Here is a 95,956-nt window from a genome sequence, read left to right on the forward strand (position 1 = left end):
ACTACCGTGGCATGCATGAAATCGCCCACTCGAGCACTGCCCATGTCGGATCTGCAGGCCCTGTTCGCCGTGTTGGTGACTGTCCACGGCCACCTCATGGCCGACGAGCTCCCGCCGGACTTGGTGCGCCGTCTGCTCAGCCGCCGCAGCGACCACGGAGCGTTGCCTGACGGCGCCTCGGCCGGCGAGATGAATGCCTTGCTGGCCGATCTATGCCAACGCATGCATTGGGCGATGTCGGAAGAGTACGGCGACTATCCCGAGCCGTCGCCGCGGCGAACCACCTACTACCTTGACCTCCCAAACGAGCCCGAAGCTGTGGCCGCATGCATCGCGAGCTTGGCCGACCTCGGCGGCCAGGCCAGCGAGCAATCGTTCGAGCGACCTGTCCCTCCGAGTCGGCGACACATCGCCGCAGCATTCCCCGACCTGCCGCCCGACCCGGCCCATCATGCCCGGGTGGCGCAGCTGGCAGCCCTCGCACATCGCTACGGGGGCCGCTACGCAGGCTTCGGCGCCTGACCCGCACCACCCGGCAGCGCGCCAACGGCGGCAGAAGAGTGAACATGGCCGTGTTCTCGGCCCCATCGTCCGTGCCTCCGTGATCTATCGTGCCCTTCGTCGCACAAGGACCCGGAGGGTGGCCCACGATGGCTCGTACGCAGCTGTACCTCGTCCGCCACGGCGAACAGGATCCAGCGTCCGATCACGCCCCGGATGGAGGCCTTTCGCAACTCGGTCGCGAGCAGGCGGACCGGCTGGGCCGGCGGCTGCGTACAGTGCCTTTTTCGGCGATCCACCACAGCCCGTTGGCGCGGGCAGCCCAGACCGCCGACATCATCGCCGGCCATCTCCCACAGGTGGCGCGACACGGCTGCGATTTTGTAGCAGACCGAACCCCGGTGCCCTCCGCCGCGCAACGCGGCCGATACCCGGACCGGTGGCATGCGTGGCTGGACGGCGTGCCCGACGACGAACGCGACGAAGACGCTGGGGCCCTGCAAGCTGCCGTCACACACTTCGGTGTCGCCGGCGACACCGACCGGCACGAACTGCTGATCACGCACAACTTCGTCATCGGGTGGTTCGTCCGCCACATGCTTGACGCCCCGGAGTGGCGGTGGATTGGCCTCAACCAGGCCAACTGCGCGATCACCATCGTGCAGTGGGATTCCGACCGGCCACCGACCTTGGTCAGCTTCAACGACACAGGGCACCTGTAACTGTGTGGCATCCGCTCATCGGCAGGTCCGGTTGTTCGCGGCGCGATCGCGGAAGAATCTGCGGTCGCCGGTCAGTTGACGCTCACGACGACCTTTCCAAGGGCGCGTCCCGTACCCACGTGGGCCAACGCTTCGGGCGTCTCGTCGAGCGTGAAGGCCCGGTCGATGTGGATGACGAGGTCACCCGCCACGCAGAGATCGGCCACCGGTTCGAAGTGGGTCGGCCCTTCCCGGACGGCGAGCACCCCCAGCCGGCGGTGGGTGAGCCGGCCGGCCACCGCGCCGATCGTCAGGACGCGCAGCAGCGCCGAGACCGATCCGCCGACGCACCGGTAGCGGCCGCCGGGGACCAGTGCCCGGCGGTAGGCGAACACCGATCGGTGCGCGACGAGATCGAGGATGAGATCGTACGGGCCGCTGCGGGTGAAGTCCCGGCTGCGGTAGTCGATCACCTCGTCCGCGCCGACGGACCGCATGAAGTCGAGCTTGCCCGCGTTGTCGACGCCGGTGACCTGGGCGCCGAGTCGTTTGGCTAGCTGGATCGCGAATGCGCCGGATCCTCCGCCGGCGCCGTTGATCAGGACCCGGCTGCCGGCTGCGGCGCCCGCGGTGCCCTGCTGTGCGATCACGCCCGCCTGTGGGATCGCCGACGCCTCGGCGAAGGTCACGGCGGCGGGCTTGCGGGCCAGGACCGATTCGGGCGCGATCGCGTACTCGGCGAAACCGCCCTTGAGCATGAGGTTGTCGCCGTACACCTCGTCACCGGGTCGGAACCGAGTGACGGCGGAGCCCACCGCGTCGACCCATCCGGCGATGTCCGAGCCGAGGGTCCGGCGTGCCGGGGAGCGCAGCCCACCGATGCGCGAATACAGTGGCGAACCCTGCAGAGTCTCCCAATCGCTCAAATTCACCGAGGTCGCCGCAATCTTGACGAGCACCTGTCGGGCAGCGGGTGAGGGCTTGGGGAGGTTCTCGATTCGCAACCCCTCCGGGGGCCCGTACCGGTCGTACACGACTGCTCTCACCTGGTACCACCAGCCCTTCGGGAAAGTAGGCCAGCCGCAGTACCCGAGGCGTTCCGGGCCAGCAGCCTCAGCCTCTTAGTTAGCACGGCGCGACAAGCGGCTGATCGGCAAGGAGCCTGCCGGCGACGACTCGCTGACCGGTCTTGTCAGGCTGTGACAGGCAGGCGGCGAGTTCATCCGAGCTGACAGCCGAGATCTGGGCGGTGCATGTCATCCACGGCATGCCCGCCGGGTGGGGACCTTGCATCCGGCGAGGCCATCGGTCCGGCATGGCTGGCGCGGCGTACTGACACCGCAACCCTCCGCTACGCGCAAGGGAGGAGCGCCCCCACCGGACCGCACGGTCCTTCGCCCGGTCCCCACCGCGGCGGCCCACACATCCCTGTGGAGCGCCGCAATGCACACGATCTCTGTACTCAACGACCTGGCGTTGGCCGCTGCCGCCCCTGCCGGCGGGGGCCCGAAGTCCATTGCCCAGGTCATCGCCAACATCACTGGCTGGGTCATGGGCATCATCGCGTTGGTCGCGACGATGTTCCTGGTCATCGGCGGTCTGCGCTACATGGCCGCCGGCGGTGACCCGGCGCAGGTCGAGCAGGCGAAGGGCAACGTCAAGTCCGCGCTGGTCGGCTATGCCCTGGCGGTGCTGGCCCCGGTGATCCTGCAGGTGCTGCAGGGCATCCTCGGCGGCTGAGGCGGCGACGATGGTCGACTGGATGATGAACGACCTGGTCAGCTGGCTCGCCGAGAAGGTCGTCGACCTGCTCGGCGGCCTGCTGGCCTTCCTGGCCTCCTCAATGTTCGTGTCGCCGGACGTCACCGTCCTGCCGCAGGTGCAGTCGATCGCCGGCAAGAGCGCGCTGGTCGTCGGCGCCTGCTTCGTCCTCGCGATCATCGCCGTGGGCGTCGTCGCGATGGTCGGCGACTCGGTCGAGGTGCGCTACGGCGTCAAGGAGCTACTCCCCCGGCTTGTCGTCGGGTTCGTCCTGTCCGCGTTCGCGGTCCCGCTGACCGGTGTGCTCATCGACGTCGCCAACGCCCTGACGGTGTCGATCGCCGGCACGTCCGCGCCGACCACTGAGGCGGTCACGTTCGTCCGGGCTCGCATCGCCTCGGCGATGACCGACGAGGGCTCCGCCCTGCTGATGGCGGTCATCGGGCTGCTCATCGTCGTGTTGATGTTCATGCTCGTCGGCACCTGGCTCGCCCGGATCGGGGTGCTGGTCGTCCTGGCCGGGATCGCGCCGGTAGCCCTCGCTTGCTACGCCACCCCGTGGACGCAGGGTGCCGCGCAGCTGTGGTGGCGCAGCCTGCTGGGCTGTCTCGCTACACCTGCACTGCAGGCGGTCGCATTCACAGCGGGCATCAACCTGCTGATCGACCCGGAGGCGAACCTGCCGATCCTGCTCGGCCTACCGGGCTCGGACGCGGTGAACCTCATGCTCGTCATCGTCGTTCTCTGGGTCACGATCAAGATCCCCGGGATGATGCGCCGGTACGCGACCCGCTCCGGGTCGTCGAATACGGGTGGGGTTCTGCTGCGTGCGGTGTTTATTCAGGGCGTCACCCGCCGCCTGCCGCTTCCGCTCGCTCGCGTAGGTGCTGCGGTGCGGGGTGGGCGATGACCGTCGAGGACACTCCCCCGCGCGCTGTCGTTCCGGCAAACGTCAACGAGCCTGATCGGATCGCGTTCGGGCTGACGTTTCGGCAGCTGGGCATCATCGGCGGCACAGGGCTGGCCGGGTTCGGTCTCTACCGCACGTTCGGGCACCTTCTCCCGCCGGCGGCGTGGATCGTCGCCGGGGTCATCGTGATCGCGGTCGCGGTCGTGGTGGCGCTCGGCCGCCGTGACGGCCTGCCCCTGGATGTGTGGCTGCGGCACGGGTTCACCCTCAGCCGAAGCCCGCGCACGCTCACGCCGGGTGAGGCTCGCGCCAGCTCGGTCACGGCCGTGGCGGGCAAGCCGAGCGTTCCGGCGCCGCTGCGCTCTCCGGTCACGTCGATCAGCCCGACGGGAGTCCTCACGAGCGAGGGCAGCGACAAGGTGCTGATTGCCTGCGGCACCACGAACATCCACCTGCGCACCGGCAGCGAGCAGGGCGCGCTGCTGGAGGGGTTCGGTCGGTTCCTTAACAGCCTGACCAGGCCGGCGCAGATCGTGGTGGCCGCGCAGCGACACGACCTGACCGTCTACGCGCAGGCGACCGTCGACCACGCGCCGCGGCTGCCGCATCCGGCGTTGCAGGCCGCCGCCGGCGACTACGCCGAGTTCCTCCTCGACCTCGACGCACAGCGGGATCCGTTGCGCCGGCAGGTCCTCGCCGTCGTCACCGGCGTGCACGCGGCCGACCCGGCCGTGCGCGCGCTGTCCGGGCTCGGTGTCGAAGCCGCCGCGCTAGACGGGCCCGCGGTCGCGGCAGCCCTCGCGGCCGCGGTCGATCCGTTCACTCCCCCGCCGCCTGGCCCCCGCGCGGTGCCCGGCGCCCCGATCACCCTCAGGAGCACGCCATGAACCTGCTGAAGCCCAAGAAGGAGAGTCCTGCGGCTGGGGAGGGGATGCCGTCCCCGGCGGCGCTGTCGGTCACGCCGTGGCATGTGCAGGTCGGCGACGGCTGCGCCGCCACGTACGTGGTGTGCGGTTACCCGGCCGAGGTCGGCCCGGCCTGGTTGGATCCGCTGCTGTCCTACCCCGGCCGGGTCGACGTCGCCGTGCACGTGGAGCCCGTTGCGGCGCAGCTGGCCGCGCCGATGCTCAAGCGCCAGCGCGCCCGCCTGGAATCCTCCCGCCGCCTCGACGCCGACCAGGGACGCCTGGGTGATCCGATGGTGGAGGCGGCAGCGGCCGACGCCGCCGACCTCGCCGACCGGGTCGCCCGCGGGGCGGCGAAGCTGTTCGAGGCCGGCATCTACGTCACCATCCACGCCCGCACCCTCGACGAACTGGCCACCGTCACCGCAGGCGTGAAGTCCGCCGCCGCCAGCGTGCTCCTCGACTTGCAGCCGGCGACGTTCCGGCACCAGCAGGGCTGGGTCTCCACGTTGCCGGTCGGTGTGGATCCGCTGCGGATGCGCCGCATCCTCGACACCACCGCCCTCGCCGCGGCGTTCCCCCTCGCCTCGGCGGATCTCGCCGCCCCCGCCCCGGGCGTCGTCGCCCCGCCGGAGGGCGTGCTGTACGGGGTCAACACCACCTCCAACGGGGTCGTCATCTGGAACCGCTGGGCGCAGGACAACCACAACAGCGTCGTCCTGGCCCGCTCCGGTGCTGGGAAGTCGTACTTCGTCAAGCTGGAGGTGCTGCGCGACCTGTACCAGGGCACGGCGGTCAGCGTGATCGACCCGGAGGACGAGTACACGCCATTGGCCGAGCATGTCGGTGGCAGCGTCGTGCAGCTCGGCCAGCCTGGCGTCCGCATCAATCCCCTCGATCTGCCCGCCGACGACCGGCCCGACACCCTCACCCGGCGCGGCCTGTATCTGCACACGCTGGTCTCGGTCATGCTCGGGGCGGCACCGCCGCCGGCCGAACGAGCCGCCCTCGATCGCGCCGTTACCGCCACCTACCACCGGGCGGGGATCAACGGCGACCCGGCCACCTGGACCAGACCGGCGCCGCTGCTACGAGACCTCGCGGAGGTACTTGCCGCCGACGACGATCCGGCCGCCGGGCACCTATCCGCGCGGCTCGCCCCCTGGACGGTCGGGAACTTCGCCAGCCTGTTCGACGGGCCGACCACCACCACCCCGAAGGGTCACCTGGTGGTGTGGTCATTGCGGCAGCTGCCCGACGAGCTACGCACCGTCGGCACGCTCCTCGCGTTGGACTCGATCTGGTCGAGCATCGACACACCAGCCGCAAGCGGGCGTCGGCGGCGGCAGCTCGTCGTGGTGGACGAGGCGTGGCTGCTGATGCGCGACGGCGAAGGCAGCCGGTTCCTGTTCCGGATGGCGAAGGCCGCCCGCAAGCGCGCGGCGGGCCTGTGTGTGATCACCCAGGACGCGGCCGACGTGCTGTCGACCGACCTCGGCCCCGCTGTCGTGTCCAACGCCGCGACCCAGGTGCTGATGCGCCAGAGCACCCAGTCCATCGACGCGGTGTCGGAGGCGTTCAACCTGACCGCCGGGGAATCGCGGCTGCTGCTGTCGGCGCCCCGCGGCGAGGGCCTTCTCGTCGCCGGCCGCAGCCGGATTCCGTTCCGCGCTGTCGGGTCGGCCGCCGAGCACACGATCGCCGTGACCGGGATCGGGGAGGCCGAGTGATGATCGACCCGACCTGGCCCGAAGAGGCCTGGCAGTGGATCGTTGGCCGGCCATGGCTCGGCGTCCTCGCCGCCACCGCGATCGTCGGCGCCGTGTTCGCCCACGACCAGCTACTCGCCTGGCGGCATCGGCGACTCGTGACCGGTGCGCGGTGGCTGACCATCGCCGCCCCACCCGAGGTCACCAAGGAGGCAGCCGCCGCGTTCTGGACCACACTCGTCGGCGTGCTCACTTCGCCGGGATGGCGGCGCAGGCTCTACGGCTGCCCGCACGTCGGGTGGGAGTACACCTGGACCGGCCGCGCCCTCACCATCCGGCTGTGGGTGCCCGGCACGGTGCCGGCCGGCGCGGTCGAAGCCGCCGTCCGCGCGGCCTGGCCCGCCGCCACCATGACAACCACCGACGCCGCCGCCCCAATCCCGGCCGGGGTGGGTGAGGAGGTGGGTGGGGCGCACTGGCCGCAGCACACCGACGGGCTGCCGCTACGCAGCGAGCACGACGCCGATCCCCTGCGGGCGCTGCTCGCCGCCGGCGCCGAGGTACGCCACCGCGAACACGCCTGCGTGCAGGTCCTCGCCCGCCCGGCATCGACCCGCCGCGTCCGGGCAACCAGACGGGCGGCAGCCACCACCGGCAACCATCCGCACGGGCGGCCCGACGTGGCCGCCCGCGCCGTCTCCGGCGCGGCGCGGCTGGCCATCGAACCCCTCCTGTGGCTCCTCGACGTGTTCACGCCCGGCCCGTCCCGGCCCCGCACCCCCGCATACCCCACGGTGCGGGCGGCCGAGCGGGACCCGGTGGCGAGCGCCGACGCGCGCACGGTCGTCGACAAGGCCGTGCGGGTGCCGCACTTCGAGATCGCGGTTCGGTTCGCGGTGGCCGCCGACGCGGACAAGACCCCACCGGACCCGCAGCGGGCCGGGCAGGTCCGTTCACGGCTGCTCGGGTTCCGGCACACGATCGCCTCGGCCGCCGCGACGTATACCGGCCCGAATCGGCTGCGGCGCATGAAGATGCCGCAACCGGTCGCCACCCTTGCCGGACGGCGGCTGCGGCGCGGGTTCCTAGCGACCGTGCCGGAACTCGCCGCCCTCGCGGCGCTGCCACAGGACCTCGCCGTGCCAGGCCTGGACCGAGCTCGGGCCAAGGCCGCGCCGGCGCCCGTGCAGGTGCCCTCCGGCGGGCGGGGCGTGAAGGTGCTGGGCCGGTCGCAGATCGGCCGCCACAGCGTCGGCCTGACCGTGACCGACGCCCGGCAGCACGTGCACGTGGTCGGCAAGACCGGCGTCGGCAAGAGCACGCTGCTGCTGAACATGATCCTCGGCGACATCAAAGCCGGCCGCGGGACGGTGGTCATCGACCCGCGCGGGGACCTGATCACCGACATCCTCGACCGGCTCCCCGCCTCCCACGCCAACAAGATTGTGATCATCGACCCGGACCAGGAGAACCCTGGCTGCTTCAACCCCCTCGACGACCAGGGCGACCCGCACCTGGCGGTCGACAACCTCGTCGGGATCTTCGCGAAGATCTTCCAAGGCCAGTGGGGGCCCCGCATGGACGACACCATGCGGGTGGCGTGTCTGACGCTGATGCGGCACGCCAAACCCACCCTGAGCCTTGTCCCGTCGCTGCTGCAGAGCCGAGAGTTCCGCGCCAGATTCACCCACGGCCTGGACGACCCGGACGGGCTCGGCGGGTTCTGGCTCTGGTACGACGGCATCAACGAGCAGTTCCGCGGCCAAGTCATCGCCCCGGTCCTCGCCAGGCTGCGCGCGTTCCTGCTGCGCGACTTCGTCAAGAGCGTGATCGGCAACGCCCACAGCTCGTTCGACATGGGCAAGGTACTCGACGGCGGAGTCCTGCTGTGCCGACTACCGAAGGGCATCCTCGGGGAGGAGACCAGCCGGATCCTCGGCTCGCTGATCGTCGCCCGGGTGTGGCAGGCCGCCATCGCCCGCGCCACCATCCCCGAACATCAACGAAAAGACGCCTGCCTGTACGTCGACGAGTGCCAGAACTTCCTGACACTGCCGGGCAGCGTCGGGGACATGCTGGCCGAGGCACGCGGGTTCCGGCTCGGGCTCGTCCTCGCCCACCAGGACCTCGCCCAACTACCCAAGGACGTCGCCGCGGCCGTGTCGGCCAACGCCCGGTCGAAGCTGTTCTTCACCGTCGACCCCGCCGACGCGCGGGAGCTGTCCAGGCACACCAAACCCGAGCTGGACGAGCACGACCTCGCCCACCTCGACGTCTACACCGCCGCCGCCCGACTGCTGGTCGGCAACCGGGAACTACCGAGCTTCACGTTCCTGACCAACCCGCCGGCGCCGGTGGCGGGTGAGGCGATCGCGATCCGGCAGGCGTGCGCCGCCGCCCACAGCCGCACGGACGGTGAGCCGCCGATGCAGCAGCTCGCCCGCACGGCGATGAAGCGGCGCATGACCGAACGCGACCGCTGAAACCGCGGGTCGCTCGTTCGAGGGCTCGGCTGGGTGCGGCAGCGGGGGCTCGTTTGGGGGTGTCCGCGACACGAGGCCCCACACGAGGCCCCTCCACCCGGCCTGTCAGGTACCTGAGCTGGCGAAACCCGCCGGCCGACAGAACCGAACTCAAGATCGACTTATCCAGACTCCCTACGGGACTTTCTCTCCACAAGGGTGAACCGCCTATGCCGCAATCACGCACTGCCGGCCTGCTGGCCATCTATCCCCACATCACCAGCCGCGACCGCCTGCTGCTCCAACTCCTCGACGACCACCAGGTCCTCACCACCGACCAGATCCACCGCATGCTGTTCCAGGCCCGCCGGACCTGCCAGATCCGCCTCGGCGAACTCGCCGCCCTGGGCCTGCTGGACCGGTTCCGGTTCGCCCGCGACGGCGGCGGCAGCCAACCGTGGCACTGGACGCTCGGCCACAACGGGCACCGCTTCCAAGCCGCCGCCCACAACCAGCCCGAACCCACCGCCCGAACAAGCCGCCAAACCGTCCAACGGCTCTCGGCCAACCCGCACCTGACCCACCTGCTCACCGCCAACGAGTTCTTCGTCCGCCTCACCGCCCACGCCCGCCACCACCCCGAGGCGCGGCTGGACCGGTGGTGGTCCGAAACGCTGACCACCAAGCAGTACCGGACCATCACCGCCGACGGACACGGCCTGTGGAGCGTCGCCGACACCACCGTCGGTTTCTTCCTCGAAGCCGACACCGGCACCGAACCCTTCACCCGGGTGGTGACCAAGCTCGACCGGTACACGCAGCTAATCCGCCGCGGCGGCCCCCGATACCCAGTGCTGTTCTGGCTTCACAGCGAGCAACGCGAAGAACACCTCCACAGGCTCCTACGCGGCCGGCCCGGCGACGTCCCGGCCGCGACCGCCACCCACCACAACGACCCCGCCGACGCAGTCTGGCTCCCCGTCGGCGCCACCAGCCGGGTCCGCCTCACGGCGCTGCCCAGCAACCACGGCCAGCCGGTAGCGGACAACCCCAACTACGACGACGGCGTCTTCGTCCTCTGACAGGCGCCGGATGTGACTACCAGCGGTTGTTGGCACTCTCTTTCCGGCGTTGGCGCCCCATGACACCGGCGAAGCCTTCCCATCAGCACGCCAATAGGCATGCCCAACTCCGCTTGACCACCTCTAACACTGACGGACGTCGTTGACACCTGAGGTCCGCGCCCAGCCCGGAGATCACCGATGTCTACCCCTCACGGGGCCCGCGCCGCGCGGGCGGCTGTGCTTGGATGCCGATCATGTCCGCACCGGTGCCCGCCCCCGACCACCAGCCCGAGCCGGCCCTCCCGCAGCCCGGCCGGAAAGCGCCGGGTCCTGTCCTGGCCACCGCCATCCTGCTCTATGTCGGGGGCGCGCTGACCCTCGTGTACAGCCTTGCGGGCGTCAGCACCGGCGGTCTGCTCGGGGCCTTGCTGCCGTCCTGGGCGCTGGCTGTTTACGGCCTGCTCTATTTCGGGCTCGGCTGGGGTGTCCAGCACGGTCTGCGTTGGGCCCGGCGGGCGGTGCTGGTGCTCTGCGCCGTCGGCGTGGCGTTCGCGACCCTCCGGCTGGTCGTCGGCGGGGTACCCCAGGCGCTCGGTGAGCTGCTCTGGCCCGTGGTGTACGCGGTGCTGCTCAACGCGGAGACCGCTCGGGCATGGTTCCGCCGTCCGCCGCAACCGGCCGCCTAATCTCTCCGGCTTGGGCGGCCAAACTTCTACGAACGCCTCATGTGGAATACCACGACCCAGGCGTAAACGATCACCGCCGGTTGCACAGCACGCCAATAGGCAACAGGTACCGCAACGACGATCGGCGCCAGGGCCTGGAGTGCGAGTTGGCGCAGCGCGGCCAGGCGGCCGGGGAGCGTCGGGACCCCCGAGGGTCCCGGATGAGCGGGCGATCGTGTCGAGGGTGAGGGGTCGGCCTGGTTGGCTGGAGCCGGGCTGTGTCTGGTGTCATCCCCTGTCGCGCTGACACAGCACGCGGTCGGGCGTGAGGATGTGGCCATGAGTTCATCGCAGCCCGTCGTCGACCCCGGGCCCGAGCCGGACACGACCGCGGGCGGGCCGGTGAATACTGCTGGCGCGGGATCCAGGCCCCCATCCCCGGACTCCCCCGGGTCTTCCCCGGATCACCGCTACCTGCTCGACAACGCCCGGGTGGAGGCGGGTGAGCGGTTCACCTGGCTGGCCGAGCTGTTCGACGGTGTCACGCGTGGGCACTTCGACCGGCTCGGGGTGAGGGCGGGCTGGCGCTGCTGGGAAGTTGGTGCCGGAGGCCCCAGCATTCCCTCACCCTCGCGCCGTTGATCTCGGCGTGGGGACGCCGCTCAGGCTAGGACCTGTCCTGCCGATCATGGTTGGTCGTCGAGTCGTCGACCGGCGCAGCTGTTGCGTGTGACTGACGGTTCCGAGCGTGAACCGACGCCTGTCCGTGGTGCGCTACGGGAAGCTGCACGCGGCGGGGTTGCGTCTTGGCGACGTCATCGTCTACGACTGGGGATTTCACCTCGACAACCGGCCGTATGAGCGGCGCAGCTTCGTGCTGCTCGATGATGGGTTCCAGATCCATGAGGTGATCTCAACAAGATCGGCTTGATGTAAGCGGCTCTGCCTGTGTGTGGGGATAGCTGGGTATGGCGGAGAGATGCTGAGTCCGTAGCCGGCCTACTCAGCGTTCTGTGCCTCGATCAGGTCGAGGTCGCGGACGCAGAAGCCGTGGTGCTCGAAGGTCTCGTTGAGCACCGTGCCGAGGCACTGCCGCACCGAGCGGCCCCGGGCGTACGGCGGCCAGACATCGTCGTCGGGCACCGGCGCCCGCGCTGCGAGCTGCACAGCGGTGACCTCATCGAGCCAGGCCTCGAGCTCGGCGGCCTGTGCGTCACGCACGCTCACGATCTCGTCGAGGGCTGGATCGAGCGAGAGGTCAAGCCCGTGCGCTCCACGGTAGGGCTCGACGGTCGGACCGATGCCCATCGGCGTGAACAGCTCCGTCGAGCCCAGGCAGCAGCGGCGGAACCACGAGTCGTGGACGAAGACCAGGTGGCGCATCGTCTGCACCGCCGACCACTCGTCGTTCACGCTGCGGCGCTCGATGCCGGGCGTACGGCGGATTCGCTCGATCGTGGCGGCCCAGCCGGCATGGAGCTGACGCGATGCCTCCCGCAGATCGGCAGGGTCCTCGGAGCGGATCAGCACCCGCACCGGATGACGCCGGTCGAGCTCTGCCTCGACGTACTCGGTGACCTCGACACCGTTCACCACAAGGTTGGTGATGAGCCCGTCGATCACGGCATCCTGCATGACGACGCCGATCAGGCGTGCCCCGGTCAGATCGCACTCGCGGAACTCCGCACCGCGCAGATCCTCGTCGACATACCGCCTCATGCTCCGCAGACTAGGTCCGACCACCGACAAGCCAGCCTTCCGGCTTGATTTGGCCTCTCCCAGGTCCTGACCGAGCGCGAAGAACGCAACAGGTCCGGCCTGACGGCGAGCATGCGGATCTCCAGCAGAGCCGCGCTGAGCAGCCCCGCGACAACCTGTTCCCGGTCCCGTCGCCTCCACCATTGCACCACTTGGGCATTGTCGCGCCGACCGTGCGCCTGGCGGACGCGCACTGTAGCTATCAATGGAGGCAACCTGACAGCCACGCAGCTGGTTCTGTCAGTGCAGCTCAGAGGCATAGTCGTGATTTCTGACAAGGGCTGTGCTGTCAGGTCACGAAGCTACGGTGCAGCTTCTTCTATCTGCTCGCACCGCCGCCGTCTGCCCCTTCCGCAGCCTGCCCGCGCCAGCGGGATCACCCACAGCCCACCTGAGGTCGGCTCGTGATCCCCACCCCGCGCCCTTCACGGCAGCTCGGCTCAGACGCCGCGGTCCCGGTGGCACCACCGCGCATTCACCCCTGCCCACCCATTCAGGAAGGGAGCACCCTGCCATGGTCAAGCCCAGGCAGCTCACCATCCGCGTTGTCACCGTCTGCTTCGCCCCCGGCGATGAGATGGACTGGTTCGCCGCCTCCGAGAAGGTCCACGACGTGCTGCACGCCAACGGCACCCCGACCCGCCGCTACCACGTCCGCCACCGCCCCCTGATCGGCTGGCTGACCCGCTTCTTCCGCTACTACCTGCTCCACACCGCCCGCCGGTTCGGCGCGATCACCATGGCAGCCGGCGGCCGCAAAGGTCGCCTCGACCTGACTGGCACCGCGGCCAAGGCTGCCGATCGTGCCGCACGGCGCTGGCACGCCTGGAACACCCACATCGCTGCGACAACCCGCCCCGCGCGAACCTGGGAGGACTACCTCGCCCAGCACCACGCTGACCCCAACAAGGTCCCCCTGGCCGAGGCCCGCCGCCGCTTCGAACAGCAGCCCCGCGTCCTGGCGATGCTCGCCCACTCCTTCGACCCCTACGAGCTGCCCGTCTATCAGGCCGGCGAAGCCACCTATGCCGGGCTCTACTGGCGCATCGCCCTGATCGGCGATGCGCTGATCACCACCGACGGCCGCCTCCTCCTCTCGGCCAGCGACTCCATGGCCGACCGGTTCCGCTTCCTCAACGAGGCATGCGCCTACCTGCGCAGCCTGCACCGCAGCGCACGACTGTGCGCCGTCGCCATCGCCTAAACCCCATCGCCTGAACACACCGAGGACCGGTCGCAGCCCCGCTGCGACCGGCCTTCGGCATGCCCACAACCCGCCCCGTCCGCAAAGGAGATCCCGGTGTTCTTGACAGATCCCGCCCTACGGCGCATCGCCGCCGACACCAACGACGTCCTGCCCGAGCACCTGTGGCGCCACGACACCGCCACCCTCGACACCCTCGGCGACCTCGGCCGCGTCCTGCACAAGACCGCCCTCGAGTTCAACGACAGCACCGCCACCCTCGACAAATCCCTCACGCGCCTGGGCGAGCTCGCCGAGGCAGCCCACCAGCAGTTGGCCGCCCGCGCAGACGTGCACCTGGCCGGCTACCACCAGGCCTTGACCGACGCCCTCGCCGCCCGCGAACGGCACCTCGTCCTCGGGATCATGCTCATCACCGCCTACCGCGGCTGGCGCAACCACCGACCGCTCGGCGACGGCGACGAGCGGCATCTGCTGCTGCAACCCGGCGACCCCTCGCGCGGCGTGGCCGTCCTACGCCAGCAGGAGCCGCACACCTGGCTGGTCTTCCCCGACACCGAAGCCGCCAGGGCCTTCGACATCCCCTACCCGGGCCGACTCGTCGGCGAGGTCACCCAAACTGGCGCCGGCTGGACTCCGATCGCCTACACCAACCTGCGGCATCGCCAGACCCAGCCCGGCCTGACCTACCCGCTGCCCGTCTGCCACGACCTCGCCTCGGCCTGCCGGTCACTGCTGCGCTGGTGGCACCTGCGCCACTCCGACGCCTGGCGCAGCCGCACCCCCGGCCAGCTCACCCCGGCCGAACTCGCCCACCTCTGCACCTAGGTTCCCGCAGTCGGTAGCCGACGGACCCACCGCCGCCGGCACCGGCCCGGCGGCGCCACGCCGCCCCAGGTCACCGGGCCGCTCAGCAGCACCCAGAACGGCAGCGCACTCGCGTCTGCCGTGCTGACCGCTCCCCGCGACCCGGCGCACCACCGCCCGACAGAGCACCGCATAGGGCGTTCCAACCCCATTCCCAAGGAGGGAATCGCACATGGAAAGTCTGTCCCTGACGCCTGCCACGCAGGCGGTCCTCGACGCCCTGACCGAACTCGGCCGGGGCAACGTCCACGAACTGGCCGCCAAGTCCGGCAAGGCCCGGTCGACCACCGACAAGGCGATCAAGACCCTGGCCGACGCCGGTGTGATCGTCGCAGTGGACACCGACGCCGACCCGGCCGACGGCACGCCCACCCAGTGGACCCTGGCGCCCCGGGCGGAGGACCCCGACACCGCCCCGGACGACGTCGACCTCGGTGACGAGCGCGCCGGGATCGTGGACGAGGCCGACTTCGGCGACCCGGACGAGGACGACGCGGCCGACGAGCCAGACACCGGCGACACCGGCGATACCGAGCGAACCGATCAGCCCGGAGACGGCGAGGGTGGGACTATCCCGGACGACGACGGCGCCGACACGGAGGACGAGGCCGGCCAGAGTGAAGACGGCGACGAGGACGACAGCACGGGGGGCGACGAGAGCCCCACCGTCACCGTTATGCAGGCGGCGCGTCCCGGGGACCGCAAGGTCATGGCCATCAAAGGCGTCCTGGCCGACTACGGCGACGCCGGCGCGACCCTCGATGTGATCGTGGCGGAAAGCGGCATCGGTCACCCGACCGCGACCCGCCTGCTCACCGCGATGGAGCAGGCCGACGCCGCCCGCCGCCTCCCCGGCGCACTGCAGCGGTGGATCCCGGGCCCCACCAAGGCCAGCGACGTCGATCCGAACCCCGAGCCGCCCCGCTGCCCCCTGTGCTACCAGGTCATCCGCGGGCTGGCCACCGCGCCGAGCGCCACCGCGGCGGTGCTGCCCCTCATCCGCCCGGACGGCACGCTGCACGTCGTCGGGCCGGACGGTGAGAGCCACGTCGTCACCTTCCCCACGCGAGCCCGCGGGACGGGCGTCGCCAGGAGCGTGGGCCGACGCGGCGACGGGACCGTCAACACCGACGGCAGCCAGCCGTTCGGCCGGGGCGAACTGGAAAGGCTCACCCTCGACGTCCTGGCCGCCAGCCAGGGCCGGGCGATGACCCCGCAGGACATCGCCACCGCGATCGGCGGTCGGCTCGGCCGCACGGTCAGCTCCGGGGCGGTGCGCAACAACTGCACCAAGGCCGCTGCCGCCGGCCGCATCCTCCTGGTCTCCGACGCGCCGCTGACCTTCGCCCACCCGACGCCGGCCGTCGACGGCACCGCCGTCGAGCAGTCCTGACCTCCACCATCCCATCCCCATCAGGGGGCCGAGCCCGTTGGGCTCGGCCCCTCAGCATCGAGAGGAGCAACCGTGCCGCACGAACTCGAAACGTTCGCGGACGGAACGACCGCCTTCGCCAGCGCCCGCCTGTCGGCCTGGCACCAGCTCGGCACCGTCACCCAGACCACGATGAAGGCCGAGGAGATCATGGCCGCCGCCCGACTCGGCGACTGGGGCGTGCGCACCATCCCCACCGTCGGCATCGACGTCGTGGACGGCGTCGAGGTGCAGATTCTCGCCGACGACAAGCGCATGACCGTGCGCCGCAACCCCGTCACCGGCGACACCGAGTACCTGGGCATCGTCGGCACCGACTACACCGTGGTCCAGAACGAGCAGTGCGCCGAGATGCTCGACCGCCTCGTCGATCAGGTGGGCGGCGCCCACTTCGAGACCGCTGGCAGCCTCCGCCGCGGCAAAAGCGTGTTCGTCACGATGAAGCTGCCCGACGCGATGGAGATCGCCGGAGTGGACCACCTGGACATCTACCTGATCGGCACCACCTCCCACGACGGCACCGCCGCCCTGCGCGTGGACGCCAGCCCGATCCGAGTCGTCTGCGCCAACACCCAACGCGCCGCCTTCCGCCATGCGGTCGGCCACTACACGTTCCGGCACACCTCCAACGTCAACTCCCAGATCAGCCAGGCCCGCGAGGCACTCGGCCTGATGTGGAAGTACGTGGAGACCTTCGAGAAGGCTGCCGAACGGATGCTCCAGACCGACCTCACCATGCGCGAGTTCGAGAAGGTCGTCGCGCAGGTGTGGCCAGTCAAGGACAACGCCTCCGAACAAACCAAGAACAACGCCAAACAACGGCTCGGCACGCTCAAGTACCTCATCCGCGAGGCCGACACCCAGAAAGCCATCACCGGTAGCCGCTGGGCCGGCTACCAGGCCATCACCGAATACCTCGACCACTACCAGCCCGCCAAGAACGACACCGTCCGCGCCAACCGGGTCGTCACCGGCAACGTCGGTGACCTGAAGGTGGCCGCCTTCGACCTGCTCAAGGTCTGACCTTCCTCATCCAACCCCGGTCGGGGGCGGCGGTCGCCCGTGCCGCCGCCCCCGGCCTACCGAAGGAACACACCCCGTGGCCCAACCGAGCCACGAAGCGGGGATCGGGCGGCCTGCCGATGAACCGTCACATCCGCGATCCGCGGCAGTCGTCTATCCACCGCCTGGTCCGCATTCTCGCGTCGCTGTTTCCGGCCGCGCGTAAGCGCGGAGACCGGCCTTTTTTGTGTTCAACAGAGAGGCAAACACATGATCAGGATCGTCATCGGAGCCGTCGCCGTCGTCATGGTGGCCTGTTTCGGGGTGCCCGTGCTGCTGTTGTCGGCCATCACAGGCGGCGGTTCCGGCGGATGCGGGGTCTTCGTCCCGTCCGCCGTGCGCCCCTCCGGGCACCCGCCTGGCTCCAGCAGCTGGGACACCGAGCAGGTGGAGAACGCCGCGACCATCATCGACGTCGGCGTCGCCAAAGGCGTACCTCGCTGGGGTTGGGTCATCGCCGTCGCCACCGCCATGCAGGAATCAGGCCTGCGCAACCTGCCCCACCTCGGCGACAACAACGACCACGACTCCATCGGACTGTTCCAGCAGCGCCCGAGCCAAGGCTGGGGCAGCCTCGCGCGACTGTCGAAGCCCGCCTACCAGGCGGGCAGATTCTTCGACAAGCTTCTGACCATTCCCGGCTGGGAGTCGATGCCCCTCACCCAGGCCGCCCAGGCAGTCCAGGCCTCGGCCTACCCCGACGCGTACGCCACGTGGACCGACGACGCGGTGCACCTGGTCGAGCAGCTGACCAACGCCCCGACGGACTGCGCCACCGATGCGCCCACCGCCCTGCCGGACGGGTTCGCGCTTCCCGCCAACACCCCGCCCGCCGTCGCAACCGCCATCTTCTGGGCCCTAGACCAACTCGGCACTCCGTACCACTTCGGCGGATCATGTACCGACCCGCACTCCGGCGACCCCGACAAGCAGTGCGACTGCTCATCGCTCATGCAGGCGGCGTACCGAGCGGCCGGCATCTCCATCCCCCGCGTCACCACCGACCAGGCCAACGCCGGACAGCCCGTAGGCGACTCAGCGCTCCTGCTCCCGGGCGACCTCATCCTCATCCCGGGCAGCCAAGGCACCATGGCCAACCCACGCCACGTCGGCATGTACCTCGGCGAAGGACTTGTCATCCAAGCTCGGAAGACCGGCGATGTCGTACGGATCACTCGGCTGAGCAGTTGGATCAATCAGATGGCAGCGCTTCGTCGCATCGTTGCCCCCGTCGGGTGAGGGCTTGCCGAGCGCAGCGCCAACTGAGCTGCTGACCTTCAGCAAGCACTTTGGCGTGTGGGATCACCCCACTCCGATCGGTGGTCGTCCTCGGCGAAGTAGCCCAGCACCGTCTATGCCCGACGGGGCGATGGGAGACGTCGGTACCGCATCGCGCTGAGGCAATGCCGGGCTCCACTTGATCCGTCGTACATCGACTCCACTTGAAGGGTGCAGGTTGGTCGACTCCCTCCGGGCTTGGCTGTCACGTTGCGTCACTCGAGTGTTATCTATCGCTGCGGCATACGATCCTCGACGCCAATCAAGACGCGCGATCAGCGGCAGATCCGTGCATGTGATCTTGCGTCAAATGAGTTGTGGGAGCGTCGGTTCTGTACGCTGGCCGCGGCTTTGGAGGTGGCTGGCGAATGGTGGTGTCCGGCTTGCCCGACGACAGCTGGTGGGTCGACGACCCGATCGACGAGCCGGGCGAGGACCTGTTCGGGCGCGGCCCGTTCGTGTCACGCGCGGTCGCCCTGCTTGACCAGATCGGCTCCCGGCCGAGCAGCACGGTGGTCGGGTTGGTCGGCCCGTGGGGCAGCGGTAAGACCAGCACGATCCGGATGATCGTGGCGGGTCTCAACCCTGACCGGTGGGGCGTCACCTGGATCAACCCGTGGGCGTTGTCCGGTCCTGACGCGGTCGTCACCGAGCTGCTCGGCGCGATGCGCGCCGCGGTGCCGGAGAAGACCAGCGCCGGCGCCCGGGTCCGGCAACAGCTTTCCCGGTACGGTGCCCTGGCCACGCCAGCGCTGTCGATGGTGCCGGTGGTCGGTAGCGCCGCGACCGCGATGGCCAACGAGGCCATACAGCGGCTTACCGACCAGGGAACGACCCTCGGGGAACAGGCAGAGCAGGTCCGCAACGCGCTGCACGCGCTGGCCCGTCCGACGCTGGTCGTCATCGACGACGTCGACCGGCTGCAGCCCGACCAACTGCTGGCGGTTTTCCGGGCGGTGCGGGTGCTGGGCCGGCTGCCGCACGTGCACTACGTCCTCGCCTACGACCAAGAAACCATCCTCGACGTGCTGTCCACGACCCCGATCGCCGACAAGCACGGCGCCCGGGCCGTCGCGTTCCTGGAGAAGATCGTCACGTTGCGCCTCGAGCAGCCGCCGGTCCGCCTAGAGCACGCTGAGTCGCTGTTCAACACCGGCTGCGCTGGCGCGCTCAGCCGGGCCTCCGCGTCGCTGAGCGAGGACGCCCAACGCCGCATGGTCGAAGAACGTGAGGCTGCTGCTGCGAGTCTTGACCGAGCCGCGCAGCGTGGCCCGGCTACTCACCCAGGTCGACATCTACCTGCCACTGGTCGGCGCTGCCGAGGTCGACGTCGTCGACTTCATCACCCTGACGTTTCTGCGAATCACCTATCCGCGCCTGTACCAGGCCATCGCCATGCACCGCAGCGCCCTCGTCGACACCACCGACCTCGCCGACCTCCGCGCCGAATTCGACGAGGCGGTGCTGGCCCGACTTGACGTCCCTGCGCCGCACACCCGTCGGGTTGCGGACGCCCTGCAACGGCTCTTCCCGCGTCTGACCACCGACCCGGTGAGATCGACAGTGGCCCAGCACCGGCGGCGCGGGCAGCGGCGGGTCAGCGACCCCGACTACACCGAGCGGTACTTCGCCCTGACGTCCATCACCGGCGAGATCAGCGACGATAGCCTCGCCCGGGCCATCCGAGAGTTGGCCGAGGGACGCCATGGCACGGCGGCCGAGGACCTCACCCTGGCGTTGCGACCCGACCTCACCGACGCCCAGGCGTGCGCCCGGGCGGCCCGGACGCTCCGCCGGGCCGCGTCGCTGTCCGCGGAGCTGTCCGGCAGCGAGGCCGCAGCGGTGATCCCATACGTGTTCGATCAGTTCGACCACCTTCGCGGTCCCGCGGCGGGAGGGTTCGGTCCCGACGAGGAAGCCACCGTTTGGCTCGCGGCGCTGCTGCAACGGGCCGACGGCGGGCCGGTGCTCGCCACCGCGCCAAGCGATCCTGGTCTGCTGCCGTACTTGTTGAATGCGATCCGGATGGCGGTCCCCGAGCCGGCCGACGCCACCATCGCGCGTCTTGCCGCCCAACCTCCCGGCTCGTCGTGGCTTGCGGACGTCGTTCAGGCCACGTACAGAGCGGCGTGGGCGCGGGTCCAGGAGCACACGCGTCTTGGGGATACCGCACCCATCGAGCCGGTGAGCCTGTACGTCTCCCGGCTGGAGTCGGCCTTCGGCGACGCGGACGTCGACCGGCGGATCACCGCCGCCGTCACCGGTGGTCTGCCAATGGCGGATCTCGCGGCCCGACTGGTCGACACTGAGGTCGTATTCGCGTCCGCCGGCCCTCACGCCCGTATCGGTGATTTCGACGCGGCGGCGTTCCTGCGGCGTATCGGGCGCCACCGTGTCTCCGCCGTGCGGACGCACTTGGACAGCGCTGCGGCAGGGTCTCGGCCCGGCGCTCTAGACCGCACCGACGTGTCGTGGGCGAACCGGCGCCGATTCGCCGCAGGCACCCTCATCGAGGCACTCGACGCCGCCACCGCAGAACCGGGAAGGCTGCTGCCAACCCCGCCCGAGGAGCAACGCCACCCCTTCACCAACCATCGTCCGTCATTGATGAACGATGGAGGCGAACCGCTCGACCTGACACTGCAGGTCGCCGTGCTGCTGCCCGCGGGCGACGAAACACCTACGGGCACTCACAACGGATGGGGTCCCCCAGTCAGCACACGTGAAGAAATCCTCCTCGCCGCGATGCGAAGCGCACCGATCAGCGGCTGGCTCCGGGCGCGCCACGCCGACTGGGGCATAGCCGCCGAACCCTGGGCCATCAGCGACGCTGGCGGTCGCCACTACACCACCGCTCAGTCCGGTGCCCGGGCCGCTACGCCCGGCGCGCTTGGGATGCGTCAGGCATACCCGGTCAGGGCCGGGGCCCAACTCATCACGGGCCACGCCGCGCAGAGCCCAAACCAGCAGTCGCTGCTGCTGACCGTCGGCATCGGATTCCACCTGGCCGAACTCGACAAACAGCACCGACCCGCGGAGGCGCGGGCCCGCAGCGTGCCCCTCCCTGCAGCGTTCACCCTGCATGGCCTGTTCGAGCTCACTGACGTGCTCGTCCGATGTGCGCAGACCGCCAACATGCTATGGACGAAGCTCGATGATCAGTCGCCCCCACCCGAAACCGCGCTCCTGCACCTGTCGCTGACAACCGCCGAAGGACTCGCCGCGGTCGTCGACCTCAACACCTACTCCCGGCGAGGCACTGCCGTCCGTAGTCAGTACTCCAAGGCCTACCAGTACCGGTCCAGGTCCCGCGATATCGCGGCTGCGGCGTTGCGGGACTGGCTGAGCGAGGCTGGGTACCGGCACCACGAGCAGGCGATCCTGGACCTGTGGGACCCTGCGCCCTAATAGTGCGTTGGCCCTTCATATGAGCGGGTCGGTCGAGGTCGTCCGCTGCCGTGGCATCGCCGTGTGGATCGCCTGCAAAGGCCTCGAGTCGTGTCTGTCCTGATCCACCGACTACGCCGCCTGGCCCGCCGGTACGAACGCAAGCCGATCATTCCAAGCCTTTATCGACCTCGCAGCAACCGTCATTTGCCACCGCCGACTCACAAAGATCACCAACTGAGACACCGTCTAACGGACGCGCTACTTTCGGCACGTCCGGATGCGTGCACCCGTGAGCTAGTTACCTTACGTGACGAGCGCTATGCGGCAGATGGGTGCAACCGCTCGCCGGCGCGGCTCGTTGAAGGGCGTGGAAGGATGCCGCCGTGACTGCTCCGATCGCGCCCTGGCCTCGTCCTGCGTTTCGCCCGACTGGTCGCCGCGCCGCCATCACGCTAATCGCCTTCGCCGACGAGGACGTGTTGAAAGCCCGGCCCGATCTCGGGCTTCACGACGCGGTCCCGAAGACCGCTCCCACCGCCGCGCTCGATCTGCGCATCCACCACTACGCGGACAGCCCCAGCTGGATCGACGGCTGGCGCACCGGGGCTCTGCGTAACATCGCCGCCCAGCAACTGGACAACCTTGATCTTCTCGACGCGGCATCCTGTTGCTACTCGGTCACCGTCGAGGTCGACGATCCGACCGACCTCACGCATCTGCAACTTGCCTGGGCGGTAGCCACCATGCTCGCCGACGCCGGCAGCTGCGCGACGTTGGATGCCTATGCCTGTAGTTGGTTGTCCGGGCCGACCCTGGCATCACTGTCACCCCACCGGCCGTTCACCATCCAGCAGGAGGTAAGTCTGATTGCGGAAACCGAACCCACACCTGGGTTCGGGCACCCGGTACACACCCGCGGCATGATGAAGTTTGGCCAGCCGGACCTGATCACCGGTGTACCCGCCGACCGTATCCAAGACACCGCACAGATCCTCAACCACCTCGCCCGAATGCTCGCCGAAGGCCACATCCTCGTCCCCGGCCAGCAGGTTCGCTTCGACGGCCGGAGGACCCTCGCGGTGACGCCCTACGCTCCAGACACCACCACGCCCGACGTGAACCTCAACAACGACGGGCTTCTGCTCGTCGAGCTGTGAGACACCTGTTCGGCGAGGCGGGAGGATGACTGTCCGTACTCGGAGACCAGGGATTCACGGAGGGCGACGACGCGCGGTCGGCGGCAGATCCGGGCACGTGATCTTGAGGTTGATCCCAGCAGTTGAACCGGCCGTCGACGGCATATTCGAACTCCCTCGATCCCAGGTCGGCACGGCCGGTAGCCCGCAGCTCCGTACCGGCGGGGCTAACGGCACCCTGCGAGTGGGTGAACTGTCGTTGCTTTAGTCGCGATGGGTCAGAATCACCCGCGAAGCCGTCGCCTTGTCGGACTCCGGCAACAAGGCGACGAAGGCCAGCATCATCGACATGGCAAAGGCATGTCCCTGCTTGGCGACCAGATTGCGGTAAACGCCGGCGGCCACGGCCTCGAACGGGTCAGTGACCGGCGGCCGTTCGCTGATTCCTGCCCGTACACCGCGCAGCACTGCCGGGAGCCGATCGGCGTTCATCCACGGCTGCGTCATGCACCGATTCAGGAGGGCTTGCAGGTTGGCGCTGGCGCCGCTGTCGTCTTCGGTGATGCGAACCAGCCCGATGGCGGTCGCGGACACCCAGCCTTCGATCTGCTCCGGTCCGGCGGTCGCGGCGTGCGCCAGCATGGCGAGCACGAACTCGATCACCGCGTTCGGGTCGGCCCAGGTCGCAGGCCGGGTCAGCGCGAACGCCACCCCACGCGGCACTTGGCCGTCGATCGCCGCGGCTAGGTCGAACGTGACCCGGTCGAATCCAAGGTCGGTGAAGTAGTTGGTGAGCAGGACCGCCTCGGCCGCTGCGCGAAGCTCACGCGGGATCTGTCCCCGGCTCTGCAGGTGCCGGATGAGGTCGACCGTGCCGAAGGCCGGGACGCCCATATCGGCAGCGACCGAACGCAGACGATGGTCGTCGCACCAGAATGTTGTGCTTTGAGCGGCCGCCATGTCGAGCGATGACAGCCACTCGAATCCCTGGTCGGTATCGCGAAATTTCGTAAACCGCGGCCACGGTCGGCGTGTTGCTTGACGCAGGATCGAGCAGACCAGCGTGGACTTCTCCGCAAGTGCGTCGGCAACGGACTCCTCAATTGTCGTGACGGTCGGGCGCTGCTCGACGGGATCCCAGCCGGTCGACATGGTCGAGCGCATGCCGAGCGACTCCTGTCCGCGGATCGCGTCGTGGTAGGCGTCGTCGGTGGCGCGGACCTGTCCGAAGCCAGAGAGCAACTGCGAGCGCAGCTGCGGTTCGAGCAGAGCCAGCGTGTGAGCTGCGGTGATGTCGATGACGACGGCGCTGTTCAGGGCAGCCTCGGCAGCGGCCCTGCCGTGTGCCTCTGCCGCCGGGGAATGAGCGTTGATGAAGCCGGCGCCGCGTTTGAGCGATGCCTCCGTGTAGGAGAAACCGTAGGTGGTGGCGAAGAAACCCAGGGGCAAGTTGGCAAGGTCGAGCTCCTTGACCGCTTCGCTCAGTGATTCGTAACGCGCGCGGCTGGTCGGCGCCAGCGAGCCGAGCGGATCCTCGTTCGAGATCGTCACCTTACGAAACACCGTGCTGTCGGGAAAGCGCTCGGCGTAGTCGGACATGGCGGTGTGCAGCGCCGCGAGGTCCTCGTCGGTCGTAGACATCCCTTGCCGCTGCAGACCGAAGAAGATCTGAGCGATGAAGACGCCCATCAGCTGCTCGTCGTCTGACCATCGGGCCATCGTGGACAGCGCGCGGGACACGAACTGGGTGCTGGTGTCGAACCGGGCGACCAGGCCGATCCAGGTGAGGGCGTCGTGCCGGTCGCGGGGGGCGAACGGATCGCCGTCAGGGGTAAGGGCGTTCCACGCACCGTCTCTGTCATTGCGGCGGACCAAGGCGTGCACGAGCGCCCAGCGGGCACTTGCAGCGTTGGGGTCGAGCGTCACCAGGTTGCGGGCCTGCTCGATCGCCAGGTCCCACTGCCCGTCGCCGACATGAATTTCGAAGATCAACGCGCGCGTGTCGAATTGGCCGGCCCACTCCGAGCCGCCCATGGTCAACGCGCGTTCGGCGGCCCGAATCGCTGCTTCCGGCTCTCCTGCGGCCCGCAGTTGGTTTGCTGACGCGAGCATCAAACCCGGATCGTTCCACCGGTGCGCGCTGTCGTTTAGCACGGCGGCGGCCAGCTGATGCTTCCCCTCGTGCCCGTATCGTTCCGCGAGCAGCACCGCGAGCGCCAGGTGTTCGGCGGCGCCGGCGCGCAGGGCTTCGGTCGTTCCGCCGCCGGCACCCATGGCGCGGTGAATGGCCCTGATCTCGTCGACCATCCGCGGGTGCTGCTGCTCCATCTCGGCGAGATCCGGCAGGTCACCTCCGGTGTGGGCCAGCCCTCGGACCGCAATGAGGAGGTCCGTCCCGGTCTCCGCGGCGTCCAGGGCTGCCTGCCACGCCGCAGCGGCGACCGAAGCTTCGGCGGTGCTGGTCAGCACCACAGCTTCGATCTCGGCCACGACGAAGGGGTTGCCGATTTCGGCGGCCAAGGTCCGAGCCTGGTCGTGCTGGCCGGTTGCGGCGAGCAGCTCTGCCTTCTCCCTTCGCAGCCTGGGGTCGGCGGCCTCGTGCGGCCAGGCATCACCCTCGGGCACCGGCTCGATGAGCGCCCGCGCTTGCCCCACTTTCCCGCCGAGCCGGCACGCCTTGACCGCAACGACGGTCGCTTCGACGCTATCGCCGTGCCACGATCGTCGGGTGTTGCGCGCCTTGATCGCCAGCGCGGCAGCCTGTTCGGTGTCGGCCAGCCGGTTGACGGTCTCCCCGTATTGCGCCCGATAAAGCAGCAGCTCAGCGGCGTAGAGCGCTGGCCCGCTCGCGCCCTCGATGTCGGCGGCCTCGAGCGCGTACTTGACCCCCAAGTTCAGGTTCTCTGCTCGGGCGTGCAGCCGTGCAAGCAGCTGCAGCCGCATCGCCTCGTCGGCGTTCGACGACGTCTGCCAACCTGCCAGGACGTCGATGGCCGGATCCCACTTCTGGCGGTGGACGAGCAGCAAGGCATGAGCAAGCACATGTTCTCCGGCCGCGCCAGCGAGGAGCTCGTCGACCTCCGCGACGGCCTTCTCGGGCAGAGCCGTTGCCTGCCGGGCCTTCCAATAGCCGACCGGATAGGCGCCGCGCTCCACGGCGACGGCGAACAGCCTCGCCGCCGTAGGCTTCTGGCCGTAATCCGAGGCCAGTTCGGCCAGCCAGCAGATCACCTCCACAGGCGCCTGGGAGAACCAGGCCGGCGGCTGCTCGCCCCACTGCCGAAGGACAGCGCCGCGGTCATCGGCCGTGACGATGCTCTGCACCAGCTGCTCCACGACCGGCCAAGAGTCGCGGATCTCAATGGCCCGATCGCGGCGCCACGGCTGGAGCATGCCCACCTGGTCGTTGAACGCCCGCGTGGTTGACATCCGGCTCAGGATGGAGCGCGTGCCGTCCTCCACCGCCGCGCGGGTGGACGACGCCGCGGCACTTGTGTGTTCGATCTGCCGGGCCTCTTGCTGCTCGCTGTCCAGCGAGTCAAGATGCCGGGAAATCAGCCGGGCGACGGTCAGACAGACGACGGCCACGAGGCCGAGCACGCCCAGCCTGAGGGTGACGTTGCTGGTGAACAGGTTGAGCACCACGGCGACGGCGGCCTCGCACCCCGTGGTGACCACGATCGCGACCGCCCACAGGGTCACCTTTGTGTCGCGGCCCCTGTTCTGGTGGGCAGGGCGCCCACCCGGCGGCGAGCCGGCCCCCGCATCCGGGACGGCGGGCCGACCAAATCTCCACAACATGCAGACCGCTCGCCTTCGATTCGACTCCCCGCCGCACAATCCGGCCCCGAAGCGTACAGCGGCACCGTACCGACGGTAGGCAACGGTGGAGTGGGCTCGGCGGCACCCAGGGCGGCGGGCGATTCGGGCGGCCCGATGGCCGGCTCGACGCCATAACCGGGTCAAACGTGGATCGACAAGCTCGTGCAAATACAAGTAGACGTGGGCGCCGACTGTCTTCGAAAGCGACCTGGCGTGTAACGCAATTGATGCATGCAGCGCAGCGACCGTTTCGCCACGCTCGATGTTCGTCTTCTCTTTTCGGAAGAACTGTGCACCATTGCTATGGTGTGATCGGGTGCACTCAACTCGGCAGAAGCGGATGCCTGACACAACAGCCGTCACGGACTGTTGGCATCACGCTCCGTGTCCGGGATGCTCAAGGCCCGTGTAACGCTTCAATTGAAGCCATCGTGTAAGGGATCAAGCAGGGCACGACATCCCGCTGCTGCAGCCGTGCAACGCCCCGGCCCCCCAGAACTGGTCGGCTCCGTGGGCGGGCCGGGCGCGATCCAAGCCCTCTGGCGACGGATTCACCGCCGAGGCGATGTCGGACAGGGGCAGCCGGACCAGGCCGCAGACCGCCTGCGGCTCGGCCGAGTTCGTGGCGCAGCCGCAGGCGCCCCCTTCTGTGACCTGCGGTGAAGTGCCGTTCGATGACTCCAGCACCAGGGCGACGGCCCAATCCGGCAATGCGCCCAGCCGCCGCGAACCCGCGTATCGCTCGGCGACGGACCAGCGGCGCCGATGACGTACGCCGGCGGTCCGGCTGACGTGGCTTGACCCCGGCGACGGATTGAGCGTGGATCAGGTCCCCGCCCCCGCAGCGGCCAAGAGCGGGCTCTCACGCCGACCGTCGACAGATCCCCGGGCCGCAATGAAAGACGCTCAGCAACCGGCCGCTCACCTACGTATCGCACCGCCGCACCGGTAGTGCCGGTGGTTTCAACCCAGAGATCGGCCCGGGGCGCCACGACAGGCGCCCCGGACCCTGACGGACGGAGATCCGTAAGCCATGAGTCAAGCCGTCAAGGCTGCCCTGCTCACCACGAAAGACCTAGGGAAGAACGAGCGAGCACTGGCCATCGCCATTGCCGCCCACGCCAACAATGAGGGCAACGCCTGGCCATCCGTGGCCACCCTCGCCGAGTACGTCGGCTGCTCCGAGCGCACGGTGCAACGATGCCTGGCCAAGCTCGTGCAACTGGGTCGTCTTGTCGTGTCGAAGGTCGCCGGCATCGCCACCCGCGTCTATCGGCTGGTGCACACGGATCGACGGACTACAGCCGCAGTGGGGGTGACAGAACAACCGGCGGGGGTGACAGATTCGCCTGCCGGGGGTGACAGCCAGAGTGTCACCCGAAGTACTGAAGACCAATTTAAGGGCGACGCGCCCGTGAGCGCTGCGGGGTGGCGGCGGTTCCTGCCGACAAGCCGGCGGGGTCCGGCGCTGGCCGGAACCGACCGGCGGGGGGCGGCCACGCCGAACGCCGGTGGCCGGTGCCAGCGGCCTGGGCATGTTGGTCAGCCCATTGGCCGCTGCGTCCCCTGCCGTTCCGAGGCGATCGAGCGCAGATGAACGGCCGGACCGACTGGTTAGGTGCTGTCGGCTCTGCGGTGGAACTTCGTCGCGCTGGTGCTGTGCGCCAAGCCGATGGGCGACAAGTACTTGCACCGGCGGACCGTCGCGGCAGCCCGGCCACGGTTCTGCACGAAGATTGCATTCACAGGCTGCCTGCTGTTACGCCCGGGGTCCGGCCCAACCTTCCGCCGCCGCTTCGGCTTCACGTCTGGCTGCGCCTTCTCGAGCCGCATGGCCCGCTTGCTGCCGTTCTTAAGGTCGACCACGAGCTGGTCCTGCTGGTCATAGATGTCCCCAACGGCCATCTGCACAGCAATCATGGGCCCAGACTGCCGCCAGGCTCGCAGCGGCCAGATGATCGTCCACGCCAAGCCGGCTACAGTCACGACGGCGGCGATGATCGCAAAGGTGACCTGCCCCTTCGACATCAACTCGATGTAGAGCCAGGGCACACCTTCCGCTACCGCCCTGACCACGATCGCGTAGCGGTCGACGCACGCAGCTCATCGGGACACACCAGAATCAACGGCTGGCGGCGGTGCGACGACCTTGTGGCCTGTCACCGCCTCGTGCGCCGTCCGCGGCTTCCCCGGCGTCGGAGCGCCGGTGGGGGCTGCTCGATGGCCGTCTCGTCCTCGCCTCCGGCGCAAAGCTTGCTCACTATCCCGATAACGTCCTTGCGGCGTTCCTGCCCGCCGGGCCCTGGACCTCGGGAGGCGCGCGCCCACCGGTTCGCCCTCCGCCTCTAGATGTGACCACACCCACGATTGCTTGCGACGGAAGCTGTCCACCTCCGACAGTTGACTCACCAACCACAAACCAACCACGGGTACCTTCCAACGGGTCTCACCAGCCCACCAAGAGGGACAGCTGTGTCCCGCGAAGGGTCCACTGATGGGCAACGGGTTTGTGGTTCGCCTGCTCTGGCTTGCCGTCGCTGTACTCGCAGCAAGCCTTGCAGGAACGATCGCCGGTTGGGTTTCCTGGGCCACAGAGCCGGGCGTCGGCAAGGCATTGGCCTCAGGCGGCACCACGTTCGCCGGCATGGTCACCGTGGTTCTCGCGGCAGTGACCTTCGTCACCGGGCGACACGACTAGCGCTAGATAATCTCTCCTTTCCGCGTCCGCCGCCTCCAGGCACGTGTCCATGTTTCTCTGTCACCGCCACGTCCTAGGCATTACACCTAGGCGCAGAGCGGATGCGTGAGGACACACTTGAGGTCGGCCGTGACGATGAAGTTGGTGAAGCCGGTGCCCGTTCCGAAGGGCACCGGCTTCACCGAAGGTGATCAACTGCGGCGCGACCTACCCGACCGCTTCCGCCTCAGAGCCAGTCCCCCAACTGCGGTACCGACGATCCCCGTGATGGCAGGGATCGCGATAGCAGCGGCGCTCTGTCCGCTGGCCAGGGCGATCCACAGGACCGCCCCAATCCCGGGCAGGGCCACCAACACAACGGCCCAATTCGGCCCCTCGCCAGGGTCGTCAGGGCCCCTGACCTGTTTCTTTCGCGCATCCGTCGTTACGCTGGTCACCGCGTCTCGTTGCTCCCTTCGTAGTGGTCCATGCCTCGGACACTTGGGCGGACGTGACCGTCTCGGCGGCCCCGGGGGATGCGACCCCCCGGGTGCCCGCCTTGACCCAGACTTACGGGCCATCGGTCACGTTCGCCGTACTGTAATGGCCCGGTCCTACGGATCCGCGCCTTTCAACGGTGTGGCCTGGCGTCGCACCTAGGCGCTCTGCCTCATCACTAATCCCAACGTCACAGCCGCACGAATGTTGTTCGCTGCGGCTGCACGCCCACGTCCCCGCCTGTAGACGGGCCCCGCGGCGGGCCAAGCTCTACGGAATCACATCGACCCGACAGAGCCGTGGCACCCGGTGTGGAACATCATGCGGCCCTCGTCAGATGGACCGACCAAATCACGGGCCGTATCCACGCGCCGCAGCGGAAAGGCTGTCTGACTGACCACATAAGGCCAGGTCACAGCCTCTTTGCCAGGTTGGCCCTGGACTTTTCGACCTTCTCTTGCGTGTTGCGGATAGACATCAACTCATTGTGGAAGCAGTCAAAGCTGCCGGTCCTCTGCTCGTCAGCAGCGACACGACGGGCCGTCTCCACAGAGTTGTCCACAGCTTTATACACAGGCCACCATCTCCGGCTCCGGATCGGGCGACTTGATCCCGATCAGCTTGATGTCCATCCGGGGCCAGCCGAAGTAGAACACCGCGCCCGCCCCCTGGCCGCCACGAGGTAGATGGAGTCGTAGACGCCCGCCTCGCGCTAGGCCAGGAAGGGGCAGCACCGCCCGCGCTCCGCTCACCTGGCCGCCCAGGATTCGAACTTGGCGGCACCACCGTCCACACCCCGTGGTCCGGAGTTCCCGGCGCGAACCTTTGCCCTTGGCCTCGGTGGCGTGCCCCAGCTTCTTCAAGAGCTACCCCCGGCTTCGCGCGGGCCGCTTGCGGAGCACGACAACGAACCCCGGTGACAGCGCTGCCGGCAACCGTAGCGATCGCAGAGATTACGGCTAGGGCAGTGCTGCCGCTCAACTCCGGGCCGGTGGCCAGCACAATCCAGAGCAGCGCGCCGATGGAGACGAGGGTGATCACGGTCAGCGCCGTGAGCAGGGCGTTCTCTCTGTTACCCGCCGCGTTGGACTGGCACTTAGCTCTTCGCCTCCAGTGCCCCCGTTTCGGCAGCTCAGTGCCCTCGACTTAGAGGCGCGCGCCTTGTCGGCCCTCTTCTGGGCGGTCCGGTTGTTGTGGAAGAGGTCGAAGTTGCACTTCTTCTGCTCGGTCAGCAGCGCTTCGAGCAGGAGGCGGAGGCTCACCTAGCGCGGTCATTTCCAGCGAGAAGATCCCTGCCCGGGCCCGGCCCGGCACAGCTCCTTCAACTCCATCTCGATGGAGCCGGGCCCCCGGAACCCAACGCGCCTTGTCTGTTCTCTCAGGAAGAGGCGGCAGGCGATCAGTACGAGCCCGAGCCGCCCTGCCACAAGCGCTGTCCACAGCGCCGGGTCAACAGGGAAAGGGATCTTGCTGGAGCCACGAACAGACATGTCTGGCCGGCTCCCGCGTGAGAGCCGGCCAGACATGGCCGTCACTGCTTGGCCGTGGGATCGTTGCGCAGGGCGCGTCCTACTGCCAAAAACCTGTATTTGACAGTAGTCCGAAGGCCAAGGCGAAAGTCAGGGCCAGGACGCAGAGTCGGGTGGTCCGGCCCCAGCTCGCCAGCGCGTGCCGGACCACCCGAGCCGTCTCGGTGACTGCGGCGGTCATCCAACCATCCATCGTTCACCTCCTCTCCGTGTAACAACGACTGCGGCGGCAGACGCACACGCACCTCGGAGGCGGCTAAGTGCCGACGGTCTCGGTAACGGCGGAGTGCAGCCCAGGCGTCGTCGAACCAGCCCCGGCGGCGGCGCTGAGGGCCACCGAGCTGCACAGCCGGGGATGCGTTCGCACGCGCTGGTAGCCTGACGCGCCGCGCGCGAGAGATGAAGTCTGCCCGGTGCTCAGGACGGTGCTGCCTAGGTCGATCGCGGTGGTGGCCGTCTGTATGGTGACCGCGTGCGGTTCTTAAACGGCATGTCGTGATAGGGGCCGACGGACATTCACGTCAAACGTCTGTCAACGACGGCTGAAAACGGGATCTGGATCTGGACCCATTTTCCGTGATCGGAATTGACCCTGTCAGGCGAGCAGGATCCGCTTGCGGAGCAGGTCGAGGTTCGCCCGGCCGTACATCTGTCGTTTGATCATCTTAATCCGGTTGACGTGGCCTTCGCGGCGTCTCCACGGCCCGTCTTAGGCCCCAAGATGGTCGCCATCTCGATGCTCACGTCCCGGCCAGACTGGCGTGGAGCTGGGTCGCCAGGGCAATGCTCTCTTCTCGGGGTTCGGCGTCGAGGTCAGTAAGGGCTTTGGTGAGGGCTCGCAGCAGGGTGCGGATGCCGTCTGCGTCGCCGAGGGCGTGGCGGGCGCGCATGGCACGGGCGTAGAGGGCTTCGTTGTAGCGATCCAGGCTGATGGCCTTGTCAAGCAGGTCGGACGCGGCTTGCGGGTCGCTGTCGATCAGATCGTCGGCGAGCAGGAGGTGGGCTTCGGTTCCCCAGCGCCGTACGGCTTCACGGTGCGGTTGGAGCCATTCGTAATCCCGGCCGTCAGCCAGCGGCGCGGTGTAGAGATCACAGGCGGCGGTCAGCAGCTCGCGGCGGCGCGCGCCGGTGGCGATCGCCGCCGTCCGCAGGAGGTCGCGAAGTTTCCAGACGTCGACGTCGACCGTGGCCGGGTCGAGTCGGTAGCGCCCAGCGGTCTTGATGACGTAGGCGTTCTTCGTGTCTGCGGTGGCGGCGCGGCCGAGGAAGTGTCGCAGGTTGCTGGCGTTGGTGTGGACGCGTTGGTCGGCTTGGCTGAGGCGGGCGTCGGGTTCGAGGTATTCGCCGATGTCGCGGGTGGTGACTCCGTCGGGGTGGCAGGCGAGGAACACGGCGAGTTCGAGGGCTTTGGCGCGCAGTGGCCGGCCGGGTTGGGTGATGTTGTCGATCCGCGGTTCGCCGAGCACCCGGAGTTGGGCTTTGCGGGTGGCCGTGTCGGGCTGCGCAGTGACCGCCGGTTGTTCGGCGGGCTTGCTGTTGGTTCGGTTGGCGTGCAGTGGGACGACCGCGACCGGTACAGCGGGTGACGCGAGGGCGGGGGGTTCACCGGTCTGGGCTTCCCGCAGGGTGGTGAGGATCTGAATGGCCGTGTCGTGATCGAGCACGGGCAGGCGCGGTGGCATCGGCTCTGCCGCTTGGCCGGGCGCGAGTGTGGTGTGGCCGTCGGGGTCTACATCGACGGTAGGGCCGTGGGTCCATTCGCCGAGCAGCAGGGCGGAGACGTGCAGGTCGGCGCCGAGGGCGAGTGCGGTCTTGGCGCGCATGCGGGCGCCGGCGGGCGGGGTGTGGGTGATGAGCATGATCGGCGGCAGCGGTTCCTCGTCGGGGGCCTGCTGACGCGGGGTATCCAGGTCGGTGAGGGCGTGTTCGTCGAGGATGCGGCTGCGGTGCAGGAGTTTGGCTTCCATCACGGCGAGCAGGTCAGTCGCGCTGTCGGCGATGTGCAGGCGGGGCCATGGGGTGAGTGCCGCCGTGTCGGGGCCGAGGAGTGTTTCCAGGGTGGCGGCGTCGATGAAGACTTCGCCGCGTGCGTCGGGGTGGTGCGGGCCGCCGGATGCCAGGACCGCGACCAGTGCGGCGCGGGCGGCGGCGTGGGCGCCGTCGCCGACGATGCCGGTTCCGCCGGGCGGCAGCGGTGCGAGGTCGGGCACGGGTGCGGGCGGCTCGGTGTGGTGGTCGTCCGGATTCGGCAGTTCGGGGTTGCGGGCCACGGCGCGGCGCAGCTGGAGCACTAGCGGTGGCAGTTGCGTGGGCGGGTCGGCGTCGGGCTCGCCGGTGTATCGGCGGCGGCGTTGCGCCCAGACCAGGGCGGCGGCGGCGCTGATCGCGGCGGCAAGTGACCAGGGCAGCCAATTGGATGGCGATAGCTGCACCCCGTGCTCGTCACTTGCCCCGGTCGAGCCTTGGTCGCCCGCAGCTGGCGAGGCGGACCGCGACGCCGACGCGGTGGCGGCGGAGGGCCCTGGCGGGGTGGGCGAGGTGGACTCGCGGGCGCTCGGGGTCGTCGATGCCGTGCTGCTGGGATTTGGTGCTGCTTCCTGATCGGGCGTGGCGGGCGGCACGGTAGGACTCGGCGATTCTGAGGCGGTACTTGGCGATGCCGAAGGGGTCGCGGTCGAGGGTGATGGCGCGGGCGGTGCTGCCGGTGTGGCGGTCTGCGGTGGGCGGGCGTCGGCGGGGAGTCGCAGCTCCCAGCCGGGGTAGATGAGGTTGCAGTCGCGCAGGGTGCCGCCGATTCGCGGGAAGTGGCGATGCTTGTTCAGGCGGCAGATCTCCGGCCACCTGTATGCGTCGCCGAGCCACTGCTTGGCGATTCTGGACAGGGTGTCGTGTCGCTCGACGGTGTAGACGTAGCGGGTGTCTGCGACCCGGATCAGCGCAGGCCCTCGCGCGACCGCTTGTCGAGGAATGACACCACCGCCTTCAGCGGAGACGAGGACGGCTGCGGACCTGTCAGCGCCCTGCCCTGTGTTGAGGGATCCGACGGAGGTGACGGCGATCGCGGCGGTGCCGGCCAGGCCGAACACGAGCCGGTGCAGCGGTGCCGGAAGCCGCAGCGCCGGGATCCGCCATCGGGTCAACACCGCGAACAGCTCGGCGACTAGGAGCAGCGCGAACACGGCCCACAGCAGCCACAACGCCCAGACGGCCGCGCCCGTAAGCACGTTCGGGGTGAACCGTCCGCTCGGCTCGTCGAACCAGGCGACGATCTGCGGCCACGTCGGCAGCCGCCGCACAGGGTCGCCACCGACGGCCCACAGCAGCGCAGGCACGCCGACCAGGAAGATCAGGGTCCCCACGCCGGCGCGGACGGCCCGGGCCAGGGCCGCTGATGGCCGTCCTGGCGGGCGACCCGGTGACGGCTCGTGCGGCACGTAGACCGTGGGGCGCGCATACTCGGCCAGCCGACTGGCTTTATCGCCCGACTCCTGCGCCACTTGCTCGCCTCCACCCGCGCCGATGCTGACCTTCCTCCGCATATATGAGGATGACTGTGGCTCGCCATCCCGTGGAGAAGGATTCTCACCATACGCGCACAAGAGATCACTGCGCGGGACTGGAGTTGACGTTCCACTCCCCCGCCGGGAGAGACTGCCGCACATGCCAAACGGGGGCAGCCGGCTATCCATCGACCTCAACTCGTCGGCCATTGCCGCCACACTCGACCGACACGGCACTCGGATCCCCGTCCTGCTCAACGGCGGCCTCACCATGCCGCACGGCGTCGCCCTCGACCCCACCGGCCACATCCAGGTCGGCGTGTCCGCAGCGTCCCAGCCGCCGGCGAAACATCAGTTCGTCAGCGACCCGCTGGAGCTGCTCGGCCGACCAGCAGCAGACCAGCCGATCGACGGCGTGCAACTGCTCGCCGCACAGCTGTGGCATGCCGCCGACCAGGCCGCCCGTCAGATCAGTGAGCCCATCACCGCCCTCACCGTGACCATTCCGCCGAATTGGGGACCCCGCCGCCGGGCACAACTCGCCGACGCGGCAGCCCGGGCCGGCCTGCCCGCCCCTGCCATGGTCACCGCACCAGCAGCCCTCGCCGCCTACACCACAATCCACGGGCTCACCGCACCTGACGGCTCCTGCCTGCTGATCTGCCAGGCCGACCGCCACCCGGTCACCCTGACCATCCTCCAGGCCAGCCCCGAGGGGTACCGCGAACTGGCAACACGAACGATCGACCTACCCCGCGACCTGAACCATGTCCTCGCCCAGCGAATCGTTGACGCGGCCACCAACGACGACGACCCCCTGCGAGGCGAGATAGCCCTGTCCCCGCATCACCAGGACAGCTCGGCGCTGCTGGAATCCGTCCGCCTGGCCAGGCAGCTACTGATGACGCAGGACCGCGCGCCGGTGCTACTTCCCGCATCCCGTAAGCCCACGGTCATCACCCACGACGACGTCGTCATCGCGGCGCAACCCCTCCTAGACGGGGTTCATCACGCGGTCCATGACACCCTTGAAGCGGCCGACCTCGACAGCCAACACCTCAGCGGCGTCATCCTCCGCCAAGCCGAAGCCATACCGGGCCTCCAAGACCGGCTCACCACAGCCGCCGGCCTCACCCCGGCAGTCCTCGCCGATCAGTCCCACGCCCTCGCCGACGGCGCCCTGGCGCTCACCGCACCACACCAGCAGACACCCACCGCCGCGGGCACCAGCCCGCCACGGGTCCGGCTCCGCATCCGGGACCTCACCAGCGCCCTCCTGCTCGGCGCGTGCTCCCTCACTCTGCTCCTTCAAGCCATCTTCACCGCGGACATCACCACCATGTTCCTGCGGGTCGTCGGTGTCCGCACCTCCCTGCCGCAACTGGGCGCCGCCGGCGCGCTCGCCATGCTCACCGCGCTCGCCGTGGCGCACCTCGCCCCCACTACCTGGCTCGCCGGAGCACACAGCACGTCTGCGCCCGATCCCACGACGGGTAGCCTCGTCCGACGCGGATACCTCGCCGCCGCCGTCGGCGGCGCAATCGCCGCCGTCCTCTACGGCCTCGCGACCGGCACCTCCGTCCGATACGACTACAGCCCTTTCCTGAAATGGACCCTCAGCTCGGCGCTGCCACTCGCGGTCTGTGCCGCCGTCATCGCCGCGACCGCACCCCGCATCCCCGCCAACACCCTTCCCGCCTGGCTCGCGCGCACCCGGCCGGCGATCCTGCACGCCGCCATCGCCACCACCGGCATCTACCTCATGCGGGCAGCACTCACCATCACCCCACCCGTCGACCTGACCGGCATGCCCGGCCTCATCGGCAGCGCCGGAGCCGCGCTCCTCGGCGTCGCCACCGCGCTGACCGTCAGCGGAAGTCGCACCATCCGCATGGTCACCGCACCCGGCCTTGGACTTGGCTACGCCATCGTCTTCACTAACGACACCAACGGGGCACTCATCGTCGGATACCTCGTCGCCCTCAGCTGGTGGGGCATAGGACTCAGCGCGCACACTCTGCGACTTGCCTTCCCCACCGCCGGTCCGGCGCTCCGCCGCCTCATCGACGGCCGAGAAGCCTGACAATCTGCCGCTCGGCCCGCCTCCAGCCTGCGCCGACCCCGCCGTGTTCGCCAACCCGATCGGCGAAACCCAAGCTGAACGCCAAGCGCGCCGAGAGGCACAGCACCCGCCGCCAGAGACATCCCCTCGCATCAGCATCGAGCAGATGGTCGCCGTCCTCGAGGAGCTCGGCAACCTCGTGAGCGTCCTTCCGGACCGGCCGGAACAGGCTGAAGGCCTACACTGGCCCTGGGCTGCGCCTGGCTGACCACCCCGAAGCACAACGGTGCGGGGCAAGTGTCGATCTTGCGTGGTGAAAAAGTCCGTCGAATGAGTACCGTCAAGAGCTTCGGGACGGCGCCTGGCAGACGCGCGGCCAAATGGGTGTCCTAAAGCGCCCCTGCAATTTCAGTGCAGTGAGCTGAAGCGCGAGGGGCTGACAACTGCTATGCCGTCGCCACGTAGTAGACGGTTTTGACCTTGCGCGTCGTAAGCCCGCCATTCTCTTTGCCAGTGCGGACCTTCCAAGTCTTGCCGGACTGGTCGATGCCGGTGCGGCTGTCTCTGCTCGCCCACACCACCTCGCCGTTGTTGCAGCCGTAGAAGCCTATGAGGTCCGGGTTGTTCTTCTGGATGCCCCAACTGCCGCCGTTCCGTAGGCGGCATCGTGCACCGTTGTCGAGATCCAGTCGAATCGGCGACGGGGTGCCGCTGTATTCGGCCGGGCCGGTCGGCAGGGCCGCACCGACCGAGCCCTCCGTCCACAGCCGTACCACTCTGCGGCTCATCGGGTTGCTGAGACATAGTACGGCGTTTCGCCCCGCCTCCACCCAGCAGGCGTCCGCCGTCGCCGCACTGGGACTGCAGTAGTAGATGTTGCCGCTCCTGGCCGCAGGGCTGGCGGTGTTGAAGCTGCAGTCCACCCCGCCTACATCCGTCCCATCCACCGTGCTCCAGCCTGGCGCTACCTTCCCGTCCGACTTAACGGGCATCAGGTCACGGACAGTCGTGCCCGGCTCGAGCTGATTGAGGTAGTCCTTGAGCGAGTCAACCGCGTGATCCAACGCGGGGCCGTGGTTGGTGACCTTGATGTGGCTGCAGTCGGCGGTCAGCGTGGCGATCCCCAGATAGACGGCCAGCGCCGGCGTAAGCCTGTCCTCTAGTAGCCCGTCGAGTGCATTTTCGTCGACCTTGAGCTCCGCAACGGCACTCAGCAGCGAGCTAATGAACCCGGCCGCCCCGCCTTGAGCGGCGACCTTGAGCGTCCGCATCATTGAGTCGCTGGTGATAGTGCAGCTGTCCCTCTTTAGACGAATCTTCTGCCCCATCGGCCACGCGGCCTTCTTCTGGATCTGCAGATAGCCGTGCTGGCTGTCGACAGGCACGATGCCATCGCTGCTAAGCGGAATGTCGTACAGATGGAAGGGGCCGAACGTGCGCCTGACGGTGATATCGCCCGCAATAGCGGTAACTCCCGCCGTGACCGGCATGTAGCTCGGAAGCTGCGCTTTACAGCCCTTTGCCAGCCCGGCCCCGTCTCTGTGCTGCCCCAAGCAGATCTGGGCGTCCGAGCCGATCGGCGGGATGAGCTTGCTGCCGACGCTCTGCTGCAACCCCTGCAGCATGCCCGCGATCCCGGTGTTGCCGAAAGGGCTGCCCAGATAGGGCGTATCGAAGGTTACTAGTCCGCCGATACGGCCCATGACCTTGTCATCCTGTGCTGCGTAGAGCGACGCCAGACCACCCATCGAGTGGCCGACCAGGATGATCTTGCGGTCACCGCCGCTCTTTTTGCCATACGCATCAGAAACGGCAGCGATGTAATCGGCAAGGCAGCCAGCCACCACCTTGTCGGCCGCCCACGTGGTGCTGTTGCTGCCGTAGTCAAAATAGAAGGGCTGGATGCGATTTCCGATCCGCTCCGCCAGCGCCCTGCCGGCGCCCTCCAGTCCCTTGCCGCTGGAGGTCCAGCCGTGGACGAAGATGACAGGCCGCCGGCTGGCGGACTGGTTGGCGGTTGCGGTGGTGGAACTGCTGCTGCACCCGGCTGCCTGGGCAGCGGTAGACGGAACGGTTAGCGTCCATACGGCCAGCAGCAGTGCGGTCAGGACGATTCGGACCTTCATCCCTTCGGCCTTCCATCTACCAACTTCCACTCCCTCCCGAGGTACAGCACAGTGAAAGTCCAGTTGGGGATCGTCCCGTCAGGCGGGTTGTCCACCACTCCCTGAACCTCTGCCGTCTGGCCGTCCAGGTATGTGAAGGTGTCAAGGTCGAAGCTGATTGAGCCCAATGAGGCCAATTGCTTAACGGCCGCCGGTTCCAGCGCTTGATCGGAGGGCAGTGCCAGCGCGGCTCTGAGCTCTGCCTCCTTGCCGGAGGTCAGCTGCTCGGACAGCCGGGCTGCGCGGGATCTGTTGAGGGGACTGGCGCTCGGTCCACCAGCGGCGCTACCCGAGGCCGTGCCTGGCGCGCCGGCCGTCAGCTCACCATCTCGCATGAAGCTCCATCCCACCACGGCCAGCCCCACCAGCAGCGCCGCTGCCGTCAGCAGGATCCATCCCGTTCGACCCTTGCGTCCGAGTGGCACCGTGCCTCCCAGTTGACCTGCTCATAAGACGACTGATCTTCAGTTACGTGAGCGAGAGCCGCGTTTGGCCTTGATGGATCAAAGGAAGGCTGAAGGGGCTAGATGCAGCCGTAAAGGGTAGGCCACGGCCTGCTGGTCGCCATGCACTGGATCTGGTTCATGCGTCGAGCTGGTGGAGCGTCGAAGCCGCCCACCGACGCGCGCGCCCCGAATCTCCTCCTGTGCCGACGGTAGCCTGCTGATTGCAGACAGGTATCGACCCAATGGCCTACGGCGCCGGCCCAGGCGCATCCCTCGCCTTAGTTGTCGGCGGTTGCCAGTGTCCGTTCGTATGAGTCGACGAGGCCCACGTCTTCGATTTCGCGAGAGTCACCAAACAGTCAATTCGGCGAGTCGCTCGTGATGTTGCCGAGACCATGCACTAGGCGAGGGCAGTTCAGTGCCGAGTGTGGTCGCCGGGTGCCGGGTGCATTCGTGGGATCCGGACCTCCAGTTTGCCCGACGATCGGCAAGGCTCGTCCACCGCCAATGCCTCAGGTGTCGCTCTTCTGACACGCTGGCCCCCATCCCTATCTACCTGCCTGGCATGACCTGCTCTTCTACAGCACGGTTAGGCGCTAACCGAAGGGCATCGAAGGGAGGACGGGCCATGTTCTGCCGCTGCTCGGGCGGCCAGCGGATACCCTGATCACTCCAACACAATGGCCGAGGTGATCTAGGGTGAGATCTCGCACGGTCGCAGTCGTGACAACATCGCTGCTGACGATCGCAGTTGGCGTTACAACAAAGTTCCTCGGCAACAACCCGAGCGCAACCGCCCTCGCCACGTTCGGCGTGTTCGCCGTCGCCGCCGCCGTGTCGGCAGTCATCCTCGACCGGCAACAGCAGCAAAGCCGGCCAGCACCAGGTGTCGGTGGCCGCAACACCTCATTGAAGGTTCCCGCCGGGTCTGGAAACATGGTTGGCAGTTCCGGAACGCAGAACGTCGCGCTAGGCGGGTCGAGCATCGGCGTCTCGAGCCGTCACATGACCGTAATCGTCGGCGCGTTCGTCACCGGCTGCATCGGTGTCGCTGCTGTCGTCGCCGCAGCCATTATCGTTGCTATCAATAATGACGGTGACAATAAGGCCGCCGCAACTTCGCCGCCCGCCGTCCGCGCACGGCCCCCGGTGCTCGCAGTGGTTCGCGCGGACGCTCGACCAGCGAATTTGATCGGCGGAGACTTTGATGACACGTTCCTGTACTTCATACCGCAGAAACCGATTCGGGTTGGGCCGCCTCCGGAGGCTCCGTGCAAAGAGCGCAAGGACTGGGCATGGGAAAAGAATGGTGCCGACTATGAGGCCACGTGGGCTGAGCTCACGCTTGAGAACACCCGGCCGTCACAGGTGATCGTTCGTGACTTTTACGTCGATATCGTGTCTCGGACCCCATTGCCGGACGGCATGGTGGCGATCTGCACTACTGGTGGCGGTGACACTCCCCGAGACCTCGGGCTAAACGTGAACCTCGACGAAGAAGAACCAACGGTCATGTATCGGGAGGTGTCCGAAGGGCCATACAAGCCATTGCCCGGCTGGGAGCTTAACCCTGGCGATCAGGACTCCTTCTTTCTGTACGCCACTCTCAAGGAATCCGTCCTAGTGCAGTGGCGCCTAGTCGCGACCGTGATCTCCGGCGGAGTGACTCAGGAACTTGTAGTGGACGATAACGGTCAGCCTTTCCGAACTGCGGGCCACGGCGCTCCGACATGCGTCCCGGGAGACGATGTCGGAGAGACGAAGGACTGGTCGTGTGAGCCCGGCACTGGCGGCTGACTTCCGCCGACCGTAGGCGTCAGACGCATATTAACGAGGCAAGCCACAGCCTCGAAAGTCATCCCTGGCCATGGTCGGACCGGCCACACGAGTTGTCAGAACAGCCTGGGGATTCGACTGTCGTCCGAAACGATGAGCTTCGTGGGCCCGCGCACCGGTAGGACGCCGCCCTCGGTCAGCTCCTCGACCGAGACCAACGGACCAGCGCAAATGCGGTCAAGCAGGGCTGACTGCCGGGGCTCGAGAGCCACGCACCCGCCGAGGACTGCCAGGATCTCGAGCAACTCGTCAGTGAAGTCGCTGCTCCATCGGAGCGGTTCCACGTCGTCAAGCGGCGAGGATCGACGCCGGTGGCGCTGGTTCGCGCAGCGATAGTTGAACCAATGGCGAATCACTTTCATCCCACCAACGTTGTACTCCCAGACCCGACGGTCGACAGGTCCAATTCGCCCCGTGCCGACCAGCAACGTTCGACTGTCCTCGTCCCAGCCGATGTCGTCCGGCAGTGCGTCCGGCTCGTCCGGGATTGTCGCGAGGACCTTCGGCACCGTCCGGTCGACGAAATCGCGGAAGCGCTGCTCACCAGCACCAACCTGGCCGAATGTGTGAAGCCACAGCACCTCCCGGCCAATCGACACGGCGGTCACCCATTGGTCGACGTCGGCGGTGAGCGGGACGCGGATGCCGGGGTGCTGGAGCTCCTCCCGGAACCGCTTGGTGTAGTCCGGATGAGCCACGACTCCGGCGACGTAGGCCATGAGGTCGGCAGCGGTCACATCTCGCCCAAGAATTTCCCCGAGCATGCTGCATAGCCGGGGCGTGACGTTAGGTCGGCCTGTCGAGCTGTCGCAATAGAGCGGGAACACCCGACCGCTTCGCCCGTTGTAGTGGTCAAGGTCAGGAATGAGGTGGGTAAAAGTGATCCCTGGCCCGCTGCCGATGGGATGGCTGTTCTGCTCCGTCAGGTAGATCTGGTGCGGCGAGCGAACCGCCCACAGCGGCGGCCGCGGCATCACCATTAGTCGACTGTCCGGCAGCACCCACTGCCGGTCGAAGGATCGATAGGCGATCCTCACTGGCGCTGGTGCGGAACCCGTTTCGGCGGCGAGTGGTCCATCTGGCGCCGCAAAGCCCGGCAATGGACGAACGATGCTGTCAACCGTCCGGTCCCGCGATTCCGGGAGTATCCGGCGGCGACCGGCCTTGTCGGCTTGCACGAACCTGCGCCAACGACGCTGAAGGGTGTCGACATCGGGGGCGTACACCCACGTACGCCCTGCCGTCACGCCCCGGGATGACTCCGGAAAGAGTTGTTTGAGGTCGGGGTAGCGTGACCAGTCGCTGTCGAAGTCGGGCAAGAATGGTGCCCGCCAATCTTCGCGGGAGCGCCTCCACGCTGGGTCGGTGTGGCGGAGATCCTGCAGCCGCCGAAGTTTCTCCTCGCGGGATCCGATCGCGGCGAGGGTCCAGACGGTAGCTGGAGTTGCTGCCTCGCCTTGGCCGTAGCGGGCGAAGATGGCGATGCAGAGCTGCCGGCCAACGTCGGGACCAAAAAGGCGGGTCTGCTGCTGTGGCCGATTCCCCTCAGGGGATAAGTCGATGATCCAGCCTTCGTCACAGGTACGCCGCAGATATTCCCGCATCCCCTCGAACGACTTGCCCTTGATGAAGCTGGCCGGCGTAACGAAGGCGACAATTCCTTGGGGTTCGTCCGGATGCGCTTCGAACGCCTTCCACAAGGCCCAGCGCCAGAAGCACCACGGTAGGCCGTACAGGTCCGACTCGTAGCGTCCTCCTCTGGGAGTGCGGAACTCGTCGAGGGACGGCCGGTCGGGGCGGCTGCCTGGCAACAAGGGCGTCTTGCGTCGCTCCTCGATCCAGGGCGCGCGGCCCATGGTGTTCTCGACGTGCGGCGGGTTGCCCAGCACAACCATGACGGGCACTTCCCGCTTGATGCGGTTCGCCTCGAGGCGTGAGCGTTCAATCACCCGGTAGGCCGCGCGAAGCCGCCCCTGCTGAATAACAGGGTCCTCCAATGCGTCGGTGAGGAATCGAACCTCTGAGGGCGGAAGCTCGGTATTGAACTGGGTCTTCATCGCCTGATGGAGCCGCAGCTCGGCTACGGCGTAGGGCGCAGCCTGGATTTCGAAGCCGACGAGGCGCTGCTGAAAGAACTGACGCAACCGTGGACCGCGTGCCCCGGCTCCCTGCTTGGCGTCGATGGTTGCCGACACCGCCCGCAGCACCTCGACGAGGAAGGTGCCAGTCCCCATGGCGGGATCAACGACCGTGACGTCATGGGCTGCCAGACCCCAGGACCGTTCGAAGCGGTCACAAAGTATGCCGTCCACGAAGTCAACTACGGCGCCTGCCAGTGGCTGGGGAGTGTAGAAGGAACCGCTGCGTCGACGGAGTGCAGCGTCATACGTGCTCAAGAAGCGTTCGTACAGATCAGCGTGGGGATCGCCGCTGCCGGTGTCGACGGCGCCCCAGTCGACGCACCCAATGACCCTTGAGAGGGTGTCGATCATCCGAAGCTCGTAGGCGGCGTCGTTGTCGGTGAGGACCGCCAAGGCCCGCCCCATGAGGGAGTGCTTCTTGCCTAGCAGTCGGGCTATTTCGTGCAGTGGCGTCTCCTCGAAGGAAATGCCGTCGACCCGCGCCAACAGCAGCGCGAAGGTGACCGTCTGCGCGTAGGCGTCCGCGAAGCCGGCATCGTCCAGACCGGGGAACAGCAGGTCCCGCCAGTCCGCAGCGAGCAGGGACAACTCCTCGTGGGCCACGTCACGCGCGGGATCCGCGAGAATCGCGGCTACCTCGTCACGCAGCAAGCGACAGAGCCCGGCGACGATCCGGATGAGCTGGGCAAGCGTCCGCGGCTGCTCGGGCTGCCAGAGCAGGAAGTCGTGGATCAGGGTCTCAAACTCCGGACCAGCGGGACGCGGTGCGCCCCGACGGCTGGAGAAGTCACCGGCCAGATGAACGACGGCGCCCGCGAGTTCCCCGTAGCTGTACCGCGCCCACGTGACGCCATCCGAGTAGAGCACATTGGGCAACGCCTTGAGCTTCTCCCACTGCAGGCGCTCTCGCTTGGTCGGTCGGCGCCAAGTCGAGGGAACGCCATGCCCTGGTGCTTTGAGCTCAACGTAACCGACACGAGCGCCCCCGACATCGACGGCGAAGTCAGGGCGCGCACGGACCGAACTCAGCCGGACTTCTCCGTATGGGATGGCGTCTACGCCAGCATGCTGTCCGAGCCTGCGAAGCAACTCCTCCAACGGGCCTCGTAGTTGGTCCTCCGGATCACCGCCCCGATCGATCTTCTCCCCGACTCGGGCGGTGAAGGCCGCGACCGCCTCCGCCACCGGGTCCGGAACTAGACGCAGATGCCGAGCGCTTGTGGACCGATTACGGCGAGGTTCGGGACTGCCCATGGATCCCCCTGCGGCCGCGGGCTGGTCCTTCAGGATTACGGAACGCCAACCGTCAACACATCCTGCATTCGATCGATAGCGATGTGTAGTACTGGCTCCTAGAATCGGGGCTTGCGTGCCCAAGCGCACGCTGCATGGAACCGCTCGCGACATAACAGGGATCCGACAGTCAGCGGCGCAGGCGGCGCGAGCACGGGCCGTCGTGGTCGGTGCGGAGCAGACAGCGCCGGCCGCCGCGCGTCAGCGCATCCCACAAGACTCAGTACGTTCTGGTCGTCCTCGGCAGAGACGGTGGTCCCGAGCCTGGTGTCGACCGTGGAACCGGCCGCGGCGGACCGGGCCATGCTCATCCGCATGCACATACCCCGGGCCTGAGTCCGCCGTGCAGCTGCCGGCGCTGAGCAGCGCGCACCGCTCATCTGTGCGGACTGACTGAAGCCGGCGGGGCTGCTCGGGGACGGAGTGCAGTTGGCTCGCGGCACCGTCGCCGTCGCCTCGGACGGCCACCTGTGCCGGTCTCTACTCGAACGGCACATAGACGATTTCCTGACCGCCGTTCAGCAGATCCGACGACCCGGTTCCAGCGCCCCAGGCAGCCCGGATCACCGGCAACACCCAACCCCAACCCCGAAACACGTGCCGCGCGACTTGAGCGCTGCCGCCGGGCGGTCGCCCTTCAGGGGCGAGAATCACCGCGATCGGGCGAAGAGCTGGGAATCGGCCCGGACTCGGTGAAGGCCCTTCTGCGGGGACGGGAAGTTCTACACACCCCCCGACTCCGATCCTGCACGTCGCTAACTGGTCAAATAGTATTTCCGCCTTGCACTCTTTCCGCCTCGTCGCTGTCGGCAAGGCTCGTCATCGATACAAGGCTCACCGGCACACGTCCGTCCGGCGCGGACTCAATCTTAGCTTTGGCATGCAGCCCGCCTGCCCATAGCGACTCGAGGTTCGGTCGCCCCGCCGGCCAGCGGCACATCCGGTGAGGCGACCAGCGCGGCCGTTCTTCGGACGCCGACCTTGCGCGCGTACAACGCGACGCCATGGTGGCACCCATCGAACGGAATACCTGCCCGGTCCATGATCACCGTCAAATCAGCACAGCGATCATGAAATCCTCGTTGAGGGCTGGGCGCGACGGCGGTTTGCGAGCGGGAGCAACGGTGATGGTTCCCTGGTCTCGTCAGACAACAGTAGTCAGCAGGTCAGGCAGCTCTGCAGCGCCCGGGGACGACGCCCAAGGCTGTAGCTGGCCGAGCATCGCTGCGGGTTACAGCAGGAGGTGGTGTGTGCCGGAGGTGCTGCTGACGCAGCGGCCGTGGTTGTGGTGCGTGCTGCGGTGCCGTGACCAGAGGTGGACGCGTCTATTGCCGTTCTGCCCGACGCATAGGTCAGCTGTCACCTGCAGCGCTAGCGGCAGGGGATGGGTGCCGTGATGAGGCGCAAGCATCAGCGCGTAGTGGGCTGGGTGAAGATCGGTGTTCGTCAGCCAACGCAGCACTGGTGGACCGGCATCGCCGAACACGATGAGCCGGCCCGGTTCGGCGTCTTCGAAGACCAGCGACATGTTGTTGTTGGCGCGGCGCATCGCATTCCACACGCCGCGGAAGGCATCATGCAACTCTCCCGGCACGTTCAGCCGGGTTATGTCCAGGGCTCCACCGTCGTCATGGTCGTTCTCGTACATGTCCTCGCCAAGATCTTCGCCGTCTATGAGCTGAGCGTTGTTCAGCGTCCACGTCTCCGGATCACCGTGTCGAGGCTTTAGCCAGCCACCGTTGCGGGCTGCCTCGAAGTTGTCCCGCAGAGAGTTGTTGCCCCGGGCGGTGAGCTGTTCAGCGAGTTGCTCGAACCGGGACACAGCGCTGCGCACCCCGCGGGCGAGGTGGCTTGGCAGCGTGGCCGGGGGCCACAACACGTCGTAGGCACGTTCCCCGGCAAGGAAGCCGTTGCCTCGAGCCAGCGGCGTGTACTGAAACTCGCCCTTCTCGGTCACTCGCTCAAGGTCGAGCGAGAGGTCGAGACTGCGGAACCCGGTGACGGTGAGTTCCATCGCCAGGTAGGCGGCGGTGAACGGCGGTGCTACGACCGGCGGCCGTGGTGAGATCAGGCGTAGGGACTCGAAGCGCTGCCCGCGGGCCCGCATGCGTTCGGCCAAGCGGACAAAGCCGCGGTAATGGTCGGCGTCGAAGTGAGTGACAACGATTGTGTCGATGACCTCCGGTCGGCCGTCGAGGGCGTCCACCAGGCGGTCGCACGCCTCGTCGGGCGAGATGCTGTCACTGCCGCAGTCGACCACTAGCACGGACTCACGGCCGCGGTATTGGGTTCTGATGATCGAGCAGGCTCCATCACCGACGTCCACCACGCTTACCCGATCGCGGCTGAGCGGTGATTTCGAGAGTCTCTTCCTCAGTGGTCTCGGTCCAGGGTCTGACCTTCTATGCGCCAACTCCGCGAGGCGGTGCCCATCCGGGTCGGCGTGCAGTTGGGAGATCTTCATGGTCGGCGGCACGTGGCGGTTACACAGGTCAGCTCCCGCGGCGGCACGTGGCACGGACCTGTTGATCCACTCCACCGCCCTTGTGTGACGCCAGCCCGGCGGCGCCTCTGGACGGTATCGGTAGCGACCTGCGATGCGGCCAACAGCCATGTACTTGGGAAGTCTCCGCATGGGCATGGCGACGTAGTCACCCGGCTTCATCTCCGCCAGAAAACGCCACAATTGCCCTGCGTAGTTGCCGAGCCCCTTTATCGACTTTGTGGGATAGGCTGCGGCGAGGCCACGTCTTACCTCGATCCGACTGCGAAACCGCGAGATGTCCCCTAGCTCGGGCCACTGGGCGACGATGATTCCTTGGCGCAGTGCCTCCTCGTCTGCTCCGAGGGGATCGGGAATGCGCACCATCCAGGTGCCGGCCATCATTCGCCTCCAAGTCGCCAGCATTGTTGCGCTGGTGAAGCGGGGACTCGCGGTTCATCGCCCCGAAAACCGGTTGTCGATGGCTACATCAGGGCAAGGGGTCGACTGCATGCAGCATGGCGAGCAGGCCGTCGATCACTCCCCACTCGGACGGGATCGGATCTGGGGAGAAGTGCATCATCCTGTTTCGGACCTCTGCGACCGCGTCGACCTGCTGGAGGAACTGGGTGTGGTCGAGGGGCCACTCCAGCAGGCAAAAGCGGGCTTCCTCGGCCAGGACATGCTTGTAGGAGCCGAAAGTCAAGGTCTCGGCGCTTTTGTGCCGGTTGTTGGTAGCAGCCCTGATCTCCTGAGCGGGAATGCGGGCCTTGACCCGCCGCTTCAGGCGCCGTTCACACTCTTCGATCATGGTGAAGGGTCGAGCGACTTCGCCGAAACGGTTGGTAAGGTCGGCGGCGGTGACGATACCGGCGATCGTCTTGCTGTCGGCGGAGAGCACGAAGATGAAGCCCTGACCGGAGATCTCGTCGATGCGCGGCAGCACGAGGTCGTCGTAGGCAGCCAAGGGGGCTTGCCGCTTGGCCTGCGCCACGGTCGACACCGTCTGGTAGGTCATCTGGGCTTTGGCGATAGATTCCCAGCTCACCGCGCCGTGGAACGTGCCGTGATCGTCGATGATCGCGAGTTGGGAGTAGTTGCTTCCGAGCATGACTGTCTGGGCCAGCGCGATCGAGTCGTCGGGTTTGACCGACGCGACGGCGGCGTCAGAACGGAGCAGGTTGCCAAACCGGAGGGTGAAGGGCTTGTCAGGGACGTCATCGTCGTCCGTTGCTTCCGCTACGGCGGCGTCGAGTCCTTCCTCCTCCTCGTCGAGGAGTTTCTCGGCGGCGGTTTCGTCGGTGGAGTCGTCGGCCTCAGCCCCCGTCTTGACGACAGTTACCCTGCTACCGATCCAGCCCTCGGTGAATGAGGGCACGGTGGTGAGGCCGTTCTCCGCGAGGTCGCGGTGGATCACCGTTACGGCCGAACTAGTCCGCCGGCTTGCTCCCCATTCCGCGAGGAGCTCCCGGATGGTGATCTTAATGCCGTCGTCGGTTCCAGCGGCCCGGGCGATGAAGTCGTCCGGGGTAGTCCATTCATTGGTAACAACCTCGTCGGGGGTGGGACCAGGGTCGACGCCGGTGTCCGCGAGGGCAGCGATCCGCCGCGCTGCGCCGTTGCGCCGCAGCTGACAGATGGTGAGCAGCGAACCGAGGCTGTACAACAGATCCTGGTTGATCGACGAGCGCGGGAGCGCTCGTTGGATCCACTCGACAGGCCGCACATGGCGGCGGTCAGCCTCAGCATCCCTCCGGTACCGGTATCCCCCGGTGATGCGACCGATGGCGACGTGATCGGGGACGGTCTTCAGGGGGATTGCGACATAGTCGTCGACCTCCATGACCCGCACGAGACGCCATAGCTGGCCAGTCCAGTTGGCGACGACCGTGCGAGACCGGTTTGGATAGGCCGCACGCACCATTGCGTGCAACTCCCTGCGCGTCGCCACGTGGGACAGGTCGCCCACTTCGGGCCAGCCGGCGATTACAAGGGACTGTTCCAGAGCGTCCGCCTCGCGCTCGCCGTAGCGACCGGCTCGGACCAACCATGCAGCCGTCATAAGGTGTACAGGCATACGCAGCCGCACACTTCGAAGCAAGATTCATGTCCGAATGTCGACAGATCCCGGCCAGTGTGGGACTGACAGGGCGGTGGCAGGTCCGGAGCAGACGGCCGACCGTTCGCTGATCGGCTCACCTGTACTGGCGCCGCTGGGCCGCCCGGATCTCCGACCTGGTCTCGGGCGGCAGCTCCACCAGTTCTACCTCCACTCCAAACGCACGCAGCGCCGCAGCAGCCCAGGAGCGCGCGGTTGTGAAATGGTGGGCGGCCTCGACGTCGGAGAGGCAGAGCACAAGGCGTGGCGGCGTGGTCAGAGACGAGGCCACGAACATCAGGCGGAACGCGTCGGCAAGAACCTTGTGTTTCTGCGCGGACTTCGGCGGGCCCTGGTGCGCCCACACCTCGACGAGAACGGCAAGTCTCTCGTCCGCCCCATCGACCTCAACTCTGGACCCGTCCTCGAGAACAAATCGCCGTGGGCTCAGCCCGACCCCCAGCCGGTCGGCGAGGAGACTGAGCATGACGGCCTCGGCGTGCCGTTGCACCGCGCTGTCGCCCGCGGCCGGCGCCGGAACCGTCTCCTGCCTCACGATGAGTGCCGCCGTCTCGTCGTCTCCGGGGATCTCGTTTACGATCTTGCCGGCAGGCCCGACGTAGCGGCGAAGCCGGCGGCTCTGCTCCAAGCGGCGGCACACCTGGTTGACCGTCTGCCGGGGTTGCACATCGAGCCGTCGGGCAAGTTCGTCGTCATCGAGTGGCGTTCTGGCGCGCACCAACTCGTGCATCACACGCTCGGCGATGGTGAGTTCTCTCAGCGACATCTGACTCCCTTTCGATCGATCGGATCAGGCGCCGCTAGTAAGGCTTCGGAGGGCTTCTTCCGGCGCGGATGCGGTCCAGCGCCGGTCCGGTGGACGCAATGGTGTGCCGCGCGAGTAGATCGCGATGCCGGTCATGAGGTTGCACCAGATCTCCGCCCGCCAGGTCGCACCGAGCCGGGTCACCAGCAGCAGGCGCCGCCCGTTCCACCAGCCGTGTACCGTTGGCTCGCCGTCCGACGTCACATGCACGTCGGTGAAGTCACGGAGGGCGTCCAGGCCGGCGATGACGGTCTGGCGGGTATTGCGGCCACCCGTGACACGGACCACGGAGCTGCTGTCGAGCCGGGCGTTGGTGAGCCGATCCACCGCATCGTGCAGCGCTGTACGCCCGAGGATCCAGCCGAGCTCGGCCACGAAGTTGGTTTGCTCAAACAAGACGCCGAACACGTGTCCGTTCAGGCCGGCGGCGTACCGCCGGACCGCGTCCGCCGGCACGGCGGCGAGCCAGTCGGCCCGCACCGCGTACGCCGTTCGCAGATCCTCGAACTGTCCGACGAGGTTGCCGGCTGGCTCGAGCTGGCGGTCGAGACCGTTGCGCAGCGCCACGAGCCCGATGGTGGCGAGGGCGGCGTGTTCCGCGTCCAGGCTCTCCTCGTTCTCGGCGATCCAGAGGTGCACCATCACCCAGTACAGGATCTCCGACCAGCCGGTTGCCTCGGCCCACAGTCCGCCGGCCACGAGTGTAAGGACCAGGCGGCCGACGGCGAGCTTCGCGGGTAGTGGCCACTCCTCGGCGGCCTCCACCAGTGCTCCGACCTCGCGTCGCAGTACGGCCCGCTGGCCGGGCGTGAGCGCGTCGAGAACGGTCGCAACAGTTTCCGTGCGAGTCGTCGGAGCGTTCCGGGCTGTCCTCTCCTCCGGCCGCTCCGGCGGCGCACCACCGGGCTCGTCCGGGCCGTCGAAGATCTCCTCGTCGTGCGGTGCCGCCCGGTCCGCGACGTCCACGCCGAGCGCGAAACGAAGCAACGCCGGCCCGACGGCCGCGGTGATCCGACCTTCCACCTGGCGCCGGCGGTTCGTGCCGGGCAGTGTGACCACGCGGTCCGGGCGGACAGAGGCGAGGTGGGCGAGCGCTTCGAAGAGCGCGGCCAGGTGCGCCTGGTCGGCGATGACGAGCGCCAGAGAGGTGTGCTCCAACGGAGACGGATGGTCGATGCGCGACAGCGCCGCTGGCACATCGGTGACCACCACGTCCCGAATCTCGGCTCCTGTGTCGGTCCCCACGTGCACGGTGGCCGATCCACGGGACACGAGGGTCCAGTCGGGAGCCGGGACGCCGGCGTACACGTGCAGTCGGCCGTCACTACGGTCGTGGTCGAGCCGGAGCCCGTCGACCATGAGCCACGCGGGGGCCGGGTTCCCGTCGGCGAGAAGAGTGGCCTCAACCCGCTCGGCGCCCACTCGGACACCGAGGACGCGCAGGATCGGATCGGAGACGCCTCGCTCCCCCGGCTCGCGCACCTGGAGACCGGCTGGATGCGCCAGATCGACCTCCTCGGAGTCCACGGCGTCGATCAGCGAACCCGGGATTTCGGTCAGCAGACCAAGTTCGCAGTTGCCGCCGGTTGCCATGGTTCTGACCAGGGCGGCAGTGCTGCAGTTGGCACTGCCGGTGAGTGCCCACGACTGGTCGGCCGTCCGCCACTCGACAACCTTTGCGTGGTGGTAGCGGCTGCTCTTCGCGGCGGCGACCACGCCGGTCGGGGCACGCTTCAGCACGCCGGCGAGGGCGTCGGGGTCGCACTGGACGTCGCGGGTGAGCAGGAGGCGCAGCTCGGCGGGGCCGAATCGCTCGGTCAGCCGGCGCAGCGCCTCGGCCCCTGCGTCGAAGAAAGGGGCGGCGACGGCGAGCGTGGTGACCGGCGCCTTGGGCACCGGAAGCTGCTCGATGATCGGACGCGCGGCCGTCGTCACCAGTACCGGATCCCCGGGCCCCGATTCCGCCGGACGGGCGGTGAGCAGCTCCGCGACCCGGTCGAGGCGTTCTCGACCAAGGCTGTCCATCCACACCGCGGCTGGAAGTCGGCCCAGCCAGGCCGCGAGATCATGGAACAGCTGCGGCACTGTCGGGCCCGCGCCGCGCAGCAGTGTCCAGACCTCAGCGTTGTGGTGCCACCCTGAAGGGGTGCTGTTCCCGGATCCGATGGCCACGACGGCATCCGCCTCGGAGGCGATCACCACAAGCTTTGGGTGAAACGCGCCGCGTGCTTTACAGACGACCGGCACGGCCAGGTAGTCGGTCCGGCGGGGGCCTTGGGTGAGCTGGTCGGCGTCGTAGAGGACGGTGGTGCGGGCCCGGACGGCCTGCGCCTCACGCAGGCAGACGTCCTCGAAGAAGGACAGGTCACAGGTGTACGTGAGGACGAGGACCTCCTCGGCGTCCGTCAGCGGCCGGCCCCGCAGCAGGGCCGGTGGTGCTGCTCCGCGGAGTTCCTCCCACGGCGTCACGACGTCACCTCCACGGCGTGAGGGCCCGGGCGCCAGGTGTTGCCGTCGTGTGCCACTACACCAAGCTGCCGCATGACATTGGTAAAGGTCGGGAGCCGGAGAGAAACCGCTCCCCTGCCCTCCCGGCCCTCCAGCCGCCACCGGTCACCGACGCGGCGCAGCCGGGTGGGCATTCGCAGACCGTGGCGGGTCCACTGCATCTTCTGCCGGCTCACCGACTCGGCACGATGGAACAGCCCGGTCGCGAGGTCGGACACCGCATCGGCGAGGGGGCGCTCGGCGTCGCGGGCCAGCCACGCGGCGACATGGCCGGGTCCCAGGTCGTCGGAGAACCTGCCGACGAACGCCTCCCGGGTGATCGGGTCGAGATGTTCCAGACGTCGGGCGCCGACGGCGAGCAGCCGCAGCATCCCGAGCACCGTCCAATCCCCTGCGGCGAGCCGTTCGTCGTTCAGGCCATGCTCGACCGGCAGCAGGGTGCCGACGTCATCGACCAGTGGGGGAAGGTCGTTGACGAGCGCCTGCCGGACCGTCGCGTCCGGCAGGTCGCGGACGAACTGGGCGGTCGCCTGCTCGAGCGTGCCCGTGTCGGACAGCGGCGACACAAGGCGTGCCCAGATCAGCCGCCATGCGTAGACCGACCAGTTGCGCAGTAACGCACCGCGCCAGACCAGGGCGTGGCTGTGCAGTTCCGCACCGACCGACTCGCGCAGCCCGGGGCGGAAACAGCACCACCGGTCCATGGACATGTCGATCGATCCAGCAACCTGCTCGCCTGTCAGCGCCCGGACGAGCAACGCCGCGCTGCGTCGATGTGTCTCAGCCTGACCCAGGTGGTCGAGGTCGCCGAAGTAGGCGCGCCGCACGCACGCACCGTCGGGAGCGTCCGCGATGGCGCACACGCACAGGTGGCGGAGTGCGTTGAGGTCCGCTCGGGAGATTGTCTTCTCCCGCGCCGCCACGGTCAGCACCTCGTCGAGGGCAGACAGGTGGTGTACGTCGGCCGCCGGCCCCGGGCGGGGAAGCCGGCGTCCGTCGGTGAGGCCGAGAACCTCCTCGATCCCCGCGTACGTCTGCAGATAGCCGCCCGGCACTCGGCTGTATGTGTCGGCCACCCGGCCGATGTCGAGGGCGGCATGTCGGTCCAGCTCGGGACCGATCGTGTTCACGCCATGCACCCCGAAGTGGCCCGTTCGCAGATGGTGGTCCTCGTCCGCCTCGCCGTGCGCCACGGACACCGCCCCCAGCACGGCCTCGGCACGGCGGACCAATTCGCGGAACCGCCCAAGGCCCATCTCGTTGGTCCAGCCGCGCCGCTGCGCTTCGATGGCGAGGCGGGCGTGCAGGGAGAGGTAGCGGGCATGAGGAGTGGTGGTGATGACGCCGGGGACGAGCTTGGCAGCATGTGTCCCGATCACCGCCTCCACGGCGAGGGGCTGACGGCCGGTGTCCTCAGGAGTGTCGGGCTTCACCGTCCAGGCAGGGCCCAGCATCGCGGTCACCAGCACTCCCCCACGTTCTTCCGCCGGTCGTCCACGGCGCTACCGAAACAGACCGGTCGGGTGCAGCCAGCAAAGTGACGGATAGCCGACAGCGCGGAGTCAGCGGCGTAGGCGGCGGGAGCACTGGCCGTCGTGGTCGGCGCGGAGCAGGCAGCGCCGACCTCCGGGCATCGGCGCATCGCAGAAGACCCAGTGGCGCAGGTTCTGGTCGTCCTCCGTGGAGACGGTGGTCCCGCCTGGCTCGACCTGCGGTAGGACCCCGGTCCAGCGGGCCACCACCCTGGCCAGGCGCTGCGCGGCGGGCAGGTCGGCGGCGGTCACCGGCAGGTGGATGACCCAGCGCTCGGTCATTGGCGCTCCCCGTTCGCCAGGCGGGCCTGCTCGGGCTGCCAGCGGCGCAGCGCCGTCTTGATGCGCAAGGTCTCCTGGCGATGCTTCGTGATCTCGGCGTGGAGCGCCATCATGTCGCCGGCGACCCGGTCGAGGTAGGTGTACACCTCGTCCGCATCCAGGCCGCGTCGCCCGAGCCGAGCCGGCGGGAAGCGGTGCTCGCGCACTTGCCATGGCAGCAGTGAGGAGAACGTGGACGAGCCGTCGGAGGTCGCCCCGCTCCCCTGCTCCGGTCGCTGGTCTCGGATGCTCATCAGCCTGCCTCTCCTGCTCGCCGAGAGGGTGGGCCCGCCTGCCCGTCCCGCACCGACGGACCCACCCCGCCCTGACACCGCAGCTTTGTTCAGCGGTACGGCACCAGGGCTGCTCACCGGCTCACCTGTCTGGGGTAGATCTCATGCTTTGCGGCCCAGGCGGTCTCACTTCCGCCACTATACGTACAGGGGCATAGGGGCACAACCAGCGGGCGCTACAGGGGGACAACGCTTGTGCGGCATGACCATCGATCCCCGCTCGCATACGCCGGTCTACGTGCAGGTCGCCGATCTGCTGCGGGAACGGATCGAGTCGGGTGAGCTGCGTCCCGGGGCAGCACTGCCGAGTGAGGCGCGGCTGACGCAGGAGTACGGCATTGGCCGCGAAGCGGTCCGGATGGCGATGTCGATCCTCCGGTCGGAGGGACTGGTCAGCACCGTCCGCGGCCACGGCACGCGGGTGCGAGAGACGCCGCAGCGGGAACGGATGGAGCTGCCGGCCGGCGCGACAGTCATTGCACGTATGCCGACCGGCCACGAGCGCAGAGAGCTACACCTAGATGAAGGAGTCCCTGTCCTCGAGATCCGATGGGGCAAGGGCGAAGTAGAGGTCAAGCCCGGCGACCAGGTGGAGCTGATCCTTCCAGCGCCCTGAGAAACCCGATCTGCATTTGCCAGCGGGCGGCCGAGTGTCCCAATCTGTCAGCTCGAAGGCGTATCAGTCTCGGAGAAGAAGTTCTCGTCGATCTGCTTCAGCGTCTACGTCTCCTCCGTAACCACGCCGCAGCCGTGTTCGGCCATGAGGGCTGCGAGTTTCTGGGCCGTCGATCAGACTGGGTCGGGCATCTGCTTGCGATTAAAGTCAAAATTCACAACCGCGACGGCGGGCGGCTCCCATGACTTCGCCAAGCTCTCCGTTCTCACCGGGCACGTTGCCGAGGCGATCGCCTACGGCAAGCGCCTGCGCTCGCGAGCGACCCAGTACTGAGTGACCATAACTTCCGGGGCCACCTCAGCCTGTCTTACCCACAGGACCTAGCTACAGCCTGCGTCGGCGCTGACCCACGTTCGCCCAAACCTCCACTTTGCCTGTCACCGGCACGGAACAAGCTAGGCCGCAAAATCTGGGGAAGAGGTGAGTACGCAGTACGCCTGAACCAGCCTACCTCCGTGGCCTACCTATCGTTGTGTGGAGACATGGGGCGTCTCGGGTGGGTCCCAGACGTCGGCGTATTCGTCGGCAACAAGGGGCCAGACCAGTCGAAGAGCGTCCTCAACGGAGTGGATCTGATCGGCCTCGGGCGGGGAGACGACGAACTCGTGCGGGATCACTCTGCCGGCAGCGTCTTTCCGGCCGTTCGGGTCAGGGAACCGCAGTGCTACTTTGTCGCCTACGCGGAAGCAGAGCTTCGGCGCATCCCCAGCGCCTGAAAAGACCTCATCATATGCCGGGAGCGGATCCCTGAGCCCTCCGTAGCGGAGAAACCGGAAGCCCCAGTTCCGCCCACGAGTTGCCCAGATGAGATTCACCGACGGCTCCTGAGAAAGACCCGCTCCTCCTCGCCCTGGTCCAGGTCTATCTTGAAGCCCGTCAGTATGGCTTTCATATCCTCATGCTTAGCTCGCGCTTTATCGTTGACCTCTTTAAGCTTTTCCCCGACGAGCTCGGCCGCATCAATCAGGCCGGGACCGAACGAATTCAAGAGGCTGCCAATACGGCCCTTCAGGTTAAGCCCTACCAGCACGCCGGCGAGAGTCCCGGCGCCACTAAGCAAGTACTCGGCTACTTTCCCGCGGTCGTGCATTGCCTCGACCCACCGGGCGTATCGCTCGAGCGGAAGCATGGTGGCGAGGGGCAGGATGAGGTCTAGGCCGACGCGGTTGGTTACCTCGATCTTGTCCGTGCCGAATCTCGCAGATGACAGCAGCATATAGTCATCGCCCACTGACAACGCGTCGCTGTTCTCCACGAACCCGGCAATCGCCCGGCGCAGTTCCTCGATGTCCTCCCCGACCTTCTCAATAAGAAGATCCCTGAATTCGAACACATTCATATTCGGCAGCAGATCGGCCTTCGACAGCGCGAGGACCCAGATACGCGGAAACTTGACGAGCGGCTTGCCGTCCGGCAACAGCTCATCCTTGAGTGGCAGCAGCCCATTACGAAGATTGCTCAGCAATGACTTCAGGTACCGCTCTTCCTCCCCGGCGTTGTCCAGCAGCCTCTGGCCGTCTACTAGCAAGAGGGCGACATCAGAGCCCAACAAGTCCCTGAACGTGCGCACCCTGCGCTGGGCTTCTTCCGGCCCGCTCACACCGTCCTCAAACCACTCGCCCGGGTAGTCGTGCCAGACGAGGCGCAACTTGTCGAACGGCTGGTTCTTCTTCGCCTTGGCGTTCCCGTTCCTAGGGAGGAGGGAGAAGGAGTAAGTCGTGGCAGAGAAGCGGGTAGCAGCAGGCCGACGCGCCGAATTTCTCATGCCCAAGTAGTTTTGATGCAACCGACGGCCCTGGCCTTGATCATCTGCCACGATATTGAACAGGCTCTCCCGCAAATAATCGGGCTCCTGCGTGGCTCCGTAGAACGAGGAGAGCAGAACGGTCTTGCCGCTTCCACTCTCACCGAACACTGCGATGCGCTGGTCTTGCGACGCCTTGCTCTGCTGCATATGAGCAACGTACACCAGGGCTTCTCGGGATCCAATGCCCGGCCGCAGTTGAACCTACACTGTCGACCTGAATAGGCTTTTGGTTGACTTATAGTTGTCGCTCCCGATCCCCGGAAAGGAGTGACAGTGAACGTCACCTCTGCGATAGGTAGGCTACTTCGACCGGTCGCTGAACGGGTACGTCTGGGCGGGGGATGCCGCGCGGCGTTCTCCGCCGCGCGGCGTTCATGAACCGGTGGTCCTATAGTTGCCCGCGCTGCCGCCTCCTCTCGAAAGGGGCGTTGCCGGGATGCCGTGCGATCGGGACACTACGCGTACGGGGTCGCGATCGCTAAACCCGGGTCATCGATCCTTCTGCGGCTCTGCGCAGCGTGACACTATCTACTCACGATTTGTCCGACCGGTGAAGATCAAGCGACAAGCTGTGACCGTTGGTGATGAGTACGCCGTCGGCGACCAAGCGGTCGATGAGTAGTTCAAGGCGCCGGGAGATGTCCGGTCCACGTCGGGTCCAGCCGTACAGCTTGGCCACGTGTGTGCTCAGCTCGTCGCGGGTCACGCCACCGGTGTCCCGGACCAGATTCGTCAAGGCGAGCGCCAGCTCGTCGTCGTGGACCTGCTCGACGCCGCGGCTACAGGCGTCCACCGGGCTACGGACTTCACTGACGACGGCGCCAGGCACCCGCACGAAATCCCCGTCACGGTCGAGACCAACCTGACGGATCGCGGCATCGATGTTGTCCCGGATCCTCGACCCGACGCGACCGATGCCCCAGCACTCCCGCAACCTCTGGTGCATGACCGTGATGTGCACCGGCCCTTCGACGGCGGCGACCTCGGCGACGCCGACCCGCATGGCGTGGGCGCTCCCCCGTTCGCCCGGATCCGCCCAGTACGGAAGGCGATCGACCATCGCCGTCCGATACGGCGTCACCCAGGTCGGGTGCAGGTCGAGGGTCGCCGCCTCGGTGGTGACGGCGGGGCGCTCGATCGCCTCTTCCAGGCTGGACAGCAGCCCACGCACCGGGGCGGCGACGGCCTGCTCGATCGCGGCACGCAGACGCTCTTCCTCGCCGAACCGGTTGCGATACCACGCGGTGCCCCAGATCCGGTGCAACCGCCAGCCGAGGCCGCGCAGCACCTGGTCACGCAGCCGGTCCCGGTCCCGGGCGACCCTGGAGGAGTGGTACTGGAACCCGTCGCACTCGACGCCCAACACGTAGACGCCGGGCCGCTCCGGATGACGCACCCCCATGTCGATCCGGTAGCCGGCCGCCCCCACCTGCGGGGTCACCTCGTAGCCCCAGGAGCGGATCACGGAGATGACCGATTCCTCGAACGGTGACTCGGCATCACCGCCGGTGCTGGTGTCCAACGCCAGTGCCGCAAGGCCACGCTCGGCATAGTCGAGATAGCGGCGCAGATGCCGCACCCCCTCGCTGCCGGCAGCGGCAACGATGTCGGATGCCCGCACGCTGGTGACGACTTCGTTGCGGAAGCGCGCCCGGGTGATGGCGACGTTCAGTCGCCGCCACCCGCCGGCCCGGTTCAACGGGCCGAAGTTCATGGTCGTCTTGCCGGCCTCGTCGGGGCCGTAGCCGATCGAGAAGATCATCACGTCACGCTCGTCGCCCTGCACGGACTCCAGGTTCTTGACGAAGAAGCCGTCGAGCCGGTCGTCGGTGAAGAACTTGTCCAGTTCCGGGTGGTCCTGGCGTGCCTGTTCCACGGCATGTTCGATGGCGGCGGCCTGCGCCTCGGAGAAGCTGACCACGCCGAGCGTGAGGTGGGGGCGGGTGGTGAAGTGGTGGATGACCCGCTCGGCGACCTTGGCTGCCTCGACCGGATTGTCGCGCGACGAGCCACGCCGGTAGGTGCCGGCGACATGGAACAGCTCCACGCCCACGTCGGGCCCGACGTCCTCGGCGCCGGGGAATGTGGTGAGGCGGCCCTTGTAGAACGACGAGTTCGAGAAGGCGATGAGCGCCTCGTGCCGGGACCGGTAATGCCAGCGCAGCGTGAGCGCGCGGAACTCCGCAGAACCCTTCATGAGGTCAAGAACGGACTCGAAGTCGACACCGTCCTCGGCCTCCTCATCCCATTCGTCGCTGTCGTCGGCGACGCCGGCAGTGAAGAAGCTGGTCGGTGGTAGCTGTTTCTGGTCACCAGCTGTGATCAGGGCGTCGCCACGGTAGATGCAGTTGACAGCGTCGGCGGGGGCGACCTGACTCGCCTCGTCGAAGATGACGACGTCGAATCGCATGTCGGAGGGGAGATACTGACTGACCGCCAGCGGCGACATCATGAAACATGGCTTGATCGCCTGAGTGACATGACGCGTACGTTCCAACAGCAGCCGCACCGGCATGTGCTTCTTCTTCTTACCGGCTTCGCGGCGAATGACACCCGACTCGCCGAGGTTGTTGCGAGGCCGACGAGCATTGCACGCGGTGATGATCCGGGAGGTCGCCGCCCCGATGAGCGCCCGGTCCAGGGCGCGGTACTCGGCGACCAGTGAGTCGCGATCCTCGGCCCGCACGACACGTAGGGCCACATCCTGATGCAGGTGATGATCGGCCCACTCCTGCAGGAGGGCTCGCTCCAGGACCAGCGGCACCTGCTCCGCGCTGATGCCCTCGGTGATGCAGAAGTCGATGGCGGTCTCGAGTCCCACGGCGACGAGTTCAGCGCGGGCGCCTTGATACGCGAACCACTCGTCCTGTCCGGCGCTGTCCTCGCGCAGGGCCGCGATGAGGTCGCCCGCCTCCTCGTAGTCGTCGAGTTCGGTGCCGAGTTCCGCGTGTCTGCCCGGCTCGAAGGCCGCCAGGAGGTCGGCGCGCGCCCCGGCCCACCGCCGTTCGATGTCGCCCAGCTGCGGCGTGGGGACGATATGCTCCAGCGCCTTCGCCTGAGCCACGGTCAGTGGCTCGTCGAAGCCCTTCGTGCTGGCGCGCATCTGAGCGGCCCAGTCCAGTGCCGTGTGCAGCGACGGCAGATCGGTCCGTTCACCGGAATACAGCGGGCCGAGGATCGACGAGTAGTGGTGGGCGTTCGCAGCGAGCGCGGTGTGGGCGGCGTCGACGGACGCGCGCAGCTCGATCAGGTGGCCGGACTCGGTGACGGTCAGCTGTCGGTCCACCGCCTGGCTGACCGCCTCGGCCAGCGCAGCCGCCGACCGCAGCGGGGTCAGGTGGGTGCGCAGCCATTCGACTGCCTCCGTGATGGAAAGCAACGCGAGCTCCGGCCGTGCGGCGGGCAGCGGTTCCGGTGCCAAGCGCGACCGCCAGTCCTGCAGCCCCGCGCGCGTCTTGTCGGCGACGGTGAGGATGCTGGTGTTGGGGGTGGCGTCGACAGCGATGTGATCGGCTAGCTTCCGCAAGTCGGTGGTGCGCGCCTGGCGGATCGCGGTGTCCGCGACCGCCAACGCCCGGTCGATCCGGTCGAAGTCGGTCGAACGGCCGTCGTAGTAGGCGCCGAGAGTCTTCGCATACCGAGTTTCCGCCTCGGTGAGGGCGCTCGCGGCCTGCTTCCAGGCGATCGCCAACGACAGTTGGTCGCGCGCTGACTGCCAGTTGACGCCCGTGCAGGTGAACGTCGCCAGAGCGCGCTTGTCGGCGCGGTAGGCGCTGCCGAGCTTCTTCATGCCCCGGTGATCGTGCGTGAAGCGGTGGGCCAGTCCCTCGACGTCCGCCACGAGTGCGGCCTCGGTGTACTGTGCTGCCGCTGCCTTCTCCGCCTCTACCAGGGCGGCGATGGCCTGCTGGAGCGTCTGCGCGGCGCGGGTGGCTGCGGCATGACCCTCGGCGGACAGCCATCCACGCTCGGGACGGATGTCGCTGCCGCCGAGACCCGCCACCATCAGAGTCGCCTCGGCATCGTTGAACGACACGACGGGCGGCAGGCCGAGCATGACGGCCAGCCCGGCGAGCGAGCGGCCAGCGGCCTGCAGTGTCTCGGCGTCCCGGGTGAACGTGTCGGCAATCGCGGTGGCCTGCTCCGAAGTCAGTCCTGCGAGGTGCAGTGGCGCGACCGTGAGGTCTGCCAGCGGGGAGGCGTCGAGGTCCGGTGTGCTCTCCATGGTGGGGATGTCGGACCAGGAAACCCCGGCGGCACGACTGGCTGCGTCCTGCCGTTCGGCGAGCTGCCGCAGTTCCGTGGCAAGACGATCCGCGGATTCCCTGGCCGAGTCGAGCGTCTCAGCGGTCAGCCACTGCTGCGGCACGCCGGTCGGCTGTACCGCGCAGTGAGCGACGATGCGCGCGAGGTCGGACGCCTGGCACAACCGGCTGACGTCGAACGCGGCGGCCAGCGGCGCATGGGCCGCGGTGACGCCGGCCAACGCGTCGAGCGCTGAAGCGGCTGCGTAGAGACGCGCGTCCAGGGAGCCGCGATGCGTGACACCACGCCAGGCGAACGAGCGTCCCTGCGAAGCGGGTCGCCAAGCCCTGGCCAGCGCTGCTGCGGTGGCCCGCACGGTGCCGAACATCTCGACGGTCAGATCGACCGGCGCGATGCCGCTCATCGGAGCCGCGGGCACGTCGTGCAGGTTGGCGATCATGCCAAGGACGTCGTGCAACGAGTAGTTGAGCGGCGCCCGCGGTACGTTCATGGCGTCGGCGTACGCGTTCAGCTCCTCGCGGCGGCGCCGGGCGTTGTCCAGATCGATGTCGTTCATCCCGCTTGGGGCGACCGGAACGGTCTCCAGCGCCTGCCCCAGGGCCGACGCGACCTCCTTCCGCGTCGCCTTGTGCGAGTGCAGCTCCAGCAGGTAGGCGCTGAGCCCCACGTCGTGGAGCCGGTTCCGGACCACCTCGAGCGCCGCGGCCTTCTCGGAGACGAACAGCACCCGCTTACCGGCGTGCAGCAGTGCGCCGATCATGTTCGCGATGGTCTGCGACTTCCCGGTTCCGGGCGGTCCGTCCATGACGAAGGAGTGGCCGGCCAGGGCGGCGGCGACGCTGGCGCGCTGCGAGGAGTCGGCGTCGAGCACCAGCGGGATCCGCTCCGCCGGCATGTCCTGGTCGATCCGATCGTCGGCCAACTCTTCGAAGAGGAAGCCGGCACCTCCCGAGCCACGCCCACCTGTCGCCAGCGCCTGGATCACCGGATGCCCGGCGACGGACGCCTCGTTGTCGAGCAGGTCGCGGTACATCGCCTCCTTCGCGAACGAGAAGTAGGAGAGCGTTACCTCGTCGTTGACCCGCCAGCCGGATTGCTCGGCAACGGCGGCCCGTACGCCGGCCAGGAAGTCGGCATAGGCGACGTCTTCGAGTTCTTCGACGGAGGGCAACGTGACCATGAGCTGGTTGAGCTTGAGAGTCAGTGCCGGGTTGACGACCGGATCTTCGTCCGCGCGCTGCAGCAAGGGCAGCTGCCGCGCCCCGGTCGGAACGAGCCGGACCGGGACGAGCAGCAGCGGACTGGTGTATCGCGCCTTGTCATCGTCGGTCCAGGTAAGCGAGCCGAAAGCGAGATAGAGGATCCACAGGCCTCGGTCCAGGAACTCCTGGTTCGACCGGCGCATGAGGTTGCGAAGTGCCGAGCTCAGGTCAACGACCGATTTGTCCGTGCCGAGGACGTCGACCCGGAAAGCCTTGCCCGAGGTGCCGGGATCAGCTGCGAGGAGGGCGCCGCCCGGTTCGATCGGCGCCCCCTCGAACGCCTCGCCGCCCTCCTGCGCGGGACGGAACCGGAAGTAGCGCCCCGCGTTCAAACCGGCCAGGACCTCCGGGGCGGCCGGGTCGAGCACCCGTACCGCACCCGACTTGCTCACTCGGAAGTTGAGGAGCCGGTTCGTGCCGGTGAGGTTGATGAGGCTGTCGCGCCATTGACGGATGGTCGCCTGGAGCAGCCGATCCTGCGCCGGAAGGTTCTCGGTCATGCCGGCTCGCTCCCCATTTCAAGTATCTCGATCCGTACGTTGGTCTTGAAGCGCTGCTGGTCCACGGCCAGTCCTCATGGCGGTCCGGCCGTGGGCTTCCCGGCCGCCTTCGGCTAGTAGTGCATTGGTACTGCGCGTAGACCGGCCGATGGGGCTGTGGGCCCGTACCCTATTCGGTCTCGGGTACGTACCGTTCCCCAGCCAAGCTTGCGGCCGCCCGGCCCAGCATCTCCGACATGAGCCGCTGGTGGTCCGCCTGGGAAAGTAGCTCCATGCAGGGCTCGCGAAGCTGGTCGTGCAGGCGATCGCGAGCACGGGTGGCCTGCTGAAGATCCGCAACGGCGTGTTCGACCTCCAGCCACATGAGGTCGAAATCGGGGTCCAGCTCCACGAGGCCATCGTCGACCGCCAAAATGTGATCACCCACGTCCTGGCAGCGCTTTTTGAGCTCCTCGCCCGCGTCCAGCACCGCGGTGACGAGCGGGTGTCGGTGCGAGAGCGACGTGCCGTACCGGACATCAACGAAGTCAGGATTTCGAGGGGCGGTCCATCTCTCGATGGCCTTCATCACCCCCAATACCTCCTCGATGATCTTCAGCCGGCCCGCGTGCGACGCCGCCCAGTCCCCCCGCAGCAGAGCCTGGCGGATCCTCCTGTCCCGGGCTTCCTGCTCGTCATCGTCCATCCCTGGTCCTCCTGCGAAATATCCACGGTCTGGCCGGCAGACCAGTCCTCGGCAAACGTCTCTGTCCGCACCGCCACGCGCTGACTCGCGTCAGTGACTGCGTACGGCGGACAGCGATGCGCGGCCAGCGAACGCTTGATGGTCGAGCGGAGCTTGGCGCCTACGTCGTCGCAGGAGGTCCAGTCGACGGTGATGAACCGGCGGAGGGACTTCGCCAGGTTGCAGGCGATATTCGCCAGCTGCGCCTCCCCACATCACCGCCACGGTGGCACGGGGCGTTCTCAATCGCGGCTGCGGGCAGCGGTCGCGGCGCGCGCGGTGCCGGAGCAGAGTCATGTCATCGTTCATGGAGATCAACTCGAACCTAGTGGTGACGCGGCTGCCCCCACACTCGGCCATCCGGATGGTCTTGAAGGGCTGCCTCTTCACAGCCCGACCTGGATGCCGCCCCGGCCGCGGACCCGACCGACTCAGGCTAGGTAGCGGTTGAGGATGGTCTCGTCGTAGACGATCTCGTGACCCAGCTCACGCAGCGCCGCCTCGATGGCGTCCTGGTCGTCGAGCGGCAACCACGTAGCCGGCTCGTAGTCCATGCCGTACCCACGGTCCTCCCGGCCAAAGGCGGCGAGCAGGCTAGCCGGCGCCAGGTCCGCCGTACGCAACCGCGGATCCGGCCGCCAGGAGAGGCCGAGTTCGTCGTACCAGTCGAACGGGACGTCGTCACCCAGGTCGTCGAACGGCGGTTCGCCGTCCATGGCCGCCCGATCGTCGAACACGGCCTTGACCAGCGGAATCGCAAGCGGTGAGCGGGGCACCTCCCCCACCGTCTTCGGCTCGATGACTGCCTTGATCAGCTTCACGTCGCGCAACGCCACTTCATAGGGGAAGACGGCAAGCCAGTCCTGCGGATCCTCCTTGAAGTGCCGTTTCATCTGGGGGTGCTCTTCAAGCCACGATTGGTCGGTCCGACCGTGGGTGCCCACGAAGTACTGCACAGTCTCAGCCCTGCCGTTCAGTCTCGGCGATCTTGATCTTGGTCTTGCTGCTCTTGCTGCTCAGCGAGACATCGTCCCGTGTCGGAACTAGGAAACCGACATACACGTCCGGGGGCAAAGGGCTACCTGATAACCCCGGTTATCATCGCTTGCTCGATGACAGAGGGGTAGGCATGACTACAGTGGAGCTCCTCGATCAGGGGGAGGTGAGAGCATGATGCCCGAGCTCATGTCGTCCGGCGAAATCGCCCAGTTGGCGCAGGTCGAGCGCCCAGTGGTGACCACCTGGCGGCGCCGGTACTCCGACTTCCCCGCTCCGGTCCCCGGCGCTGGCGGTCAACTGCACTTCCCCGCCGACGCGGTCCTCACCTGGCTGCTGGACCGCAAGCTGGGCAACGCTGAACCGGAGACCTTGCGCGCCGAGCACGCTCTACACACTCTCACTGCGTACGCCCGTCAGCACGGCGGCCGCCGCCTGGTGCTCTCCTTGGGCGCCGCTCTCTGCCTGCGCGAGATGTCCGGCCAGGTCCTGTCGGCCGATCCGTTGAAGGCGGCCCGCCGATTCGACCCGGAGGACGACTTCCTCCTCTCAGACCTGCAGGAAGCGCCAGCCCTGGCCGACCTTCCGGGAATGGTCGAGCAGCTGATCGAGGGCGCCTACGACGTCGGCCGGGCGTACCAGTTCCTGCTCGGCAGCGCCACCCGGCTCGGATGGCCGGAGCTGGACGTCGACGTGCTCACCCCACACCTGGTCACCCTGATCCGCCTGACCGCCGACGTGCCCGGCCGGATGCGCACCCACGGCCGGATCACGGCCGGCGACCCGTACGCAGGCCCCGGGGACCTCCTCGCCGCACTGCTGACCGACCAGGAGCCGGAGGCGCTGAGTTTCAACGCCGCGCAGCCGGACGCGGCGCTGGCCCGCCTGATCCGCCGTCGGCTACTGCTGGCCGGTGTTCCCGAGTTCAACATCGAGGTGGTTGCGGACGAGCTGAATGACGAGTTCGCGGACGTCGACGTGGTCGTGACTCGGCTGCCCTACCAGCCGACCGAGCAGCGCGACCCGGCCGAGGACCTGAGCAAGATCAGTGACATCGCGGACCGGCTCGGCCCCGGCTGCACCGCCGTCGTGGTCGGCTCCGCCGCGAGCCTCGTCGACGCCCTACGCGACACCGACGCGATCACCAAGCGGGCGAACCTGCTGACCAGTGGCCTCGTCGAGGCCGTGGTGCGGCTCCCCGGCGGCGTCTTCCCCGCCCGCCCCGGCCACTCCGCCGCACTCTGGACGCTGACCCGTGATCCCGTCCCGGCCACCCAGGGCCGCCTGCTGCTGACCGACCTCAGCGGGGCCGCCCTCGACCAACGCGTCTTGGAGACCGCCGCCGAGGACATCCTGTTGTGGCGTGCCGAAGGACACCGGCGTGACGGCCACGACCCGCGGACGGGCCTGGTGGTTCCACTCGACGCCCTCGACCTGCGCCGCGGCGCGGCGCTGCGGTCGCCGGGCCCGGCCTCGGTGACACTGCGTGCCCGGCAGGCCACCGACCGGCCCGCGCTGATCGGCGACATCGAGCGCCGTCTCACCGAAGCCGAGAAAGAAGCCATCCGGTACGCCGACCAACACGGCGCCCTGAACACCGGGGCGGTACAGCGCGATGAAACGCGGCCGAAGGAGCTCTCCCTCGGCGCACTACGCACGGCTCGCCGGGTACGTCCCCTTCCGGGGCACCGCCTGTCACCCGAACATGTCAGGCCGCGTGGTCACCATCGGGTCATCGGCGCCGCGGAGGTCGTCGCACGATCGTCGAAGCGCTGGGTAGACCGGCTCACGCTCGCCGCCGAATACCCGCACGTCGCCCTCACGGAACCAGGTGACCTCGTGGTTACCACGGTGCCCCAGTTCGGTGCCTTCCTGGACGAGGACGGCTTCTCGGTGATCGAGTTTCCGGCCCGCGGTCTGCGCATCTCCCCCGGCGACGCCCTCACCCCACGGGTGCTGAAGACCCTGCTAGACACTGCCCGCAACACGGCACGTAGCCCCGGCGCGGTGCGCGGCCCACGGCTGCGCGACGTGACGATTCCCGACCTGAACCGGGACGAGGCGACCCGCCTGGACGAGGTACTGCGCCGCCTCGACGAACGCGAGCGCCTACTGCAACGGCAGGCCGGCCTCCTCGCCGAACTGCGCGAACTCGCCGTCACCGGCTTCGCCGACGGCACCCTCACGACTCTGTACGGTACGAACTCCTGAACGAGAGAACGGAACACACAGTGCCCCCACGGAAACGTGCCAACGGACAGGCCGAGCTGCCCGGCGTGTCCAGCACCAAACAGATTCAGGACATCCTGTGGAAGGCCGCCGACAAGCTGCGCGGCTCCATGGACGCCGCGCAGTACAAGGAATTCGTCCTCGGCCTGGTCTTCCTCAAGTACGTCTCCGACGCGTTCGCCGAGCGCCGCGACCAGATCGCCGACAGCCTCTCCGACATCCCAGAGAACCGCCGCGCCGAGTTCCTCGACGAACGCGACGAGTACACCAGCGCCAACGTCTTCTGGGTCCCGGAGAACGCCCGCTGGGACTACCTGGTGGAGAACGCACCCAGCGGCGTCGGCGAGCTGCTCGACGACGCCATGGACGCGATCATGCAGGAGAACCGGTCACTGACCGGCGTCCTCCCGAAGATCTTCAACCGCGACAACGTCGACCAGAAGCGCCTCAAGGAACTCGTCGACCTGATCAGCGACGCCCGCTTCACCGGCCACGGCGACCGGAAGGCACAGGACGTCCTCGGCGAGGTGTACGAGTACTTCCTGGAGCGCTTCGCCCGCGCCGAGGGCAAGCGCGCCGGCGAGTTCTACACCCCCTCCAGCGTGGTGCGGGTTCTTGTCGAGGTGCTGGAGCCCTACGAGGGCCGGGTCTATGACCCGTGCTGCGGATCCGGCGGCATGTTCGTGCAGTCCAAGAAATTCGTCGAAGCCCGCGCCGGCCGCGACCACACCCACGACATCGCCGTCTACGGACAGGAAGCCAACGAGCGCACCTGGCGGCTGGCGAAGATGAACCTCGCCATCCACGGCATGGACCCGGTCGGCATCGGCGACCGCTGGGCCGACACGTTCGCCGACGACAAGCACCCGGACCGGCGGGCCGACTTCATCATGGCCAACCCGCCGTTCAACATGAGCGACTGGGCCCGCCGCGAAACCGACCCGCGCTGGCGCTACGGTGTGCCGCCGCAGAGCAACGCCAACTACGCCTGGCTCCAGCACATCCTCTACAAGCTGGGTGACCGCGGCAGTGCGGGCGTCGTCCTCGCCAACGGCTCGATGTCCTCCAAGCAGTCCGGCGAGGGCGACATCCGCCGGGCGATGGTCGAGGCGGACCTGGTGGCCTGCATGGTCGCCCTCCCGCCGAACCTGTTCCGCACCACCGCGATCCCCGCCTGCCTGTGGTTCCTGACGAAGGACAAGACCCCGCAAGGCGCGAAGGCGCTGACCGACCGGCGCCACGAGATCCTCTTCATCGACGCTCGTGCTCTCGGCAGCATGGTCGACCGTACCGAGCGCGTCCTCACCGACGACGACATCGCCAAGATCGCCGACACCTACCACGCCTGGCGCGGCACGAAGTCCGCCAAGACCAAGGGCCAGACCTACGAGGACGTCCCCGGCTTCTGCTACTCCGCCAAGCTCGATGAGGTAGCCGCCCACGACCACGTCCTCACCCCCGGCCGCTACGTAGGCGCCACCGAAACCGACGAAAGCGCTGATGCTGAGCCATTTACCGACCGCATCAACCGCCTCACCAAGGAGCTGGACAACCACTTCGAGGAGTCCAACCGCCTCGAGCACGTCATCCGCGAGCAGCTGGAGCGTCTCGATGCCTAACCGCACCACGGCCTTCTCTGAACTGGTCAGCGAGCGCCTAATCGAGATCGGCGCGGGGCGGCCGCGGACCGTAAATATGAACGGGCGGGACCTTCCTATCCTGCGTGTCGCGGACGTCCTGGATGGCAGGGTCGAATACGGCTTCCAGGCTCGCACGTCGAATCGAGATGTGCAGGGCCAAGAATCCAAGGTCTCACGGCCTGGCGATATCGTTCTCACGACCAAGGGCACCGTAGGGCGAGTGGCTCTGATGCCGCCCGATGGGCCGGCGTTCGCCTACAGCCCCCAACTTTGCTATTTCCGCCCCACTGCTAGCGGTCCATTGAGATCGCGGTTCCTCTACTATTGGTTCAAGAGTGCCGAGTTTTGGGTCCAGGCTAACGCGCTCAAGGGCCAGACAGACATGGCCGACTTCCTAAGCCTCGGGGATCTCCAGCGACTGCAGATCAGCATCCCGTCTCTTGACCGACAGGATGCCGTAGTCGGCGTTCTCGGGGCACTTGATGACAAGATTGCGGTCAACGACCGCATCGCCGCCACTGCCGAACAGTTGTGCCTCGCATATTTTTCGGATCAGACCGGGGCTGCGATGGTCTCGGTCGCCGAACTGTGCCATGTGGAGAAGAAGCAAATCGATCCACGCGAGCTGAGCAACACCTCGGTACTGCACTTCAGCATTCCGTCATTCGACGCTGGCCGCACGCCGGAGGTTGCCGATCCGCGCGAGATCAAGAGTTCGAAGTTTGAGGTTCCGCCATCCGCTGTTCTCGTCTCTAAGCTCAACCCGGGCACGCCGCGTGTCTGGCAGGTGCGCCATGACGGGGGGATGCCAGCAATGGCATCCACTGAGTTCCTCATTCTGCTCCCAATCGAGGGCGTATCTACTGCCGAACTCTGGGCGGTCCTGTCACAGCCCACATTCATGGCAAGCATCGCGGCCAAGGTGACGGGTACATCGAACAGTCACCAGAGAGTTAGACCCGCCGAGATCATGGACGCCGAGATCGCCGACCCTCGGCAGTTTGGCCAACTTCGACTCATGGCCGAGGCGCTGCTGCAGAGGGTGCACGCAGCACGGCAGGAAGCCACCACACTTCGCGCGCTCCGCGACACGCTGCTTCCGGAGCTGATGTCGGGGCGGTTGCGGGTCACGGACGTCGAAAAGGTCGTCGAAGAAGCTGTTTAGGTAAGTAGACGGTTCACGGGGAGGGGTTGGGATGGGTGCGGGCGGGTGGATGAACGAGGCGGACTGGGAGGCACTCGCGCTGGATCATCTCGGTGAGCTCGGGTGGGAGCCGGGTGCCGGGAAGGATTTCGCGCCAGGGTCGGGGCAGCGGGAGTCTTGGGCCGATCTCGTGCTCGTCGAGGACCTGCGGGCCGCGGTCGAGCGGCTCAACCCCGACCTGCCGCCCACGGCGGTCGCCGACGCGGTGCGGGCCGCCACCGACGTAGGCTCCCGGGAGGCGTTCGCTGAGAACCGCGCGGCGCACGAGCGGCTGGTCCACGGCATCCGTTCGATCACGTACACCGACGCGTACGGTGCCGACCACAACCCCACCGTGCGCCTGGCCGATCTGGACGACCCCAGCCGCAACGTCTACCGGGCGATCAACCAGGTCACGATCGTCGACGGCGACTTCCGGCGCCGGTTCGACATCGTGCTGTACCTCAACGGTCTGCCGGTCGCGATCGTCGAGTTGAAGAACGCCGCCGACGAGAACGCCACCCTGACGGGCGCGCACGCCCAGCTTCAGGCGTACCTCGCGGAGTTCCCGCTCGCCTTCCGGCATGCCGTCCTGTGCTTGATCTCCGACGGGGTCACCGCGAAGTACGGCACCCCGTTCACGCCCTACGAACACTTCGCGCCGTGGAACATCGACGACGAGGGAGAACGCGTCGACACCACCGCGCCAGACTACGACGGCCCGGAAGCGCTCATCGTCGCCCTCTACGGACTGTTCAACCAGCGGCGCTTCCTGGAGCTCACCGGCGGCTTCGTCAACTTCACGTCGAAGGCGAAAAGGATCGCGAAGGCGCACCAACACTTCGCGGTCATCCGGGCCGTCGAGTGCATCGTGCGGGCATCGCAAAGCGACGGGAAAGCGGGCGTCGTCTGGCATACCCAGGGCTCCGGCAAGTCCGAGGAGATGGTGTGCACGGCGGCGTTGACCGCCCGCCACCCCGCCCTGAAGAACCCGACCATCGTGGTGCTCACCGACCGCAACGACCTCGACGACCAGCTCTTCGACACGTTCCTCGACAGCCAGACGCTGCTGGGCCAGGAGCCGGAGCAGGCCGACACCCGCGCAGAACTGCGAGACAAGCTGTCGAACCGGAACGCCGGCGGCATCATCTTCACCACGTTGCAGAAGTTCGGGCGTACCAAGGAGGAGCGCGACGCCGGGCGCCCGCATCCGCTCCTCTCCGACCGCCGCAACATCCTGGTGATCGTCGACGAGGCGCACCGCAGCCACTACGACAGCCTGGACGGCTACGCCCGGCACCTGCGCGACGCGCTGCCGCACGCCACGTTCATCGCCTTCACCGGCACCCCGATCGCCACCGCCGAGGTGAACACCCGGGCCGTCTTCGGCAACTACATCGACGTGTACGACCTCAAGCGTGCCGTCGACGACGAGGCGACCGTGCGGGTCTACCACGAGCCGCGGATCATTCCGGTGTCCCTGCCGCCGGACATCGACCCGGAGAGCATCGACGAGCAGGTGGAGAAGCTCACTGCCAGCCTGGACGACGCGGAGCGGCGCAAGGCCGAGGCGTACGCGGCCACCATGAACACCGTCTACGGCGCCCCCGACCGGGTCGAGACCCTCGCGAAGGACCTTGTCGAGCACTGGGAGAAGCGGCGGGAGCTGATGCGGCCGCAGCTCGGCGGGCCGGGCAAGGCGATGCTGGTCTGCGCGACCCGGGAGATCTGCGTCCGCGTCTTCGACGCCCTCAAGGAGCTGCGGCCCGACTGGGCGGACCCGGCCGTCGACAAGGGCAAGATGAAGATCGTCTTCCATGGGGTGCCCAGCGACAAGGAGGTGCTGCGCCCGCACCACCTGCGCCCGTCGCAGCAGAAGAGCGTCCAGGCCCGCGCCAAGGACCCGGACGACGAGCTGGAGCTGCTGATCGTTCATTCGATGCTGCTCACCGGCTACGATGCGCCGCCGATCCACACCATCTACATGGACCGGCCGATGAAGGGCGCCAACCTGATGCAGGCGTTGGCCCGGGTCAACCGCCGGTTCCGGGAGAAGCAGGACGGCCTGCTGGTCGGCTACGCGCCGCTGACCGAGAACCTGCGCAAGGCTCTCACCGAGTACACGCCCAGCGACCAGGAGGATCAGACCCTCGGCCGCGAGATCGAGCGGGCGATCAGTGAGGTGTACAACGAGATCTCCGTCCTCGAGGCCATGCTGACCCCGGTCAGGTGGCGGGAGATCCTGGACGACGAGAAGGACCCGACCCGCTGGCGCCGGGCGGTGAAGAAGGCTGCCAACTTCCTGCGCAACCCGCGAACTCCGGGCAACGACGTGGAGCCCGGCACGAAGCCGCTGCACCGGCGTTTCCGTGACTCGGCGGGCCGGCTGGAGCGGTTCTACACGCTCTGCGCGACCAGCCGCGACTTCGCCGAACGCGCCGGCGACATTCAGCGGATGCGCCGCGACATCCACTACTTCCGCGACGTCCGGGTTTGGATCGTGAAGGAGGAGGCCGCCGACCGGGAGGCCAAGGGCCTGCCCAACACGGCCGAGGTGGAACGCTACCTGTCCCAGCTCGCCGCCGAGGTGGTCGACGCCGCCGACATCACCGACATTTACGAGGAAGCGGGCCTCGGCAAGCTCGACATCACCGAGCTCAACGGGGTGGCGTTGCAGCGCCTGCAGGACTCGGAGACGCCGCACCTGGCCGCCGCGGCGCTGCGTCGGCTGATCGAGCGGAAGATGCGCGAGGTCACCAAGCACAACGTGGTCCGTCAAGAACGCTTCTCCGCCCAGCTCGAAGACCTGATGAACCGCTACATGCGTCAGCAGCTGACCAGCGCGCAGCTGATCGTCGAGCTGGTCGAGCTGGCCAAGCAGGTGTCCGCCGACGCTCGGCGCGGCCACCAGTTCGACCCTCCGCTGAATCACGCCGAACTGGCCCTCTACGACGCCGTCGCCCAGAACGGCGCCGCTACGGAGCTCATGGGCGTCGGCACCCTCGCGGAGATCGCGCGAGAGCTGGTGAAGTCGATCCAGTCGTCGATCACGGTGGACTGGTTCTCCCGCGAGCCGGTACGCGCCAAGCTCCGCAGCCACATCCGCCGGCTGCTGGCCCGCTACGACTACCCGCCGGACCACGAACGCGCCGCCGTTGACCTGGTCATCCGTCAGATGGAGACCTTCGCCAACGAGTGGTCACCCGGAGCGGCGACGAAGTAGCGACACCGGCTCGGACGTAAGGAGGCTGTGGGCCGGCGGCTGGGGATCCTCTCGCCGACCCATGGCCTCTCCTGCGTGCGGCAGGTCGACGCCCTCCCATGTCGTGAGCAGCGGAGGTCCGCTGTCGACCTGACAGGGCCGTGCGAAGCCGGAGACCGGCGGTAGCACGTGGTGACCAAGGGCCGCTCCACCGCGAGACGACGTGGCCATCTGGGGCGGCGTAACGATGCCGGCGTGCATCAAGCAGCTCTGTATCTCCGCGCCTCGGGGATCACCGCTGGTCAATGCCGACCCTGGAGCCGCCATGACGCCGTGCCGCCCTCTTCTTGGTAACCCGGGTTATCAGCACTTCAAAGCCTTATCGCTGGACTGCAGGTAAGTGCTCCTGTTGTGATTTATGGGCGTCGACGGAGCACCGATCCGCAAGTCGACCAGCAATCCCCTTCTTTCACAGGAGCTTCAGCATGCGCAAGATCGCTACCCTCGCCCTGCTCGCCACCGGCCTCATCGCGCTCGGCTGCGGCGCCGGCACCACCGACGACGCCACCAGCAAGGCCGACGCCGGGGGCGCCACGGGTGACGACAAGCCGAAGACCGCGAAGATCGGCCAGCCGGCCCGGGACGGCAAGTTCGAGTTCACGGTCAAGTCGTCCAAGTGCGGCGTCGCCAAGATCGGTACCGACATGCTCGGCGCCAAGGCCCAGGGCCAGTTCTGCCTGGTCACGCTCAACGTCAAGAACATCGGCAAGGAGTCGCAGATGTTCGACGGCAGCAGCCAGAAGGCGTACGCCGCCAACGGCACCGAGTACTCCGCCGACGGCGGGGCCGCCATCTACGCCAACAAGAACGCCGAGACGTTCCTCAACGACATCAACCCCGGCAACCAGGTCACCGGCGTGGTCGTCTTCGACATCCCGAAGAACGTCAAGCTTGCCAAGCTCGAGCTGCACGACTCGCCGTTCTCCGGCGGTGTGACGGTCTCCCTCGCCTGACTTACGACTCGATCGTGGGCGGGCGCCACCGCACGCCCACCCTTCCCCCGCCACTGAAGCCCACCTGCAGAGGAAACCGCCATGACGGACCCCACCAGCCCGATGCCGCCTGACCAGTCCACCCAGCAGGCCGGCGTACCGCCGCAGGCTGCGCCGTTCCCGCCCGATGCCGCCGTGCCCGCGCCCACTGCCCAGTTCCAGGACGGCGCGCTCGCCGGGCCGCCCGTGCCGACCGCGCCGGGACGGCGCTCCAACGCTCGCGCCTGGATCGTCGGCGGCATCGCCCTGGTCGTTGTCCTCTGCTGCGGGGGCACGCTGATCGGTGTCTTCAACGGAGCCGACAACCCGGACCCGAAGTCCGCGGCCGCGTCGGCCAGCCCGAGCAGCGCCGCGCCCACCACCGCTGCGCCCACGACGGCCGCCCCGACGACCGCCGCGCCCACCTCGGCCGCTCCTGCCACGACGGAACCGGCACCCACGACCGCGCCGCCCACGCCGAAGCCGAAGGTGGTCAAGGGTCGCGGTGACGACGTGGTGCGGATCCGCGAGCTGTCCGAGCTGTCCGTCGTGAAGTTCACCTGCAAGTGCACCAGCAACACGGTGCTGAAGAGCGATGGAGACGGCCTGCTGGTCAACGAGATCGGCTCGTACAGCGGCAAGCACTGGATCAACCTCGAAGACGACTCGCTCACCACCCAGTTCGAGATCGAGGCGTCCGGATCCTGGACGCTGACGATCGGCACCGTCGACCAGCTGGCCACCAAGGCGCCGACGGGGAAGGCCGCTGGCAAAGGAGACGACGTGGTGGTGCTCGGCGGCGACGCTGCCGCCGTCAAGATCACCCATCGGCGGGGCGACTCCAACTTCGTCGTCCACGCCTACTCGCTGGAGACCGGCGAAGGCGGCCTGCTGGTGAACGAGATCGGCGCCTACTCCGGTGTCCGCCCGCTGTCGGCGCCCGCGCTCGTCCAGGTCACCGCTGACGGCTACTGGACCATCACCCCCGCCTGATTCGCCGGCGACATCAGCCTCACAACACCGCCGATGCTTACCGGCCGCCGCCGGAACACCAGACCCACCCACCCTTCGCCGGCTACAGACGTCAGGAGGCGTCGTGCGTCCCGATGAGTTCCACCGCGCCCTGGACCTACTCCCCGCTCCCCTGCACGACCGCGCCCACGCTCTGCGCACATACGTCAAGCCGCGGCGCTGCGAAGCCTGCCAGGCCGTCGGCGACGCGGTCCGGCTGGCGCTGACCGCCGCCCACTACGACGAGTTCGGCTCGGCGGTGCAGCTGCTCGACACCGCCGAGCAGCTCGCCGCCCGGCACCAGCTCGCCTGCCGCGCCAACCTGTTCGCCGAGCTGGCGCCCGAGCCGGCCGGCGCCATCGGAGCCGCACATGACCCGAGCCGCGGCCAGGTCCGCCGCTGGGCGGGCACACCCGCGCCGCTCATCGCCGCGACCGACGCCAGCTGGAAGGGCCGCGCCGGCGGCATCGGGTACGTCGCCAGCGACGGCCGCTATGGCCTGCGCAGCCGGCGTCCTGGTCGCGTCGACCCGACCGGCTGCTCGCGGGTGCTGGTCAGCGAACTGCGGGCGGTCGAGTTCCTTCTCACCGCCTACGACACGCCGCCGGCCAGGATGACGGTGCTCGTGGACAGCCTGCCGGCGCTGAACTACCTGCACCGCTGGCAGGCCGGCGAGTCCGGTGCGGTGCCCGCCGGCTACGACCTGCGGCCCCGACACAACGGGATGAAGCCCACCCTGGTCCGGCTCGCCGACCTGGTCAGCGCTCGCCCGGATCTGACGTTCGCGCACGTCAAGGCACACGCCCACCACGCCCTGAACGAGGCCGCCGACAGTCTGGCGCACATGGCGCGCCGCCGGGTCGACGAGTCGTTCGACGTGCAGGCCCGGGCGCACGGCCTGGTTGAGGCGTTTCTGCGCGAATGGCACGTTGCGCTCGCGGCCTGACCAGCGATCCACAAGTAGAGAATCACCGAGCGTTTCCGTACCACCACCGGGGTCGAGCCGTTGCGTCGGCGCGGCACGCACTCCCCCACCCGCCTCAGTGGAGGTCGCTTGATGAACCATACCGAACCTCTGGTCGAGCTGATCTTCGACCGGCTCGCCGCGGACCGCGTACCCGATGACACCGCCGAGGTGGTCCTCGCCGCGCTGAGCGGCGAGGCCGACCTGGACGCGGCGCTCGCCGGCGCGCCGACCGCGCTGGAGCCGCAGCGCATCGCGGCGGACGAGCCGCGGGAGCGGATCTGGCTCTCGTCGGTCACCGTCGCTGGGTTCCGCGGCGTCGGCCCGGAGCGCACCCTCGCCCTCGAGCCCGGCCCGGGGCTGACCGTGGTGGTGGGTCGCAACGGTTCCGGCAAGTCGAGCTTCGCCGAGGCTGTGGAGCTGGCGCTGACCGGGGACAGCGCGCGCTGGGCGGACCGCAACAGCGTGTGGCGTACCGGATGGCGCAACCTGCACGCCGGCGACCCGTGCCGGATCGCCGTCGAGCTGCGGGTCGACGGGGTGGCCACGCCCACCCGGGTGGTCCGTTCCTGGGCACCGGGCGCGGAGCTGGGCGACCCCGAGGTGGCGGTCACCAGCGCACACGGCACCCACCGGGACCTCGCCGAGCTGGGGTTGGCCCGACCGCTGGAGCTGTACCGGCCGTTCCTCACCGCCGCCGAGCTGGGCCGGCTCACCGCCGGCACGCAGAGCCAGCTCTTCGACGCCATCTCCGCGATCCTCGGCCTGGAGGCGATCACCGACGCCGACCGCCGCCTGATGGCCGCCGCGCGCCCCGTCGACACCACCATCAGGGAGGTACGCGGACAGCGCGCCACCCTGACCGACACGCTCGCGGGGATCGACGACGACCGGGCCCGGCGTGCCGCCGCGCTGCTGCGCACCCGGGGCGCGGCCGACCTGGCGGCGCTGGCCGCGATCCTCGACGAGCCGGAGGACCCGACGGCCGACGAGGCGGTGCTGCTCTGCCGGCGGCTGGTGGCGATGCAGGTGCCCGACGCCGACGAGGTGACCCGGCTGGCGGGGCAACTGCGGGAGGCCGCCGCGCAGGCGCGCCGGCACGACGGCGGCCGGTCGCGGGCGTCGCTGCGCAGCGCTGAGCTACTCCGGCTGGCCGTCGAGCAGCACGACGACCAGGGTGACGGGCCGTGCCCGGTCTGCGCGACCGGCCGCCTCGACGACAACTGGCGGATCAGCGCGGCCGAGTCCCTGGCGGAGCTGCGCGACCGTACCCTCGCAGCCCAGGCCGCCGCTGCCCGGCTGACCGCGCTGCTGCAGCGGACGCACTACCTGATCGACGACCTGGACGTGCCCAATGAGGGCGCCGACGGGGTGCCGGTCGACGACCTGCACACGGCGGTGACGGCGCTGCGGCTCGCACCGGGCGGGCCGGAGGAGCTGGCCGACCACCTGACCGCTCGGTACCCGGCGGTGCTCGCGGCGGCGCAGACCGCGCAGGCGTACGCGAAGGGTCTGCTCCGCCAGCGCGACACCGGCTGGCAGGCAGTCGCCGGCGAGCTGCGGGCCTGGATCGCGTCGGCCGGGACGCTGCCCGCGCGGGAACGCGCCCTCGCGCGGTTGAAAGCGGCGCGGATGTGGCTGAAGGAGACCGGAGCGGAGCTGCGCAACCAGCGGGTAGCGCCCTTCGCCGAGCACTCGCAGCGGATCTGGGCGCAGCTGCGCCAGGAGAGCAACGTCGAGCTGGGTGCCATGACCCTGGCGGGCATGAACACCCGGCGACGGGTGGTGATCCCGGTCAGCGTGGACGGCGAGGACAACGGCACCGCCCTCGGGGTGATGAGCCAGGGCGAGATGCACGCCCTCGGGTTGGCGACGTTCCTGCCGCGCGGCTGCGCGCCGGAGAGCCCGTTCCGGTTCATCGTCGTCGACGACCCGGTGCAGAGCATGGACCCGGCCAAGGTCGACGGGCTGGCCCGAGTGCTCGCCGAGCTGGCCGAGCAGCGGCAGGTGGTCGTCTTCACGCACGACACCCGGCTGCCCGACGCGCTCGCCCGCCTCGACCTCGGTCGCTCCCGCATCGTGGAGGTGACCCGCGCGGAGCGGTCGGTGGTGACCCTGCGGCCCGGCTCCGACCCGGTCACCCGGTACCTGGACGACGCGCACGCGCTGGCTCGCACCGAGGAGATCGCCTCCGAGGTGCGCGGGCCGGTGGTGGCGGAGCTGTGCCGCTCGGCGATCGAGGCGGCCTGCCACCGGATCGTGTGGCGCCGGCGGGTGGCCCGGGGTGTGCCGCACCACGACATCGAGGCGGCCGTCGTGGCCGCGTCCCGCCGGCTGACCACCATCGTCGCGCTGGCGCTCTTCGACGACGCCAACCGGGGCGGCGACGTGCTCGGATACCTCAGTCGCCGGCACGGGTCGCGGGCGGTGGGCGCGTACAAGGCGTGCAAGGAGGGCGTGCACGGGGCGTACCTGTTCGACCTGCCCGTCCTGGTTGCGGACGTCCGGCACCTCGCGGAGGCACTGCGGGCCCCCGTCGCTGCCGTGCCCGCGCCCCGTGACAGCGCGGAGGTCCGGTCGTGATCGCGCCGACGCCCCGGGCCTGCCTGGCGGCGGCCGACCAGATGCTGCGCGGCACCGGCCCGCTCGGCGCGGCCGCGGTGACCGCCGGCTGGTGGCCGCGGGCGTGCGCCTGCCTGATCCGGCTAGCCCTCGAAGGCGGCATCGACGCCTACTGGCGGCGGACCCGCCCGGTGGTGGCGGCGTGCCGGCAGGGCCGGGCGAAGCAGCTGATGCTGCGCGGCCGGTTCGGGCCCGGCCCCGCCGTTGCCCGGCGGGTCGCCTTCACCTGGGCGGCGCTGTCGGCCGCCGCGCACCACCACTGCTACGAGCTGGCGCCGACGGCCGCTGAGCTGCGTCGCCTGCACACCGAGGTGAGCGCCCTGCTCACCCACCTCGACGGAAGAACGGAACCACACCGATGACCTACCCGCAGCCCGGCCTCGACCCCACCCGCCCGCAGCCGCCGCTGCCCGCCGTCGTGGGGCCGTATCCCCCGGTGTCCGCGCCCACCGGCGCGTACCTGCCGGCCCCGGCCATGCCCTACCAGGGCGGCGGCTTCCCGCCGGGCGGACCGCGGCTCACCGTCCAGCCCATCTTGACCTCGGGCATGGCGACGGCGTCGCTGGTCCTCGGGATCCTCGGCGTACTCGGCGGCTGGTGCCTGTTCGGCCTGCCCTGCGTCCTCGCGGTCATCCTCGGCCACCTGGCCCTGCGGGAGACCCGCGACGGCATGCGTTCCGGGCACGGCATGGCGGTCGCCGGCCTCGTCCTGGGCTACGTCTTCGTCGGCCCGATGATCCTCTTCACCGTCATGGTGTTCTTCGGCAGCGTCCTGAGCGCCGCCACCCCGACGCCCTGAACAACAGGTGTGACACGCGGCCGCCACCGCGGCCCGGAAACAGGCGCCCACAAGGCCGCCGGAAAGACAGGAACGCATGTCCCAGAAGAATCCCCTCCACGCCGTGCCCGACCCGCCTCTCGAACTGTCCCGGCGCGACGACGGCTTCGTCGTCACGGCCCGCTGGAACAGCGACACCGGATCGGACGAGATCAACGGACCGGACGAGGTCGTCATCCGCATCCCCGACGACGCAACCCCCGAGGTACGCCGACACGGCATCACCTCGGCGGTCCTGCACCGGATGGGCCGCCAGGTCGACGACATGGTGGCGGAGTTCCACCACATGCCCAGCGTCGGCGCCTACCAGGTGATGGTGGGCCGCTACATCGAGGGCCGGCTCGCGGAGCTTGCCCAGGCCCGTGGTGCGACCGCGGACGGGTTCGAGGCCGACCTGCTCGCCGTCTACGAGGACCTGGCCGAACGCCGGCATACCGACCCGCTCGGTGCCCTCGCCACCGCCACCGGCCGGACCCGCGCAGCCCTCCGCCGCCTGCTCGACGTGGCTCGTCAGCGCAACGACCAGGCGAGACCCTCACGTGAGCGCCTCGCATGATGCCCCGGTGACATCTTCAGAGCCGCGCCGGGCGTGGTCGGAGGTCTTCCACCGCAGCCGCATCTCGCCCCACGTATTCGTCGTCGCCGAAGCCGCGGCGGACCAGGTCAACCAGGTGGTGGCCGGCCTCGGCCTGCCGCAGGCCACCTCGAACAGCCTGTTCGACAACGCCCACTGGGCGACCCCGCTGCTCGACGGCGCCGTGACGCGGCTGCTCACCTACGGCCTGCCCGCCCTGCCCAGCGGCACCCGCGTGTACGGGCACCGGCCGCTGCGACTGCTCTGCCACCTCATGGACCTCCGGCCACCAGCCCGCGCGCTGACCGGCGAACGGCAAGTGCCGGGCATCGACGAGCTTCTGGTCGACCTCGACCGGCAGCGGCAGACCGAGCCGGAGGCGCTGCTCGTCCAGGCGCGTACGGCGATGGCCAACGACGCGCAGGAGGTGCTGGCGGCGGTCCGGGTGTTCTTCGGGCACGAAGCGGCTGACGTGACCGCCGTCGAGATACCGGGATAGCTGCGTGTGCATCCCCGTCATTGGCTGGCGCTGCCACCATCGGTCGCCGGCGCCGGGTGGACCGCGGCTCGGCCAGCGTCAGCCACAACGCCGACGCTGGCACCCGACTGCGGTTCGCAGCCCTGCTGGCCTGACCATGCTCGATGGAGCCTGCGAAGTACGAGCCTGACCAGAGTTTGAGCGGCAGCCAGCGGATGGCGGACGCGAGCCCCTCCACGGCGACACCAGCAGGTGGTAGCGCTCGGCACGCTCAGACGATACGGCCCAGCCATTCCTCGACGCCGGCGATGTGGACCGTCGCCCAGGATCGGGCCAGCTCGGGCTGCCGGGAGGCGATGGCCCCCAGAATCGCGGCGTGCTGTTCGCGGGTCTTGTGAACGGCGCCTTCCTGCGTCAGTCCCCGCCAAATGCGGGCGCGGGTGGTCGGGCCGGAGAGACTGTCGAGCAGCGAGGTGAGCAGCTTGTTGCCCGCACAGGCCGCGATCTGCCGATGGAACTCCAGGTCGTTGGCCACGAGTTCGTCGATGCTCGGATCCTCGCCGAGCGCGCCCAGGACGCTCCGGAGCTTGCCGAGTTCCTCGTCGCTGATCCGCTGCGCCGCGAGCGCGGTGGCGGCCGGCTCGAGAATGCGGCGCACCTCCAGGAACTGCAGGACGGTGTCGTCGCGGTGGAAGTCGACGACGAAGCTCAACGCGTCGAGCAGCATCGCCGGCTCGAGGCTGGTCACGTACGTGCCGTCGCCCTGGCGCACGTCGAGCACCCGGATCAGCGACAGCGCCCTGACCGCCTCGCGCAGGGAGCTGCGGGACAGGCCGAGCCGCTCCGCGAGGTCGGGTTCGCGCGGCAGCCGATCACCGGGGCGCAGCTCGCCCGCGACGATCATCTGCTTGATCTTGCCGATCGCCTCGTCGGTGACCGCCACGCGTTCCTTCACCGTCCCTATCTACCACGAAAACCGGCACGTGCTCAGGGGCCGAGTCGGTAGGTTCGCGCCGCAGTGCCACCGAACACCGCCGCCCGCTCCTCGGCTGACAGCGGAGGCAACGCCTCGGCCACCGCCGACATCACCGCGCCGTAGTCGGCGGCCAGCCGGCAGACCGGCCAGTCCGAGCCGAACATGAGCCGCTCGGGTCCGAACAGCTCCACCGCCGCGCCGACGAACGGGCGCAGGTCCGCGACCCGCCACCGTTTCCAATCCGCCTCGGTGACAAGCCCGGAGAGCTTGGCGCTGACGTTCGGCAGTGCCGCGAGCTCGGCGATCGGACCCGACCATTCGGCCAGGCCGCCCGCGCCGTGGCGGATGCGGGGTTTGCCCAGGTGGTCGAGGACGAAGCCGAGCTCCGGCACGGCGCGGGCGGCCCGGGCCACCGCGGTGAGCTGGTCGACCCGGACCACGACGTCGATCGCCAGGCCGGCCTCGGCGATGGTACGAAGCCCGCGCCGGACCTGCGGCCGATCGAGGTATTCCGGGTCCGCCTCGTCCTGCAGCTGCGGCCGGACGCCCACCAGCAGCTCGCCGCCGGGCAGCTGCCGGTAGCGGGCGATGGTGTCGGCGAGTGCGGGGTCGGCCGGGTCGGCCCAGGCGACCACCCCGCCGATCGCTGCGGTGCTGCTTCCGTACCGGAGCAGGATGGCTGCCTCCGCGGTGTCGCAGCGCCCGCCCTCCACCAGGATCGTCCGGTCGACGCCGGCGGCGGACAGCTCCGGCTGGAGATCGGCGGGCAGGAACGACCGGCGGATCGGGGCCAGCTCCGGCTCGTCTAGCCACCGGTAGCCGTCGTCGATCCGCCACAGGTGGTGGTGCGCGTCGACGATCATGGCGTATCCACCGGACGGGTGGGGACCGGTGCGTCCGGGCGCAGCAGCCCCTCGGCGACCAACTCGGACCAGAAGTCGGCTGGCGGTGGTGCGGCTGCCTGCAGTGCCGCGTTCCGCCGCACCTGCCCGGGGTCGTGCGCCCCGACCACCACCGTTGCCACCGCCGGGTGTGCGCCGGCGAAGGCGAGCGCCGCCGCCGGCAGCGAGGTCCCGTGCCGGGCGCAAGCCGCCGCGATCGCTCGCACTCGGTCGACTATCGTGGCCGGCGCGTCGTGGTAGTCGTAGGGCAGCTTGGCGTGTGGCCGGTCGACGGCGAGCAGGCCGCTGTTGAAGACGCCCGCGTTGAGTACGGAGACGCCGCGCTGCGCGCACTCTGGCAGCAGCGTGTCCAGGGCGGGCTGCTCCAACAGCGTGTACCGGCCGGCGACCATGACGGCGTCGAGTTCGCTCTCGGTGACGAACCGGTGCAGCACCTGCCACTGCTTGGACCCGACCCCGATCGCGCCCACAACTCCCTGCGCCCGCAGGTCGTGCAGGGTCGGATAGGTCTGCTCGAGCGCCTGAGTCTGGTGGTCCTCCGGGTCGTGGACGAGCGCCACGTCGACGCGGTCCAGGCCGAGCCGAACCAGGCTCGCCTCCAGCGAACGGTGCACCCCGTCGGCGCTGAAATCCCACACCCGGCGGTGGTCGGCCGGCACGTGAAAGCCCTCCGGGTCACGTCGCGCCGCTCCGGCGGGGTCCGGCACGAGCAGGCGACCCACCTTGGTGCTGACCGTGTACGAGGGCCGCGGCAGGTCGCGCAGCGCGTCGCCGAGCCGGCGCTCGGAGAGCCCGAGCCCGTAGTGGGGTGCGGTGTCGAAGTACCGGATGCCCGATTCCCACGCCGCCGCCACGGTGTCCGCCGCTTCGGCGTCCGTCAGCGTCGTGTAGAGATTGCCGAGTTGGGCGCAGCCCAGACCCTGGGGACTCACGGTTACCCCGGACCGCCCCAACCGGACAGCGGTCACGGCAGCTCCCAGACGAGGCGCAGCCCTGAGTCGGTGCCGGAGTAGTCGTCCTCGATCTCCAGCAACTCCGCCATCCGGGCCTGCCAGGGCACGTTCGCGGGGTGGTCCCGCAGCTCGTGTCGCATCCGTTGGTAGTCCTCGACCTCGACCAGATGGAACAGGTCGCGCCCGTCCCGCCAGATCCGCCACGAGTGCACCCCGGCCGCCCGCAGCGCACTGTCCAGCTCGGCGGGGATGACCCGGTGCACCGTGTCGTACTCGCCTTCCTTGCCCGGCTTGAGCCGGGTGTGCAGGGCGATCCGTTGCATGGGGCAGCTCCTTCCCCTCAGTCGGGACGATCCGCGGCAGGGCGCGGCCGCAGCCCCTGCATGCCGCCGTCGACCGCGAGGACGGTGCCGGTGGTCGACCCGGCGAGCGGACTGGCGAGGTAGGCCACCGCCGCTGCCACCTCGTTCGCGCTGACCAACCGGCCGAGGGGCTGGCGGGCCTGCAACGCGGCCAGCTCCGCCGTCGGGTCCTCGGCCGCGTCCAGCAGCCGGCGAACCCACGGCGTGTCCGCCGTGCCGGGGTTGACGCAGTTGACCCGGATCCCCTCCCGCAGGTGGTCGGCCGCCATCGCCAACGTCAGTGACTGCACCGCTCCCTTGCTGGCGCTGTAGAGCACCCGGTCCGGCAGTCCCGCGGTCGCCGCGATGGAGCAGGTGTTGACGATCGCCGCGTGGGACGACCCGCGCAGGTGCGGCAGTGCGGCGCGGGTTACCCGGACGATCCCGACCACGTTCACGTCGAGCACCCGATGCCACTCGTCGTCCGGGTTGCTCTCCACCGTGCCGCGGGCTCCGATGCCGGCGTTGTTGACCAGTACGTCGATGCCGCCGAGCGCTCGGGCGGCGGCGGCCACGGCCTCGCGCACCGAGGGGTCGTCGGCGACGTCCGCCGCGAAACCGAGCAGCGGCTCGGGCACCGCGTCGGGGCGCAGGTCCAGACAGGCCACGCGGGCGCCGCGCTTCGCCAGCAGGGTCGCCGTTGCCAGCCCGATGCCCGACGCTCCGCCGGTCACCAGGGCCCTCAACCCGGTGAACTCGCCTCGTTCACCTGTCACCGTTTTACCTCCCGATCGGTCCGGTCGTCCTCGTCGCGGTGCCGCCCGCCGCCGCTCCCACTCACCGTCGGACCAGGTGTGCCCGCAGCGGACCACACCGGGCCGTGCGGGAAGACGTACTCGGCCAGCGTCTCCGACCGCATGGTGGCGCTGAAGCCCGGTGCGGTCGGCGCGATGTAGCGGCCGCGCGACACCACCACCGGATCGACGAAATGTTCGTGCAGGTGGTCGACATACTCGATGACCCGGTCCTGCATCGAGCCGGACACGGCGACGAAGTCGAACATCGACAAGTGCTGGACCAACTCGCAGAGACCCACCCCGCCCGCGTGCGGGCACACGGGCACACGGAACTTGGCCGCCAGCAGCAGGATCGCGAGAACCTCGTTGACCCCGGCGACCCGGGCCGCGTCGATCTGCACGTAGGAGATCGCCTCGAGCTGGAGCAGTTGCTTGAAGACGACCCGGTTGGCGATGTGTTCGCCCGTCGCGACCCGGATCGGTGCCACGCCGCGGGCGATCGCGGCGTGCCCGACGACGTCGTCCGGGCTGGTCGGTTCCTCGATCCAGTACGGGTCGAACCGGGACAGCTCGCGCACCCAGCTGATCGCCTCCGGCACGTCCCAGCGCTGGTTGGCGTCGACCGCGATGCGGATGTCCGGCCCGCAGGTCTGCCGGGCAATGTCCATCCGCCGGATGTCGTCGGCCAGATCCGCGCCGACCTTCAGCTTGATCTGGGCGAAGCCCTCCGCCACCGCTTCTTTGCACAGGCGGCGCAGTTTGTCGTCGTCGTAGCCCAGCCAGCCCGGCGACGTGGTGTAGGCCGGGAACCCCTCGTGCCGCAGCAGTTCCTCGCGCTCGGCGCGTCCCGGTTGCGCGGTGCGCAGGATTTGCAGCGCCTCGTCCCGGGTCAGGGCGTCGGTGAGGTAGCGGAAGTCGATCAGCTCGACGAGTTCCTCCGGGCTCAGTCGGCCCAGCAGTTGCCACAACGGCAACCCCTCGCGCTTGGCCCGCAGGTCCCACAGCGCGTTGATCACTGCTGAGATCGCCATGTGCATGACGCCCTTTTCCGGGCCGAGCCAGCGCAGCTGCGAGTCGTGGACGAGCTCGCGCCAGAAACCGCCAAGGTCGGCCAGGACCGCGTCCACCGACCTGCCGAGCAGGTATGGCCGCAGCGAGGCGATGGCAGCCGCCTGCACCTCGTTGCCGCGGCCGATGGTGAAGGCGAAGCCGTGCCCCTCATGCCCGTCCACCTCGTCGGTGCGCAGCACCAGGTAGGCGGCCGAGTAGTCGGGGTCGGGGTTCATCGCGTCGGAGCCGTCCAACTCGCGCGAGGTCGGGAAGCGGACGTCGAGGACCTCCAGGTCGGTGAAGTTCATGCCTGCCCCACCTCCTGGCGCTGGCGCCCCAGCCCGTCGATCTCCAGCTCGACCACGTCGCCCGCGACCAGGTACGGCTTCGGTTCGGGTTGCCCCAGTGCCACTCCGGCGGGAGTCCCGGTGTTGATCACGTCGCCCGGGTGGAGCACCATGAACTGGCTCAGGTAGCGGATGATCTCCCCCACCGGAAAGATCATGTTGGCGGTGTTGCCGTCCTGCCGCAGGTCACCGTTGACCCACAGCCGCAGCCCCAGGGCCTGCGGGTCGGTCATCTCGTCGGCGGTGACCAGCCATGGTCCGAACGGGTTGAACGTCTCACAGGACTTGCCCTTGTCCCACTGGCCGCCACGCTCGAGCTGGAACTCCCGCTCGGAGACGTCGTGGGCGACGGCATAGCCGGCGACGCAGTCCATCGCCTCCTCGATGCTGGACAGATAGCGGGCGGTGCGTCCGATGACGACGGCGAGCTCGACCTCCCAGTCGGTCTTCGTGCTGCCGCGCGGAACAAGAACCGGGTCGTCGGGTCCCACCACAGTGTCCGGGGCTTTCAGGAAGACGACCGGCTCGGTCGGGAGCGGGACACCGGTCTCGGCGGCATGGTCCCGGTAGTTCAAGCCGATGCAGACGATCTTGCCGGGTCGCAGCGGTGGTCCGATGCGCAGTCCCTCGGTGGCGAGAACCGGCAACTCGGCCGCGGGGACGTCCGCCAGCCGCCGGACGCCGTGGGTGGCGAACAACGATGGGTCCACGTCGTCGATCACCGCGCTGAGATCGCGCAGTCGGCCGGCCTCGTCCAGCAGTGCCGGGCGCTCCCGTCCTGGTGCGCCCACCCGCAAGAGCCTCATGCCTCGCTCCCAGAATTCATGTCGCACATCCAATACGTCAATTTCTGTCGGTGTGTGTGCCGGCGCGCGGCGCCTCCGGCTACCCCTTGGTGGCGCCTCCGGTCAGGCCCTTGACGAACTGTCGTTGCAGGGCAAGGTAGAAGATCAGCACGGGCAGCGTGGCCAGGAACATCAGCGCGAAGAGGCTGCCGAAATCCGCCTGGTACTGCCCGATGGAGCGGTAGATGCCGGTGGTGATCGTGGTCCCCTGGCTCGGGCCGAGAATGATCAGCGGATTGATGAAGTCGTTCCAGATCCACACGCTGAGGAAGATGACGACGCTCGCGGTCGCGGGGCGCAGCAACGGGAAGACGACCCGCCAGAAGACCTGCATCCGGCTCGCACCGTCGATGCGCGCCGCCTCTTCGAGTTCGACCGGTACGGCGCGGATGAAGCCCATGAAGACGAAGATGCCGAACGGTATGTAGTAGCCGACGTTGAACAGCACCAGACCCTGCAGCGTCGCCATCAGGTGGGTGAACCGCAGCACGTCGGTGATCGGTATCAGGATCACCTGCGGAGGGATCATGAGCCCGCAGAGCAGGAGCAGGGTCAGTGCCCGGGTCCACCGGTTGCGGGTACGGGCGAGGTAATGGCCGAGCATCGCGGAGAGCACGATGAGCACCAGCACCGACAGGAGCGTGACGACGATGCTGTTGGTGAGGCTGACCCAGAACAGGCGATCCGGACGGGTGAGCACCGCCTCGATATTGGCCAGTGTGGGCGGCAGCGGAAGCTGGGCGGGTTGCTTGGCGATCAGCTCGCCGTGTTTGAAGACGTTCGCCAGGACGAAGTACAGCGGCACGAAGAAGACCGCGGCGAGCGTGATCGCGACGCCGGGACGCAGCAACGAGCTTTTGCTGTGTCTCACAGGTCCACCTCCCGGCGCTGCAGGAACCTCAGCGCGATCGCGGTCACGACCGCGACGATGAGCAACATCAGGATCGCCATGGCGGAGGCGTAGCCGCCGTGGTTGGCGTCGAAGCCGGTCTGGAGCACGTTGAAGGCGATGGTGGCGGTGGTGCCGGATCCCGGCCCGCCGTTGGTGATCACCTTGATGTAGTCGTAGGCCTTGAACGCGGAGATCAGCAGGACGACGGTGTTGACGGTCAGGGCGGGCGCCAGCATCGGCCAGGTGACGGCGCGGAACCGGCGGATCGGGCCGGCGCCGTCGATCGCCGCTGCCTCCTGCAGCTCGACGGGCACACCCTGGAGGCCCGCGAGGTAGACCACGACGCAGAAGCCGAGCATCTGCCAGCTGATGATTGACGCCACCGAGTACAGGGCGACGGCTGGATCGGAGAGCCAGCCGGGGGGCTGGTCCACGCCGAGGGCCCTCAGCGCCTCGTTGAGCGGTCCTTCGCTGTCCAGCAGGCGCGACCAGATGACGCTCACGACCACGGAGCTCAGGATGACCGGGGTGAAGAAGACGCTGCGCAGGGCGTTGTAGAGCCACCCGTGCCGGTCGAGCAGCAGCGCGACCGCCAGCCCGAGCACGTTCGGCACGATCACCACGATCACGGTGAGGATGGTCGTCACCCGCAGCGCCGTGAGGAACTGGTCGTCGTGTAGCAGCAGCTGGTAGTTCTCCAGTCCCACGTACTTTGTCGGCGGGTTGAACGGGTTGTAGTTGGTCAGGCTGTAGCCGAGGCTGACCAGAATCGGCGCCAGGACGAAGCAGGCGTAGATCAGCACCCCCGGCGCGGCGAACGACGCGAAGTGCCCGAGGGCCGGCCCCAACGGGCGTCGTCGCCGGGTTCTTCTCGTCTCCTCCGATGCGGGCCGTGTGGCAGGCCTAGCGACCTGGGCAACCATTGCGCCTACTCCTTCCATCCCTACCGGTCGACCGTCGCCAGCCCTGGTCCGCCCGGGTGTGGAGAGCGAGCGCGCTCTCCACACCCGGTCGTACGCGTCGCCGGATCAGCCGGCCTTCGACCACTCCGTGTCGAGGAAGGCGGCGGCCTGAGCGGGCGTCTTGCGTCCCGTGATCAAGTCCTGTGCGGCCGAATCGACCTTGTCGGCCATTCCGGGCAGCAGCCCGTCGTCGGCCGTCTCCCAGCGGAACGCGTGCACGACGGCCTGCTGGGCCTGCGCCTGCTGGTAGAGCTCGTATCCCGCCTTGAACACCGGACCCACGTTTGAGGGCAGCGTGTAGCCCTTGATCGCGGGGAAGAGTCCGTCAGCCTTGACGGACGCGTCGAGTTGCTCCTTGTCGAGCTGGAAGGCCAGCGCGAACTTCTTGGCCGCGTCGAGGTTCTTCGCCTTCGCGCTGACGATCATGCCGCCGCCGGTGTACGCGGGCGCCACGACCTTGCCGTCCTCAGTGGGAAAGTTGAACACGCCGATCTCGAAGCCGGGCTTCTTGGTGTCGGCGTTCGCCGCGAACCAGTTCCCCATTGGATACATCGCGCCCTTGCCGTCCAGGAACGCCTGCTCCGTGGCGGCGTAGTCCCGGGAGACGGTCGACTTGTCGAGGTAGCCCTTGGCGGCCAGGTCGGCGAACTTGCCGAGCGCCTTCTCGAAGTCGGGATCGGCGAACTTCACCTGGCCCGACCGTCGCTTGGTCAGCCAGTCCGGCGTCTTCGCGTACAGGTCCACACTCACGAGGCCGGAGAGGATCATCGACGAGGCGAAGCCATCCTTCCCGCCGCCGATGACGAACGGGGTGGACCCCTTCGCCTTCAGCTTCGCCGACGCGTCGAGCAGCTCGGCCCAGGTCTTCGGGGTCGCGGTGACGCCGGCGTCGGCGAACATCTTCTTGTTGTAGTAGATCGGCGGGATGGTCTGGGTGTTGGCCGGCAGCTGGTAGTACCTCCCGTCGATCGGGTTCGCCGTCGGGTAGAGGAAGTCCTTCAGCTCGTCCGGCTGCCACGCGTAGAGGTTTCCGGCCTCGGCGAACCCGGCCGGGGAAACCGCGATCATGACGTCCGGGAACTGGCCCGACTGCAGCAGCTGCTTGGCGTACGCCGTCCGACCGTCCGCGGTCGGGGCCACCAGCTTCTTGACGGTGATGTCCGGATTCTTGTCGGTCACCCGCTTGATCGCGGCATCCCAGTACTCGGGGGTGAGGTTCGGCGTCTCGAAGGTCAGGAAGGTGACCTCGTGCTTGCCGTCCGCAGTGGACGAATTGTCACCGACCGTGCAGGCGCTGAGGGCGACGACGGCCGCGAGTGCGGCCGCCACCCGGAATGCTCGGGGCTTGCTCCGCATTGAGCCACCTCTCGTGAGGTCGGACAGTGGTGGGAGTGGCGAAGAGTCAACGCTGGAGCGCAGTACATCCGACCTTTGGGCGTAATGTCAACGTCTGGACCCGGGAAACGCGCCGTCCTCCGCCCGATCGATCGGATGACTGCCCGGTGCGCGGCATTCCTCGGATTCGTGCATCTTCGGCTGTTTGGACCGGTGTGAACGCCCAACCCGCGGCACCGAGCCGTCGACCGCGAAGTCGTACGCTTCGCGGATACCTGGAATTGAGTTCGACGCCGTGACCCGGAACTGGCTGCTCGGCCACGGACTGCGCCCGCAGATGCCGTCCGGGGACTGCGCCAGCGCGGTGGTCCACCTCGTCCGCGTCGTCCAGGCAGCCGGATTCCACCAGCGGGACCCGCGCCGGTCATCCGATGAATGGCGGGTAGGCCGGCAGCGATCGGATGACTGTTCATCACGTCGGCCCGGCGGCGGAAAAGCCTGGTCGCCTCCCTCATCGTCCCGTGTGATTTGCCTGCGCTGGTGGTCGTCGCACCCTACGGCGGACCAACGGAGGTCTTGACCATCGCCGATTTCGATTGCAATCATCGGATGTCTTCAGTCGAAACCTCGATGTAACCACTGACCACACAGACCATCGAGAGGCGATGTCCCCATGAGACTTCGACCGCACGGCGGTACCCGACCACGATCCGAGCGAGCGTGGAGCAGGTGGCGCCTGCTGGGCGCCGCGCTCGTGCTCGTCCTGACCGCGGGGCTCATCAGCGCCCCCGCCGCCCACGCGGAGGTCCAGCATCCGCGACAACAGTGGATGCGTGACTCCACAGCCGGCCTGTTCCTGCACTGGGGAATGTTCACCGCCCCGGCCCACCGCGACTGCGCGGAGTGGGAGGACGACGTCACCGAGGGCGGCTGGACCCCGGACTACTGGGTGGACGAGGCCCGCAAGCTCGGCGCCTCCTACATCGTCCTGGCCACCTTCCACAGCCGGCTCGGGTACGCCCGGCCCTGGCCGTCGAAGATCCCCGGCAGCTGCGCCACCGAGCGCGACATCCTCGGCGAGCTCATCGAGGCCGGCAAGGCCAAGGGGGTCCGAGTCATCCTCTACATGACCGACGACCCCCAGTGGCACAACGAGCTCGGTGTCGAGACGCTGGACTCGGCGGCCTACTCGGCGTACAAGGGCCAGCAGGTCGACCTGACCACCCGCGACGGGTTCGGCATGTTCAGCTACGACCTTTTCTTCGAGGTGATGGAGAACTACGCCGACCTCGCCGGGTTCTGGATCGACAACGACAACGCCTACTGGGAGCGGAACCACCTCTACGAGCAGATCCGGGAGAAGCGCCCGTCCTGGTTGTTGAGCAACAACAACGAGGACACGCCGATCATGGACACGGTCAGCAATGAACAGAAGACCGGCATGACCCCGGCCTACGACTACCCGCAGGCCGCCTTCACCCCCATGCCGCGCCTCACCGAGGCCGACTACAAGCTGCCGACGACCGGCTCCTGGTGGTACGACGGCGGCGACCACGCCGTCGACGTCCGGCTCAGCACCGGTCGCTACATCACCAACGCCGGCTCGTCCATGAAGTCACTCATGGCGGAGACACCGATGGTGAACGGCAAGTTCCCCGCGCAGCAGGAGGCGTTCAACAACTTCATGGCCGAATGGGTGCCACCGATCCGGTCCTCGCTGGTCGGCACCGAGGGCGGCGGCTACATGTACGGCGGCCTGCAGCCCGGCTTCTGGAACGACGGGGCTCACGGCGTCATCACCGTGAAACCCGGTGCGAAGACCCAGTACGTGCACGTGCTGACCCGGCCGCGGACGGATCAGGTGCGGTTGCGCGACAACGGCTACCGGGTGACCGGCGTGAGTGACCTGAGGACCGGCGAGCGGATGCGGTTCAGCCAGTCCGGCGGGTACCTGACGATCCTCGGCATCGACACCTGGGACACCTACGACACGGTGTTCCAGGTGAGCACCGCCGGCCAGCAGTCCTTCTACCCCCAGTCGATGATCAAGGCGTCCGCGCCGTCCTCCAGCGAGGGCCACCCGGCCGGTGCTCTGGTGGACGGAAGCTTCGAGAACTACTGGGACAGCAACGGGCAACTGCCGGTCTCGCTGACACTGGACCTCGGAGAGACCCGCAAGGCGAGGTACCTCGCGGTGAACCAGCGCGAGTGGTCGCCGACCTACGCCCGGGAGTCGTTCGGCCGGCCGGAGGACTCGGCGCGGATCAAGGACTACCGCGTCTACGTCAGCAAGGACGGCGTGCGTTGGGGGCAACCGGTACGCAGCGGCGCGATGCCCAGCGCCCGCGGGGTGCAGTTCATCGACATCGGCGACCAGCGCGCCCGATTCATCAAGCTAGAGGTCCTGAACACCTGGGGCGGCCCGCAGGCGCCGACGTTCTACCGGCAGCTGCGGATCGACGAGGTCAAGGTGGCCTACGACTACCCGGGGGCTGCCGGCACCCAACTGCCGCTGGAGGCGGAGTCGCGGAGCAACGCGCTCAGCGGCAAAGCGAAGCCGACGAAGTGCCTCGCCTGCTCCGGTTCGCACCAGGTCGTCGGGCTCGGGGGCGGGACCCGCAACTCGGTCACCTACCGGGGCGTCACCGCACCGGAGGCGGGCACCTACCGGCTCCAGATCGACCACACCGCCGGCGGCCCCGACGCCTCGCTCGCGGTGAGCGTCAACGGCGGAACCGCGGTGGACGTGCCGATCGCCGCGGACAACCCGGACGTGCCCGTCGCCTCGGCGATCGCCGTGCCGCTGCGGGCCGGCGCCAACACCATCACGCTGTTCAGTTCGGCTGCCAGAGGGCCGGGAATCGACCGGATCTCGGTCGGGCCCCTGCCACCGGCGTCCTCCGTGCCGCGGACCACGATGACGGTGGAGCCCGCCGGTGTGCAGTGGGTCGGCCCGGGGCAGCAGTCGGTCACCGTCACGGCGCGGCTGCGGCTCGATGTCGACGACGCACTCGACCAGGTCAGCATGGCCCCAGTGACCCCCGCCGGCTGGTCGATCACCGGCGGCGCCGCGACGTCCAGGGAGATGCGCCTCGGACAGGTTCTGGAGGGCAGCTGGACCATCACCTCGCCGGCCGGCCAGGACGTCAGCTCGGCGAAGATCCCGGTCGTGGCGTCGTTCGAGACGCTCGGCAGGCCGAACCAGGTCAGCCGCGACCTTCGGGTGCAACTGCGCCCGGCGGACCGGGTGTTCATGCGGGAGGCCGAGGACTCGGGCAACCAGCTCGGCAGCTCCGGCATCACCAGCTGCTCGCCCTGCTCCGGCGGACAGAAGGTGCGCAATATCGGCGGCAGCCCGGACGCCTACGTGCTGTTCGAGAACGTCACCGTCGACACGGCTCGCCAGTACACCCTGTTCATCGACTTCACGGTGAACGGTGACCGCTCGTTCTTCGTGACCGTCAACGGCGGTACGCCCATCGAGGTCAAGGTGAGCGGCGTCGGCAACAACACGCCCTACACGACCTCGGTCCCCGTCACCCTTCAGGCGGGCGCCAACACCGTCAAGATCCACAACGACGAGGACTCCGCACCGGACCTCGACCGGTTGTCGCTGGGCTGACACTCCCCGCGGCATCACCCGCCGTCGATGCCCTGCTCCGCCAGGTCGTGCGCGAGCAGGGCATCTTCTGAGGCGCTCACCCGCGCCGACCACCGGTCTCCCCACCACAATCGAGGAGGAGTCACCTGTGAAGCACACACCAAACCGGTCGGCGCGGCGTGCTACCGCCGCCCGCCCGACCCCGCGGATCGCGGCCCTCGCCCTCACCCTGATCGCCACGCTGCTCGCCGGAACTCTCCCGGCGACACCCGCTCGTGCGGGCACGGCCCGATGGACCGTCGCGGCGGCCTCCGCACCCGGCGCCCCGAGGGCGGAGGTCATTCACGACAAGGCGGCGGGCACCATTTCGTTGGCGGTATCCCGCGGCGGCCGGACCGTACTGGCACCCAGCACGTTGGGCATCCGCACCGAGGGCGCCGACCTGACCGGCGGACTGCGGTTCCTCGGTCGCAGCGACCGCACCGACGTCGAGCGCTACACGACGACCGTCGGAAAGCAGGTGCGGCGGCTCGCGATCTTCCGGGAGGCGCGGTTCCGGTTCGCCGGCGCGGGTGGCGCCCGGGTCGACCTCGTCGTCCGGGCCGCCCGCGACGGGGTCGCCTACCGGTACGAACTGGCCGGCGACCACGGGTCGGTGCTCGGCGAGGCGTCCGCGTTCACGGTTCCCCCCGAGAGCACGGCCTGGCTGGCGAACCACCGCCGGGACTACGAGAACCCCTACGTCCAGACCACCGCCGCCGCCGCGGACGACCGGGAGTATCTCGCCCCGGCGCTGTTCGACGTCGACGGCACCTACCTGATGATCGCCGAGTCCAACCTCGACGGACGGTACTCCGGCGGCAGCCTGGTGCACGACGGCACCGGCACCTACCGGGTGAAGCTGTGGGACCAGAACGTCCTGGTCGACGGGCCGCTGGCGACGCCGTGGCGGGTGATGGTCGTCGGCGACCTCGACACGATCGCCACCTCGACGCTGGTCGACGACCTGGCGCCACCGTCGCGAATCAGCGACACCTCGTGGATCCACCCCGGCCAGGTGCTCTGGACCTGGCTCGCCGGCGGGCGGGCCGCCGGGCAGAGCCTGACCAAGCAGATGGGGTACGTCGACTACGCCGCCCAGCGCGGCTGGCCGTACGTCGCCGTCGACGCGGGCTGGTACTTCGACCCGCAGCAGTGGGACGTCACCGACCCGAACTGGCGCACCACCAGCTGGATGCCGGAACTCGTCCGGTACGCGCGGGAGCGCAACGTCGGCATCGTCGTCTGGATCCACTACCGGGACCTCGACACACCACAGGAGCGGTCCGAGTGGCTGCCGACGCTGCACGAGTGGGGCGTCAAGGGCGTCAAGATCGACTTCATGGACTCCGAGTCGCAGGAGCGGCTGCGGTGGTACGACGAGATCCTGCCCGCGACAGCCGCGAACCAGCTGCTGGTGAACTTCCACGGCTCGAACGTCCCGAAGGGCATTCACCGGGTCTGGCCCCACGTCATGACCATGGAGGGCGTCCACGGCGCCGAGAAGAGCAGCCTCACCACGAGCCACATCACCGCCCTCCCCTTCACCCGTAACGTGGTCGGCTCGATGGACTACACACCGATGGGGTTCCACCGGAACCGGCCGACCTCCGACGCCCACGAGTTGGGGCTGTCGGTCGTCTTCGAGTCCGGCCTGCAGGACCTCGCTGGCACTCCTGAGTCGTACGAGGCGCGGCCGGAGGCGGTGCGCTTCCTCGAACAGGTGCCGACCGTCTGGGACGAGACCAGGCTGCTCGCCGGCCGTCCCGCCGACAGCGCCGTCTTCGCGCGCCGCAGCGGAGAGCGATGGTTCCTGGGCGGGAGTTCCGCCGGCGCCGCCCGGACCCTGGACGTGCCGCTGAACCTGCCCGCCGGACGGTGGCTGGTGGAACTGATCACCGACGGGGACAGCGGGCTCGTGCGCAGCCAGCGGGTCATGCAGGCCGGTGACACGCTGCCCGTCGACGTGGTCGCCGACGGCGGCTTCGCCGGCCTGGCCTGCCGGTGGCAACCGAAGATCACCACCTGCGACCGACCGTAGCCGTCCCCGTCAGCGCGCGGTGCCGGGCCGCGCGGCCC

Annotated in this window: 67 protein-coding genes; 36 read left to right on the forward strand and 31 right to left on the reverse strand. The window is 68.4% G+C overall.

The annotated features are described in order from the left end of the window. The first annotated feature begins 42 nt into the window (after positions 1 to 42). Positions 43 to 522: a hypothetical protein gene (locus tag ABZ452_RS21610; protein ID WP_357945667.1), complete on the forward strand. Its 480-nt coding sequence runs from the start codon at positions 43 to 45 to the stop codon at positions 520 to 522. Positions 523 to 650: 128 nt separating this feature from the next. After that, the gene (locus ABZ452_RS21615; RefSeq protein ID WP_357945670.1) at positions 651 to 1,223 is read left to right on the forward strand and encodes a histidine phosphatase family protein; all 573 of its coding nucleotides are present in this window, start codon (positions 651 to 653) and stop codon (positions 1,221 to 1,223) included. 71 nt (positions 1,224 to 1,294) lie between these two features. On the opposite strand, the gene ABZ452_RS21620 is transcribed toward ABZ452_RS21615, so the two are convergent. Continuing rightward, positions 1,295 to 2,236 carry an NAD(P)-dependent alcohol dehydrogenase gene (locus tag ABZ452_RS21620; RefSeq protein WP_357945673.1) on the reverse strand — a complete coding sequence of 314 codons (942 nt, stop codon included), beginning with the start codon at positions 2,234 to 2,236 and terminating at the stop codon, positions 1,295 to 1,297. A gap of 409 nt (positions 2,237 to 2,645) precedes the next feature. Here ABZ452_RS21620 and ABZ452_RS21625 point away from each other — a divergent pair, with 409 nt between their 5' ends. The 8 genes from ABZ452_RS21625 (at position 2,646) to ABZ452_RS21660 (ending at position 11,609) form a co-directional block, all read left to right on the forward strand. Beyond that, positions 2,646 to 2,942: a pilin gene (locus tag ABZ452_RS21625; RefSeq protein ID WP_357945675.1), complete on the forward strand. Its 297-nt coding sequence runs from the start codon at positions 2,646 to 2,648 to the stop codon at positions 2,940 to 2,942. A gap of 10 nt (positions 2,943 to 2,952) precedes the next feature. Next, positions 2,953 to 3,873, forward strand: a complete 921-nt coding sequence (locus ABZ452_RS21630) for a conjugal transfer protein TrbL family protein (RefSeq protein ID WP_357945677.1) — start codon at positions 2,953 to 2,955, stop codon at positions 3,871 to 3,873. Then, positions 3,870 to 4,760, forward strand: a complete 891-nt coding sequence (locus ABZ452_RS21635; RefSeq protein ID WP_357945680.1) for a PrgI family protein — start codon at positions 3,870 to 3,872, stop codon at positions 4,758 to 4,760. Before ABZ452_RS21630 ends, ABZ452_RS21635 begins: the two co-directional genes overlap by 4 nt. Continuing rightward, entirely contained in the window at positions 4,757 to 6,508 is a 1,752-nt protein-coding gene (locus tag ABZ452_RS21640) for a DUF87 domain-containing protein (RefSeq protein ID WP_357945682.1), read from the forward strand. The genes ABZ452_RS21635 and ABZ452_RS21640 overlap by 4 nt, the downstream gene beginning before the upstream one ends. Further along, positions 6,508 to 8,970 (forward strand): DUF87 domain-containing protein, encoded by a 2,463-nt coding sequence (locus ABZ452_RS21645; RefSeq protein WP_357945685.1) that lies wholly within the window; start codon positions 6,508 to 6,510, stop codon positions 8,968 to 8,970. Before ABZ452_RS21640 ends, ABZ452_RS21645 begins: the two co-directional genes overlap by 1 nt. A gap of 209 nt (positions 8,971 to 9,179) precedes the next feature. Beyond that, positions 9,180 to 10,031 (forward strand): replication-relaxation family protein, encoded by an 852-nt coding sequence (locus ABZ452_RS21650; RefSeq protein ID WP_357945688.1) that lies wholly within the window; start codon positions 9,180 to 9,182, stop codon positions 10,029 to 10,031. A 236-nt stretch (positions 10,032 to 10,267) separates the two neighbouring features. Next, complete coding sequence (locus ABZ452_RS21655) at positions 10,268 to 10,699, forward strand: hypothetical protein (RefSeq protein ID WP_357945691.1); 432 nt, start codon at positions 10,268 to 10,270, stop codon at positions 10,697 to 10,699. 727 nt (positions 10,700 to 11,426) lie between these two features. Then, positions 11,427 to 11,609, forward strand: a complete 183-nt coding sequence (locus tag ABZ452_RS21660; RefSeq protein ID WP_357945694.1) for a hypothetical protein — start codon at positions 11,427 to 11,429, stop codon at positions 11,607 to 11,609. 68 nt (positions 11,610 to 11,677) lie between these two features. Here the strand turns inward: ABZ452_RS21660 and ABZ452_RS21665 are convergent, their stop codons facing one another. Beyond that, entirely contained in the window at positions 11,678 to 12,397 is a 720-nt protein-coding gene (locus tag ABZ452_RS21665; protein ID WP_357945696.1) for a DinB family protein, read from the reverse strand. A gap of 553 nt (positions 12,398 to 12,950) precedes the next feature. On the opposite strand from ABZ452_RS21665, the gene ABZ452_RS21670 reads away from it, so the two are divergent. The 7 genes from ABZ452_RS21670 (at position 12,951) to ABZ452_RS21700 (ending at position 22,826) form a co-directional block, all read left to right on the forward strand. After that, positions 12,951 to 13,640: a hypothetical protein gene (locus ABZ452_RS21670; RefSeq protein ID WP_357945699.1), complete on the forward strand. Its 690-nt coding sequence runs from the start codon at positions 12,951 to 12,953 to the stop codon at positions 13,638 to 13,640. Positions 13,641 to 13,736: 96 nt separating this feature from the next. Then, positions 13,737 to 14,468, forward strand: a complete 732-nt coding sequence (locus ABZ452_RS21675; protein ID WP_357945702.1) for a hypothetical protein — start codon at positions 13,737 to 13,739, stop codon at positions 14,466 to 14,468. Between the two features lie 211 nt (positions 14,469 to 14,679). Then, a complete protein-coding gene (locus tag ABZ452_RS21680; RefSeq protein ID WP_357945705.1) occupies positions 14,680 to 15,900 on the forward strand; it encodes a MarR family winged helix-turn-helix transcriptional regulator in 1,221 nt (406 codons plus the stop codon). 72 nt (positions 15,901 to 15,972) lie between these two features. After that, a complete protein-coding gene (locus tag ABZ452_RS21685; RefSeq protein ID WP_357945708.1) occupies positions 15,973 to 16,962 on the forward strand; it encodes a DUF932 domain-containing protein in 990 nt (329 codons plus the stop codon). Between the two features lie 249 nt (positions 16,963 to 17,211). Then, complete coding sequence (locus ABZ452_RS21690) at positions 17,212 to 18,240, forward strand: C40 family peptidase (protein ID WP_357945711.1); 1,029 nt, start codon at positions 17,212 to 17,214, stop codon at positions 18,238 to 18,240. Positions 18,241 to 18,647: 407 nt separating this feature from the next. Next, on the forward strand, positions 18,648 to 19,757 hold the full coding sequence (locus ABZ452_RS21695) for a P-loop NTPase fold protein (protein WP_357945714.1): 1,110 nt from the start codon (positions 18,648 to 18,650) through the stop codon (positions 19,755 to 19,757). A gap of 2,295 nt (positions 19,758 to 22,052) precedes the next feature. Continuing rightward, positions 22,053 to 22,826 (forward strand): hypothetical protein, encoded by a 774-nt coding sequence (locus ABZ452_RS21700; RefSeq protein WP_357945716.1) that lies wholly within the window; start codon positions 22,053 to 22,055, stop codon positions 22,824 to 22,826. A 243-nt stretch (positions 22,827 to 23,069) separates the two neighbouring features. On the opposite strand, the gene ABZ452_RS21705 is transcribed toward ABZ452_RS21700, so the two are convergent. Further along, positions 23,070 to 26,507, reverse strand: a complete 3,438-nt coding sequence (locus ABZ452_RS21705; protein WP_357945719.1) for a hypothetical protein — start codon at positions 26,505 to 26,507, stop codon at positions 23,070 to 23,072. Positions 26,508 to 27,660: 1,153 nt separating this feature from the next. Between ABZ452_RS21705 and ABZ452_RS21710 the strand changes: the two genes are divergently transcribed. Further along, positions 27,661 to 28,224, forward strand: a complete 564-nt coding sequence (locus ABZ452_RS21710) for a helix-turn-helix domain-containing protein (protein ID WP_357945722.1) — start codon at positions 27,661 to 27,663, stop codon at positions 28,222 to 28,224. A gap of 17 nt (positions 28,225 to 28,241) precedes the next feature. Here the strand turns inward: ABZ452_RS21710 and ABZ452_RS21715 are convergent, their stop codons facing one another. Further along, positions 28,242 to 28,679: a hypothetical protein gene (locus ABZ452_RS21715; RefSeq protein WP_357945725.1), complete on the reverse strand. Its 438-nt coding sequence runs from the start codon at positions 28,677 to 28,679 to the stop codon at positions 28,242 to 28,244. A gap of 442 nt (positions 28,680 to 29,121) precedes the next feature. Between ABZ452_RS21715 and ABZ452_RS21720 the strand changes: the two genes are divergently transcribed. Further along, positions 29,122 to 29,325: a hypothetical protein gene (locus ABZ452_RS21720; protein ID WP_357945728.1), complete on the forward strand. Its 204-nt coding sequence runs from the start codon at positions 29,122 to 29,124 to the stop codon at positions 29,323 to 29,325. Positions 29,326 to 32,071: 2,746 nt separating this feature from the next. Here the strand turns inward: ABZ452_RS21720 and ABZ452_RS21725 are convergent. Continuing rightward, complete coding sequence (locus ABZ452_RS21725; RefSeq protein WP_357945730.1) at positions 32,072 to 34,828, reverse strand: transcriptional regulator; 2,757 nt, start codon at positions 34,826 to 34,828, stop codon at positions 32,072 to 32,074. Between the two features lie 163 nt (positions 34,829 to 34,991). Here ABZ452_RS21725 and ABZ452_RS21730 point away from each other — a divergent pair, with 163 nt between their 5' ends. After that, the gene (locus ABZ452_RS21730; protein ID WP_357945732.1) at positions 34,992 to 36,914 is read left to right on the forward strand and encodes a hypothetical protein; all 1,923 of its coding nucleotides are present in this window, start codon (positions 34,992 to 34,994) and stop codon (positions 36,912 to 36,914) included. Positions 36,915 to 37,339: 425 nt separating this feature from the next. Here the strand turns inward: ABZ452_RS21730 and ABZ452_RS21735 are convergent, their stop codons facing one another. Both ABZ452_RS21735 and ABZ452_RS21740 read right to left on the reverse strand, forming a co-directional pair. After that, positions 37,340 to 39,019, reverse strand: coding sequence for an alpha/beta hydrolase (locus tag ABZ452_RS21735; RefSeq protein ID WP_357945735.1), 1,680 nt, complete (start codon positions 39,017 to 39,019; stop codon positions 37,340 to 37,342). Next, on the reverse strand, positions 39,016 to 39,483 hold the full coding sequence (locus ABZ452_RS21740) for a hypothetical protein (protein ID WP_357945737.1): 468 nt from the start codon (positions 39,481 to 39,483) through the stop codon (positions 39,016 to 39,018). The genes ABZ452_RS21735 and ABZ452_RS21740 overlap by 4 nt, the downstream gene beginning before the upstream one ends. Before the next feature lie 744 nt (positions 39,484 to 40,227). On the opposite strand from ABZ452_RS21740, the gene ABZ452_RS21745 reads away from it, so the two are divergent. Then, complete coding sequence (locus ABZ452_RS21745; RefSeq protein ID WP_357945740.1) at positions 40,228 to 41,301, forward strand: hypothetical protein; 1,074 nt, start codon at positions 40,228 to 40,230, stop codon at positions 41,299 to 41,301. Positions 41,302 to 41,396: 95 nt separating this feature from the next. Here the strand turns inward: ABZ452_RS21745 and ABZ452_RS21750 are convergent, their stop codons facing one another. The 8 genes from ABZ452_RS21750 to ABZ452_RS21785 all read right to left on the reverse strand — a co-directional run bounded on the left by ABZ452_RS21750 (position 41,397) and on the right by ABZ452_RS21785 (position 54,795). Further along, positions 41,397 to 44,666 carry a type ISP restriction/modification enzyme gene (locus tag ABZ452_RS21750; protein ID WP_357945743.1) on the reverse strand — a complete coding sequence of 1,090 codons (3,270 nt, stop codon included), beginning with the start codon at positions 44,664 to 44,666 and terminating at the stop codon, positions 41,397 to 41,399. A gap of 1,339 nt (positions 44,667 to 46,005) precedes the next feature. Beyond that, positions 46,006 to 47,658 carry an MBL fold metallo-hydrolase gene (locus ABZ452_RS21755; protein ID WP_357945746.1) on the reverse strand — a complete coding sequence of 551 codons (1,653 nt, stop codon included), beginning with the start codon at positions 47,656 to 47,658 and terminating at the stop codon, positions 46,006 to 46,008. 88 nt (positions 47,659 to 47,746) lie between these two features. Continuing rightward, positions 47,747 to 49,099: a CBS domain-containing protein gene (locus ABZ452_RS21760; RefSeq protein WP_357945749.1), complete on the reverse strand. Its 1,353-nt coding sequence runs from the start codon at positions 49,097 to 49,099 to the stop codon at positions 47,747 to 47,749. A 352-nt stretch (positions 49,100 to 49,451) separates the two neighbouring features. Beyond that, positions 49,452 to 50,141, reverse strand: a complete 690-nt coding sequence (locus ABZ452_RS21765; protein WP_357945751.1) for a hypothetical protein — start codon at positions 50,139 to 50,141, stop codon at positions 49,452 to 49,454. A 24-nt stretch (positions 50,142 to 50,165) separates the two neighbouring features. Continuing rightward, positions 50,166 to 52,649, reverse strand: coding sequence for a hypothetical protein (locus ABZ452_RS21770; protein ID WP_357945754.1), 2,484 nt, complete (start codon positions 52,647 to 52,649; stop codon positions 50,166 to 50,168). Continuing rightward, positions 52,646 to 54,151, reverse strand: coding sequence for a hypothetical protein (locus tag ABZ452_RS21775; RefSeq protein WP_357945756.1), 1,506 nt, complete (start codon positions 54,149 to 54,151; stop codon positions 52,646 to 52,648). The genes ABZ452_RS21770 and ABZ452_RS21775 overlap by 4 nt, the downstream gene beginning before the upstream one ends. Before the next feature lie 99 nt (positions 54,152 to 54,250). After that, positions 54,251 to 54,502, reverse strand: a complete 252-nt coding sequence (locus ABZ452_RS21780) for a hypothetical protein (protein ID WP_357945759.1) — start codon at positions 54,500 to 54,502, stop codon at positions 54,251 to 54,253. After that, the gene (locus tag ABZ452_RS21785; protein ID WP_357945761.1) at positions 54,499 to 54,795 is read right to left on the reverse strand and encodes a DivIVA domain-containing protein; all 297 of its coding nucleotides are present in this window, start codon (positions 54,793 to 54,795) and stop codon (positions 54,499 to 54,501) included. The genes ABZ452_RS21780 and ABZ452_RS21785 overlap by 4 nt, the downstream gene beginning before the upstream one ends. Positions 54,796 to 55,036: 241 nt before the next feature. Here ABZ452_RS21785 and ABZ452_RS21790 point away from each other — a divergent pair, with 241 nt between their 5' ends. Continuing rightward, complete coding sequence (locus ABZ452_RS21790) at positions 55,037 to 55,450, forward strand: winged helix-turn-helix domain-containing protein (protein ID WP_357945763.1); 414 nt, start codon at positions 55,037 to 55,039, stop codon at positions 55,448 to 55,450. 524 nt (positions 55,451 to 55,974) lie between these two features. On the opposite strand, the gene ABZ452_RS21795 is transcribed toward ABZ452_RS21790, so the two are convergent. From ABZ452_RS21795 to ABZ452_RS21820, 6 genes are all read right to left on the reverse strand, one after another. Further along, complete coding sequence (locus tag ABZ452_RS21795) at positions 55,975 to 56,325, reverse strand: hypothetical protein (protein ID WP_357945765.1); 351 nt, start codon at positions 56,323 to 56,325, stop codon at positions 55,975 to 55,977. Further along, positions 56,322 to 57,464: a hypothetical protein gene (locus tag ABZ452_RS21800; protein ID WP_357945768.1), complete on the reverse strand. Its 1,143-nt coding sequence runs from the start codon at positions 57,462 to 57,464 to the stop codon at positions 56,322 to 56,324. The genes ABZ452_RS21795 and ABZ452_RS21800 overlap by 4 nt, the downstream gene beginning before the upstream one ends. Positions 57,465 to 57,849: 385 nt before the next feature. Next, entirely contained in the window at positions 57,850 to 63,345 is a 5,496-nt protein-coding gene (locus ABZ452_RS21805) for a DUF3320 domain-containing protein (RefSeq protein WP_357945770.1), read from the reverse strand. Positions 63,346 to 63,514: 169 nt separating this feature from the next. Continuing rightward, on the reverse strand, positions 63,515 to 64,030 hold the full coding sequence (locus tag ABZ452_RS21810; RefSeq protein ID WP_357945773.1) for a hypothetical protein: 516 nt from the start codon (positions 64,028 to 64,030) through the stop codon (positions 63,515 to 63,517). Then, positions 63,940 to 64,269 (reverse strand): type I restriction enzyme endonuclease domain-containing protein, encoded by a 330-nt coding sequence (locus ABZ452_RS21815; RefSeq protein WP_357945852.1) that lies wholly within the window; start codon positions 64,267 to 64,269, stop codon positions 63,940 to 63,942. The genes ABZ452_RS21810 and ABZ452_RS21815 overlap by 91 nt, the downstream gene beginning before the upstream one ends. A gap of 231 nt (positions 64,270 to 64,500) precedes the next feature. Beyond that, the gene (locus ABZ452_RS21820) at positions 64,501 to 65,025 is read right to left on the reverse strand and encodes a hypothetical protein (protein ID WP_357945776.1); all 525 of its coding nucleotides are present in this window, start codon (positions 65,023 to 65,025) and stop codon (positions 64,501 to 64,503) included. A gap of 214 nt (positions 65,026 to 65,239) precedes the next feature. On the opposite strand from ABZ452_RS21820, the gene ABZ452_RS21825 reads away from it, so the two are divergent. The 12 genes from ABZ452_RS21825 to ABZ452_RS21880 all read left to right on the forward strand — a co-directional run bounded on the left by ABZ452_RS21825 (position 65,240) and on the right by ABZ452_RS21880 (position 80,858). After that, positions 65,240 to 67,276 (forward strand): SAM-dependent DNA methyltransferase, encoded by a 2,037-nt coding sequence (locus ABZ452_RS21825; RefSeq protein WP_357945778.1) that lies wholly within the window; start codon positions 65,240 to 65,242, stop codon positions 67,274 to 67,276. A gap of 20 nt (positions 67,277 to 67,296) precedes the next feature. Further along, a complete protein-coding gene (locus tag ABZ452_RS21830; protein ID WP_357945781.1) occupies positions 67,297 to 68,913 on the forward strand; it encodes a class I SAM-dependent DNA methyltransferase in 1,617 nt (538 codons plus the stop codon). Beyond that, a complete protein-coding gene (locus ABZ452_RS21835; RefSeq protein ID WP_357945784.1) occupies positions 68,906 to 70,099 on the forward strand; it encodes a restriction endonuclease subunit S in 1,194 nt (397 codons plus the stop codon). The genes ABZ452_RS21830 and ABZ452_RS21835 overlap by 8 nt, the downstream gene beginning before the upstream one ends. A gap of 49 nt (positions 70,100 to 70,148) precedes the next feature. Then, a complete protein-coding gene (locus ABZ452_RS21840) occupies positions 70,149 to 73,340 on the forward strand; it encodes a type I restriction endonuclease subunit R (RefSeq protein ID WP_357945786.1) in 3,192 nt (1,063 codons plus the stop codon). 464 nt (positions 73,341 to 73,804) lie between these two features. Then, positions 73,805 to 74,332, forward strand: coding sequence for a DUF4352 domain-containing protein (locus ABZ452_RS21845; protein ID WP_357945789.1), 528 nt, complete (start codon positions 73,805 to 73,807; stop codon positions 74,330 to 74,332). Between the two features lie 81 nt (positions 74,333 to 74,413). After that, positions 74,414 to 75,343 (forward strand): hypothetical protein, encoded by a 930-nt coding sequence (locus tag ABZ452_RS21850; protein ID WP_357945791.1) that lies wholly within the window; start codon positions 74,414 to 74,416, stop codon positions 75,341 to 75,343. A gap of 103 nt (positions 75,344 to 75,446) precedes the next feature. Beyond that, on the forward strand, positions 75,447 to 76,307 hold the full coding sequence (locus ABZ452_RS21855; protein WP_357945793.1) for an RNase H family protein: 861 nt from the start codon (positions 75,447 to 75,449) through the stop codon (positions 76,305 to 76,307). Between the two features lie 111 nt (positions 76,308 to 76,418). After that, positions 76,419 to 78,908, forward strand: coding sequence for an AAA family ATPase (locus tag ABZ452_RS21860; protein WP_357945795.1), 2,490 nt, complete (start codon positions 76,419 to 76,421; stop codon positions 78,906 to 78,908). Beyond that, positions 78,905 to 79,309, forward strand: coding sequence for a hypothetical protein (locus ABZ452_RS21865; RefSeq protein ID WP_357945798.1), 405 nt, complete (start codon positions 78,905 to 78,907; stop codon positions 79,307 to 79,309). The genes ABZ452_RS21860 and ABZ452_RS21865 overlap by 4 nt, the downstream gene beginning before the upstream one ends. Continuing rightward, complete coding sequence (locus tag ABZ452_RS21870; RefSeq protein ID WP_357945801.1) at positions 79,306 to 79,746, forward strand: DUF4190 domain-containing protein; 441 nt, start codon at positions 79,306 to 79,308, stop codon at positions 79,744 to 79,746. The genes ABZ452_RS21865 and ABZ452_RS21870 overlap by 4 nt, the downstream gene beginning before the upstream one ends. 103 nt (positions 79,747 to 79,849) lie before the next feature. Beyond that, positions 79,850 to 80,341 (forward strand): hypothetical protein, encoded by a 492-nt coding sequence (locus ABZ452_RS21875; protein WP_357945803.1) that lies wholly within the window; start codon positions 79,850 to 79,852, stop codon positions 80,339 to 80,341. 7 nt (positions 80,342 to 80,348) lie between these two features. Then, on the forward strand, positions 80,349 to 80,858 hold the full coding sequence (locus ABZ452_RS21880) for a hypothetical protein (protein ID WP_357945805.1): 510 nt from the start codon (positions 80,349 to 80,351) through the stop codon (positions 80,856 to 80,858). A gap of 250 nt (positions 80,859 to 81,108) precedes the next feature. Here ABZ452_RS21880 and ABZ452_RS21885 read toward each other — a convergent pair whose 3' ends face one another. The 10 genes from ABZ452_RS21885 to ABZ452_RS21930 all read right to left on the reverse strand — a co-directional run bounded on the left by ABZ452_RS21885 (position 81,109) and on the right by ABZ452_RS21930 (position 90,258). Further along, entirely contained in the window at positions 81,109 to 81,792 is a 684-nt protein-coding gene (locus tag ABZ452_RS21885; protein WP_357945808.1) for a FadR/GntR family transcriptional regulator, read from the reverse strand. A gap of 32 nt (positions 81,793 to 81,824) precedes the next feature. Then, entirely contained in the window at positions 81,825 to 82,676 is an 852-nt protein-coding gene (locus ABZ452_RS21890) for an amidohydrolase family protein (RefSeq protein ID WP_357945811.1), read from the reverse strand. Further along, entirely contained in the window at positions 82,673 to 83,647 is a 975-nt protein-coding gene (locus tag ABZ452_RS21895; protein WP_357945814.1) for an aldo/keto reductase, read from the reverse strand. The genes ABZ452_RS21890 and ABZ452_RS21895 overlap by 4 nt, the downstream gene beginning before the upstream one ends. 32 nt (positions 83,648 to 83,679) lie before the next feature. Continuing rightward, on the reverse strand, positions 83,680 to 83,991 hold the full coding sequence (locus ABZ452_RS21900) for an L-rhamnose mutarotase (RefSeq protein ID WP_357945816.1): 312 nt from the start codon (positions 83,989 to 83,991) through the stop codon (positions 83,680 to 83,682). Positions 83,992 to 84,008: 17 nt separating this feature from the next. Next, positions 84,009 to 84,785: an SDR family oxidoreductase gene (locus ABZ452_RS21905; protein ID WP_357945819.1), complete on the reverse strand. Its 777-nt coding sequence runs from the start codon at positions 84,783 to 84,785 to the stop codon at positions 84,009 to 84,011. After that, complete coding sequence (locus tag ABZ452_RS21910; protein ID WP_357945822.1) at positions 84,782 to 86,164, reverse strand: L-fuconate dehydratase; 1,383 nt, start codon at positions 86,162 to 86,164, stop codon at positions 84,782 to 84,784. The genes ABZ452_RS21905 and ABZ452_RS21910 overlap by 4 nt, the downstream gene beginning before the upstream one ends. Further along, complete coding sequence (locus ABZ452_RS21915; RefSeq protein ID WP_357945824.1) at positions 86,161 to 87,009, reverse strand: fumarylacetoacetate hydrolase family protein; 849 nt, start codon at positions 87,007 to 87,009, stop codon at positions 86,161 to 86,163. Before ABZ452_RS21915 ends, ABZ452_RS21910 begins: the two co-directional genes overlap by 4 nt. A gap of 79 nt (positions 87,010 to 87,088) precedes the next feature. After that, complete coding sequence (locus ABZ452_RS21920; RefSeq protein WP_357945826.1) at positions 87,089 to 87,919, reverse strand: carbohydrate ABC transporter permease; 831 nt, start codon at positions 87,917 to 87,919, stop codon at positions 87,089 to 87,091. Next, positions 87,916 to 88,788: a sugar ABC transporter permease gene (locus ABZ452_RS21925; protein WP_357945829.1), complete on the reverse strand. Its 873-nt coding sequence runs from the start codon at positions 88,786 to 88,788 to the stop codon at positions 87,916 to 87,918. The genes ABZ452_RS21920 and ABZ452_RS21925 overlap by 4 nt, the downstream gene beginning before the upstream one ends. 180 nt (positions 88,789 to 88,968) lie before the next feature. Continuing rightward, positions 88,969 to 90,258 carry an extracellular solute-binding protein gene (locus ABZ452_RS21930; RefSeq protein WP_357945832.1) on the reverse strand — a complete coding sequence of 430 codons (1,290 nt, stop codon included), beginning with the start codon at positions 90,256 to 90,258 and terminating at the stop codon, positions 88,969 to 88,971. A gap of 808 nt (positions 90,259 to 91,066) precedes the next feature. Between ABZ452_RS21930 and ABZ452_RS21935 the strand changes: the two genes are divergently transcribed. Together ABZ452_RS21935 and ABZ452_RS21940 are read left to right on the forward strand one after the other, a co-directional pair. Continuing rightward, entirely contained in the window at positions 91,067 to 93,859 is a 2,793-nt protein-coding gene (locus ABZ452_RS21935) for an alpha-L-fucosidase (RefSeq protein WP_357945835.1), read from the forward strand. 127 nt (positions 93,860 to 93,986) lie between these two features. Then, entirely contained in the window at positions 93,987 to 95,918 is a 1,932-nt protein-coding gene (locus ABZ452_RS21940) for a glycoside hydrolase family 97 catalytic domain-containing protein (protein WP_357945837.1), read from the forward strand. Positions 95,919 to 95,956: the final 38 nt, after the last annotated feature.

Source organism: Micromonospora sp. NPDC005707, from assembly GCF_040631005.1.
In the GTDB taxonomy this organism is placed as follows: domain Bacteria; phylum Actinomycetota; class Actinomycetes; order Mycobacteriales; family Micromonosporaceae; genus Micromonospora.

What these genes read in the sequence shown, in the direction of transcription:
- ABZ452_RS21610 (WP_357945667.1), top strand. Translation starts at nt 43, where the DNA reads ATGTCGGATCTGCAGGCCCTGTTCGCCGTGTTGGTGACTGTCCACGGC.
- ABZ452_RS21615 (WP_357945670.1), top strand. Translation starts at nt 651, where the DNA reads ATGGCTCGTACGCAGCTGTACCTCGTCCGCCACGGCGAACAGGATCCA.
- ABZ452_RS21625 (WP_357945675.1), top strand. Translation starts at nt 2,646, where the DNA reads ATGCACACGATCTCTGTACTCAACGACCTGGCGTTGGCCGCTGCCGCC.
- ABZ452_RS21630 (WP_357945677.1), top strand. Translation starts at nt 2,953, where the DNA reads ATGGTCGACTGGATGATGAACGACCTGGTCAGCTGGCTCGCCGAGAAG.
- ABZ452_RS21635 (WP_357945680.1), top strand. Translation starts at nt 3,870, where the DNA reads ATGACCGTCGAGGACACTCCCCCGCGCGCTGTCGTTCCGGCAAACGTC.
- ABZ452_RS21640 (WP_357945682.1), top strand. Translation starts at nt 4,757, where the DNA reads ATGAACCTGCTGAAGCCCAAGAAGGAGAGTCCTGCGGCTGGGGAGGGG.
- ABZ452_RS21645 (WP_357945685.1), top strand. Translation starts at nt 6,508, where the DNA reads ATGATCGACCCGACCTGGCCCGAAGAGGCCTGGCAGTGGATCGTTGGC.
- ABZ452_RS21650 (WP_357945688.1), top strand. Translation starts at nt 9,180, where the DNA reads ATGCCGCAATCACGCACTGCCGGCCTGCTGGCCATCTATCCCCACATC.
- ABZ452_RS21655 (WP_357945691.1), top strand. Translation starts at nt 10,268, where the DNA reads ATGTCCGCACCGGTGCCCGCCCCCGACCACCAGCCCGAGCCGGCCCTC.
- ABZ452_RS21665 (WP_357945696.1), bottom strand. Translation starts at nt 12,397, where the DNA reads ATGAGGCGGTATGTCGACGAGGATCTGCGCGGTGCGGAGTTCCGCGAG.
- ABZ452_RS21670 (WP_357945699.1), top strand. Translation starts at nt 12,951, where the DNA reads ATGGTCAAGCCCAGGCAGCTCACCATCCGCGTTGTCACCGTCTGCTTC.
- ABZ452_RS21680 (WP_357945705.1), top strand. Translation starts at nt 14,680, where the DNA reads ATGGAAAGTCTGTCCCTGACGCCTGCCACGCAGGCGGTCCTCGACGCC.
- ABZ452_RS21690 (WP_357945711.1), top strand. Translation starts at nt 17,212, where the DNA reads ATGATCAGGATCGTCATCGGAGCCGTCGCCGTCGTCATGGTGGCCTGT.
- ABZ452_RS21695 (WP_357945714.1), top strand. Translation starts at nt 18,648, where the DNA reads ATGGTGGTGTCCGGCTTGCCCGACGACAGCTGGTGGGTCGACGACCCG.
- ABZ452_RS21710 (WP_357945722.1), top strand. Translation starts at nt 27,661, where the DNA reads ATGAGTCAAGCCGTCAAGGCTGCCCTGCTCACCACGAAAGACCTAGGG.
- ABZ452_RS21720 (WP_357945728.1), top strand. Translation starts at nt 29,122, where the DNA reads ATGGGCAACGGGTTTGTGGTTCGCCTGCTCTGGCTTGCCGTCGCTGTA.
- ABZ452_RS21730 (WP_357945732.1), top strand. Translation starts at nt 34,992, where the DNA reads ATGCCAAACGGGGGCAGCCGGCTATCCATCGACCTCAACTCGTCGGCC.
- ABZ452_RS21735 (WP_357945735.1), bottom strand. Translation starts at nt 39,019, where the DNA reads ATGAAGGTCCGAATCGTCCTGACCGCACTGCTGCTGGCCGTATGGACG.
- ABZ452_RS21755 (WP_357945746.1), bottom strand. Translation starts at nt 47,658, where the DNA reads ATGGCCGGCACCTGGATGGTGCGCATTCCCGATCCCCTCGGAGCAGAC.
- ABZ452_RS21760 (WP_357945749.1), bottom strand. Translation starts at nt 49,099, where the DNA reads ATGGAGGTCGACGACTATGTCGCAATCCCCCTGAAGACCGTCCCCGAT.
- ABZ452_RS21765 (WP_357945751.1), bottom strand. Translation starts at nt 50,141, where the DNA reads ATGTCGCTGAGAGAACTCACCATCGCCGAGCGTGTGATGCACGAGTTG.
- ABZ452_RS21780 (WP_357945759.1), bottom strand. Translation starts at nt 54,502, where the DNA reads ATGACCGAGCGCTGGGTCATCCACCTGCCGGTGACCGCCGCCGACCTG.
- ABZ452_RS21785 (WP_357945761.1), bottom strand. Translation starts at nt 54,795, where the DNA reads ATGAGCATCCGAGACCAGCGACCGGAGCAGGGGAGCGGGGCGACCTCC.
- ABZ452_RS21790 (WP_357945763.1), top strand. Translation starts at nt 55,037, where the DNA reads ATGACCATCGATCCCCGCTCGCATACGCCGGTCTACGTGCAGGTCGCC.
- ABZ452_RS21800 (WP_357945768.1), bottom strand. Translation starts at nt 57,464, where the DNA reads ATGCAGCAGAGCAAGGCGTCGCAAGACCAGCGCATCGCAGTGTTCGGT.
- ABZ452_RS21805 (WP_357945770.1), bottom strand. Translation starts at nt 63,345, where the DNA reads ATGACCGAGAACCTTCCGGCGCAGGATCGGCTGCTCCAGGCGACCATC.
- ABZ452_RS21810 (WP_357945773.1), bottom strand. Translation starts at nt 64,030, where the DNA reads ATGGACGATGACGAGCAGGAAGCCCGGGACAGGAGGATCCGCCAGGCT.
- ABZ452_RS21825 (WP_357945778.1), top strand. Translation starts at nt 65,240, where the DNA reads ATGATGCCCGAGCTCATGTCGTCCGGCGAAATCGCCCAGTTGGCGCAG.
- ABZ452_RS21835 (WP_357945784.1), top strand. Translation starts at nt 68,906, where the DNA reads ATGCCTAACCGCACCACGGCCTTCTCTGAACTGGTCAGCGAGCGCCTA.
- ABZ452_RS21840 (WP_357945786.1), top strand. Translation starts at nt 70,149, where the DNA reads ATGAACGAGGCGGACTGGGAGGCACTCGCGCTGGATCATCTCGGTGAG.
- ABZ452_RS21845 (WP_357945789.1), top strand. Translation starts at nt 73,805, where the DNA reads ATGCGCAAGATCGCTACCCTCGCCCTGCTCGCCACCGGCCTCATCGCG.
- ABZ452_RS21850 (WP_357945791.1), top strand. Translation starts at nt 74,414, where the DNA reads ATGACGGACCCCACCAGCCCGATGCCGCCTGACCAGTCCACCCAGCAG.
- ABZ452_RS21860 (WP_357945795.1), top strand. Translation starts at nt 76,419, where the DNA reads ATGAACCATACCGAACCTCTGGTCGAGCTGATCTTCGACCGGCTCGCC.
- ABZ452_RS21870 (WP_357945801.1), top strand. Translation starts at nt 79,306, where the DNA reads ATGACCTACCCGCAGCCCGGCCTCGACCCCACCCGCCCGCAGCCGCCG.
- ABZ452_RS21890 (WP_357945811.1), bottom strand. Translation starts at nt 82,676, where the DNA reads ATGATCGTCGACGCGCACCACCACCTGTGGCGGATCGACGACGGCTAC.
- ABZ452_RS21900 (WP_357945816.1), bottom strand. Translation starts at nt 83,991, where the DNA reads ATGCAACGGATCGCCCTGCACACCCGGCTCAAGCCGGGCAAGGAAGGC.
- ABZ452_RS21910 (WP_357945822.1), bottom strand. Translation starts at nt 86,164, where the DNA reads ATGAACTTCACCGACCTGGAGGTCCTCGACGTCCGCTTCCCGACCTCG.
- ABZ452_RS21915 (WP_357945824.1), bottom strand. Translation starts at nt 87,009, where the DNA reads ATGAGGCTCTTGCGGGTGGGCGCACCAGGACGGGAGCGCCCGGCACTG.
- ABZ452_RS21930 (WP_357945832.1), bottom strand. Translation starts at nt 90,258, where the DNA reads ATGCGGAGCAAGCCCCGAGCATTCCGGGTGGCGGCCGCACTCGCGGCC.
- ABZ452_RS21935 (WP_357945835.1), top strand. Translation starts at nt 91,067, where the DNA reads ATGCGTGACTCCACAGCCGGCCTGTTCCTGCACTGGGGAATGTTCACC.